Genomic DNA, 111,934 nt, shown 5'->3' on the forward strand with positions numbered 1-111,934 from the left:
CGTCGGGCCGCGGGGGGGGGGGGGGGGGGGGCGGGGGGGGGGGGGGGCGGCGCCCCCCCCCCCCCCGGGGCGCGGCGGGGGGGCCCCCCCCCCCCCGGGGGCGCCCCCCCCCCCCCCCGTTTCGTATCCGGGTGCGGCGCCGCCGCGCGGGCTCCGCCCCCGAACCCCCGCGCCTCAAACGCCGGCGGGGCTGGAATTCGCCCTCCGGCAGGGGCTCAGCGGCCCGCGGTGAAGGCCTCGTACGCGTCGCAGACTTCTTCCGCGGGGCCGTCCATGCGGAGCACACCCGCCTCCAGCCAGATCGCGCGGTCGCAGGTCTCGCGGACCGTGCCGATGCCGTGGCTGACCAGGAAGACCGTGCCGGCGTGTTCGCGCAGTTCCTCGATGCGGGCCTGGCTGCGCCGCTGGAAGGCGGCGTCGCCGGTGGCCAGGGCCTCGTCGATCATCAGGACGTCGTGGTCCTTGGCGGCGGCGATGGAGAACCGGAGGCGGGCGCCCATGCCGGAGGAGTACGTGCGCATGGGCAGCGAGATGAAGTCGCCCTTCTCGTTGATCCCCGAGAAGTCGACGATGTCCTGGTAGCGCGCCTTGATCTGCTCGCGGGTCATGCCCATGGCGAGGCCGCCGAGCACGACGTTGCGTTCGCCCGTCAGGTCGTTCATCAGGGCGGCGTTCACGCCGAGCAGGGACGGCTGGCCGTGCGAGTAGATCCTGCCCCTGGCGACCGGCTGGAGGCCCGCGATGGCGGCCAGCAGGGTGGACTTCCCCGAGCCGTTCGTGCCGATGAGGCCGATGGCCTCGCCCTTGTACGCGGTGAACGTGACGCCCTTGACGGCGTGCACCTCGCGGATGCCGGGGGCCGGTTTCCGGGAGAAGAGCCGGCTCAGGGCCGCGGTGGCGCCGCCCTTGCGGCCGCCTCCGTTGACCTTGTAGATGACGTGGACCCCGTCCGCGATGACGGTGGGCACACGGGTGTCGGTGGGGGTGGGGGTGGTGGTGAGCTCAGCCACGGCCGTACTCCTCCTCGGCCTTCCAGAAGTAGATGAACCCGCCGACTCCGGCGAGCAGGGCCCAGCCGATGGCGATCGGCCATGCGTGGTGGGGAAGCGAGTGCGCCTGGAAGCTGTCGATCAGCGAGAAGCGCATCAGGTCGATGTAGACGGCCGCCGGGTTGAGCTTGAGCAGCATCGACACCCAGTGCGGCAGCTGGCCCGACTGGAGCATCGTGTCGATGGACCACATGACGCCCGAGGAGTACATCCACGTCCGCAGCACGAACGGCATCAGCTGGCTGACGTCCGGGCTCTTGCTGCCGATCCGGGCCATGACCATGGCGACGCCGGCGGCGAAGACGGCCATGAGGAGGAGGGTGGGCACCGCCAGGAGCCAGGCCCAGCCGGGCGTCTGGCCCAGGACGAGCAGCAGGATCACCAGCGCGCCCATGGTGACGAGCAGCTGCTGGAAGAGCTGGACGACGGTGGAGATCGGCAGGCTCGCGCGGGGGAAGTGCAGGGCGCGGACCAGGCCGAGGTTGCTGTGGACTGAGCGGGTGCCGGCGTTGATGGAGCTGCCGATGAAGTCCCAGACGAAGACGCCGGTGATCAGGAACGGCACGTAGTCGGGCACACCGTGGCTGGCGCGCATGACGATGCCGAAGATGAAGTAGTAGACCGCCGCGTTGAGGAGCGGGGTCACCAGGTGCCAGACCTGGCCGAGCTTCTCGGTGCTGTACTGCGCCTGCATGCGGGCGGTCGCCAGCGCCGTCACGAAGTGGCGGCGGCCCCAGAGTTCCGCGATGTAGCGGGGGAGGGTGGGGCGGGCACCGCTGAGGGTCAGGCCGTGGGCGGCCGCGAGCTCCGCGAGCTGGGCCGAGGTGGGGCGGGAGGCCTTCGGGGATTCGGGGTGCGCGGGTGCCGTCGAGGTGGTCACGAGGGTCGCTTTCGCCGGGGTCGGGGCGTCCGCGGCGATGGGACGGGTCCGTATCGTCGCTACGGTGAGAGTAGGGCGCGGTACGTCGGAACGCAACCGTTCCGTCGTTACGTGACACGGTTATGCTCTGTGCATGACCACGGACCCTGCCGCTTCCGCCGCCGCTTCCTCCCCGTCCACCCGGAGGGCCCCCGCCGGGGCCGCCGTCCTGCGGGAGGACGTGACCGAGGCGATCCGCGCCGCGGTGGTGGAGGAACTGGCTTCCGTCGGCTTCGCCCGGATGTCGATCGAGGGGATCGCACGGCGCGCGGGCGTCGGCAAGACCGCGGTGTACCGGCGGTGGAAGTCGAAGCTGCACCTGGTGCTGGACCTGGTGGGCGCCTTCGCGGTGGACGGGCTCCCGGTGCCGGCGACGGGGTCGTTGTACGGGGACGTACGGGCCCTGCTGGAGGTCATGTCACACGTGCTGCGGCACCCGGTGGCGTCGGCGGTGATCCCCGACCTGCTGGTCGAGGCGGCGCGGAACCCGGAGATCGCGGACGCGGTGCGGGGCGCGCTGCTGGACGGTCAGAAGCGCATGGCGGAGGGGATCGTCTCCGCCGCCGTCGCACGGGGTGAGCTCACCGAGGGGACGTGCCCGGACCGGGCGCTCGATCTGGCGATCGGGCCGCTGTACTGGCGGCAGGTCGTGGTTCGGGACTCCGTCCCCGGGGGGTACCTGGACGAGCTGGCGCGGTCGGTGGTGGCGGGGCTCCGAGCCACCTGACCCCGCGGGCCGCCACCCCGGGGCTCCGCCCCGCACCCCGCTCCTCACACGCCGGACGGCTCCTTTCCCCTTGCGGCGCCGTTGCCGGGGGCGCTGCCCCCGGACCCCCGCGCCTCGAACGCCGGCGGGGCCGGAGTTGTCCCTGGCGGCGCCGGAGTTGTCCCGGGCCGGGCTGGGGTTGTCCCCGGCCGGGCTGGAGTTGGCGGACGGCGGTGGTGAAATCCGGCCCCTCCGGCGTTTGAGGAGCGGGGTGTGGGGCGGAGCCCCAGGGTGCCGCGCAGTGGCAGCTCGGCCTGGTTCACCCTCCGGCCGATCGTCGGGCGCGGCAGCGAGCGGCTCAAGCCGCGGTCCGTCGTCTTCGGCGGCTGAGCCACGGCCTACGGCCAGAGCGACGGGCTCAGCGAGGCCGGCGGCGGTTCGGTGAGCGGGCCGCCCGTCGCCGCCGGGCAGGGGCGGCGCTCCTCCGGCGGGACGACCGCCGGGACCGGGTCCGGCTCGCCGAGGAAGACGCGGCGGACCACCCGCTCCGCCGCGTGCCCGTCGTCGTACGAGCAGAACCGCGCGCGGAACGCCGCTCGCAGCTGCGCCGAGCGCGAGCCCTGCCAGTGGCCCGTGTCGAAGATGTCCACCAGTTCGTCCTCGGTCCGGGCGATCGCGCCCGGCGGGCAGGTCCGCAGGTCGAAGTAGGTGCCGCGGGCCGCCTCGTACGCCTCCCAGTCGTCCGCGTGGATCACGATCGGCCGGTCCAGCGACGCGTAGTCGAACATCAGGGACGAGTAGTCGGTGACGAGCGCGTCCGAGGCCAGGCAGAGTTCCTCCACCGAGGGGTGGGAGGAGACGTCGATGAGGCGCGGGTGGGGCTCCGCCGTCGACGGGGCGTCCGCGTACGTGAGGTGGCTGCGGGACAGCAGCACGAAGCGCGGCCCCAGATCGCGCAGGACCCGCTCGAAGTCGAGGTGGTCGGGGCGGCTGCGACGGTAGTCGCGGTGGGTGGGGGCGTACAGGATCGCCGTCGACCCGGCCGGGATGCCGAGGCGTTCGCGCAGCTCCAGGACCTCGCCGCGGGTGGCCCGGTGGAAGGGGTCGTTGCGAGGGTAGCCGTATTCGAGGGTGGTGTAGGAGGCGGGGACCGCCTTCTCCCACACCAGGGTGGAGTGCCGGTTCGCCGACAGCAGGTAGTCCCACTGGTCGGCGCCCCGCAGCAGGCCCGCGAAGTCGGCGGTGGGGGCGGCGGCCGGGCGGTCCTGGAGATCGAGGCCGACCCGCTTGAGCGGGGTGCCGTGCTGGGTCTGGAGGAGGACCTGGCCCGGGCGCTTGACCAGGGCGCGCTCGAAGTTGACGTTCGTGGTGAGGTACGTGGCCCGGGCCAGCGCCGTCCAGTACGCCGCCGAGCCCGGCCGCAGCGCCGTCGTCTCCCGGGGCAGCGTCGCCTCGTGCTCGGGGTCGCAGATCCACGCCGTCCGCATCCCCGGCGCCAGCTCCCGCAGCTTCGCCTCGATCGCCGCCGGATTGCAGGCGTAGCCGCCGTGCCAGTACGCCGAGAAGACCGCCAGCCCGGGGCGGAGCGGCAGCAGGCGCTGGGTGCGGTAGTGCAGGCGCAGGGCGCTCTCCCGCAGCCCCCGCCCGAGGGCGGCGGCGCCGCGGCCGCTCGCCAGGGCGGCCGAGCGCAGCACCGACAGCAGCCGGTACGTGCGCCGCGCGCCCAGCCGCATCAGGGCGTGGCGCAGCCGCTCGGCGCGGGACAGGGAGAGCGGCAGCGCTCCGGCGCGGACCGGGGCCCGGTAGCGGCGCAGGAGGGCCGAGGCCCGCTGGAAGAACTCGGCCCGGCAGGCCCGCGGGAGGCGGCGCGGGTCGGCGTACAGGGCGCAGAAGTGCTCGGCCATCCGCCGGTGCACGGCGGGGCGCCAGCGCTCGAGTTCGGGGCGGCCGGCGAGGTGGCCGAAGACCCGGTCGTACTGGTCGAAGACGTCGAGGTGGCGGCGGCCGGCCGTGGTCGGGATCGAGCCGGCGCGGCGCTCCCGGTGGTGCACGCAGACCCGGTCCAGGACGGCGACGGACTCGGCGGCCAGCAGCGCCGGGTAGGTCCAGGGGATGTCCTCGTAGAGGCCGGGCGGGAATTCCAGTCCCTCGCGCTCCGCGTACTCGCGGCGGTAGGTCTTGTTCCACACCGCCACCGGCATGCCGAGGAGGGCCGGGCGGTCGACGAGGCGGAAGCTCGCCGGGCCCTCCTCGGAGAGGCGCTGCGAGAGACCGCTGCCGACCGGCTCGCCCGTCCAGAGGGTGCGCGCGTGGTCGTGGACCAGGACGTCGGGGGAGCCGGTGGCCTTCAGCCGGTCGGTGATGGCCCGCAGGGCGCCGGGGGCGAGGACGTCGTCGCCGTCGAGGAAGACCAGGTAGTCGCCGCCGGCCCGGTCCAGGCCCGCGTTGCGGGCGGGGCCCGGGCCGAGGTTGTGCGGCAGGTGCACGGCGGTCACGCGCGGGTCCCGGGCCGCGTACTCGTCGATGATCGAACCGCAGGCGTCCGGGGAGGCGTCGTCGACCGCGATCAGTTCCAGATCCGGGTACGACTGCGTCAGGACCGAGTCCAGACTCTCCTGGAGGTAGGCCTGGACCTTGTACGCGGGCACGATGACGCTGAACCGGGGCACGGCACATCCAGGGGTCGGCGCGGGCATATTGCCCAGGAACCCCCGGCGTGGCGATCGGGTTACGCGGAGTGCGCCATTCGGGTCACGGAGCGTCAACGCCCCACGTCGACCGCTGTCTTGGGGCTACTTGATCGCGCCCGCCATCACCCCCGAGACGAACTGCCGCTGGAAGGCGAAGAAGACGAGGAGCGGTACCACCATCGACAGGAAGGCGCCGGGCGCCAGCACGTCGATGTTGTTCCCGAACTGCCGCACCTGCTGCTGGAGCGCGACCGTCACGGGCGGGTTCGCCGAGTCCGCGAAGACCAGCGCGACCAGCATGTCGTTCCACACCCACAGGAACTGGAAGATGCCGAGCGAGGCGATCGCCGGGCCGCCCAGCGGCAGCACCACCCGGGCGAACAGCCGCAGTTCGCCCGCGCCGTCGAGACGGGCAGCCTCCAGCAGCTCGCGCGGGATCTCCGCGAAGAAGTTGCGCAGCAGGAAGATCGCGAAGGGCAGCCCGAAGGCGGTGTGGAAGAGGACCACGCCCGCGGTCGTCTCGAACAGGCCGATGGAGCCGAAGAGTTCGGAGACCGGGATCAGCGCCACTTGTACGGGGACGACCAGCAGCCCGACGACGACGAGGAACAGCCAGTCCCGGCCGGGGAACTCCAGCCAGGCGAAGGCGTATCCGGCGAACGCTCCCAGGGTCACCACCAGGAGGGTGGCCGGGACGGCGATCGCGAACGTGCTGAGGAGGGAGTGGGTGATGGTCTCGTTGGCGAGCAGCCGCTCGTAGTTGCCGGTGGTGAGCCGGGCGGGCGCCGTCAGCACCTGCCACCAGCCGCCCCGGTTGAGGTCGGTGGGGGACAGGAACGAGGAGACCAGGAGTCCGAGGGTGGGCAGCAGCCAGAACAGTGCGGCCAGGACGAGGAAGACCCTCACGGCCCCGCGCGCCGCCCGGGCCGCGAGACCGCCCGCGCCGAGCCCGGCCCGTGATGGTTTCACTGCCCCGGGTGCCCCGGGTGCCCCGGGTGCCACCGCCGTCGCGCCGGTACGGGTCATCGGGATCCCTCCTTGCGGAGCCGGCGGATGTTCACGAGCATCACCGGCACCACCAGCACCAGCAGCAGGACGGCGATCGCACTGCCCAGGCCCGGGTCGGCGTCCGTGCCGAAGGAGGTGCGGTACAGCTGGAGCGCGAGGACGTTCGCGTCGTCCTGCACCGCTCCCGGCGCGATCACGAAGACCAGGTCGAAGACCTTCATGACGTTGATGACGAGGGTGACGAGCACGACCACCAGCACGGGCGCCAACACCGGGACGGTGATCCGGCGGAACACCTGCCACTCGTTCGCCCCGTCCACCCGCGCGGCCTCCAGCAACTCCCGCGGTACGGCCGCCAGCCCCGCCCCGATCAGCACCATCGCGAACCCGGCCCACATCCACACGTACGCCCCGATGACCGCCGGGGTGACGAGCGCCGGGCCCAGCCACTCCACCCCCGCGTACGCCTCCCGGAAGTTGGAGGCGGGCAGGCGCAGCACGGCGCCGTCGGCCGCGGCGGGCAGGGTGAAGGTGCCGTCGGCGCGGGTCGTCGCCGAGGCCACGACCTTCCCGTCCTTGACCGCCTCGATCCGCATGCCGGAGAACGCCGACTCGCTCGGGTCGACCGCGTTCGTCCGCCCGCCGCCGCCCCGCGTGAAGTCCTGCCAGGCCGTCCCGGTGACCTTGCCCGGCTCGGCGGGCGCGGCCTTCGCCGTGCTGGTGCCCTCGGGCAGGGACTCCGGGGCCACGCCGACCAGCGGGAGCACGGCCGGAGTGCCCGCCCTGACCGGATCGCGGGTCACGAAGGCGCCCCCGTCGGCCGGGACCAGCGGGGAGTCCCGGCCCGGACGGGCCTTCGGGAACGCCGAGGACTCCGCGAAGGTGTCGTGGACCCCGACCCAGACCGCGTTGGCGATGCCCCGGTCCGGGTCGTGGTCGTAGACCAGCCGGAAGATGATGCCCGCCGCCAGCATCGAGATCGCCATCGGCATGAAGACCAGCAGCTTGAACGCCGTTCCCCAGCGCACCCGTTCGGTCAGCACCGCGAAGATCAGACCGAGGGCGGTGGCCGTCGTCGGCGCCAGGACCACCCACACCGCCGTGTTCTTCAGGGCGGTGCGGATCGTGCCGTCCTGGAGGATCTCGCGGTAGTTGCCGGTGCCCACGAAGGTGTCCCCGGAGCGGTCGAAGAGGCTGCGGTAGATCGAGTAGCCGATCGGATGGACGACGAGCGCGCCCAGCAGGACGAGCGCCGGGAGGAGGAACGCCGCCGCGATCAGGCGGCGGCGCCGGGCCTCCCGGGAGGTGGCCGCCACCGGGATCAGTTCCCGTAGGCCTTGGCCGCGTCCGCCTCCAGTTTCGCCTGCGTGCCCGCCACGTCCGACGGGTTTGCGAGGAAGTCCTGGAGGGCCTTCCACTCACCCGCGCCCGGGGTCCCGCCGAAGGCCGACGGGGCCTGGTCCGACATGTCGAAGCGGAAGTCGTCGCCCGCCGCGATCAGCGCCTTGGCGATGTCGCGCTGGATGTCGTTGGGGTACGCGCCCGGATTCACCGCCCGGTTCGGGGAGACGAACCCGCCCTCGCGGGCCTGGATCTCCGCCGCGTCCGCCGACGCCAGGAAGGTCAGCAGCGCCTGCGCGCCCTTCGAGGGCTTCAGCGCGACCGCCACGTCACCGCCCGAGACCACCGGGGGCTTCGCGCCGACCGCCGGGAACGGGAAGACGAGGGCGTCCTTGCCCACCTTCGCATCCGTCTGCGCGATGTTCACCGCCACGAAGTCGCCCTCGTAGACCATCGCGGCCGCCGGCCGGTCCCCACCGGTGAAGGTCTGCGTCACCGACTTCGGGAACTCCGTCGCGAGGGCCCCGCTCGGCCCGCCCGCCAGGAAGTCCTTGCGCCCGAAGAGCTCCGCGAGCGTGGTCAGCGCCTGCTTGACGCTGTCGTCCGTCCACTTGATCTGATGCTTCGCCAACTGGTCGTACTTCTCCGGCCCCGCCTGCGAGAGGTAGACGTTCTCGAACCAGTCGGTCAGCGTCCAGCCGTCCGCGCCGGCCACCGAAACCGCCGGGGTGCCGGAGGCCGAGAGGGTGTCCGCCGCCGTCAGCAGCTCCTTCCACGTCTTCGGCGGCTGCACGCCGGCCGCCTCGAAGGCCTTCGCGTTGTACCAGATCAGCGACTTGTTGGCGGCCTTGTAGTACACGCCGTACTGGGTGCCGTCGACCGCGCCGAGCTTCTTCCAGCCCGGCGAGTAGTTCGCGTCGAGCTGCGCCTGGGCCTCCGGGCCCACCGGCTGCGCCCACTTGTTCTGCACGGCCGAGACCAGCGCCCCGACCTGGGGGAGCAGTGCCACGTCCGGCGGGGCGCCGCCCGCGATCTTCGTACCGAGGAAGGTGACGATCGGGTCCTGCGCCGGGACGAAGGTGACCGTCGCACCCGTCCGCTTCTCGAACTCCTTCAGGACCTTCGTGAAGTTCGCCTGCTCCGGGCCCGTCCAGACGGCCGCGACCTCCAGCTTCTCGCCGGGCAGCTTCGGTAACTGCACACGCGGCGAGGCCGTGCCGCCCTGGGGCGCCTCCGACGCCCCGTCCTTCTTCCCGGACCCGCCGTCGCCGCACGCGCCGAGCACGAGCGCGCCCGCCGCGGCCAGCGCCGCCCAGGTGAGTGTCGTACGGCCCGTTCCGTGCTCGCGCATGGTTCTGCCCCCGATGCCCGCTGTGTGTCCTGGAGTGTGTCCTGGACCACAAGGTCTACGCCGATCCGCGGGCCCCGCGCAATACCGCCTCGCGGGGGGCGCGGCCGCGGCTACGGGGCCGGCGGGAACAGCACGGGCACCGCCGAGACCAGGTGCGAGGCCCGGTCCAGGGCGCTGGCCAGCAGCGCGAGGTCGGTCGGCCCGTTGCCCAGTTCACGCACCGGGCGGCGGGCCGGAGGGTCACCCATCCGCTCCCATTCCACCGGGACCACAGTGGGCCGCAAGGTCGCCGTCCGGGGGATCCGGCCCGTCACCCTGCCCGCCTGGAAGGGGACCGTCCGCCCGTCCGAGTGCCGCAGCAGACCGCGGCCGGGACCCGGCTGATCGGGGGCGTCCAACTCCACCCGAAGGGTGGTCAGCCGGGCGAGGAGGGTGTCGGCCGTCCGGTCCGGACGGGCGCTCGTGGCCACCAGGTGCACGCCCAGCCGGGCGCCCTCGCGGGCCACCGCCTCCAGCGCACGCACCACCGAACCGGCGGCGGGCCGGCCCGTGGCGCCGAGCCCCGGAGCGACCAGCGCGTCGAAGTCGTCCACCAGCACCACCAGCCGCGGCAGCGGACTGGGCCCCGCCGGATCGGTACGGGTGGCGGAGGCGCGCAGCCGCAGCGTGCCCGAGCGCTGCGGGTCGAGGTCGCCGCGCAGCTCGCCCGGGCCGGCCCGGCGGGGGGACACCACCCGGTCGGCGAGCTCGCGGCCGGCGTACTCCCGGCCGATCTGCTCCCGGGTCGCGTGCCACTCCGCGAACGGCACCCCGTCCAGCAGCTCGGCGCGGCGCTTGAGCTCCGCGCCCAGAGCCTGCGCGAACTCCCGCATGCGCAGCGGGTCGGAGGCCACCAGATGGGCGGAGACGTGCGGGAGCTCCGTGCACGGCAGCAGGCCGTCCCCGCGCTCGCCGCCGGCCCCGTCGAGCAGGACCAGCCCGAGCCGGTCGGGCCGGGCCGCCGCCGACAGGGAGGCCGCGACCGAACGCAGCAGCTCCGTGCGGCCGCTCCCGGCGGGCCCCTCGACGAGCAGGTGCGGCCCGTCGTTGACCAGCTCGGCGCCGACGGGTCCGCGCCGGCCGCCGCCCAGCACGATCTCGGCGAGGCCGCCCACGCCCTGCCCCTGGTCGGTGGCGGCGGCCCAACGGGCCATCAGGGAGGCCGGGGTGGCCCGGGCCAGCCCCAGCTCGTCCAGCAGCCGTGCGGTGGCGGGCAGTGCGGCGGCCGCCGGACGGTAGGTCTCCGTGGAGCCGTCGGTGGTCCGCAGGGGCGCCAGAGCCCGCGCGAACCGCTCGGCCCAGGCGGCGGAGACGGCGTCGGCGGTGGCGGTGGCCCCGGCGGGCACCGGGCGGCCGGCGCCGGTGGTGAAGGTCCGTACCGCCGTGGCCACGTCCCCGCTGAGCAGGGCGACCGCGCCGCAGTCCCGGAAGGCGGGGGAGCTCGCGCAGGCGGCGTCGTACGTCTCGGCGACCGGGGAGGCGGGGGTCGAGGCCGGGGCCTCGGCGAGCGCGAGGACGTGGATCCCGGCGGCCGGCCCGTGCGAGGCGATGCGCCCGGTGAGGTCCCGGAGCGGGCCCGCGCCGGGATCGCCGTCGAGGACGAGCAGGGTGTACGGGCCCTCGTACACGGCGGCGGCCCGCCGGACCTGGTCGGCGTCGGCGGCGGCCCAGTGCGGGCCGAGGGGGCCGTCGTCGAGGCGCCGGGTCAGCTCGCCGGTGCGGGCGGCCGCCTGATCGCGGTCGTACGCGAGGAGCAGCCGGCAGTCCTGGCCGTGCGCGGGCCGCACGTGGGGCAGCCAGCCGAGCCAGCCCCAGTCGCGGCGGCGGTCGGCGAGGCCGCGGGCGCGGTCGGTGGACAGCAGTACGATCTCCAGCTGCCCGGGCGCGTGCAACGCGGCGAGCTGGGCGATCACCCAGCGGGCGACCCCGGTCAGCCGGGCCCGCGGCCCGGCCACGCCGAGCCCCCCGACGGCGGGCAGCGACACCCGGCACCCGGCACCGAGCCCGACCTCCAACAGTCGGGGGTGGCCGGCCGCACGCGACCACAGCCGTTCGGTGGGCGCCAGCGCGGCCAGCAGCAGCGCGGCGGGGTCGTCGGCGTCGGGCACGACGGCGGCCGCGGCCGGCTCCTGGGGTTCCTCGGGGACGTCCTCCCCGCGCACCCACTTCCGCGCCCAGGCGCCTATCCCCTTGCGGCGGGCCTTGCCGGGGGGCGTCCCGGGGCCGTTGGCCCCGGCGGTCTCCGGCTCCCCGCCGGACCCGGCCGCGCCCTGCGGAGCCCCGCCGTGGCCCGGGGTGCCCGGGACCGAGCCGGTGCCGCCCGTGCCGGCTGCGCCGTGCCGGCTCCCGCCGTGGGTTCCGGAGGCCCGGTCCGCGGCCCGCCGGGCGCCGCCGGAGGCGTCCGTGCCGTCCGGGGTGCCGCCGGGGGCGGGCCACCCGGTCGCGCCCTGCGCCGCACCGCCGTGGGTGCCGGGGCCGTGCCCCGCGTCCCGCCCGGCGCCGCCGGAGGCGTCCGTCGCGTCATGGCCGGGCCGTCCGGTCGCGCCGGGACCGGCGGGGCCGTTGGCGCCGGGGGCGTCCGGGGAGCCGCCCTCGGGCGAGCCCGCCGGGCCTTCGCGGTCCGGGGTGACGGCGGTGAGGGAGAGGTGGCCCTCCAGGTCCGGGGTGACCGGGCGGCGGGCGGACGCGGCCGGAGGGGCCAGGCGGAGGGTGGACTCGCCGACCCGGAGCAGGGCTCCCGGGGTCAGGGCCACCGGCTGCGGGCCCACCGGGGCGCCGTCCAGCGTGGTGCCGTTCGTGGAGTCCAGGTCGGCCACGGCCACCCGCCCGTCCCGCAGCACCGTCACCGCGCAGTGCAGCCGCGAGACGTCCGGGTCGTCCAGCGGGACGTCGGCGTCGGCGGAGCGGCCGACCCGGATCTGCCCGCTGTGCAGCAGGTGCACCCCGCCCGCGTCGGGTCCGGCGACCACGTGCAGTTCGGGGGCGCCGAGGCTCTCCTCCGGCAGCACGTCCGGCACCGGCACGTTCAGGGAGAGCACCGCCCCGTCGACGAGCGGCGGCTCGCCCAGGACCCGCCGCTGGAGGTCGAGCCGCTCCGCACCGGCGTAGAGCACGACCGTGCCCCCGGTGTCGGGTCCGCCCACGGTCGCCGCCAGCCCGGAGGCCACCGCGGCCAGCACGGTGCCGACGGGCGCGGTGACGAGCACGTCACAGCCGGCGGGGGCGCTCGCGGTCTGGTGGCCGCTGCGCGACCCGAGGACGGTCAGCCGGATCTGCATCGCCGTCAGCGGTCCCTTCTGCGCGGGGGGCGCGGTGAGTGCGCCCGGCAGGGGAATGACGGGGCGGGCATGGCTGCCCGCTCGTCGCCCCCCGCCCGGCACGGACGCGTCGTCCGGTCAGGTCTGCCGGAAGGCGGGGCTCCCGTCCCGTGCCTTCCGTACGTGTGCATCCTCGCACCTGTTACGGACAACACGCCCGGCACCCGCCAACAAATGATCTTGATCGATCAGAGGGTGGGCCCGACCTGGCCGAATACAGAGCAAAAACGCCAGGGGCATACGCCCCGAACCTCACCCTTCGTACATACGTGCGGCAACCAACCTCACGTGACCCGCGTCTTCCACGGGGACACCCCCTAGAGTGGGCCGGAAAAACCGATCGGAACGTCGAATCGGCGCAGCAGATCGACACGAAAGATCGACACAGCAAGCAGGGGAGCGCGAGACGTGCGGCCAGTCGGCAGCAAGTACCTGCTCGAGGAGCCGCTCGGGCGCGGCGCCACGGGCACTGTCTGGCGTGCCCGCCAGAGGGAGGCCGCGGGTGCCGAGGCGGCCGTGGCCGGACAGCCCGGCGAGACCGTGGCCATCAAGGTCCTCAAGGAGGAGCTGGCCCAGGACGCGGACATCGTCATGCGCTTCCTGCGGGAGCGCTCGGTCCTGCTGCGCCTGACCCACCCCAACATCGTCCGCACCCGCGACCTCGTCGTCGAGGGTGATCTGCTCGCCCTCGTCATGGACCTGATCGACGGCCCGGACCTGCACAAGTACCTCCGCGAGAACGGGCCCTTCAGCCCGGTCGCCGCGAGCCTGCTGACCGCCCAGATCGCGGACGCGCTCGCCGCCAGCCACGCCGACGGCGTCGTCCACCGCGATCTGAAGCCCGCCAACGTGCTGCTCGACGAGCGCGGCGGCCAGATGAAGCCGATGCTCACCGACTTCGGCATCGCCCGCCTCGCGGACTCCCCGGGCCTGACCCGCACCCACGAGTTCGTCGGCACCCCGGCCTACGTCGCGCCCGAGTCCGCCGAGGGCCGCCCGCAGACCTCCGCCGTCGACATCTACGGCGCCGGCATCCTGCTCTACGAGCTGCTCACCGGCCGCCCGCCGTTCGCCGGCGGCACCGCACTCGAAGTGCTCCACCGCCACCTCAGCGAGGAGCCCCAGCGCCCCTCGACCGTGCCCGAACCGCTGTGGACGGTCGTCGAGCGCTGTCTGCGCAAGGAGCCGAACGAGCGCCCCAGCGCCGTGAGCCTGGCCCGCGCGCTGCGCGTGGTCGCCTCCGGCATCGGCGTGCACTCCTCGGCCGCCGAGGTCGAGGCCGCGCTCGGAGTCGGCGCGCTGCTCGCCCCCGACCCCTCCCCGGCGCCGGTCCCCGAGACCCCCGGCGCCGCCGACGCCACCCAGGTGCTCCCGGCCGGCGCGGCCGCCGCGCCCGCGGGGGCGTACGACCCGAACGCGATGACCAGCGTCATGCCGCCGGTCGGCGCCGCCGACGCGACCACCGTGCTGCCGAGCACCGGGGGCCCGGGCCCGGGCGCGGACCCGACCTCGGTCATGCCGCCCGTGCAGCGACCGGACCAGCCGCACCCGTGGCAGTCGCAGCTCCAGGCCGCGCGCGACCGCAACGAGCAGACGCAGATGCACTACCTCGACCCGAGCGAGGACCCGCTGCGCCGTCGTCCGCAGCGCCAGGCGCCCCCGCCGCCGCAGCACCGGCCCCAGCAGCCCCCGCAGCAGCAGTACCGTCAGTCCCCGCAGCAGCAGCCTCCCCAGTACCGCCAGCCGCAGCCGCCGCAGCAGCAGTACGCGCCCCCGCCGCCGCAGCACTACCAGCAGCCGCAGCAGCAGCGCCAGCCGCAGCCGTACCAGCAGCCGCAGGCGCCGCAACAGCCCCAGTACCGCCAGCCGCAGCAGCAGCCCCCGCAGGCTCCGCCGCAGCAGGCCCCGCGGGAGCCCCGCGAGCCGCGCCGCCGCAGTGCCAACCCGGTGCGGATCCCCGGCCTCGGCTGCCTCAAGGGCTGCCTGGTCCTGATCCTGCTGTTCTTCGTCGCGGGCTGGCTGGTCTGGGAGTTCACCCCGCTCCAGGAGTGGGTCGGCACCGGCAAGGGCTGGTTCGACCAGCTGTGGACCTGGGGCTCCGACATCGTCGACTGGATCGGCACGATCGGGGACGCGGCCGGTTCGGCGGGGTCCAACACGCCCTGAACCGGACCCTTGTAGCGGTGAGTTCGTGGATTTGTCGACTTCTGGGGCGAGTTTTCGCCCGCAGAAGTGAAGGTCACCGCGAATCGGGGCCCCTGCCGGTCTCCAACCCCCACCCGGCCGCGTAGCTTTGGTGCGTACGCCAGCCGCTGAGGGAGCAGTCGTGGCACGGAAGATCGGCAGCCGGTACACCGCGCACCAGATCCTGGGGCGCGGCAGCGCGGGCACGGTGTGGCTGGGCGAGGGGCCTGACGGGCCCGTCGCCGTCAAACTGCTGCGCGAGGACCTCGCGTCCGACCAGGAACTGGTCGGACGGTTCGTCCAGGAGCGCAGCGCGCTGCTCGGCCTGGAACATCCGCACGTGGTCTCCGTCCGGGACCTCGTCGTCGACGGCAACGACCTCGCGCTCGTCATGGACCTCGTACGCGGTACGGACCTGCGCACGCGCCTCGACCGCGAGCGGCGGCTCGCCCCCGAGGCGGCCGTCGCGATCGTCGCCGACGTGGCCGACGCGCTGGCCGCCGCGCACGCGGCCGGGGTCGTCCACCGGGACGTCAAGCCGGAGAACGTCCTGCTCGACATGCAGGGCCCGCTCGGCCCGGGCGGCGCGCATCCGGCGCTGCTGACCGACTTCGGCGTGGCCAAGCTGATCGATTCGCCGAAGCGGGCCGCCGGGGTCCGCACCTCGGCCCCCACCACCCGGATCATCGGCACCCCGGACTACCTGGCCCCGGAGATCGTCGAGGGCCTGCCCCCGCGGGCGGCGGTCGACATCTACGCCCTGGCCACGGTCCTGTACGAGCTGCTGGCCGGCTTCACGCCGTTCGGCGGGGGCCACCCGGGGGCGGTGCTGCGGCGCCACGTCACGGAGACCGTCGTCCCGCTGCCCGGCATCCCCGACGAGCTGTGGCAGCTGATGGTGCAGTGCCTGGCGAAGGCCCCCGCGTCCAGGCTCCGCGCCTCGGAGCTGTCGGTACGCCTGCGGGACCTGCTGCCGCTGCTGGCCGGGATGCCGCCGCTGGACGTGGACGAGCCGGACGACGCGGAGCCGGAACCGGACCCCGCGGAGGAACCGGCCACCGTGGATCCGGTACGGCGGCGGGGCGTGGTCCCGCTGGTGCCGGGGTCCGCGACGGACTCCAACCGGGACACCCACACCTCGATGCGGGTGCCGGGGCCGGACGAGTTGGCGGGCGGCGCGCTGGGCACGGCCCGCGTGCCGCGCCCCGCCGGGGGCCACCGGCCCGGTTCCGCCCGGCACCGCGCGGAGGCCGCCCGCAAGCGGCGGCTGGCCCTGTCCGGGGCGGCCGTGGCGCTGGCCGTGGCGCTGGGGCTGGGCACCTGGTTCGCCGTCTCGGGCGACGACCCGGTCCCCCGCCAGGACAACAAACACTCGTCCCCTCGCACCCCGTAACCCTGCGGCCCGCCTGCCGGGGCTCCGCCCCGGACCCCGCACCTCAAACGCCGGCGAGGCTGGATTTGCCTCCGGCGGCGCCTCAAACGCCGGCGGGGCTGGGTTTGCCGCCGGTGGGGCTGGATTTCGTTCCTTGCCCCACCGGCGTTTGAGGCGCGGGTCTGGGCGGAGCCCAGGGGGCCCGCGCAGCGGACCGGAGCCCCGCCGTACCCCGTCGGGCAAGGGCTACGCCGGGACGACCAGCTGGGGGTGCCAGCGCCGCGCCACGGCGGGGTGGGCGCGGATCCAGCCCTTCAGTTCGTTGCGGCCGTACTCGGCGTGCAGCGGGTTCGACGCGTCGTGCACGACCCCCCGCGCCGCACGCAGGTAGGCGCCCGGCACCGTGTCGATCACCGCGTCCAGCCGCGGGTTGTAGAAGAACGGCACCGAGTACCGCTCCACCGCCCCCGGCGGGCTGATCACACGGTGGTCCGTCGCCGTCAGGTAGCCCTCCGTGGCGATCTCCAGCAGCTCGCCCAGGTTGACCACGAACGCCCCCGGAAGCGGCGGGACGTCGAGGTAGCCCCCGTCCCGGACCACCTGGAGCCCGCCCACCGAGTCCTGGAGGAGCAGGGTGAGGAAGCCGTAGTCCTTGTGCGCGCCGACCCCCTGGTCCGCCCCCGACGGCGCCGACCCCGGGTAGCGGATCAGCTTCGTGTGCAGGTGGGGGCGGTCCGCGAAGGCCGCGTCGAAGAAGTCCGCCGGGGCGCCGATCGAGACGAGGAGTTCCTTCAGCAGCCGGTGGGCCACCGCCGCGAGGCGGGACTGCCAGTCCAGGACGACCGTACGCAGCTCCGGGAGCGCGGCCGGCCACTGGTTGGGGCCCTCCAGCCACAGGTACGCCGGGTCCCCCGGCCCCAGCACCGGCGCCGGCCGCTCCGCGCCGACGTCCAGCTGGTCCCGCCAGTCGGAGGCCCCGCCCGTCAGCTCGTGCCCGATCCGGGTGTAGCCGCGGAAGTGCGGCGAGTTCAGATTGCTCACGGCGAGCCGGTCGGCCTCCGGGAGGGCGAAGAAGGCCCTGGTCAGCTCCAGGATCCGGGCGCTGTCCGCGGCGGTGACGCCGTGCCCGATCAGGTGCAGGAACCCGGTGTCCCTGGCCGCCGCGTGCAGCTGCTTCAGGAAGTCGGCCCGTCGGGCGGGATCGTCGGCCTGGGAGAGGTCCAGGACGGGGAGGGAGGGCGTCGAGGAGGTCGAGGAGGTCGAGGAGGACGGGGTGTGCGCGGACGGCATGACGGCTCCGTTTCGGGATGTCACGGGGTCCTGTTCCCCAGAGGTGGCGGGGGCCGCGGGTGGGGTGGGCCGCCGGCAGGGATGGCGCCGGGACCGCTGGGCCGCGTACAGGACCAAGTCGGATCGGGGCGGATCAGGCTTGGGACAGGTCCGGCGGCAGACAGGTCGTCGTCGTGACACGCATGTGGTCCACATGGCGGCGCTTGACGAGGAGAACGGTCATACGCTGAGCGTACGCCCGTGCGACCCGCCGCCGGTACGGGTGAATCGGCCTGCCCGGACGGTCTCGCCCGAGGACCGGCTACGCTGGACCCGTGGCAGTCGTCGATGTTTCCGAAGAGCTGAAGTCCCTCTCCTCGACCATGGGGTCGATCGAGGCCGTCCTGGACCTCGACAAGCTGAGGGCAGATATCGCCGTGCTCGAGGAGCAGGCCGCCGCGCCGTCCCTGTGGGACGACCCGGAGGCCGCTCAGAAGATCACGAGCAAGCTTTCGCACCTCCAGGCGGAGGTCCGCAAGACCGAGACCCTGCGCGGGCGCATCGACGACCTCGCGGTGCTGTTCGAGCTCGCCCAGGAGATGGACGACGCGGACACCCTCGCCGAGGCCGAGACGGAGCTGGTCTCCGTGCGCAAGGCGCTGGACGAGATGGAGGTCCGGACCCTGCTCTCCGGCGAGTACGCCGAGCGCGAGGCCCTGGTCAACATCCGCGCCGAGGCCGGCGGCGTCGACGCCTCCGACTTCGCCGAGCGCCTCCAGCGCATGTACCTGCGCTGGGCCGAGCGTCACGGATACTCCACCGAGATCTACGAGACCTCGTACGCGGAGGAGGCCGGCATCAAGTCGACCACCTTCGTGGTCAAGGCCCCGTACGCCTACGGCACCCTCTCCGTCGAGCAGGGCACCCACCGCCTCGTGCGCATCTCGCCGTTCGACAACCAGGGCCGCCGCCAGACCTCCTTCGCGGGCGTCGAGGTGCTGCCGGTCGTCGAGACCAGCGACCACGTCGAGATCGACGAGACCGAGCTGCGCGTCGACGTGTACCGCGCCTCCGGCCCCGGCGGCCAGGGCGTCAACACGACCGACTCCGCGGTGCGCATCACGCACATCCCGACCGGCATCGTGGTCTCCTGCCAGAACGAGCGCTCGCAGATCCAGAACAAGGCCAGCGCCATGAACGTCCTCCAGGCCAAGCTGCTGGAGCGGCGCCGCCAGGAGGAGCAGGCCAAGATGGACGCCCTCAAGGACGGCGGCAGCTCCTGGGGCAACCAGATGCGCTCCTACGTCCTGCACCCGTACCAGATGGTCAAGGACCTGCGGACGGAGTTCGAGGTCGGCAACCCGCAGGCCGTGCTCGACGGCGAGATCGACGGCTTCCTGGAGGCCGGAATCCGCTGGCGCAAGCAGCAGGAGCAGACCGCGTAACGCCCGAGAAGGCGTGGAACGTGCGGAAGGGCCCGGACACCAGTGGTGTCCGGGCCCTTCCGTCGTTCACGGCATGTGGGCGCCACGCCTAGGCGGTCTGCTGTGCCACCAGCACGAGCGCCGCCACGAGGATCACCATGAGCACGATGAGCATCGCCGGATTCAGGCCGGAGAAGGGGCCTTCCTGCTGCTGGAGGCGCTCCCTGTTCGCCCGGCACACCGGGCAGCGGCCCTGGCTGACGGGTGCGGCGCAGTTCGCGCACACGAGCCGGTCATATGTCATGCGCTCCTCCTCTCGTCCTCTCGGTCCTCTTACGCGTGTACAACGGCACGGGGAACCGGTCCGTTCCCCCTACCACTGTGCCGGCTTCGAAGACATTCGGCGCGGCCCGTCCGGGCAATCGCGGTCACAGACCCTCCGGACCCGGGGACATATGGGGCAACTCCGGTTGCCGGGTCCACACCTCGCGCCCGTTCGCGTATGGTCACGCACACCTACTCCCGGCGACCGTGGTGCACCCGTGATCCGATTCGACAGTGTCTCCAAGTCCTACCCGAAGCAGAGCCGTCCCGCACTCAGAGAAGTCTCCCTCGACATCGCGAAGGGCGAGTTCGTCTTCCTCGTCGGCTCCTCCGGCTCCGGCAAGTCCACGTTCCTGCGCCTGATCCTGCGCGAGGAGCGGGCGAGCCACGGCCAGGTGCACGTCCTGGGCAAGGACCTCGCCAAGCTCTCCAACTGGAAGGTCCCGCAGATGCGGCGCCAGCTGGGGACCGTCTTCCAGGACTTCCGCCTGCTCCCCAACAAGACGGTGGCCGAGAACGTCGCCTTCGCGCAGGAGGTCATCGGCAAGCCGAGGGGCGAGATCCGCAAGGCCGTCCCGCAGGTCCTGGAGCTCGTGGGCCTCGGCGGCAAGGAAGACCGCATGCCCGGCGAGCTCTCCGGTGGTGAGCAGCAGCGCGTGGCCATCGCCCGCGCGTTCGTCAACCGGCCGGCCCTCCTCATCGCGGACGAGCCCACCGGCAACCTCGACCCCCAGACCTCGGTCGGGATCATGAAGCTGCTGGACCGGATCAACCGGACCGGCACCACCGTGATCATGGCCACGCACGACCAGCAGATCGTGGACCAGATGCGCAAGCGCGTCATCGAACTCGAACAGGGCCGACTCGTACGCGACCAGTCGCGCGGCGTCTACGGCTACCAGCACTGAAAGGCCCTTGAGACGTCATGCGCGCCCAGTTCGTCATGTCGGAGATCGGCGTCGGTCTCCGGCGCAATCTCACCATGACCTTCGCGGTCATCATCTCCGTGGCCCTCTCGCTCGCCCTCTTCGGCAGCTCCCTGCTCATGCGCGAGCAGGTGAGCAAGATGAAGGGCTACTGGTACGACAAGGCCAACGTCACGCTCTACCTCTGCAACAAGCAGGACGCCCAAGAGGCGAGCGAGGCCGCGACCAAGAAGCCCGACGGTTCGCCGGCGGCCGCCTCGGGCGTCGCCACCTGCGCCAAGGGCGCGGTCACGGACGACCAGAAGAAGCAGATCGAGTCCGAGCTCAAGCAGATGTCCCTGGTGAAGTCCGTCGCCTACGAATCGGCGGACGAGGCCTACAAGCACTACCAGGAGCGGTTCGGCAACACCCCGCTGGCCTCCTCCATCACCCCGGACCAGATGCAGGAGTCCTTCCGGGTCAAGCTGAAGGACCCGGAGAAGTACAAGGTCGTCACCTCCGCCTTCGTGGGCCGCGACGGCATCCACACCGTCGACGACCAGCGCCAGGCCATCGACGACCTCTTCCGGATCCTCAACTACCTCAACATCGGCGCGCTCGCCATCATGCTGATCATGCTGATCGTGGCGCTGCTGCTGATCGTCAACACCGTGCGCGTCTCCGCCTTCAGCCGCAGGCGCGAGACCGGGATCATGCGGCTGGTCGGCGCGTCCAGCTTCTACATCCAGGTCCCCTTCATCATGGAGGCCGCCGTCGCCGGGCTCATCGGCGCGCTCTTCGCGTGCGGCATGCTCGTCTCCGGCCAGTACTTCGTGATCGACCACGGCGTGGGCCTGCGCTACAAGATCCAGCTCATCGACTTCCTGGGCTGGTCCGCGGTGATCGGCAAGCTCCCGTACGTCCTCTTCATCGGACTGCTGATGCCGTCCGTTGCGGCCTTCGTGGCCCTGCGCAAGTACCTGAAGGTGTGACGAGCGCCCCGCGAGCGGTCCGGGCAACCGCCCGTACCGCGGTGGGGCTTGTCCTAGACTCGGCGCCATGCCGGGCTTGCCGAGTCTTCCCGCCTTCAGTCTCCGGCCCCGCGACCTGCGTCGCGGGGCCGTCTTGACGTTGGTCTTCCTCGCGTCCGTGACCGCGGCCGCGGGCACCGGCTGCTGGGACCGGGCCGAGGACTCCGCCGCGCTGGTCGCGGAGGTCGAGCCGCCCCGCACGGCGGGCACCGCCGACCGCGAGGCCGTGGCCCGGGCCGTCGCCGAGGCGGTGGCCGAGGGCAAGTCCGGCAAGAACGCCGCCCAAGAGGAGGTCAGCCGCAGCGGCGACCGCTGGGGCACCGTCTACGACCAGGGCGAGTACGCGGCGTTCGCCGAGGGCCTCGACGGCCGCTGGACCGGCGTCGGACTGTGGGCCCAGCGGGCCCGCGACGGCCGGATCCAGGTCGACAAGGTCCAGCCCGACAGCCCCGCCGCCCGGGCCGGCCTGCGCGCCGGGGACCGGCTGATGAGCGTCGACGGGCACGCCGTGACCGGCCTGGCCGTGGGCGACGTGATCTCCTTGCTGCGCGGGGAGGCCGGCACCCCCGTCGTGCTGAACCTGAGCCGCGACGGCGCGGACCTCACCGAGACCGTCCGCCGCGAGCAGCTGCGGACGGAACCGGTGACCGTACGACAGCTCGCGGGCGGCATCACCGTCATCAAGGTGGCGACCTTCACCCGCGGAGCCGGGGAGCGGGTCAAGGCCGCCGTCCGCGCCGCCCCGCCCGGCGGCGGGGTCATGCTCGACCTGCGCGGCAACCCGGGCGGGCTGGTCACCGAGGCGGTGACCGCCGCCTCCGCCTTCCTGGACGGCGGGCTGGTCGCCACCTACGACGTACGGGGGGAGCAGCGCGCCCTCTACGCGGCCCCCGGTGGGGACACGGCGCGGCCGCTGGTGGCCCTCGTCGACGGCGGCACGATGAGCGCGGCCGAACTGGTCACGGGCGCCCTCCAGGACCGCGGCCGGGCCGTGGCGGTGGGCAGCCGCACCTTCGGCAAGGGCTCCGTCCAGATGCCGACGGAACTCCCCGACGGCTCGGTCGCCGAACTGACGGTCGGCACGTACCGCACGCCGGGCGGCCGCAGCCTGGACGGCACCGGGATCACGCCCGACGTGGCGGCGGGCGAGCGGGTCGAGGAGCGGGCGGCCGCGGTATTGGGTGGCCTCGGGGTGGGTCCGTAGTGCGAAGATGACCGCACTATGGCTAAGGAAAAAGGGCGCAAGATGATCGCCCAGAACAAGAAGGCGCGGCACGACTACGCGATCCTCGACACCTACGAGTGCGGTCTCGTGCTCACCGGCACCGAGGTCAAGTCCCTGCGCCAGGGCCGGGCCTCGCTGGTCGACGGCTTCGTGTCGGTGGAGAGCAACGAGGCGTGGCTCTACAACGTCCACGTGCCGGAGTACAGCCAGGGCACCTGGACCAACCACAGCGCCCGCCGCAAGCGCAAGCTCCTCATGCACCGCGAGGAGATCGACAAGCTGGCGCGCAAGGCGGAGGAGGCCGGTCACACGGTCGTGCCGCTGTCCCTGTACTTCAAGGACGGCCGGGCGAAGGTGGAGATCGCGCTGGCGAAGGGCAAGAAGGAGTACGACAAGCGCCAGACGCTCCGCGAGAAGCAGGACACCCGCGAGACCCAGCGCACGATCTCGGCGATCCGCCGCAAGCAGCGGGGCACGGTTTAACCTCCTGGCACGCGGTGGTCCACTTCGCGTACCATGGCGTCAGCACCACCCCCTCGGGGGCGGCGCGCAGTTTGAAAAATCAACATGGGGATGATCGGTTTCGACAGCGGATGTCGATGCAGGGGAAGCGAGCCGAGGAAGCGGCAATGATCTCGTAAACCACCTGTCGCAAAAAATAATCGCCAACTCCAAGAGCGATAACTCCCGCTTCACCCTCGCTGCCTAATAACAGTGAGCTGAAGCCTCTGTGAGGAGCGTCAGCCCGGAAGTGGTCCCGGTCCGGATCCTGGCGTCAATTAGGGATCTAAACCTCTAGCCCCGGTCACGGGGGGTAGGGGGAAATCAAACAGTGACTGAGCCCGTCGGAGACTTGTCCGTGTGATCTCCGGGGCCGAGAAAAGCGCAGCGGAATGCGCTCGGAGAAGCCCTGCTTCTGCACCGTTGGACGCGGGTTCGATTCCCGCCATCTCCACTCATCCCATGTGGGCGAAGGCCCCGCAGTCTCCGGACTGCGGGGCCTTCGTCATGTCAGTAGTGGTAGCGGGCCTTGAGGATCTTCACTTCCTTCTCGTCCGCCCGGTAGACGAGGCGGTGCTCGTCGTCGATGCGTCGGGACCAGTACCCCGACAGCTCCCCTTTCAGGGGCTCGGGCTTGCCGATTCCGGTGAACGGGTCGCGCTGGATTTCGCCGATCAGGCGGGTGATCCTGCGAGCCATCTTGCGGTCCGAGGCGAGCCAGAAGAGGAAGTCCTCCCAGGCGGCGGGATCGAAGTGGACGCTCCTCACTCCTCGCCCCCGGACAACTCCCTCAGCTCATCCAGGGTCCTGGTGACCGTGGACGCGCCTTCGCGGTCGCGGGCGACGGCCTCCATCAGGCTCTGGGCGTTGGCCGGGGAGCGCAGCAGGTAGACGGTTTCCTGCCAGGAGTCGTAATCGTCCGCGGACATGAGGACGGCATCGCCGTTCTTCGAGGTGATGCGCACGGGGGCGTGGTCGGTGTTGACGCGCTCGATCAGGGGGAACAGGGTCGCCCTGGCTTCGCTGGCGCTTATGGACATGACGCCCTCCTCATGCACTGGTACAACTTTCCGGTACGGTGATGGTACCGGAAAGTTGTACCAGTGCATGAGGCCCTGCAGCCGGGTGGGGCTGCAGGGCCTTTGTCATGAGGGGTGGGGTGTCAGGAGCAGTACGGGATCTTGTTGAGGTTCAGTGCGTAGCGGGCGGCGATCCAGCCGCGGTTGTCGTCGAGCTTGTACCAGACCGCGTTGCCGTCGACGTTCTGGCCGTTGACCTTGCACTGCACGTTGACCACCGTGCCGTTGGACACCGTGCCGACCTTGCCGTACTGGTTGCCGGGACCGGAGCGGACGCCCAGGCTGTGGCCCGGCTTCACGATGCGGGCCTTCGCGTTGTGCGTGGGCTTCGGGGGCTTGTTGCCGTGGTGGGGCGGCTTGGGCTTGTCGTCGTGGTGGCCGCCGCACTTCTTGCAGTGTCCGGGCTTGCCGTGGTCACCCTTGGGGCCGGTGGGTCCCGTCGGGCCGGTGGGTCCGGTGGGTCCGGTGTCGCCCTTCGGTCCTTGGGGTCCGGTGGGGCCTTCGGGGCCGCCGGACGGGCCGGTCGGGCCGGTGTCGCCCGTCGGTCCCTGCGGGCCGGTCTCGCCGGTCGGGCCGGTCGGGCCGGTGTCGCCCGTCGGTCCCTGTGGGCCGGTCTCGCCCGTCGGTCCCTGCGGGCCCGTGTCGCCCTTCGGGCCCTGGGGACCGGTCGGGCCCTGCGGGCCGGGCTTGCCGTGGTGACCGTCGTGGCCGTCGTGTCCGGGCTTCCCGTCGTGGCCGTGGTGGCCGTCGTCTCCCTTGTCGCCCTTGGGGCCCTTCGGGCCGGTCACCGGGGTGGAGACGGCGAACAGGGCCGGGGCCTCGGCGCCGGCCGCCCACTCGCCGCCGCCCAGCGTCGTGCCTTCCGGAGCGTTCTTGTCCACCCGTACGACCACGCCGAGCTGCGTCTGCGCCTTCGCCGGGAAGCGGAAGCCGGCGCGGGTGCCCGCGTTGCAGGTCAGCCGGCGGGCATCGGCCGACCGCGTGCAGGAGGTCGCCGCGCGCTTGCCGTCCCAGTAGAACCGGGCCTCGGGGAAGGTCGTCCGTTCCGGGGCGGTGATCCGGAAGGTGTTGCTCAGGGCCGGTTGCGACCCGCCGAGGGCCGCGATGACGACACGGCCCGTCTTGCCGGGGGCGATCGAGGGCAGGTACGGCTGGGAGAACCGGATGTTCGACGAGTCGGCCAGGGCCGGAACGGCCGGCACCAGAGCGGTCGCGGTGACGGCCGCGACGATCAGGGCCGAGGACACGGAGCGGGAAGCAGACAGCAAGGGGTGTTCCTCCGCACAGGGAGAGGCGTTGGGGGGAAGACATCCCAGTTATTGCCGATCATGAGCGGCGCCGGTGAGTACCACGCGGGCACGATCACCCGGCCGCCGGATCAAATATGATTCTTCGCCCGTTGCTTGGTGCGTTCCTTCGTCCGTTCCTTCGCCCGCACCGTCGCGGCGGCCCCCAGGGCCGCCAGTGCGGCCGCCACGGGCAGCACGTACGCCACCCGCGGCCCGGCGTGGTCGACCACCAGGCCCGCACCCGCCGAACCGGCCGCGATCCCGGCGAGGATGGCGGTGACCGCGAGGGTCATGCCCTCGTTCAGCCGGCCCTCGGGGGTGAGGGCGTGGACCCGGGACATCGCCGTGACCATCGTCGGGGCCGTCGCCATCCCGGCGAGGAGCAGAGCCGCGCAAAAGGCGGCCAGGGAGCCGCTGTTCGCCGCCGCCCACGGCAGGGTCATCAGCGCGGCGAGCACGGTCACGCAGGCCAGCGGCGAGCGCGGCCGCAGGGTCCCGTAGAGCAGGCCGGCCGCGCAGGAGCCCGCCGCCTGGAGGGCCAGCACCAGGCCGGAGGCCGCGCCCAGCCCCCGCTGTTCGAGGTGGGCGATGGAGGAGACCTCCATGGAGCCGAAGACCACGCCGAGGGCCAGGAAGAGGAGCAGCAGCGGGGCCAGGGCGCGCAGCGGGGAGCCGAGCCGGGGCGCCGTCGTCACCGGGGGCTCCGTGGAGCGCTGCGAGACGAAGACCAGCATGCCGGTGAGGAGCAGGGCCGCCCCGGCGAGGGTGCCCGCCTCGGGGAAGACGGAGGTGCAGAGCAGGGCCGCCAAGACCGGGCCGAGCATGAAGGAGAGCTCGTCGGCGGCCTGTTCGAAGGACATCGCCGTGTGGTGGGCGGCGGGGGAGCCGCGCAGCAGGTGCGTCCAGCGGGCGCGGGACAGCCCGCCGATGTTGGGGGTGGTCGCGGTCGCGGCGTAGGAGGCGAAGAGGGTCCAGGCGGGGGCGCCGGTACGGACGCACACGATCAGGGAGAGCGAGCCGAGGACCGCGATCAGCGTCGCGGGCAGGGCGATCCGGGCCTGCCCGTGGCGGTCGACCAGCCGGGCGGTCCACGGCGCGACCAGGGCGGTGGCGGCCAGGCCGGTCGCGGTGACCGCGCCCGCGAGGGCGTACGAGCCGCGCTGCCCGGCGATCATCATGACCGCGCTGACCCCGAACATGCCCATGGGGAGCCGCGCGATGAGGTTCCCGGCGGTGAAGGCGCGGGTCCCGGGGAGGGCGAAGAGGCGGCCGTACGGCCCGCGCGGCCGGGTCCGGATCCGGGGCCGGGCCGGGGCCGCGGCGGGGGCGGTGATGACGAGGGTCGTGCCGGTGACGGCCATGCGGGGGGAACGGGCGGCGGTGCCGGCGGGAGCGGTGGTGGTGGCGGGCATGGGAAGAGCCTCGCGGCAGGCGGCCCCCGCGGTCCAACACCTGTTCGGGCCCCATTCACATCATCGTGTTGTTAGTCTCCGGGGGTGATGTCCCGTGATGTGGAACCCCGCCTGCTGCGCGGGTTCGTCGCCGTCGCCGAGGAACTGCACTTCACTCGCGCCGCCGCCCGCCTCTACGTCGCCCAGCAGGCCCTCAGCCGCGACGTCCGCCGGCTCGAACGGACCCTGGGCGCCACCCTGTTCACACGCACCACCCGCGCCGTCGAGCTCACCCCCGACGGCGAGCGGCTGCTGGCCCCGGCCCGGCGGGTGCTCGCCGCGCACGAGGAACTGGCCGCCGTCTTCACCGCCCCCCGCGCCCTCCTCGTCGACCTCAACACCGACGGGCCCTGCACCCCCAGGACCGTGCTGGAACGGGCCCGCGAACTCGCCCCGGACCACGAGCTGATGGCCCGCTTCGAGAGCGGGCTCACCCACGCCGCCGGCGAGATCGCCGCGGGCCGCCTCGACGTGGCCTTCGGGTACGCGGACGGACTGGACCCGGCGCTGCGCGCGGGGCTCGCCGTGATGCCCGTGCGGTACGAGCCGCTCGCCGTGCTGCTGCCCGAGGGGCACCCGCTGGCCGCACTGGAATCCGTACCGCTGGACGCGCTGGCCGGGGAGACCGTGTACGCGGGCGCCGGGAACCCGCGGACCGCCGAGTGGACGCGGCTGGCGCGCGAACTGTTCGCCGGTCGGGGCATCGGACTCGCGCCGCCCGCGCCGGTGGCGATGGGCAAGGAGGAGTTCCGCCGGATCATGGCCAAGACCCGCAACCCGGTCCTGGTGACCGTGGACTTCCTCGACATGCCCGCCTCCGTGAAGCGGCCCCTGACCGACCCGGTGCCGCTGTCCCCGCTGTCCATGGTCTGGCGCGAGGGCCTCACCCATCCCGGACTGGACGCCCTGCGCGCCGCGGCCGCCGGCCTCGCCGCCGACCGGGACTGGCTGGAACTCCCGCCCGGCGGTTGGCTGCCTAAGGGACCCACCCGACTCACACCCCGCCCCGGCGGCGGGTGAGAGCAAGGTTTCCCGGCGGTCATCCGGCGGAGACCGGGGCCGAAACGCGCCGTTCCTACGGTCGTCACCACGGACGCGACAGCTGTGGAGGCGTGTGATGACCGGTACGACCGCACCGCGCAAGGGGGGCCGCTGGATCGAGCAGTGGGACCCCGAGGACGAGACCTTCTGGAAGGAGACCGGCGAGCGGACCGCCCGCCGTAACCTGGTGTACTCCGTGTTCTCCGAACACATCGGGTTCTCGATCTGGTCGCTCTGGTCCGTGATGGTCCTCTTCATGGGCCCCACGTACGGGATCGACCCGGCCGGGAAGTTCTTCCTGATCGCCACCGCCACCTTCGTGGGCGCGTTCGTCCGGGTGCCCTACACCTTCGCCGTCGCCCGCTTCGGCGGCCGGAACTGGACCGTCTTCAGCGCCCTGCTGCTGCTCGTCCCGACCGTGGCCGCGCTCGTGGTCATGGAGCCCGGCACCTCCTACGGCACCTTCCTCCTGGTGGCCGCCCTCACGGGCGTCGGCGGCGGCAACTTCGCCTCCTCGATGACGAACATCAACGCCTTCTTCCCGCTCCGCAAGAAGGGCTGGGCGCTCGGCCTGAACGCCGGCGGCGGCAACATCGGCGTCCCCGTCGTACAGCTGGCCGGACTGCTGGTCATCGCCACCGCCGGGGCCACGCACCCGCGGATCCTGCTCGGCGCCTACATCCCGCTCGTCGTGATCGCGGCGGCGCTGGCGTACGCGCGGATGGACAACCTGGCGCCCGTGCGCAACGACACCGGCGCGGTCCGCGAGGCCGTCAAGGACGCGCACACCTGGATCATGGCCTTCCTCTACATCGGCACCTTCGGGTCCTTCATCGGATACAGCTTCGCCTTCGGGCTCGTCCTCCAGACCCAGTTCGGCCGCACCCCGCTCCAGGCCGCCTCGCTGACCTTCATCGGACCGCTGCTCGGCTCGCTCATCCGGCCCGTCGGCGGCGCGCTCGCGGACCGCTTCGGCGGGGCGCGGATCACCTTGGGGACGTTCGTGGCCATGGCGGCGGCGACCGGAGTCGTCGTGTTCGCCTCGCAGCGGCACTCGCTGGCCGTCTTCCTCGTCGGGTTCGTGGCGCTGTTCGTACTCAGCGGGCTCGGCAACGGCTCCACGTACAAGATGATCCCCGGCATCTTCCAGGCCAAGGCACTGGCGCGAGGCATGGGCGGCGAGGCCGCGGCCGCCTACGGACGACGGCTCTCCGGGGCCTCCATGGGGCTGATCGGGGCCGTCGGAGCGCTGGGCGGGCTCGGCATCAACCTGGTCTTCCGGGAGGCCTTCCTCAGCTCCGGATCGGGCACGGCGGCCTTCGTCACCTTCCTCGGCTTCTACGCCGCGTGCTGCGCGGTGACCTGGGCGGTATACCTTCGCCGGCCGGTCGCCCCGCCGCTGCCGGAAGCCGGGGTCGAGGCGAAGCCGCAGCTCACGTCGGTGTAACCGGGGTGAAATACGTGTGAACCGAGCCTGACACGCCACCTTGGCAGGCTCGGTTCCGCCCGTCCCGCCCCTCATGCGTCGCAAGGCAGGTCACGATGGACGACACCAAGACCGGCCCGCTCGCGGGCTTCACCGTCGGCGTCACCGCCGCCCGGCGGGCGGACGAACTCATCGCGCTGCTGCGCCGGCGCGGGGCCGCCGTCGTACACGCTCCGGCGCTGCGGATCGTGCCGCTGGCCGACGACAGCGAACTGCTCGCCTCCACCAAGGAACTCATCGGCTGCGCACCGGACGTCGTGGTCGCCACCACCGCCATCGGCTTCCGCGGCTGGATCGAGGCCGCCGACGGGTGGGGGATCGGCGAACAACTGCTGGAGCGGCTGCGGGCCGCCGAACTCCTGGCGCGCGGACCGAAGGTGAAGGGCGCCATCCGCGCCGCCGGGCTCGTGGAGACCTGGTCCCCGGACTCGGAATCGCTCGCCGAGGTACTGGAACGACTCCTGGCGGCCGGGGTCGCCGGGCGGCGGATCGCGCTCCAGCTGCACGGGGAACCGCTGCCCGGCTTCGTCGAGGCGCTGCGGGCCGGCGGGGCCGACGTGGTGGTCGTCCCCGTGTACCGGTGGATGGCGCCGGAGGACCTGGCGCCGCTGGACCGGCTGCTGGACGCGGTGATCGGCGGCGGCGTCGACGCGGTCAGCTTCACCTCCGCCCCGGCCGCGGCCTCGCTGCTGTCCCGGGCCGAGGAACGCGGCGTACGGGAATCCCTGCTGGAGGCACTGCGGGGCGGGGTGGTGTCCGCGTGCGTGGGGCCGGTGACCGCATTGCCGCTCCAGGCCGCCGGGGTCGACACCGTGCAGCCGGAACGCTTCCGGCTCGGCCCCCTCGTCCAACTCCTGTGCCAGGAACTGCCGGGCCGTGCGAAGGTCCTGCCGCTGGCCGGGCACCGGGTGGAGATCCGCGGGCAGGCCGTACTCGTCGACGCGGAGCTGAGGCCCGTACCGCCGGCCGGGATGGCCCTGCTGCGGGTGCTCGCCCGACGGCCGGGATGGGTGGTGTCCCGCGCGGACCTGCTGCGGGCGCTGCCGGGGGCGGGCCGCGACGAACACGCGGTGGAGACGGCGATGGCCCGGCTGCGGGTGGCGCTGGGGGCGCCGAAGCTGATCCAGACGGTGGTCAAGCGGGGGTACCGGCTGTCGCTCGACGCGGGCGGGGAGAGCAAGTACGGGGAGGAGCCGGCGGGTTAGCCGCTGCAGGGGTGTCCTGGCCGCGCGTGGTCGGTTAGCGTGCCCGGGTGATCTTCGACGGGGTTGAGATGAGGGGCCTGGAGCTCGGCGACGCCGCCGCCCTGGCCGAGGCGTTCGGGCGGAACCGGACGTACATGAAGCCGTACGAGCCGGTCAGGCCGGAGGTCTACTTCACGGAGGCCGGGCAGCGGGACCGCATCGAGGGCATGCTCGCCGACCGGGACGGGGGCCGCCTCCTCCCGTGGCTGCTCGTCGACACGGCGGGCGGCGAGATCGTCGGCGCGATCAACCTGGGGTCCATCGTCCTCGGCCCGCTGTGCAGCGGCGGGGTGGGCTACTGGGTCGACACGGCCTGGCACGGCAAGGGACTGGCGTCGGCCGCCCTGGCGGAGGTCCTGAGGGTCGCCCGCGAGGAGGTCGGGCTGCACCGGGTCGAGGCCGGGACGCTGATCGACAACACCGCTTCGCAGCGGGTCCTGCGGAAGGCCGGTTTCGAGGAGTACGGCCTCGCGCCGCGCTACCTCCACATCAACGGCGCCTGGCGCGACCACCGCCTCTTCCAGCGCCTGCTGCACGACGACCCGCCGGGGGCGTAGCGGGGCCGTGTCCGGGGTGCGGCCGGGGCATGGCCGGGCGGCAACGCACGGACGCGCGACGGACCGGTTCGGGGGCTTCCGCATGTGCGCACGGGGCGGCAATCTGGTGGGGCGCCCCACGACGCGAGGCGGTGACGTGCATGCGGTTCGACTCAGGGCGGGTCTGCCTGGACCTGGTGGCCACCGAACGCATCCGGGACGGCGACGGGCTGCGGACCTGGCTCGCCGGCGCCGGTCTGGTCCCCGACCGGACGCCGCTCGCACGCGTCGGCCCCGACTGGGTGGCGGCCTTCCAGGCCCTGAGCCGTGACGTCGAGGCACTGGTACGGGCCGAACTCGACGGCACCGAACAGGAAGAGGCGGCCCTCGCCCGCGTCAACGCCCTGGCCGCGGGACCACCCCCCGGGCTGTGCGCCGTACGGGACCAGGACGGGCACCTCGTACGGGAGCTGTGCGGCGGAGTGGAATGCGGCGCACTGCTCGCGGCGGTCGCCCGCGACGCCGTGGAACTGCTGACCGACCCGGGCGACCTCGCACTGCTGCGCGCCTGCGCGGGCGACGGCTGCCCCAGGCTCTACCTCGACACCTCCCGGGGCCACCGCCGCCGCTGGTGCTCGAGCGAACTGTGCGGCAACCGCGAACGCGTGGCCCGCCACCGGCGGCGGGCCCGGACGGGGGTGGGGACGTAGGGGCGGTACGCCCCGCACGGCGCGGGCCGGTGGGCGGTACGCCGTCCCCCCGCGCCCGGGCCTGATCCTGCGGTGAACCCGGGCAGGAGACCCGACCGGGGCGGAGGAGAACAGCCGGCCGGAACCGACCGGGGCCCGTCGAACCCGGGCCCCACCTCCGCCCCGCCGTCAGGCCCGGGTGTGTGAACGCGGCCCTTCAGGCGTGGCCCGAACGGTCGAAGTCCGCTCCCGCGAGGACGCCCGCCACGCCCGCACCCGCACCCGAGGGGGCGGGTGTGCAGCCGCCGACCCGGCGGCGGGGCGAGGGGGGAGACGGCGGGCTCGCGCGTGAAGCCGTACACCCCCACCCGACCCGTACCGGATCCGGCGTGCGGACAGGGGGCCCGTTCGCGTACGGTTGACGGTCGCCCATGCACGTCAGAAGGGGGCCTTGGTGGCCGCGCAGAATGCCGCTGTCGACAACACGGCGGATTCCGTCCGCGATCGGGAGATCGCGGTCGAGCAGACGCATCTCGACCAGGTGTACCGGCGCCTCGAGGAGAAGATCCACGAGGCCGAGTTCCTCATGAACGACGCCGCCAAGCGCGGCCAGGTCGGCACGCCCGGCGCCCTGGCCGAGCGGGACGCGCAGGTCTTCCGGGCCGGTATCCACCTGAACCGGCTGAACAACGAGTTCGAGGACTTCCTCTTCGGGCGGATCGACCTGGTCCTCGGCAAGGACGGGGAGCGCGGCCCGGACGGCGCGTACACCTCCATCGAGCCCGCCGACGACGCGATCCGCGAGGACCTGACCGCCGAGATCGCCGAGACCCTGCACATCGGCCGGATAGGAGTCCTGGACTCCGACTACTCGCCGCTGGTCATCGACTGGCGGGCGCCGGCCGCCGCGCCGTTCTACCGCTCCACTCCGAAGGACCCGGGCCGCGTCGTACGGCGGCGCGTGATCCGGTCCAAGGGCCGCAAGGTGCTGGGCGTCGAGGACGACCTGATGCGTCCGGAGCTCACCGCCTTCCTCGGCGGCGAGGAGCTGCCCGCGATCGGCGACGGCGCGCTGATGGCCGCGCTCGGACGGGCCCGTACGCACTCCATGCGGGACATCGTCTCCTCCATCCAGGCCGAGCAGGACATGGTCATCCGCGCCCCCGCCGCCTCGGTGGCCGAGGTCGCGGGCGGTCCGGGCACCGGCAAGACGGCGGTCGCCCTGCACCGGGCCGCGTACCTGCTCTACCAGGACCGGCGGCGCTACTCCGGCGGCATCCTGATCGTCTCGCCGACCCCGCTGCTCGTCGCGTACACCGAGGGCGTCCTGCCCTCGCTCGGCGAGGAGGGCCAGGTCGCCATCCGGGCGCTCGGGTCGCTGGTCGACGGCGCGGAGGCGAGCACGTACGACGATCCGGCCGTGGCCCGCGTCAAGGGCTCCTCTCGGATGCTCAAGGTGCTGCGCAAGGCCGTGCGCGGAGCCCTCGAAATGGGCGACGCCCCCGACCGGCTGCGCGTGGTGGCCTTCGGCCGTCGCCAGGAGCTGGAGGCCGACGAGCTGAACCGGATCCGGCACAACGTGCTCGGCGGCAGCGCGCCCGTGAACCTGCTGCGTCCGCGCGCCCGCAAGCTGCTGCTCGACGCGCTGTACGCGAAGACGGGCGGCGCGAGCCGGCACAGCGATCCGGAACTGGCCGCCGAGCTGCGGTCCGCCTTCGACGAGGACATCTCGACGGAGGACGTGTTCATCGACTTCCTGAACGCGTGGTGGCCGGAGCTGACCCCGCGCGCCGTCCTCGCCGCGATGGCCGACGAGCGGCGGCTCGGCCGCTGGTCGCGCCGGGACCTGAACCCCCGCGAGGTCCGCCGGCTGGCCCGCTCGCTGCGCCGCGTCGGCCCGGACGGCAAGGGCCCGCTGTCGGTGCACGACGTCGCGCTGCTCGACGAGCTGCAGCAGCTGCTGGGCGCCCCGGCGCGGCCCAAGCGCAAGCGGGCGATGGATCCGCTCGACCAGCTCAGCGGGCTGGAGGAGCTGATGCCGACCCGCGAGGAGACCGCGTGGGAGCGGGCGGAGCGGCTCGCGGCGGAGCGCACCGAGTACGCGCACGTCATCGTCGACGAGGCCCAGGACCTGACGCCGATGCAGTGGCGGATGGTGGGCCGGCGGGGCCGTACCGGCACGTGGACGGTGGTGGGCGACCCGGCGCAGTCCTCGTGGACCGATCCGGACGAGGCGGCGGCGGCCCGGGACGAGGCCCTGGGCAGCCGGCCGCGCCGGCGGTTCACGCTGACGGTCAACTACCGCAACCCGGCGGAGGTCGCCGAGGTCGCGGCCCGGGTGCTGCGGCTGGCGATGCCGGGGATGGAGCCGCCGTCGGCGGTGCGTTCCACGGGCCTGGAGCCCCGTTTCACGGCCGCGGACGGCGATCTGGGCTCCGTGGTCCGGGAGGAGGCGCGGCGGCTCCTGGAGCAGGTGGACGGCACCGTGGGCGTGGTCGTGGCGATGGACCGGCGCGAGGAGGCCGCGGGCTGGCTCGCGGACCTCGGCGAGCGGGCGGTGGCGCTGGGCAGCCTGGAGGCCAAGGGCCTGGAGTACGACGCCACGGTGGTCGTCTCCCCGGCGGAGATCGCGGACGAGTCCCCGGCGGGCCTGCGGGTGCTGTACGTGGCGCTGACGCGCGCGACGCAGCAGCTGACGGTGGTGTCGGCGGCGGATCGGGACGAGCCCGACGCGGACGGCGTGCCGGTGCTCCTGCGGAGCCCGGAGCGGGGCTAGGGGCCTGGCGGCCCCCGGGGCTCCGCCCCGGACCCCGCGCCTCAAACGCCGGCGGGGCTGGGTTTCGCCGGCGCGGGCCTGGAGGCGCGGGCCGGCGCAGGCCGGTTCGTAGGGCCGTATGGTCCGCGGCCAGGAGCGTGGTGCTTTTGAACCGACTTCCGCACCGGGGATGACATCGGGCGATCCTTTGTTAGCCTGGGTACGGCACCGACTCGATCCAAGCCCCCGGGCCCAACCTTCGTCGCTCAGAGCGACCACTTGCCGCGAGGCGAGCATGGCGGGTCGGTGTCACAGACGTACGAATCACCAGGTCCGCGTCCCCCACTCGTGGGGGGCGCGGACCTGTTTTGTATGGACCCCCCATTCCGAACCCCCTCTGTTATCTCGTATGGTGGAAGAGTCTTTCCGAAGTTTGTAGCTGGTTACCTTGTACCGGCTGGTAGGTGGGACGATCGGACAACAGGTCCTGCCGCACCTGTCACTGCATGGGGCTGGTGCAGCGCGGGACCCTGCGTGTACAGCGAACCAGGGACAGAAGAGGAAACACGGCCATGGCAACGGCGCCCAGCGTCTCGTATTCGATGACGGTCCGCCTGGAAGTGCCCGCGAGCGGAACCGCGGTCTCCCAGCTCACCACCGCCGTGGAGTCCTCCGGTGGTTCGGTCACCGGCCTCGACGTGACCGCTTCCGGTCACGAGAAGCTCCGCATCGACGTCACCATCGCCGCCACCTCCACCGCGCACGCCGACGAGATCGTCGAGAAGCTCCGCGGGATCGAGGGCGTCAGCCTCGGCAAGGTCTCCGACCGAACCTTCCTGATGCACCTCGGCGGCAAGATCGAGATGTCGTCCAAGCACCCCATCCGCAACCGTGACGACCTCTCGATGATCTACACCCCGGGCGTGGCCCGCGTGTGCACGGCCATCGCCGAGAACCCCGAGGACGCGCGCCGCCTCACCATCAAGCGCAACTCCGTCGCAGTCGTGACGGACGGCTCCGCCGTACTGGGTCTGGGCAACATCGGCCCGATGGCCGCCCTGCCCGTCATGGAGGGCAAAGCCGCCCTCTTCAAGCGCTTCGCCGGCATCGACGCGTGGCCGATCTGCCTCGACACGCAGGACGCCGACGAGATCGTCGCCATCGTCAAGGCCATCGCCCCGGGCTTCGCCGGCATCAACCTGGAGGACATCTCCGCGCCGCGCTGCTTCGAGATCGAGGCCCGGCTCCGCGAGGCCCTGGACATCCCCGTCTTCCACGACGACCAGCACGGCACCGCCATCGTCGTCCTCGCCGCCCTGACGAACGCACTTCGCGTGGTGGGCAAGGCAGTTGGCGACATCAAGGTCGTCATGTCCGGCGCCGGCGCGGCCGGTACGGCCATCCTCAAGCTGCTCCTCGCGGCGGGCGTCAAGAACGCCGTCAGCGCCGACATCCACGGTGTCGTGCACGCGGACCGCCCCGACCTCGTCGACGCGGCCGCCGACTCCCCGCTGCGCTGGATCGCCGACAACACCAACCCCGAGGGCTACACGGGCACTCTGAAGGAGGCCGTGGTCGGCGCCGACGTGTTCATCGGTGTCTCGGCCCCGAACGTGCTCTCCGGCGAGGACGTCGCCGCCATGGCGGAAGGCGCGATCGTGTTCGCGCTCGCGAACCCGGACCCCGAGGTGGACCCGGCGGTCGCCCGCCAGACCGCCGCCGTCGTCGCCACCGGCCGCTCCGACTTCCCGAACCAGATCAACAACGTGCTGGTCTTCCCGGGTGTCTTCCGCGGTCTGCTCGACGCGCAGTCCCGGACGGTCAACACCGACATGATGCTGGCCGCGGCGACCGCCCTCGCCGACGTCGTCGGCCAGGACGAACTGAACGCGAACTACATCATTCCGTCGGTCTTCAACGACAAGGTGGCCGGCGCGGTCGCCGGCGCCGTGCGCAAGGCCGCCACGAACGCCTGAGCCCGCCGGGCGGGTCGAGCCGCTTCCCGGACCGACTCCCGCCGACCCGCGCCGACTCCGGGCGACTCCGCCGAGGGGCCGTCAGGGCCGTGACGGTCGTCTGTGACGGCCCTCACGGCCCGCCGTTCCCGGCGCGTCGCGAGATGCGGGCCCGGTGGGCCGCCTCTAGGGTTGCGGGGATGCCCTCGGGTTCCGCTGTCCGCGTCCGCGCAGTGCGCAAGGGTGTGGACGGAGCGTCACCGAGGCGTGACTGTGGCGCTTTTCGTGTGACCCCGGCGGGTGCCGGATTGGCTTTCCCGCCGCTGGTGGGGGCAGGATGCGTAACCGGGCGAGAGGGTCTGACGTTCAGACCCGGGTCCGGGGACTGTCCTAGGGCCCTGGCAGCATCGGCTTCGATCTCACGCCTCTAAGGCAAGTTGAACACGGGAGTACAACATGAACCGCAGTGAGCTGGTGGCCGCTCTGTCCGAGCGCGCCGAGGTGACCCGCAAGGACGCCGACGCCGTTCTGGCCGCGCTCGCCGAGACCGTCGGCGAGATTGTCGCCAAGGGCGACGAGAAGGTCACCATCCCCGGCTTCCTGACCTTCGAGCGCACCCACCGTGCCGCTCGCACCGCGCGCAACCCGCAGACCGGCGACCCCATCCAGATCCCGGCCGGCTACAGCGTGAAGGTCTCCGCGGGCTCCAAGCTCAAGGAAGCCGCCAAGGGCAAGTAGTACGCCCTTGTGCCGAGGCCCGCACAGGGCCTCGGGACGGCAGTGGTACGAAGAACGGCCAGGGCGGCCGCCCCCGAGCGGGGCGGCCGCCCTTCGGCCTTCCAGGGGCCTTCGCGGGCCCTTCCGGGACCTCCCGCGCCCTTCCGGGCGCCTCCGTGCCTCCGGGGCGCCGGTGAGGCCCCGTCAGGCCCGTTGGCGGGCAAGGGAAAGCCCCCCGGGCCCTTGCGGGGCCCGGGGGGCTTTCGTCCGTACCGGCTGGGCCGTACGGGTCAGACCAGGTCGCCGCCCGGGAGTTCGACCTTCGCGCCGAGCTCGACGAGCTTCTCCATGAAGTTCTCATAGCCGCGGTTGATCAGGTCGATGCCGTGGACGCGCGAGGTGCCCTCGGCCGCCAGCGCCGCGATCAGGTACGAGAAGCCGCCGCGCAGGTCGGGGATGACCAGGTCGGCGCCCTGCAGCTTGGTGGGGCCGGAGACGACCGCCGAGTGCAGGAAGTTGCGCTGGCCGAAGCGGCAGGCGCTGCCGCCCAGGCACTCGCGGTACAGCTGGATGTGAGCACCCATCTGGTTGAGCGCCGAGGTGAAGCCGAGCCGGGACTCGTAGACCGTCTCGTGGACGATCGAGAGGCCGGAGGCCTGCGTCAGGGCCACGACCAGCGGCTGCTGCCAGTCGGTCTGGAAGCCGGGGTGGACGTCGGTCTCCAGCGCGATGGCGTTGAGCGGGCCGCCCGGGTGCCAGAAGCGGATGCCGTCGTCGTCGATCTCGAAGGCGCCGCCGACCTTCCGGTACGTGTTCAGGAAGGTCATCATCGAGCGCTGCTGGGCGCCGCGCACGTAGATGTTGCCGCCGGTCGCCAGGGCCGCGGAAGCCCAGGAGGCGGCCTCCAGGCGGTCCGGGAGCGCCTTGTGGTTGTAGCCGCCGAGACGCTCGACACCGGTGATCCGGATGGTCCGGTCGGTGTCCATGGAGATGATCGCGCCCATCTTCTGCAGTACGCAGATGAGGTCCTCGATCTCCGGCTCCACGGCGGCGTTGCTGAGCTCGGTGACGCCCTCGGCCAGGACGGCCGTCAGCAGCACCTGCTCGGTCGAGCCGACCGAGGGGTAGGGCAGGCGGATCTTGCAGCCGCGCAGCCGCTGCGGGGCCTCCAGGTACTGGCCGCCCTCGCGCTTCTCGATGGTCGCGCCGAACTGGCGGAGCACCTCGAAGTGGAAGTCGATGGGCCGGCCGCCGATGTCGCAGCCGCCGAGGCCCGGGATGAAGGCGTGGCCGAGGCGGTGCAGCAGCGGACCGCAGAAGAGGATCGGGATGCGCGACGAGCCCGCGTGGGCGTCGATGTCGGCGACGTTCGCGCTCTCGACGTGGGAGGGGTCGAGCACCAGCTCGCCCGGCTCCTCGCCGGGACGGACCGTCACCCCGTGCAGCTGGAGCAGCCCGCGGACGACCCGGACGTCACGGATGTCGGGAACGTTGCGCAGTCGGCTGGGTTCACTGCCGAGCAGCGCGGCGACCATGGCCTTGGGCACGAGGTTCTTCGCACCGCGGACTCGGATCTCGCCCTCGAGCGGGGTGCCGCCGTGGACAAGCAGTACATCGTCACTGATGCCGGTCATGAATCTCGCGTTCCGGAGAGTGGATGGGCGGGGGGCGAGTGACAAGGGTAAGGGCCACCACCCCCTTGTTCGTAAGGGTGACGTGGCCGTAGGACTGTAAGGAATTCGGTACAACACCCTCCGTATCCACCACATGGCGGAGCGTCGCGTTCCGGCTGCGCCGCCCACGCGCCCTCCTCGCTGCTGCCGTGCGCCCTGAGCTGCGTGCGATTCGATCTCGCCGTCGGCTCCCCGCGACGGGCGAATGTGCGGGATCATGTCGGCATGACCGAGGTGTCCTCCCTCACAGGGCAGCTGCTCGTGGCCACCCCCGCCCTCGCGGACCCGAACTTCGACCGCGCGGTGGTGCTCCTGCTCGACCACGACGAGCAGGGCTCGCTCGGCGTGGTCCTCAACCGGCCGACCCCCGTGGGCGTCGGCGACGTACTGCTGCCCTGGGCGCCACTGGCGGGCGATCCGGGCGTGGTCTTCCAAGGCGGGCCCGTCGCGCTCGACTCGGCGCTCGGGGTGGCCGTCATCCCCGGCGAGGAGGGCCCGCTCGGGTGGCGCCGGGTGCACGGGGCCATAGGGCTGGTCGACCTGGAGGCGCCGCCGGAGCTGCTCGCCTCGGCGCTGGGCTCGCTGCGGATCTTCGCCGGCTACTCGGGCTGGGGCCCGGGCCAGCTGGAGGACGAGCTGGGCACCGGCGCCTGGTACGTGGTGGAGTCGGAGCCCGGCGACGTGTCCTTCCCCGACCCCGAACGGCTCTGGCGCGCGGTACTGCGCCGCCAGCGCAGCGAACTCGCGATGGTCGCCACCTATCCGGACGACCCGTCGCTCAACTGACCCGTGCGGGGATCGGTACCCTGGCTTTATGAGCACTCTTGAGCCCGAGCGCGGGACTGGTACGGGGACCCTCGTAGAACCGACGCCACAGGTGTCCCACGGCGACGGCGACCACGAGCGCTTCGCCCACTACGTCCAGAAGGACAAGATCATGGCGAGCGCGCTCGACGGCACCCCCGTCGTCGCGCTCTGCGGCAAGGTCTGGGTGCCGGGCCGGGACCCGAAGAAGTACCCGGTCTGCCCCATGTGCAAGGAGATCTACGAGTCCATGGGCCCCGGCGGGGACAAGGACAAGGGCGGCAAGGACAAGTAGTCCGTCCCACCGAGCAGAGCCCGGGCCCCCGACCGCACGCGAGTGCGGTCGGGGGCCTTTGCCGTGCACCGGTCGGGGGCTAGGGTCGGCCCGACGAGCACTCTGCGGAACAGGTGTTGCGCACTGTGCAACGAGCTGTCGCGAAGGGTTGCCGCCGCATGGACCTGATCCCCCTACCGCAGGTTGCCGTTCTCGACGAGGGCGGGCGCCGCCACGCGTTCGGGCCCGACCCCGTCCTCGACGCCGGCCCCGGCACCGAGGGCGTGGCGCGGCTGATGCGCCGGGAACTGGGCGCGGCCACCGGCTGGAGCCTGTCGGCCGCCGGGCCCGGCGGAACCGCGGACCTGCGCCTGCGCCTGGACCCGGAGTTCGGGGAGCCTGCGCGGCCCGAGTCGTACGGGATCACCGTCGACGCCGCGGGGGTCGAGCTGGTCGGCCGGAGCGCGGCCGGGCTGTTCCAGGGGTACCAGACGCTGCGGCAACTGCTGGGTCCGGACGCCTACCGCAGGGCGCCGCTGCCCGGGCGGGCGTGGAGCCTGCCGTACGTGGTGATCGCCGACGGCCCCCGCTTCGGGTGGCGCGGGCTGATGCTCGACGTGGCCCGGCACTTCATGCCCAAGGACGACGTGCTGCGCTACGTCGACCTGATCGCCGCCCACAAGCTCAACGTGCTGCACCTGCACCTGACGGACGACCAGGGCTGGCGGGTCGAGATCAAGCGCCACCCGCGGCTGACCGAGGTCGGTGCCTGGCGGGCGCGCAGCCGGTGGGGGCACCGGGCCTCGCCGCTGTGGAACGAGACCCCGCACGGCGGCTTCTACACCCAGGACGACATCCGCGAGATCGTCGCGTACGCCGCGGAGCGGCACGTACGGGTGGTTCCGGAGATCGACCTTCCGGGGCATTCGCAGGCCGCGATCGCCGCGTACCCGGAGCTGGGCAACGCCGACGTCGTGGACACCTCGGCGCTGGGCGTGTGGGACGACTGGGGGATCAACGAGAACGTGCTCGCGCCGACCGAGGCCGTGCTGCGCTTCTACGAGGGCGTCTTCGAGGAGCTGCTGGAACTCTTCCCGGCGGAGGTCTCGCCCTTCGTCCACGTGGGCGGCGACGAGTGCCCCAAGGCGCAGTGGAAGGCCTCCGCGGTCGCGCAGGAGCGGATCCGCGAGCTGGGGGTGGACGGGGAGGACGGGCTGCAGTCCTGGTTCATCCGGCACTTCGACGGCTGGCTCGCCGAGCGCGGCCGGCGGCTGATCGGCTGGGACGAGATCCTGGAGGGAGGGCTCGCGGACGGCGCGGCCGTGTCCTCGTGGCGCGGCTACGCGGGCGGGATCGCCGCCGCCGAGGCCGGGCACGACGTGGTGATGTGCCCCGAGCAGCAGGTGTACCTGGACCACCGTCAGGCGGCGGGCGGGGACGAGCCGATGCCGATCGGATACGTCCGTTCATTGGAGGACGTGTACAGGTTTGAGCCGGTACCGCCGAAGATGAGCGAGGCGGCCGCGGCCCGGGTGTTGGGCGCGCAGGCCAACGTGTGGACCGAGGTGATGGAGGACCGGGCGCGGGTCGACTACCAGACGTTCCCCCGGCTCGCGGCCTTCGCGGAGGTCGTGTGGTCCTGGCAGCCGGCCCCGGAGGAACGGGACTTCGCCTGGTTCGAGCGCCGGATGGAGGCGGCGCACTACGCGCGGCTGGACGCGCTCGGCGTCGACTACCGGCCGCCGGGCGGGCCGTTGCCGTGGCAGCGGCGTCCGGGGGTGCTCGGGCGTCCGATCGAGGGGGAGCCCCCGATCGCGTGACGATCGTGTGACGTCGGGCGGGCGACCTACGGCGCGGACGGCGGCGCCTCGGCGGGCGCACCGCCCGTGCCGGGAATCGGAACTCTGTCTGGTTTTCCTCCTATACGGGGAAAAACGGGCCGGCCGGGAGGAGGCCCCGAAGCGGCCGTGGGGAGGCCCGGAGGTGCCCCGTGACGGCCCGGCCGCCCGCCGGCCCCCGCCCCGGCCGACCCTCGCGCGGAGCGGCCCGGAAGATGTGCCAGAGTTGCCACGTCCCGGCGGTGAGCACGTACCGTACGGCGGACAGGCGTGAGCGCCGGGACCGGGACATCGGGAAGGGGCAGCTGGGTTGACCACGCACGCACCGCAAGCACCGCACGCGTCGGATGCGCCTCACGGCGCGCAGGGCCAGCATTCGGCGCAGGCCCCGCACGCGGCGCAGTCCGTGACGTTGCCGACCTCGCTCGACGAGGCCGTGGCGGCGCTCACCGCCATGCCCGCCGCCGTGCCCGTCGCCGGCGGCACCGACCTCATGGCCGCCGTCAACGCCGGGCTCCTGCGGCCCGCCGCGCTCGTCGGTCTGGGGCGGATCAACGAAATCCGCGGCTGGCAGTACCAGGACGGCCACGCGCTCCTCGGCGCCGGCCTCACCCACGCGCGCATGGGACGGCCCGACTTCGCGGCCCTGATCCCCGCGCTGGCCGCGGCCGCACGCGCAGCCGGGCCGCCGCAGATCCGCAACGCGGGCACCCTCGGCGGGAACATCGCCACGGCCGCGCCCACGGGCGACGCACTGCCCGTGCTGGCCGCGCTGGAGGCGGTGCTCCTCGTCGCCGGGCCGCTCGGTCAGCGCGAGATCCCGGTCTCGCACCTGCTGGCGGGCCGCGAGATGCTCCGGCCCGGAGAGCTGATCGGCTTCGTACGGGTGCCGCTGCTGCACGCGCCGCAGGTGTTCCTCAAGGCCACGGGCCGTACGGGGCCGGGCCGCGCGGTGGCGTCCGTGGGGCTCGTACTGGATCCCGCGCGCAGGGGGGTGCGGTGCGCGATCGGAGCGGTGGCCCCGATGCCGCTGCGTCCGCTGGAGGCCGAGCAGTGGGTGGCCTCGCTGATCGACTGGGACGGGGACCGGAGCCTGGCCCCCGAGGCGCTGGAGGCCTTCGGCGAGTACGTCGGTGCCGCCTGCGTGCCCGACCAGGGCGACCCGGTGGCTCCCGGTGTGCTGCACCTGCGGCGCACGGTGGCCGTGCTGGCACGGAGGGCCCTGGGGAGGGCGCTGACCTCATGAGCGGGAACGAGAACGAGAACGTGACCCAGGGGAACGCCGGAAACGGCGCGAACGGCGCGAACGGCACGGCGGGCTGGGGCTGGGAACCCGTCCCGCAGGGCGGCGAGTACGACTCGGACGCCACGGCCTTCGTGAAACTGCCGCAGGACATGCTGGACGCGCTCGGCACGGGGGAGCCCCTCGCGGCGCCCGGGCACGGGTACGTGCCGCCGCCGATGATCGTGCCGCTGGGCTCGGCCACCACTGACCCGAGCGCCACCGGCACCTGGACGATCCCGGTGCAGTGGCCCGAGGCGGGTGGCTCCGGCCAGGGCGACCCGGGTTCCGCTCCCGCGCCCACGCCCGCGCCGGTGGGCGGGCCGATCCCGGCGTCGGTCCCGATCCCGGCCGCGGTGGCGGCGGCTTTCGCCGAAGCCGAGCCGGAGCAGGCGCAGCCGCCGGTGCACGACCCCGGGGCGACGGCGGAGTGGCGGTTCCAGGACGAGGCCTCGACGGGGCAGTGGGCGGTGCCGGCGTACTCGGAGTACGCGGAGTACGGGGAGTACGGCGGGATGCCGGGGGCACCCGGAACGCCCGGCCTCTCCGGAGCGTCCGGACTTCACGATCAGCAGGGTGACTTCAGGCCGTCGGCGGAGCCGAGCGCGCCGGCCGCCGACTGGAGCCAGGCCCCGGCGACGCTGCCGGGCGGCGCCCCGGCGCCGTGGGCGTATCCGACCCAGGACACGGGCGCGCTGCCCGGCACGCTCCCGGGCACCGACGCGGCCGCGGCCGCGTCGGCCGCCGCTGCCGCCGCCACCGCGGCGACCTCCGGACGGCTGCTCGGCGGCCCCGGGGTGGGCACCGCGCCGCGCGGCCCGAGGGTGCTGGGCGGCCCGGGCGTGGGCACCCCGCTCCCGGAGGACGAGCCGGCGCACCCGACCCCGCACGACATCGAGGCCGCCCACGGCGCGGCGCAGGACCCGGCCGAGGGGGCGCGGGCGTCGGAGCACGCGGAGTTCGGGGGGCACGCCGCGTTCGGCGGGCCCGGCGGGCACGCGGGGTTCGACGGGCACGCGGAGTACGGCGGGCACGCGGGCCACGGGGAGCGCGCGGAGCACGGGGAAGGCGCGGGGTACGCGGGGGGCGCGGACCGAGCCGGCCACACCGGGCACGTGGGTCACACGGGTCACACGGGTCACGCGGGTGAGGCCGGGCACGCGGAAGGTGTGGGTCACTCCGAGCACGTGGGTCACGCGGGTCACTCCGAGCATGTGGGTCACACCGGCCACATCGACCTCACCGGCCTCGCCGGCCTTGCCGAAGGCGCCGAGCACGTGGGTCAGCCCGGGCAGGCCGAGTACACCGGTCACACGGGCCAGACCGGCCACATGGGCCACACCGCGCACAGCGGCCACACCCCGCACAGCGGGCACACCGAGTTCGTGCCGCCGTCCGGAAGCACCGACGGACGCGGCTTCGACGCCTTCGGGCACGCGGCCGAGCCGGCCCCGGCGGAGCCCCTGCCGGTACCCGTCGAGGCCCCGGCCGCCGCACCCGCGACGGACGCCGCCGACGCGGGTCCGGACGCTCCCGAGGAGGAGCCCCGGCCCGAGCCCGCCGAGTCCGCCGCCACCGCCGACGCCGACGAAGCCGGTCCGGTCGACACCGCCCCGTCCCCGACGGACGCCGCCGCCCCGCCCGCGCCGGACGGGGACGCCGCCGACAGTGCCCTGTCACCCCCGGCCGAGGACCCCACCGGAGGTGTCCCGGCCGAGGGGCCGTCGTACGAAGAAGAGAACGAGCACCCCCAGGCCTCCTACGTCCTGCGCGTGAACGGCGCCGACCGTCCCGTCACCGGGGCCTGGATCGGCGAGTCCCTGCTCTACGTGCTGCGCGAGCGCCTCGGCCTCGCCGGGGCCAAGGACGGCTGCTCGCAGGGCGAATGCGGGGCGTGCGCCGTACAGGTCGACGGCCGACTCGTCGCCTCCTGCCTGGTCCCGGCGGCGACGGCCGCCGGCAGCGAGGTCCGTACCGTCGAAGGTCTCGCGACGGACGGGGAACTCTCGGACGTTCAGCAGGCGTTGTGCAGGTCGGGCGCGGTGCAGTGCGGGTTCTGCGTGCCCGGCATGGCGATGACCATCCACGACCTGCTGGAGGGCAACCACGCTCCCAGCGAGCTGGAGACCCGCCAGGCGCTCTGCGGCAACCTCTGCCGCTGCTCCGGCTACTCGGGGGTCGTCGACGCCGTGCGCGAGGTCGTGGCCGAGCGCGAGGCGACCGCGGCCGCCGAGGCAGCGGCACCGGGTTCGTCGGAGCCGCGCATTCCGCACCAGGCAGCGCCCGGCGAGGGCGGCATCCACCACGGAGGCACGGCGTGAGCGGGCAGGACGCGGCGACGGCGACGACGACGCTGAACACGATGGTGACCGCCCTGGCGGCGCCCACCGACGCCGCCGACGGGCAGGTCCCCCGCGGAATCGGTGCCTCCGTCCCCTCCGCCGACACCCGGGCCAAGACCGAGGGCACCTTCCCCTACGCCGCCGACCTGTGGGCCGAGGGCCTCCTGTGGGCCGCCGTGCTGCGCTCCCCGCACGCCCACGCCCGGATCCTCTCCATCGACACCGCGGCCGCCGCCGCCATGCCCGGCGTCCGCGCCGTCGTCACCCACGCCGACGTCCCCGGCGCCACCACGCACGGCCGCCGCATCGCCGACCGGCCCGTCTTCGCGCACGACGTGGTCCGCCACCACGGCGAGCCCATCGCCGCCGTCGCCGCCGACCACCCCGACACCGCGCGCCTCGCCGCCGCCGCCATCGCCGTCGAGTACGAACTCCTCGACGCGGTCACCGACCCCGAGCAGTCCTTCGGCGCCGCCCCGCTGCACCCCGACGGCAACCTCATCCGGCACATCCCGCTCCGCTACGGCGACCCCGAGGCCACCGGCGAGGTCGTCGTCGAGGGCCTCTACCGGATCGGCCGCCAGGACCCCGCGCCCATCGGCGCCGAGGCCGGGCTGGCCGTGCCGCGCCCCGACGGCGGCGTCGAGCTGTACACCGCCTCGACCGACCCGCACACCGACCGCGACCTGGCCGCCGCCTGCTTCGGCCTCGAACCGGACCGGGTGCGCATCGTCGTCACCGGCGTGCCCGGCGCGACGGCCGACCGCGAGGACGCCGCCTTCCAGCTCCCGCTCGGCCTCCTGGCCCTGCGTACGGGCTGCCCGGTCAAGCTGGCCGCGACCCGCGAGGAGTCCTTCCTCGGCCACACCCACCGCCACCCGACCCTGCTGCGCTACCGCCACCACGCGGACGCGGAGGGGCGGCTGGTCAAGGTCGAGGCGCAGATCCTGATGGACGGCGGCGCGTACGCCGACTCGTCCTCCGAATCCCTGGCCGCGGCGGTCGCGTTCGCCTGTGGCCCGTACGTCGTCCCGCACGCCTTCGTCGAGGGCTGGGCGGTCCGTACGAACAACCCTCCCTCCGGTCACGTCCGCGGCGAAGGCGCCATGCAGGTCTGCGCGGCGTACGAGGGCCAGATGGACAAGCTCGCCGCGGCCCTCGGCATCGACGGCGCGGAACTGCGCATGCGCAACGTCCTGGCCACGGGCGACCTGCTCCCCACCGGCCAGACGGTCACCTGCCCGGCCCCCGTGGCCGAACTCCTGCGCGCGGTCCGCGACTTCGAGCTGCCCGCCCTCCCGAAGGACACCCCGGAGGACGAGTGGCTGCTGCCGGGCGGCCCGGAGGGCGCGGGCGAGCCGGGCGCGGTGCGGCGGGGCGTCGGCTACGGGCTCGGCATGGTGCACATGCTCGGCGCCGAGGGCACCGACGAGGTCTCCACCGCCACCGTGAAGGTGGTCAACGGCGCGGCCACGGTCATCTGCGCGGCCGTCGACACCGGCCAGGGCTTCGCGACCCTCGCCCGCCAGATCGTCCAGGAGGTCCTGGGCGTCGACGAGGTGACGACTGCCCCGGTCGACACGGACCAGCCGCCGGCGGGAGCGGCGGCGCACGGCCGCCACACGTGGGTGTCGGGCGGCGCCGTCGAACGCGCCGCGAAGATGGTCCGCACGCAGCTCCTCCAGCCGATGGCGCACAAACTCGGCATGTCCACGGAGCTCCTGCAGATCGCGGACGGCCGGATCACGTCGTACGACGGCGCCTTCTCCATGACGGTCGCGGAGGCCATAGAGGGCAAGGAGCTCTGGGCGACGGCCCAGTGCCGCCCCCACCCCACGGAACCCCTGGACGCCGACGGCCAGGGCGACGCCTTCGTCGGCCTCGCCTTCTGCGCGATCCGCGCGGTGGTGGACGTGGACATCGAACTCGGCTCGGTCCGCGTGGTCGAACTCGCCGTGGCCCAGGACGTGGGCCGCATCCTCAACCCCCGCCAGCTGGAAGCCCGTATCGAAGCGGGAGTCACGCAGGGCGTGGGCGCGGCCCTGACCGAAAACCTCCGCACGGTCTCGGGCCTGGTACGCCACCCGGACCTGACGGGCTACGCCCTGCCGACGGCGCTGGACGCGCCGGTGGTCCGCATCGTCAAACTGGTCGAGGAGCGTGACGTGGTGGCCCCGTTCGGCGCGAAGGCGGCGAGCGCGGTCCCCGTGGTGACGGCCCCGGCGGCAGTGGCCTCGGCGGTACGCGCGGCCACGGGCCGCCCGGTGAACAGGCTCCCGATCCGGCCATCGGCGGCGGTCGCGGTGCCCAACTCGTGACCGTGTGACCCGCATTGCACGTGCAACCCGGACTTGGGGCTGTCGGTGCCGATCGCTAGAGTGATCGGTCAGAGTGTGTACGCGCGCGTGTGAATACGAGTGAATGCGAGTGAACGCGCGCGAACGGGGACGGGGAGCGGCGCTGACGAGCGCCGCGACCACGGGGAGACGGGGAGTCGGGGAGACCAACGTGGCAGAGGACAACGGGGTAGATCTGTTGGGGGCCGGCATCGCGGCGGGCGTGGCGAGCGGGATCGCCGCGCAGGCGGCCGCGCAGGGCGCCGCGGCGGCACTGCGGATCCAGTACGACAGTCTGAAGGACTATCAGAAACTGGTGGGCGACCTCTTGACGAAGCTCGAGGGGTCCTCGGCGCATTACGGGAGGCTGGAGGACGGCAAGCTGTCGGCTTCAGCCCTGGGCGACTTCACCGAGGCCACCAAGCTCTACAACTCGTACCACACCGTTCACACGGAGCTGCAGAAGCTGTCCAAAGGGCTGTCGGTGCAGATCGAGGCCCTGGGTCTCGCCGTCCAGTTCGCGGGCAAGAGCTTTGCCGACGTGGATGAGGAGACCAAGCAGCGCATGGGCGCCCTCGCCAAGCAGGCCAAGGCCGAGTACGTCCCTGACCGTGACCCGTACGCGGACAAGACGGGTGGCGGATCGCAAGCCACGCCGAACAGTCCGCAGCCGAACGGGACGAAGAAGGGCGGCGTTCTCGGATGACGAATTTTGAGGTCTACACGCACGCACAGCTTCACGCGATGGCCACTGCGATCGACCCGGCAGCGGTCACTGCGCTGGGAACGCAGCTCGCCGATGCCGCCAAGACGATCGAGGAGATCGGGAACAAGCTCAAGGACCACAAGGTCACGGGCTGGGAAGGCGAATCGGCCGAAGCGTTCAAGAACTGGGTGAGCCAGGCGGGGAGCGCCACGCTGGTGCTGGCCGACTACAGCGCGGACAGCGGCAAGAGCATGGTCCATGCGGCTCAGGTCATGGGCGAGGTCAAGGGGACTGACGGTAGGGAGGGCAACATGCCTCCTTACGACCCAGGTACCGAGGCGAGCCTCAAGGAAGACCTCGAACTGTCCCGCAAGTACCACAACGATCCGGATGCGGTGAAGCTCGGCCAGGACGCGTGGCGGAGGCTGAACGGAGACCACGCGCGGGCCGTGGACGCGATGAACAAGTTGGCCGGGGCGTACGACCAGTCGACCGTGGAGATGAACAAGGCGCAGGCGAACGCCCCGACGTTTCCGATGGTGCCGCTGGTGATCATGCCTGACCAGCGCTACGGCCAAGAGGATCTGGCGAGGCCCGGGGGAGGGGCTGGTGGGGGATACGGCTTGGCCGGTCACTCGTACGGACCGTCTAGCTCGGGCAGCGTTCCGTCTTCGAACGAGCCCGGGTCGGTGTCAGGGCATCGGCCGCAGTCGGACGGCTTGGTTCCGTCGGTGCCCGTCCCGGGAATCCCGGACAGCAAGGTTGACGTGGGCCTCGACTCCGTCGGCACGCTCCCGGACCGGACCGTGCCGCCGGTGACTACCCCGCCCAGTGGGCCGCTGCCCACCGGGCCGGGCCCCAGCCTTCCCCTTCCCGGTCCCATGGCTCCGCCCGTGGGACTTCCGGCGGTCGGCGGCCTGAAGGGGCCTGGCCTGGGCACAGGGCCCGGACTCGGCCCGTACCCGCGTCTGACGGGTCCCGGTGGACCGGGAGGCAAGGTCGGCCTCATGCAGCCGGGCATGCCTCCGCGCGACACCGGCATCGTGGGCGGGCGCCCCGTGACGTCCAATGGCCCCGGCTCGGGCCTTCCGCGCGGCACGGTCATCGGTGAAGGATCCCAGGCCGGCCGCGGCATGGGCGGCCCGATGGGCGGCGGTGCTCACGGTGGTGGCGCAGGCGGAGTCTCGGGGGGCCGCCGACTGGCTTCCGAGCCGGGAGGTATCGTCGGCGGGCGCCAGTCCGCGGCCGGTCGTCCGATCGCGGGCGGTAAGCCGTTCACCCAGGGCGGCTCGGGACTGGTTCGGAACGGCGCTGTTGGCGCGGGTACGCACGCGCCGGCCAAGCGACGGGACGACCAGGGTGGCGAACGCCCCGACTACCTGGTCGAAGACGAAGAGACCTGGCAGGGCAACCGTCGTGTTGCTCCGCCGGTGATCGACTGAGCAGAACGGACATTGCACGGGATGCGCATGCGTAAGGCGACCTCAGCCCTGGTGGGCCTCCTGCTGGCCGGGGTCGCCGCGACCCCGGCCCACGCGGAGACCATCCGATCGCAGCAATGGCATCTCGACGCCATGAAGGCCGACGAGATCTGGAAGATCGCCACGGGGAAAGGTGTCACCGTCGCGGTGATCGACGATGGGATCCAAGAGATTCCCGAACTGGCCGGTCAGATTGTCCCTGGTAAGGATTTCACGCCGTCTGGCGGCGACGGTGACGGGCATGCTGACAACAGCGGTCACGGCACGGGCATCTCTGCCATGATCGCCGGAACGGGGAAACATCCGAGTGGTGACGGTGGCTATGGGCTTGCGCCTGGCGTCAAAATTCTTCCGCTCCGCGTTGCCAACAACCAACTGAAGACACCGACCTGGGCTGCGGCAATCCGTTATGCGGCGGACTCCGACGCCAAGGTCATCAACATCTCTCTCGGTATCGGTGGCAAGCCGGAGGATGATTTGGTGCGGGCCGAGGCGGTGAGGTATGCGCTCTCGAAGGGCAAGCTGATCTTTGCGGCTGTCGGCAATTCCGGGGACACGGACAACACGCTTGAGTACCCAGGTGCGACCCCCGGGGTAGTTGGCGTGGCAGCGGTGGATTCCACCGGCGAGCCGACCAAGGAGTCGCAGCACGGCCCCCAGGTGGATATGGCCGCACCGGGTATGGACATCGTCACGGCTTGCGCGGGCAAGACAGGGCTCTGTAAAACCCACGGCACCAGTGACTCCTCCGCCCTCGCCTCCGCCTCCGCCGCCCTCCTCTGGTCCGCCCACCCCAACTGGACCAACAATCAGGTCCTCCGCGTCCTGCTGAACACGGCTGGCAAGCCCGTCGACGGCAGCCAGCGCAACGACTACGTCGGCTACGGCATCGTCCGCCCCCGTGTAGCCCTGCAGAACCCCGGCGACCCCGGTCCGGCCGACGTCTACCCCCTCCCCGACCTGGCGGCGGCCGCCTCCGGATCCAAGACCCCCTCGGGCTCTCCGGACGCCAAGGCTCCCAGCTCGACCGCGTCCGCCCCCGCCGCCCAAGCGGACGAGAAGAAGGACGGCAGTCTCCTTCCCTGGATCGGCCTCGGCCTGGGAGCCTGCATGCTGATCGGCGGCGCCGTCACCGCGGTCGTCGTACGCCGTAGCCGCTGACACCTCCTCAACCCCCACTCCCCCCCCACGACCTGATACACACAGGAGTTCACGCGATGTCGTTCGACGAGGAATGGTCGGCGGCGCGCGCCACGGCCGCGGCCAATGTCTCCATGCGGTTGAACCACGTGCCGATGGACCCCGGCGGCAGTGGCGGTGGGGACCTGGAGCTCAATCAGGACCACATCGGCGCGATCGGTTCCGAGGCCTTCAAGTTGCACAGCCGCCTCCAGACCGATGGGAAGCACGCCGCGACCGCGACCACCGAGGCGGCGGGTGCGCTCACGAAGGAGAACTTCGCGAGTGGGGCGGCGCTGGCGAAGGTCAACAGCACTTGGGAGAGCCAGGTGAAGACCCTCGTGGCCGCCTGCGCGAACATCTCAAACGGTCTGAACTACTCGCTCAAGTCCCACGCCCAGGACGAGCAGCAGCTCCAGGCCGACTTCACCGCGTCCGCCATCGACAAGTACCTGAAGTAGGCCCCCCACCATGCTGACGTACGAGAACGTGATGCACGCCCCGCTGGACAAGCTCCAGACGGCGGCCACCGACTGGAAGGCCATGGCCGACAAGCTGGACGAGATGGCCGAGGCCGCTCGCAACGGCATGAAGGCGAAGTCCGACAAGGCGGAGTGGAACGGGGTCACGGCCGGGGTCGGCCGGGCGTTCGTCGACAAGACGGCCAAGGAGTTCGAGGACGCCGCCAAGGAGGCCAAGGGCGTGCACGCCCTTCTCGCCGACGCGCACACGACCTTCAAGGCCGCCCAGGAGCAGCTGAAGAAGCTTGCCGCGGACGCCCCGGCGGCAGGCTTCCAGGTCGACGCCACGGGACGGGTCACGGCCATCCCGCTCGCCACGGAGGGCGAGCGGAACGCCGCCCGCCACGACCCGGACTACCAGCAGTCCCTGCGCGAGAACCGCGACGCCTGGCAGACCCGCATCAACCGGGCCGTCGAGGACGCCCAGGACGCCGACGACTCCCTCGTCCGCGCCTTCCAGGCGAACGTGACCGATGAACACGACTTCAGCGGACCGAAGTTCAACACGCTCGACGCCGAGCAGGCGGACCGCGCCGCGGACCTGATGAAGAAGCTCAGCAAGGAGCCGGGCGGGGTTGCGCGTAACCCCGAGGCGCTGCGCGAGCTGGAGGACCTGCTCGACGACAACCGCAACGACCCCGAGTTCGCTCCTGACTTCTACCGCAGGCTCGGCCCCGAGGGCACGCTGGAGGCGTACGCGAAGCTGTCCATCGACGCTTCGACCCTGGGCGACGCGGGCCGGGACCGGCTGCTGATGGTCGGCAACATCCAGAACGACATGGGCGCGATGCTGGGGCTCGCCACCCAGAAGGACTCGCCCAACCACCTGGACGCGGCCTGGACGAACGACCTGATGAAGGCCGGCCGCAAGGAGATTCACGTCACCGGCGATCTGACGAGCAAGATCTACGGTTACCAGGCGCTGGGCGCGCTGCTCCACGAGGGCAAGTACGACAAGGAGTTCCTGACCTCGGTCGGCCGGGACATGGTCGCGTTCGACCGGGAGCACGCGAAGGAGTGGGAGCACGGGGCCCCGTACGACCCGAAGACGGTGCTCAGCCAGGCCAAGGACGGCAGCCGCGGTTTCTATCCGCTGACGGGCCTGATGGACGCGATGTCCCACAACCCGGACGCGGCGACGGCCTTCTTCAACGAGCCGGTCCGCCAGGACAGCAACGGCGACGGCATCGTGACGGCGGCCGACAAGGCCGTGGACGGGCAGCACGGCAAGGCCCGGGGCATGGTCGACTACATGCTGGACAAGGAGTCGTGGGCCGACGCCTTCGACCGCGCCCCCGGCCACCCCTACGGCGAAGCCGGCCCGGCCCAGGACGCGCTCGGCTCCGCCTTGGAGGCGGCGGTCAGCGGGCGCGCGGCGGGCGACGAGGACGCGAAGCCGGTGCCGCACACCAAGGAGATGGCGTCGATCATGGAGCGCGTCGTCGAGAAGATCGGCGACGACCCGTCCCTGGTGGCGCAGGACCCGGACGACGAGGACAAGAAGCCGCGCCTGGGCCCCATGGCGGGGCACTTGGGCAACATGGCGGCGGAGTACATCCCGGACCTCCAGGCGTCCGCCGAGAACGGCGGGAACCAGATTAAGGTCAGCGGCACCATGGCCGAATTCGACGAGGCGACGGTCTCCCGCTTCCTCGGAGGGGTCGCTCAGGATCCCGGGGCCTACGGTGCGATCACCAACGCCAACCAGGCGTTCACGGCGGTCCTGGTCAACGACGTCGTCCAGCACCACGGCCAGTACACGCAACTGTCCGAGGCGGTGGAACTCGCCGTGCAGCCCGGTGGGCAGATCGCGGGCATGATGACGGAGGCCCGTGCCCAGGGCATGCACGGCGAGACAGCCCACGCGAACGAGGAGTACGTGAAGGGCGTCGAGGACGGGGCCAAGTGGATCAACCGCGGTATTTCGGCCGCCGGCGGCAAGTACCTGGAAATGGTGCCGTTGGCCGGTGACATTGTGGAGTGGGTCCAGGAGGACGTCACCGAGTACTTCGTCGACGGGGCGAAGGACGAGGGCAAGGAGAAGACCGCGGAGACCGAAAAGGCGGTGGCCGAGATGTACTCGAAGGCGGACCGCGGTGTCAGCAAGTCGGCCGAGGAAGCGGTCCGCAGCGCTGCCATCGGCTCGGGTCTGTCCCAGCGGGACATCGACACGCTCGCTGGTGCGGCGTCCAAGGAGTCCTCGGTCGCCCACACGGTCGGTCGCGGCCTGGTGGACAGCTCGAAGGGTGGTTCCTGATGGGCATGGCGAGTTCGTTGCGAGTCGTCGCCGTCGTGGCGGCGGCCGGTGCTTTGCTGGCGGGCTGCTCGGAAAAGAAGGAGAAGGCCACGGCTCCCGAGGCGCCGGCGAGGGTGTGCTGGGACGCGTTCGACAGCAAGACGGTCCTCCCCCTTCTGGGCACCGGAAAGAAGGTGACGGAGGACACGCGGGATGCCTTCGCGCTGCCCGCCGATCTCAAGACGGTCACCTGCCGGGTCGGGGTGGACGGGGCAACGACGCTGACCGGACAGGTCAGCCGTAAGCCGCTGGGATCCGATGCGTTCTGGCAGGCCTTCGACCCCCTCCATCCCGCCAAGCTCGACTTCGGGCGCAAGGGCCTGGTGTGGGACTTCGGTGCGACGCTCCTCTACACCTGTCGGACCCCCACGGAGTCCTTCGAGCTGGAGCTGGAGATCAGCCACAATCCGACGGACATGAAGAGCGCGGAGGTGAGGGCGCTGAACACCCGGCTCATGAAGGACTTCCAGGACTTCACCCGCAAGCAGTTGAACTGCGCCCCCTGACGACGACGGCCACGGCGAACGGCGTAACCGGCTTCGCAGGTTCGTGCCGGCCAGGTGGGGCTGAGGGTGCGCGCCACACCGCGGCAACGGTGCCACTGATCCTCGGTGTCCCCTGGCAGGCTGCGGCAACCCCACGACGGCAGTGCCTGCGGAGCCGTGCGCCAAAATGCGCCGATTTGCGGGAATTGCTAGTTTGGAATAGCGAGGGCAGGCCCAGCGATCCAGGCCTGTCCGACGGGCCGTGTGACCGACCCCGCGCTCGCACCTGACAGCACTGCAATCCGAATGGGGCAACGTGACGTGCCGTCGACATGGGTGCGGATCGAGCTGATCAGTGCCCCAACCGAGTCAATCCGTGAAAGGGAATCCGAATGCGCATTCGACGAATCTTCGCCGCCGTCATCGCCGCGGCAGCCCTCGCCGGACTCGGCCTCTCAGGCGTCGCCACCGCCGCCGCCACCGCACAGGGTGCCCCATCCGTCGTCACGCCTTCTGAGTGCAAGCAGGGTGGAGGAACGGCCGATCTGACGGCCAACGTCTGCAAGGGCGGTATGTACGACGGGGAGCAGGTCGACTAGAACCCACAACCCGCTTGCTGTCCGAGGGGGAAGACCAAGAGGGCGGCACCCCCTCCGGGGGTGCCGCCCTCTTGGTCCGCCTGGTCAGGCGGCCTTTCGTCGAAGCCGTGACCGGAATCGAACCGGCGTAACTCGCTTTGCAGGCGAGTCCCTCAACCACTCGGGCACACGGCTGTGTGGTGGTGATGGACATGACCGTATGGGGGTCCGCGGCGGCGGGGAAGGGTTTCCCGTGGGGTGCAATGTGACTGCCATACGGCGTTCACAGTCCGGGGAAGGGCAAGGGGGACCAGGGCCAAAGGCTGAGGGCGGGATCCGCCTAATTGACAGGGTCGAAAAGTGGTCACGCGCCTTACTCTGGGGCGATGAGTGCCCTTGAACGCCGCCTGCCCCGGATATCGCCGCCCCGCCCGGCCCCCTCGCCGGGCGGGGTTCTCGGGCCCGCGTACCGGACGCTCAGTGTCGGGATCATCTCCGTCGTCTTCCTGATCGCCTTCGAGGCCACCGCCGTCGGTACGGCCATGCCCGTCGCCGCGCGGGAGCTGGACGGGATCGGGCTGTACGCCTTCGGGTTCTCCGCCTACTTCACCACCAGCCTGTTCGGGATGGTCCTGTCCGGGCAGTGGGCCGACCGGCAGGGCCCGCTGCGGCCGCTGACCGTCGGGATCGGGGCCTTCGCCGCCGGGCTGGTGTGTTCCGGGACCGCCCAGGTCATGGGGGTGTTCGTGGTCGGGCGGGCCGTGCAGGGCTTCGGGGGCGGGCTGGTCATCGTCGCGCTGTACGTGGTGGTGAGCAGGGCGTACGAGGAACGGCTGCGGCCCGCGATCATGGCGGCCTTCGCCGCGAGCTGGGTGGTGCCTTCGATCGTCGGGCCGCTGGCGTCCGGGACCGTCACCGAGCACCTCGGCTGGCGGTGGGTGTTCCTCGGGATCCCGGTCCTGGTGGTCGTGCCGCTGTGCGTGGCGCTGCCCGCCATCCGGCGGACCGCCTCCGGGCCCGTGGGCGGCGAACCCGTGGCCTTCGACCGGCGGCGGATCCGGCTGGCCTTCGGGATCTCGCTGGGGGCGGGGCTGCTGCAGTACGCCGCCCAGGACCTGGAGTGGTGGTCCCTGGTGCCGGGTGCGGTCGGCGCGGCCCTGCTCGTGCCCGCCGTGCTGGGGCTGCTGCCGCGCGGGACCTACCGGGCGCGGCGCGGGCTGCCGTCGGTGGTGCTGCTGCGCGGGGTGGCCGCGGGGTCGTTCATCGCGGCGGAGAGCTTCGTACCGCTGATGCTGGTGACCCAGCGCGGCCTGAGCCCGACCATGGCCGGGTTCTCGCTCGCGCTCGGCGGGGTGACCTGGGCGGGCGGCTCGTGGGTGCAGTCGAAGGGGCGGATGGCCCCGTACCGGGAGCGGCTGATGGTGGCCGGGATGGTGATGGTGGCGCTGGCCATCGCCACGGCGCCGGCCGTGCTGATCGCGGCCGTCCCGGTGTGGACGGTGGCGCTGTCCTGGGCGGTCGGCTGCCTGGGCATGGGCCTGGTGATCGGCTCCACGAGCGTGCTGCTGCTGAAGCTGTCGGCGCCGCGGGAGGCCGGGGCGAACTCGGCGGCCCTGCAGATCTCCGACGCGCTGGCCAACGTGGTGCTGCTGGCGGCCGGGGGCGCCGCGTTCGCCGCGCTGGGCGGGGGAGCGGTGGGCGCCGGCCACGAGGTCGCCGCGGGAGGCGGCGCCGCGCACCCGGCGGCGTTCCTGGTGGTGTTCCTGCCGATGGCGTGCGTGGCACTGGTGGGGGCGTGGGTCTCGACCCGGGTGGACGGGGAGAAGGCGGCCGTTCCCGCCTAGGGCCTGTCGTCGGACTCCCGTCGTCGGACTCCCGTCGTCGCCCGAGGGTGGCCCCGCGGCGTCTGGCGCGGGCTCTCGGTGCGGCCGGAACAGCCGTGCCCAACAGCTGTGCCCAACAGCCGTGCCCAACAGCCGTTCCCGGCCGCCCGTTGAGACGCCGGTGTGACCCTCGCCGCACCGCCCGAGGTCACGGGCCTGTCCCTCCGCGAGGGGCGGGTCCGGCCCGGTAGGGTGGCCCGGTTGTCCTACGTACGACTGTTGAACTGCCGAGAGCGACGAACCGGGGACCGTGACTACTACCGCCTCCCACCACCTCTCACCCGCCTTCCCCGGCCGTGCGCCGTGGGGCACCGCCAGCAAGCTGCGTGCCTGGCAGGAGGGTGCCCTGACCCGGTACATCGAGACGCAGCCGCGTGACTTCCTCGCGGTCGCGACCCCCGGCGCAGGCAAGACCACCTTCGCGCTGACCCTCGCCTCGTGGCTGCTGCACCACCACGTCGTGCAGCAGATCACCGTGGTCGCGCCGACCGAGCACCTGAAGAAGCAGTGGGCGGAGGCGGCGGCCCGGATAGGCATCCGGCTGGACCCCGAGTACTCCGCGGGACCGCTCAGCAAGGACTACCACGGCGTCGCCGTCACCTACGCCGGCGTCGGCGTGCGGCCGATGCTGCACCGCAACCGCTGCGAGCAGCGCAAGACCCTCGTGATCCTCGACGAGATCCACCACGCCGGCGACTCGAAGTCCTGGGGCGAGGCCTGCCTGGAGGCCTTCGACCCGGCGACCCGACGGCTCGCGCTGACCGGTACGCCCTTCCGGTCCGACACCAACCCGATCCCCTTCGTGACCTACGAAGAGGGCAACGACGGGATCCGGCGCTCTTCCGCCGACTACACCTACGGCTACGGCAACGCGCTCGGCGACGGCGTCGTCCGGCCCGTGATCTTCCTGTCCTACAGCGGCAACATGCGCTGGCGCACCAAGGCCGGCGACGAGATCGCCGCCCGCCTCGGCGAGCCGATGACCAAGGACGCCATCTCGCAGGCCTGGCGCACGGCCCTCGACCCGCGCGGCGACTGGATGCCGAACGTGCTGCGCGCCGCCGACCAGCGCCTGACCGAGGTCAGGAAGGGCATCCCGGACGCCGGCGGCCTCGTCATCGCCTCCGACCAGGACTCGGCGCGCGCCTACGCCAAGCTGATCCGCGAGATCACGGGCACGAAGGCGACCCTCGTCCTCTCCGACGACACCGGCGCCTCGAAGAACATCGACACCTTCAGCGGCAACGACGACCGCTGGATGGTCGCGGTCCGCATGGTGTCCGAGGGCGTCGACGTACCGCGCCTCGCGGTGGGCGTGTACGCGACGACGATCTCGACCCCGCTGTTCTTCGCCCAGGCGGTCGGCCGCTTCGTGCGATCACGCAGGCGTGGCGAGACCGCATCCGTGTTCCTTCCGACCATTCCTTATCTCCTCGGTTTCGCCAATGAGATGGAAGTCGAGCGCGACCACGTCCTCGACAAGCCCAAGAAGCAGGGCGAGGAGGATCCGTACGCCGAGTCCGAGAAGGAGATGGACGAGGCGAACAAGCAGGAGGACGAGGACACCGGCGAGGACGAGCAGATGTCCTTCGAGGCGCTGGAGTCCGACGCGGTCTTCGACCGGGTGCTGTACGACGGCGCCGAATTCGGCATGCAGGCGCACCCCGGCAGCGAGGAGGAGCAGGACTACCTCGGCATCCCCGGGCTGCTGGAGCCGGACCAGGTGCAGATGCTGCTCCAGAAGCGGCAGTCGCGGCAGATCGCGCACAGCCGCCGCAGGCCGGACTCCGAGGCGGACCTGCTGGAGCTCCCCGCGGACCGGCGCCCCGTGGTCTCCCACAAGGAGCTGCTGGAGCTGCGCAAATCGCTGAACACGATGGTCGGCGCGTACGTCCACCAGAGCGGCAAGCCGCACGGCGTGATCCACACCGAGCTGCGCCGGGTCTGCGGCGGGCCGCCGAGCGCGGAGGCGACGGCGGGGCAGATCCGGGAGCGGATCAAGAAGGTGCAGGAGTGGGCCACCCGGATGCGGTGAGCGCGGCCGCGGTCGCGGTCCGGGTGGGGTGAGCGGGCCACGGCCTCGGCTGCGGCCGCCCCCGTCGGGCGTTACGGAGAGTGACGGATTTCGGGGCGGAGCATCGTACGGACGACGGCCCTTCCGGACCCCCGGACCGCCTGTGCGGTCCTACAGGAGGGCGCGGGCGGGCGAGCGGCGAAACGGTCCGGCAGGCCTTCAGGAACCGGCATAAACGGGTTGTAGGCGCCCGGATTCTGGACGAGGCCTTCCGCTGAGCGGACCTGCTCGCTAATGTCCCCGCATCAACGCACCGTGGCAGCGCCGCCGCGGGAGCGCAGCCGGTGCAATGGCCGCTACCGGCGGCCTCTCCGTGCGTCGCCGCGGGACCGGCGACGTGCGTCACCCGAGAGTCACCGCCGCTCACCGAAAGAGGGAGAGGCGTCGTGACCGCGGAAACCTCCCAGACTCTCGACAGAGGGCTCAGAGTCCTCAAACTGCTCGCCGACACCGACCACGGTCTGACCGTCACCGAGCTCTCCAACCGCCTCGGTGTCAACCGCACCGTGGTCTACCGACTCCTCGCCACGCTCGAACAGCACGCCCTGGTCCGCCGTGACCTCGGCGGCCGGGCCCGCGTCGGGCTCGGGGTGCTGCGGCTGGGGCGGCAGGTGCACCCGTTGGTGCGCGAAGCCGCGCTGCCCGCGCTGCGCTCCCTCGCCGAGGACATCGGGGCCACCGCGCACCTGACCCTCGTCGACGGGTCCGAGGCGCTCGCCGTGGCCGTCGTGGAGCCGACCTGGACGGACTACCACGTGGCCTACCGGGCCGGCTTCCGCCACCCGCTGGACCGCGGGGCCGCGGGCCGGGCCATCCTGGCCGCCCGCCAGGGCTCGCTGATCGAACCGGGGTACACGTTGACCCACGGGGAGCTCGAAGCGGGCGCCAGTGGCGCTGCCGCGCCGCTGGTGGGCATCACCGGGCTGGAGGGCAGCGTCGGCGTCGTCATGCTGGCCGACGCGGTGCCGGAGCGGGTCGGGCCGAGGGTGGTCGACGCGGCGCGGGAGGTCGCCGACGCCCTTCGCTAGGCCGCGGGCTCGGCAGGTTCCGGGTGCGGCCCGTCCGCCGCCGGGTGCGGCGCCGTTGCCGGGGGCTCTGCCCCCGGACCCCCGCGCCTCGAACGCCGGCGGGGCCGGATTTCCCCGGCGGCACAGGTTCGCCTCCGGCGGGGCCGGATTTCCCCCGGCGGGATGTGCCCCTGGCCGGGCCGGCGGGGCCGGCCGATAGATTGGGCGGGTGCTCTCTCGTCTCATGCGTCTGCCGCGTCCCGCCGCACTGGCCGTCTGTGCCGTGCCCGTGGTCGGCCTGTTCGCCGTCGCGGCCCTCGCGCCCCTGCCGTTCGTGATCGCCCAGCCCGGGCTCACGGCCGACGTGCTGGGCGAGCGGGACGGCAAGTCCGTCATCTCCGTCTCCGGCGCCCCCACCCGGGACACCAAGGGGCAGCTGCGGATGACGACCATCCAGGCCACCGGGCCCTCCACCACGGTGAACCTGCCCGATCTCGTCGGCGACTGGTTCGACCCCACCCGGGCGGTCATGCCCAGGGAGGTCGTCTACTCCTCGGGCGGAAGCGACAAGGAGATCGAAGAGCACAATCTGGAGGAAATGGCCAAGTCGCAGTCGGCCGCCTCCGCCGCCGCCCTCGGCCACCTCCACAAGAACCCTCAGGACGTGAAGGTCGACCTCAACCTCGCCGACGTCGGCGGCCCCAGCGCCGGCCTCCTCTTCTCCCTCGGCATCGTCGACAAGCTCGACGGCGACGGCAGCGGCGGCGACCTCACCGGCGGGCGCACCATCGCAGGTACGGGCACCATCACCCCGGACGGGAAGGTCGGCGCCGTCGGAGGCGTGGCGCTGAAGACCCAGGCCGCGCGGCGCGACGGGGCGACCGTGTTCCTCGTACCGAAGGCCGAGTGCTCGGACGCGCTCTCCGAGCTCCCCGAGGGGCTCCGGCTGGTCCCCGTCACCTCGCTGACGGATGCGGTGAACTCTCTTCGCGCGCTGAACCGGGGAGAGGACTCCGTTCCGTCCTGCTGAGCGCGTCCCCGCGCTCCATCGCGCGCCACGCCGGGAAGACCAGCGGGGCCAGCGTCGTCAGCAGGTAGATGCCGCCGAACACCAGCAGCGCGTGCGCCACCCCGAAACCGTCGACCAGCAGACCGGCGGCGAGTCCGCCCACCGGCATGGTCAGCTCGCAGCCCGCCGTGGTCACCCCGGAGACGCGGCTGCGCAGCCGCTCCGGCACCTGCTCGTACATCACCGTGGACAGGATCGGGTTGAGCATGCCCGCGCCCAGCCCGGCCAGGGCCAGCGTCACCGCGAGCGGGAGCGTGGTGTCGGTGAGCGCGGCCACCACGTAGCGGGTGCCCCCGGAGACGAGGAAGGCCGCCGCGAAGACGATCCGGCGGGGGAAGCGTTCGCCCCACACCCCGTACAACAGGGCGCCCAGCAGGGCCGAGCCGCCGAACAGGGCGACCAGCAGGCCCATGGCGGTGGCCCCGCCGAGGGAGTCGCGGGCGTGCACGGGCAGCAGTACGGAGGACCAGCCCTGGTCCAGGCCGTTGGTCATCATCACCATCACGGTGATGCCCAACAGCAGCCGGTTGCGCGTCAGGAAGATCCATCCCTCGGCGAGTTCGGTGCGGTAGCCGGCGAACGACACCTTCTCGCCGCCGCGTTGGGGCTCGGCGGCGGGCACCCCGCGCAGGAAGGCGAAGACCAGCAGCGCCGACGCCCCGAAGGTCACCGCGTCCAACAGCAGTACGGTCTCGGCCCCGAAGGCCGCGATCAGTACGCCGGCCACCGCGGCCCCGATCATCCGGGCCCCGCGCGAGACCGCGTCGTACAGGCTCGCGGCCCGGGCGACGGTGGTGCCGGCGTGCTCGGCGAGGTTGGGCAGGAGGACGTTGCGGGCGGTGAGGCCGGGGGTGTGCACGAGGCCGCCGAGGGCCATCAGGGCGCACAGCATCCAGAACTCCAGCACGCCCGCGTGGTGCAGGAGCGGGATCGCGCCGACCGCCAGCCCGCAGATCACGTCGGAGGCGACGGAGACCCGGCGGCGACCGAGCCGGTCGATGACCGGTCCGCCGACCAGGGCCGCGACGATGATCGGCAGCGTCGCGCAGAAGGCGACGACACCGGCCCGGCCGGCGCTGCCCGTGGTCTGGAGCACGAACCACGGGACACCGATCAGGGTGAGCGAACTTCCGGCTATGGAGATCGTGTTGGCGGCCAGGACCGCCGTGAACGGCCGCCTGCTCATGCCGCGTACGGGTGTCGAAGGCGGGTGTGGATGTGGGCCGGCCGCATCAGCCGGATCCCGGCGGCGATCAGGACCTCGCCGAGCCGGTCGCGCAGGGCGGGGGCGGTGTGCACCCCGGCGGCGAGGTGCCAGGCGGCGGCCTCGGCGGCCAGCTCGGCGGTGCGGGCGGCGTGGTCGGCGGTGTGGGTGAAGGCGTGCACGGTAGTACTCCTTCTGGGAAAGGCGGGTGTGGCGGTGCGGCGGCGTGGCCGGGGTGTGGCTACTTGCCGCTGCGACGGGGGAACGCGTGCGAGTGGACGCGGACCGTCTCCATGCCCTCGACGGGGGGCAGGTCCCGGTAGCTGTTGATCAGGTCGTGCATCCTGTGGATCAGTTCGAGGCTCTGCTCGGGCGTCAGGTGCAGGGTGAAGTCACTGAGGTCCGAGGCGCGGCGCCACTCCCTGGACCAGGTGTGGGCGTCGCCGAGGTAGGTGCTCATCTCCTGCGTGTGGATCGTCGCGATCTCGTGCAGGAAGGCATCGGCGGCGCCGCGGGTCTCCGGGTCGCCGTCGTACATCAACGACTCGTCGAACTGGGTGCCGTCGTGGGCTGCCCGCCACCAGCGCTCGCGGCCCTTGCCGTGCTCGGGCGCGTCCTCGACGAACCCGTGCGCGGCGAGCTGGCGCAGGTGGTAGCTGGTGGCTCCGCTGGACTCCCCGAGCCGCTCGGCGAGCTGGGAGGCGGTGGCCGGCCCGTCCTGACGCAGGGCGGCGAGCATGCGGATGCGCAGCGGGTGGGCGAGGCCGCGCAGTGAACGGGCGTCGAGGGTCCGGACTTTGGGCTCGACGGGCTCGACGGGCTCGACGGGCTGGGAGGGCTGGGCGGGCCTGTTCGGCTCGGGCTTCTCGGGCATGGCATGACAGTAGAGTTGCAAAGACTTCTATGCAACGGTTTTTTTGCAACGCTTTCTTTGGAACCCCTCCCTCCGGAACGGCGGCTCAGCGTTCGCCGTCCTCCGCCGCCTGTTCGACCAGCGGGATGACCCGCAGCGGCACCGGGTTCTCCATCACGATCGCCGTCGAAGCCCGGACGATCCCCTCGAAACCGACGACCCGGTCGATCACCCGCTGCAGATCGGCGTTGGACCGGGCCACGAGCCGGCACAGCATGTCCCCCTGCCCCGTGGTCGTGTGCAGCTCCAGCACCTCGGGCACCCCGGCCAGATGGGCCCGTACGTCGGCGCCCTGACCCTGCTTGATCTCCAGGGTCGCGAAGGCCGTCACCGGGTACCCCAGCGCGGCCGGATCGACCTGCGGACCGAAGCCGCGGATGACCCCGTTCGACTGGAGCCGGTCCAGACGGGCCTGCACCGTCCCGCGGGCCACCCCCAGCCGGCGCGAGGCCTCCAGCACCCCGATCCGGGGCTCGCGGGCGAGCAGGACGATGAGACGGCCGTCGAGATCGTCGATACCCATGGGTGCCTCCGTGGCGAGTGAGCGGTCCGCGAGCGGTCCGAGGGTGGTCATAGTGCGCAGATCTTTCAGTCATCCTGCGGCTGAGCTGGTCAACATGTACAGCAGAAATCGAAACTATTGCGCAGCTTGTGGATCGGCGGGACTCTGCGCTCATGACTGAGACCCTCGACACCACCCCCACCACCGCGCGTGAGGCAGACCCCTTCCCGGTGAAGGGCATGGACGCGGTCGTCTTCGCCGTCGGCAACGCCAAGCAGGCCGCGCACTTCTACTCGACCGCCTTCGGCATGAAGCTCGTGGCGTACTCCGGACCGGAGAACGGCGTTCGCGAGACGGCCAGCTACGTCCTGACCAACGGCGGCGCCCGCTTCGTCCTGACGTCGGTCATCAAGGCGACGACGGACCACGGCCGCTTCCTCGAAGAGCACGTCGCGGCCCACGGCGACGGCGTGATCGACCTCGCCATCGAGGTCCCGGACGTGCGCGCCGCGTACGCGTACGCCGTCGAGCACGGCGCGCGCGGCCTGGACGAGCCGTACGAGGTCAAGGACGAGCACGGCACGGTGACGATGGCCGCCATCGCGACCTACGGCCAGACCCGCCACACGCTCGTGCAGCGCGACGGCTACACCGGCGTCTACCTGCCCGGCTACGTCGCCGTCGACCCGATGGTCGAGCCCCCGGCCAAGCGCACCTTCCAGGCCATCGACCACTGCGTCGGCAACGTCGAACTCGGCCGCATGAACGAATGGGTCGCCTTCTACAACAAGGTCATGGGCTTCACGAACATGAAGGAGTTCGTGGGCGACGACATCGCGACCGAGTACTCGGCGCTCATGTCGAAGGTCGTCGCGGACGGCACCCTGAAGGTGAAGTTCCCGATCAACGAGCCGGCGATCGCGAAGAAGAAGTCGCAGATCGACGAGTACCTGGAGTTCTACGGCGGCGCGGGCGTCCAGCACATCGCGCTGGCCACCAACGACATCGTGGCGACCGTGCGGTCGATGCGGGCGGCGGGCGTGCAGTTCCTGGACACGCCGGACTCGTACTACGACACGCTCGGCGAGTGGGCCGGCGAGACGCGGGTTCCCGTGGAGACCCTGCGCGAGCTGAAGATCCTCGTCGACCGCGACGAGGACGGCTACCTGCTGCAGATCTTCACCAAGCCGGTTCAGGACCGGCCGACGGTCTTCTTCGAGATGATCGAGCGGCACGGGTCGATGGGCTTCGGCAAGGGCAACTTCAAGGCCCTGTTCGAGGCGATCGAGCGGGAGCAGGCGAAGCGGGGCAACCTGTAGGTTGCGCCGACCGGGCCCCCTGGCTGCCGCCGCCGATCGGCCGCCGGGGGGCCCGCCCTTGCGCGCGCGGCACCACTCCCGGGGCTCCGCCCCGAACCCCGCGCCTCAAGCGCCGGCGGGGCTTGAGATGCCGGCCGGGCTGGATTGCCCGCAGGGCAATTTCAGCCCCGCCGGCGTTTGAGGCCCGGAGGGGGTCGCGGCCCCGCGAGGGGAGGGTCGCGGCCCCGTCACGGCGTGGCAGACGGCTTCGGCTTCGGCTTGGGCGCGGGCTTGGACACCGGCTTCGCCACCGGCTTCGGCTTCGGGAGTTCCGGGGCCACCCACGGCTTCGTCGGCAGGATGTTCTCCGGACCGCCCGGCGGCGGCGCGGCGATCGCCGCCAACGCCTCCTTCGCCAGCGGGGCCCGCAGCGGCGAGAAGCCCGGGTTCGTGCGCAGGGCCTCCTGCAAGTGGCGGCGGGTCGCGGCCTCGTCGCCGAGCCCGCGCTCGATCATCGCCCGGTGGTACGAGAACTCCGCGTTCCGCAGCCCCGTCTCCGTCGCCTTCGTCGCGTACTCCAGCGCCGCCGCGTCCTCGCCCGCCTTGTGCAGCGCCCACCCCAACGCGTCCGCCACCTGCACGCTCTTGTGCCGCGACCACTCCTCCGAGAGCCGCCGCACCGCCGCCGACGGATCGCCGTGGTCCGCCTCGTACAGGCCCAGCACCACGTCGTCGTCGACCCCGTTCGTGCCGTCCCGGGCCGCCAGTCCGCCCAGCATGTCGTACGCCGCCCGCGCTTCCTCCCCGCGGCCCAGCGACTCCAGCAGCTCGCCCAGTTCCCGCGCCACCTGCGGCACCGGGGCCCGCCCCAGTGCCAGCCGGTAGTCCCGGACCGCCTCGCCGCCCCGCCCCAGCGCGCCGAGCGCCCGGGCCCGGCCGCCGAGCGCCTGGGCCTGCGCCGGGTCGGCCCGCAGGGCGCCCTCGTAGTGGTCCAGCGCCTGCTGCGTCTCGCCCCGCTCCCAGAACAGTTCCCCGAGCCGGAACAGCGCGTACGCCTTCTCCGCCGGGCTCTTCGCGTCACCGGCCGCCTGCTCCATCGCCAGCGCCGCGTCCTCGCGCCAGCCGCGGTCCCGGTACACCTGCGAGGCCCGTACGAACGCCACCAGGCCCGGCCGCAGTTCCTGCAGCCGCTCCATCGCCTTCTGCGCGCCCTTGTAGTCGCCGAGCCCCGAGTACGCGTCCACCAGCACCGGGTACGCCGACCATTGCTTCGGCGCCTGAGCCCGTACGAGCTCGCCCCACTTCTTCGCCGTCCCGAAGTCCCTGCGGGCGTTGGCGAGGGTGCCCATGCCCGTCATCGCCTCGAAGTTGCCCTTCTCGGCCGGGCGGAGCTCCAGCGACCGCTTCAGCGACTTCTCCGCCTTCGGGTACCAGCCCGAATCGGCCGTGCGCCGCGCCTGCTCCAGGTAGGCGGCGCCGAGCACCGCCCACGAAGCCTCGTCGTCCGCGTGCTTCTCCAGCCACTTCTCGCGGTCCGCGACCAGAGCCGTCAGGTCCACCGCGGCCACGGGCGCGCCCATGCCGACCGCCGACGCGGCCCGTTCGCTCGGCCCCGGCGGGCGGGCGTCGTCACCGGCCTTGGCCGGCCTGATCAGCAGGGCCCCGGCGATCAGGACCACCGCGACCGCGGCCGGCACGAGCGTCTTGCGACCGGTGAAGGTCACGGGCGGCGCAGGCTGCTGGGCTTCCTCGACGATGTCCATACGCTCCATGGAGTCACTGTGCGTCAATATGAAGAGTTCGCCGCGGTGTCCGAAGAGCGTCGCGGCCGTGTTCACACCGATGGCCCCGACTGCCACTCTGGGCACATGGATGACGATGTGGACAACGGATCGGCCCGTCTGCGCGCGAGCCTGCTGGAGGGACTCCCCGCCGAGGCGGTGATCACCGACCCCGGGGTGACCGCCTCCTACGCCACCGACATGGCGAGCTTCTGCGCCGCCGGAAACCCGGCCGTCGTCGTCCTGCCCAGGACCGTGGAACAGGTCCAGCACGTGATGCGCACGGCCACCGCGCTACGGATCCCCGTCGTCCCGCAGGGCGCCCGTACGGGCCTGTCGGGCGGAGCCAACGCCTCCGACGGCTGCATCGTGCTCTCCCTCGTCAAGATGGACCGCATCCTGGAGATCAACACCGTCGACCGCATCGCCGTCGTCGAACCCGGCGTCGTCAACGCCGTCCTCTCCCGCGCCGTCGCCGCACAGGGCCTGTACTACCCTCCCGACCCCTCCAGCTGGGAGCAGTGCACCATCGGCGGCAACATCGGCACCGCCGCCGGGGGCCTGTGCTGCGTCAAGTACGGGGTCACCGCCGAGTACGTGATCGGCCTCGACGTGGTCCTGGCCGACGGGCGGCTGCTGCGCACCGGCCGGAGCACCGCCAAGGGAGTCGCCGGCTACGACCTCACCCGGCTCTTCGTGGGCTCCGAGGGCAGCCTCGGCATCGTCGTCCGGGCCGTCCTCGCGCTGCGCCCCGCCCCGCCGCGGCAGCTCGTGCTGGCCGCCGAGTTCCCCTCCGTCGCCGCCGCCTGCGAAGCCGTCTGCGCCGTCATGGAGGCCGGCCTGACCCCCTCGCTGCTGGAGCTGATGGACCGTACGACCGTCCGCGCCGTCAACGCGCTCGGGAAGATGGGCCTGCCCGAGGCCACCGAAGCGCTGCTGCTGGCCGCCTTCGACACCCCGCACGCCCCCGAGGACCTCGCCGCGGTGGGGGAGTTGTGCAAGGCCGCCGGGGCCACCGCCGTCGTGCCCGCCGACGACGAGGCCGAGTCCGAACTGCTGCTCCAGGCCCGCCGGATGGCCTTCCCGGGACTGGAGGCCCTCAAGCCCGCGACGATGATCGACGACGTGTGCGTACCGCGCTCGCGGCTCGGCGAGATGCTCGACGGGACGGCCGCCATCGCCCGTGCGCACGACCTGCTCATCGGGGTCTGCGCGCACGCGGGCGACGGCAACACCCACCCGATCGTCTGCTTCGACCCCGCCGACGAGGACGAGACGCGGCGGGCCCGCGAGTCCTTCGGCGAGATCATGGCCCTCGGCCTCTCGCTCGGGGGCACCATCACCGGCGAGCACGGCGTGGGAGTGCTGAAGAAGGAATGGCTGGCCCGCGAACTGGGGCCGGTGGGGCTGGAGATGCAGCAGGCGGTCAAGGCAGCCTTCGACCCGCAGGGCCTGCTCAATCCCGGCAAGCTCTTCTGACCGCACCACGCGTCACGCGTCCCCGTCGCCCGACTCGTCCGAGGGCCACGGATCGCGCAGCCACAACTCGTCGGCCGGGGTCGGGGCGAGCAGCTCGGCCAGGGCGTCGTCCAGGCCCAGCCGCTCCGCCTCGGTGCCCGGCGGGACGACGCGCAGGGTGCGCTCCAGCCACGCCGACACGGACGTGGCCGGGGCCTCCAGGAGGGCGTCGCCGTCGGGCGAGCTGAGCGCCATGCAGAGCACGGCCTTCTCGTCGACCTTGGTGGGCCAGATCCGTACGTCGCCCTGACCGCACGGCCGGAACACCCCCTCGACCAGCAGCTCACGGGCGAAGGTCCAGTTCACGGGGGTGTTGGAGCCGGTGTGGAAGGTGATGTGCACGGCATACGGGTCGTCGGTGAGGTAGAGCAGCCGCGCGGGGACGGGGACGCTGCGCTCGGGGGACAGGACCAGCTTGAGTTCCAGCTCGCGCTCGATGACGGGGTGGTGGTGCATGACGGCCTCACTTCGGGGTGTCGCTGTGGGGCCGGGTTCTGGCCCCACACCCGGAGAGAGCGCGGATGCGCCGGGGTATGACGCGACTTCGGGCACGAGGTGGGGAGATTGGCCGAATTCTGTCGGCTGACCGAAAGTCGCCGTACGAAACATTCGCCCGAAGGTTTGGATTCTCCCGTTACCACCCCTACCGCACAGGGGTTCTTGGCTATGGTCCTCCCTTGCGCAAGCCTCAAGCCACGATCGGAGTTGGGGACATTGACGGCCTCCCCTGGTGACGGAGAGCACGTGGCCCCCGAGGGCTACTACCCGGATCCGTCCATCCCCGGGTACGTCCGCTACTGGAACGGCCTGTCCTGGGTGCCGGGTACGAGTCGCCCCGCCGCGGCGGTACCGGCCGCGGCGGTACCGGCCGCGCGCTCCGAGGAGACGGGGCCGGTGTTCCTCGACGAACCGGCGGTGTGGCAGGCCGATCCGCTCCACCAGGCGGGCTTCGGCGGCCCGCGCGACCGCCGCGTCTCCTGGGGGTCCCAGGAACCCCGGCCGGGCGTCTCCCTGGCCCGACCCCCGGTCGCCGAGCCCCTCCGGGAGGACCCCGAACTCCCGCCCCACCGGGCTGGGGAGGGCGCGGCGCTCGACGTCGGCGGCCGGGCGGACACGGAGCCGGCACCCCGCCGGGGCGGCCCGGAGCCGCAGGGCTCGGGGTTCGACTTCGGGGGTCCGGCGGGCGCCGAGGCCCCGCTCCGCCGGGGCGGCCCGGAGCCGCGGGGGCGGGGATTGGACCCCGCGCCCCCGGTGGGCTCGGAGACGCCGCTGCGCCGGGGCGGGGAGGCGCAGGGCTCGGGGTTCGACTTCGGGGGTCCGGCGGGCGGCGAGGCCCCGCTCCGCCGGGGCGGCCCGGAGCCGCGGGGGCGGGGATTGGACCCCGCGCCCCCGGTGGGCTCGGAGGCGCCGCTGCGCCGGGGCGGGGAGCCGCAGGGCTCGGGGTTCGACTTCGGGGGTCCGGCGGGCGCCGAGGCCCCGCTCCGCCGGGGACGGGAGGACGCCGGGGCGGCCCCGCGGGGCGCCGAACACGACCGGGCCCTCCCCTCCGACCCCTGGAACCGTTCGGCGGCCGAGGAGGCGTCCCGGCGCCCGCCCGGCCCCGGCGGAACCCCTCCCGCCGCGCCCGCACCGATCCACGCCTGGCCCGAAGCCGCCGGGGCCTCCATGTCCGGCATGACGTCCTCCTGGCCCGAGGCGGAACCCCGCCGCGAGCCCGGCCCGCCCCGCCCGGACGACCCGTGGCCGCCCCGCCAAGCCGGCACCCGCCCACTGCCCCCGCAGCCCACCGAGGACTCCCCGCCGCGCCCCGCCGAGGACTTCCCGTCCCGCGAGGACACGCGACGGCCCGCAGCGTCCGCCCCGTCCGGGCCGCCCCGCGCGGAGGAGGCGTGGCCGCCGCGCGCGGCGGGCACCCGCCCGGTGCTGCCGCAGCCCGCTGACGACTTCGCGCCGCCCCGCGGGGCAACGGCGCCGCCCCGCGAGGACACGCGACGGCCCGCAGCGTCCGCCCCGTCCGGGCCGCCCCGCGCGGAGGAGGCGTGGCCGCCGCGCCCCGCGGGTACCAGGCCGGTGCTGCCGCAGCCCGCGGATGCCGCCCCGTCCCGCGAGGGGACACGGCGGCCCGCCGATGACTCCGCGCCGCCCCGCGTGGCAGACGCGCCCCGCGCCGACACGCCCAGGGACGTCTTCGAGCGGATGGCCGAGCACGCCGTTCGCCCCGCCGGACTCGGACGGCGGTTCACCGCCCGCGTGCTGGACTCCCTCGTGTACGCCGCCGCCGCGTACGCCGCCGCCCAGCCGCTCCTCCCCGGGGCCACCGCCCACGTCCAGGCGAAGGTGGACACCGCCCGCGCGAGCGGCCGGGCCACCACCGTCTGGCTCCTCGACGCCACCATCACCGGCCAACTCGCGCTGGTCCTCGGGGCCGTCCTCCTCTTCGGGATCCTCTACGAGGTCCTGCCCACCGCCCGCTGGGGCCGTACCCCGGGCAAGGGGCTCCTCGGGGTCAGGGTGCTGGCCACCGCCACCCTGCGCCCGCCCCGCTTCGGCGCGGCCCTGCGCCGCTGGCTCGTGTACGCCTTCCTCGGCCTCCCCGGCAGCCTCGCCTGCCTCGCGAACCGCCCGCGCCGCCAGGCCTGGCACGACAAGGCGGCCAAGACCTACGTGTCACGCTGAAGCGGAGGGGGCGGACCCCACCGCCCGTCCCCCCCCCACCGCCCGTCCCCCGCACGGCCCGTCCCCCGAACGGACGCCGTCCCGTTGCGGGGGTGGCGGAGCCGGGTTCGACTCGGGCCATGAGCACCGACCAGCCGCCGCCGGGCGAGCCGCCAGAGGACGACCCGTTCCTCAAGAAGCCCCAGGAACCGACGCCGCCGTCGGGTGGTTCGCCGTACGACTCGCCGCCCCCCGGAGCCGGCGGCTATCCGCCCCCACCCCCCGGAGGCCCCGGCGCGGGCGGCGGCGGATTCCCGCCCCCGCCGCCCCCCTACGGCGGTGACCCGTACGGCGGGAGCGGCGGCTACGGCATGCCCGATCCGCTCGCCGGCATGCCCCCGCTCGCCGACTTCGGGAAGCGGCTCGGCGCGCGCGTCATCGACGTGATCATCGTCGCCGTACCGCTGTTCCTCATCCAGCTGGCCATCGGCGACCGCAACCGCTACACGGTCGAGACGAACAAGGGCGAGGACGTCACGGAGATCGTGACCAAGTCCTACAGCGGCAGCGGCCTGTTGATGACCCTGATCTCGATCGTCGCCTACGTCGGCTACGACTGGTTGTTCACCAAGAAGAACGGCCAGACCATCGGCAAGAAGGCGCTGGGCCTGCGCGTCGCGATGCTCAACGACGGCAGCGTCCCGCAGAACGGCCCGGCCCTGTCACGCGCCGCGGTGCTCTGGCTGCCGACGCTGATCTGCTGCTTCTGTCTGTGGCCGCTCGCGCTGATCGTCTCGATCCTCGTCGACAAGCCGTACCGGCAGGGCCTTCACGACAAGGTGGGCAAGACCGTGGTCGTCCAGGTCACCACCTAGCCGGCCGGCACCGGCACAGCGGCACACGGGCACGGGCGCGCACCACGCTGCGGGCGGTCTTCCCTCTGGGGAGGCCGCCCGCTCCGCGTCGTACGGATCAGTGGTGCACGGGCTGTTCGGCGACGGCCTCGGCGACGACGCCGGCCGGGGCGGCGCCCGTGCGGGTCGCGTGGCGTCCGCGTCGCCCGGGGGAGGGCACGGTGACGGCGACGAGCAGACCGAGGGCGAGGGCGGCCGCGGAGATGACCGCGACTCCGAGCCCCGTGCTCGTCTGCGAGAGCAGCAGCATGGCGATCGTCGACACGATGACGGTGGCGGACCCGTAGGCGAGCTGTGCGGCAGTCGGACGCGGCATGGCGATATCCGTCCTCAGGGAGGGGAGGGGGAGTCGGCTCAACTAAGGTCGCGCGTCAAGTGACTCTACGACGGGAGATGCCCGAGCGGAACGGCCGGTAAGCGTGACCTAACCCACGGTGCCGGAGCACGGGGGGCGCACGGGGGTCATTTTCCTCACCACGTCCCCGGTCCGCGGGGGAAGTCGGGCCCGGAAAACACCAAATGCCCGGACGGGAAGCGACCTTCGCCCCGGATGGGAGCGGAACGTCCGGATAGCGGAACTCGCTGCCCGCATAGTGCAGTTGTAAGGAACAAGTCAAGGTCTGTCTTTTCTCTCGTCCGTCCGGTCAAATGTCGTCACTTGAGACGCGCGCCGCGCGGAACCCCCCTGCTCCGATGGAGACGTTCCGACCGTCCATGCGGCCGCGGGAGGGGAACACATCAAGTGACCAGCAACTCCGCCCGGAAGCGCGCCCTGCGCGTCGTGGCCATCGGCGTCACCATGGCTGCTTGTGCGACGAGCGCCACCTTCTTCGCCGTCACCGCGGCCCAGGCCGTCGAGCACGCCCCGAACGTCTCGGCCGCCGAGCGCCAGGACCCGACCGCCCCCTCGAAGGTGGTCGAGCACGACCTGAAGGGCCCGTTCAGCGAGCAGCGTGCCGCGCAGCGCAAGGCCGCCCTGGACCAGGTCCTGAAGGGCAAGAAGAACGTCGAGCAGCGCGGCGCCTCCAAGGTCGTCAAGCTCGACGACAAGAAGTACGTCGAGCTCGGCCGCGAGAAGACCGACAAGATCTTCACGATCCTCGTCGAGTTCGGCGACCAGGTCGACAACACCACCATGTTCGACCCGGACGGCCCCGGCCCCAAGCCGGCCGTCCCGAAGTACGGCGGCACCCCCGGTCCGCTGCACAACACGATCGCCCAGCCCGACCGCGCGAGCAACAACAGCACGGCCTGGCGCAAGGACTTCAGCCGCCAGTACTTCCAGGACCTGTACTTCGCGTCCGGTTCCGGCAAGGACTCGCTGAAGACCTACTACGAGAAGACCTCCTCGGGTCGCTACTCGGTCGACGGCGAGGTCGCCGACTGGGTCAAGGTCCCGTACAACGAGGCCCGTTACGGCTCGAACTACTGCGGCCAGAGCAACTGCGGCAACGTGTGGGACACCGTCCGCGACGGCGTCACCGCGTGGGTCGAGGCCCAGAAGAAGGCCGGCAAGACCGACGAGCAGATCAAGGCCCAGCTGGCGCAGTACGACCAGTGGGACCGCAACGACTACGACGGCGACGGCAACTTCAACGAGCCCGACGGCTACATCGACCACTTCCAGATCGTCCACGCGGGCGAGGACGAGTCGGCCGGCGGCGGTGTCCAGGGCAAGGACGCGCTGTGGGCGCACCGTTGGTACGCCTACGGCACCGACGCGGGCAAGACCGGCCCGGCGAACAACAAGGCCGGCGGCACCCAGATCGGCAACACCGGCATCTGGGTCGGCGACTACACGATGCAGCCGGAGAACGGCGGCCTCGGCGTCTTCGCGCACGAGTACGGCCACGACCTCGGCCTGCCCGACCTCTACGACACCTCCGGTGGCGGCGAGAACTCGGTCGGCTTCTGGTCCCTGATGTCGGCCGGCTCCTGGCTCGGCACCGGCAAGGACTCCATAGGCGACATGCCGGGCGACATGACCGCCTGGGACAAGCTCCAGCTGGGCTGGCTGAACTACGACAAGGCCAAGGCCGCGACGAAGTCCACCCACAAGCTGGGCGTTTCGGAGTTCAACACCAAGGACAAGCAGGCCCTGGTCGTCGAGCTGCCGAAGAAGCAGGTCAAGACCGAGGTCACCGCTCCCGCCGAGGGTGCCACCCAGTGGTGGAGCAACATGGGTGACGACCTCAAGAACACCCTCACCCGGTCGGTCGACCTGACCGGCAAGAAGTCCGCCGCCCTGTCCCTCAAGGGCTGGTGGGACATCGAGGCCGACTACGACTTCCTCTACACCGAGGTGTCCACGGACGGCGGCGCGACCTGGACCGCCCTCGCGGGTACCGCCGACGGCACGGCCATCCCGGCCGACGCCTCCGGCAGCCCGTCGCTGACCGGTGTCTCGGGCGCCTGGAAGAACCTCAACTTCCCGCTCGACGCCTACGCGGGCAAGAAGGTCGACCTCCGCTTCCGCTACCAGACGGACGGCGGCGCGGGCGGCAAGGGCTTCACCGCCGACGCCATGACCCTCACCGCGGACGGCGCCCCGCTGTTCACCGACGGCGCCGAGAACGGCGACAACGGCTGGACCGGCAAGGGCTTCTCCCGCATCGGCAACGGCTTCACCAAGGAGTACGACCAGTACTACCTGGCGGAGAACCGCCGTTACGTCTCGTACGACTCCACCCTCAAGGTGGGCCCGTACAACTTCGGCTTCGCCAACACCAAGCCGAACTGGGTCGAGCACTACGCCTACCAGGACGGCCTGCTGATCTGGCTCTGGGACACCTCCCAGAAGGACAACAACACCAGCCAGCACCCGGGCTCCGGTCTGATCCTCCCGATCGACGCCAACGCCAAGCCCATGAAGTGGGCCGACGGCACCCTGCTGCGCAACAAGATCCAGCCGTACGACGCGGCCTTCAGCGCCTACTCGACGGACGCGATCACGCTGCACAAGAACGGCGAGGAGCTCTTCCTCAAGCCGAAGCCCGCGCAGCTGGTCTTCGACGACCACAAGGGCAAGTACTGGTACGAGGAGAACCCGACCGGCTCGGTGAAGGTCACTGACACCAACACCAAGATCAAGATCGCCAAGGAGACGTACGACGGTCAGGTCATGACCGTCGAGGTCGGCCCCGCCGCGAAGTGATTCGGTAAAACCGCAGGTCAAAGCATGATCGGCCGTCGCCCTCTAGCGGGCGGCGGCCGATCGCGTTTAGATGCGCGGTACGAGTTTCTTATTGACGGGGGAGATGACAGCCGTGCCCGGTGGAGGTTTCGTCAGATTGCCAGGCGGCAGTGTGGTGGTCGCGCTCACACTGCCGAGGCCGTCCGGAGAGGGCGGAAATGTCCGTGTGCTCGTACACGCCGCGAACCGGGCCCGCGCCCTGACCAGGCTGCGGAACCACGGCATGCGGGCCGTGTACCTGCGGGGCAACGCGCACCCGCCGACCCCGGACGAGGTCACGGCCGTCCTGCACCACCCGGACGGCCTCCTGTGGCGCGGGGCCCCCGACCGGGCCCAGGAGCTCTGGCACCCCATCCGGGCCCTGCTGGGCACCTAGGAGGCCGCGAGCCGCTCCCCGCCCACGAGGTCCACCCCGGCCGTCCGGAGCTCTTCCAGGGCCCTCTCCGTGGTGTGGGGGGCGACGGCCGCCGTCAGGTCCAGCAGGACGCGGGTGGCGAAGCCGGCACGGGCGGCGTCGAGGGCGGTGGCCTTCACGCAGTGGTCGGTGGCGATGCCGACCACGTCCACCTCGGTGACCTGGCGGGCGCGCAGCCACTCGGCGAGCGTGTCCCCGTTCTCGTCGGCGCCCTCGAAGCCGCTGTACGCGGCCTCGTACGCGCCCTTGTCGAACACGGCGGCCACGGCGCCCGACGCCACGGCGGGCGCGAAGTTCGGGTGGAAGCCCACGCCCTCGGTCCCGGCGACGCAGTGCACGGGCCACGAGGTCTCGTAGTCCGGCTGCGCCGGGGGGTGCGCGAAGTGCGACCCGGGGTCGACGTGGTGGTCCCGGGTGGCGACGACGTGCCGGTAGGCGGGGGTGGCCTGGCCGATGTACTCGGTGACGGCGGCGGCCACGTCGGCGCCGCCGGCCACCGCGAGGCTGCCGCCTTCGCAGAAGTCGTTCTGTACGTCGACGACGATCAGTGCGCGGTGCATGTTCGGTGCCCTTCGCTTTGGCGGTGAGAACGGTGCGGGCCCGCTGCTGGGGGCTCTGCCCCCAGACCCCCGCGCCTCAAACGCCGGCGGGGCTGAACCCCGGCCCCGCCCGGCGGACGGCGGGGGCCACATCCAGCCCCGCCGGCGTTTGAGGCGCGGGGGCCCGGGGTGGAGCCCCGGGGGCGGCCCCGCAGGGCTTAGGCGTACTCGGTCGGGAGCACGGCCTCGCCGCGGGAGAGCTGCGTGGCGGACAGGGGGAGACCGGCGCGAGCAGCCCGGTGCCGGTCCCGCGCGGCCTCCAGCGGCTCGCGGGCCACGACCTCGCCGGACTTGACCAGCTGGGTCAGCAGCTGGTGGTCGGCCAGGGCCGACGGGACCGGCCCGGTCCCCACGACCTCCGCCTCGGCGACACCGTCCGCGTCACGGCGCCGCGCGGCCCACTTGCGGCCCCCGATGGACGTCTTGCCGCCCTTGGACCGCTTCGCCACCGGCGCCAGCGCCGCCTTCGGATCCGCCGAGGCGGCCCGCGCGACCAGCTTGTAGACCATCGAGCACGTCGGGTGCCCGCTGCCCGTCACCAGCTGCGTGCCCACCCCGTACGCGTCCACCGGGGCGGCCGCGAGCGAGGCGATGGCGTACTCGTCCAGGTCCGAGGTGACCACGATCCTCGTCGAGGTCGCCCCCAGCTCGTCCAGCTGCTGCCGCACCCGGTGCGCCACCAGCAGCAGGTCGCCCGAGTCGATGCGGACCGCGCCCAGCTCCGTACCGGCCACGTCGACGGCCGTACGGACCGCCTCGGCCACGTCGTAGGTGTCCACCAGCAGGGTGGTCCCGCGGCCCAGCGAGGCGACCTGCGCCGTGAAGGCGTCCCGCTCGCTGTCGTGCACCAGGGTGAAGGCGTGCGCGCTCGTGCCGACCGTCGGGATCCCGTACCGGAAGCCGGCCGCCAGGTTCGAGGTGGAGCCGAAGCCGCCCACGTACGCGGCCCGCGAGGCGGCGACCGCCGCCAGTTCGTGCGTGCGACGCGCGCCCATCTCGATGAGCGGTCGGTCGCCCGCCGCCGAGGAGATGCGGGAGGCGGCCGCCGCGATCGCCGAGTCGTGGTTGAGGATCGACAGGATCACCGTCTCCAGCAGCACGCACTCGGCGAAGCTGCCCTCGACCCGCAGGATCGGCGAGCCGGGGAAGTAGACCTCCCCCTCCGGGTAGCCCCAGATGTCGCCCGAGAAGCGGTACGAGGCCAGCCAGTCCAGCGTCCGCATGTCGACGACGGCCCGCTCGCGCAGGAATTCCAGCACCGCGCCGTCGAAGCGGAAGTTCTCCACCGCGTCGAGCACCCGGCCGGTGCCGGCGACGACGCCGTAGCGCCGTCCCTCGGGCAGCCGCCGGGTGAATACCTCGAAGACCGAGCGGCGGTCGGCGGTGCCGTTCGCCAGGGCGGCCTGCAGCATCGTCAGCTCGTAATGGTCCGTGAAGAGCGCTGTCGACGGGACGTCCACCGGCAGGCCCAGGTCCGCAGGGTTCATGACACGGATGCTAGCGCACATTTCGTCAAAGTGACGAGATGTAGGACCCGTTTGTGCGACGACCCCGTTACGGTGGCAGCATGGGACGAGTGAGTGTTGCTCCCATTGAGATCGAACGCACCGAGTCGGCCGAAGAGACCTTCGCGGTCCCCGAACCCGACGTCCCCTGGGTGACCCTGGTGCACAACGACCCGGTCAACCTCATGAGCTACGTGGCGTACGTGTTCCAGGCGTACTTCGGCTATTCGAAGGACGTGGCGCACAAGCTGATGCTCGACGTCCATCACAAGGGGCGGGCGGTCGTGTCCAGCGGCACCCGCGAGGAAATGGAGCGCGACGTGCAGGCCATGCACGGCTACGGCCTGTGGGCGACCCTTTCGCAGGACCGCGTCTGATGGGCGGCGGAACCTTCGAGGCACTCAAGGGCGGCGGAGCCGCCATCGCGCTGGACGAGATCGAGATCTCCATCCTGCGCTCCCTGGCCGTCCAGCTGCTGGAGCTGATCGGACCCGGCGAGCCCGAGCCGGCCGAGGACGCCGACCCGCTCGCCGCCCTCTTCGCCGAAGGGCCCTCCGAGCCCCCGAGCGACCCCGCGCTGGCCCGGCTCTTCCCCGACGCCTACGGCTCCCCGGACGGCAGCGGCGACGAGGGCGTCGACGCGGCCGAGCTGAAGGCCCGGGCGGCGGAGTTCCGCCGGTTCACGGAGAACGACCTGCGCAGCCGCAAGCGCGACGACGCCCTCTCCGTCGTGCGCAGCCTGGACGGGCTCACCCCGGCCGGCGACGGGGCGGCGGTGCTGGAGCTGACCGGCGAACTGCCGCTGCGCTGGCTCGGCGCGCTCAACGACCTGCGCCTGACCATCGCGTCCCGCCTCGACATCACCGAGGACGACGAGAGCGCGGCCCTCTTCCGGCTGCCGGACGACGATCCGCGCAAGCCGATGGTGATGGCGTACCTCTGGCTGGGCGGCCTCCAGGAGACCCTCATCGAGACCCTCTGAGGAGAGCCCGGAGATCGCCCCGGGACCCTCAGGGGAGCCTCAAAGCCCCGACCCGTTCGCTCAGCGGACGCTCAAATCCGGATAACGATCAGATCACCGCGCTGCGGTGATCTGATGCATTTCTGCCCCCTTGTCCCGGATTTCCGGTGTCCTGCGCCACATTCCACCCCCTCGACCGCCCGTAATGGCGTGATAAATCTTCACGACCGCCGGGACGCCACCCCTGTTCCGCGGCCCGCTTGAACCGGCTGATCGCCGGCGTGCAACTCCATCCGTATCCGGGGGGATCGAGGACCCGATCCGCAGCCAATGAAGGCGCGGGTCGGCGTGGAGAAAGGCGCACCAAGACATGACCTCTGTGCAGGTCGAGCAGAACGACAGGACGCCCGGCGAGGGCGCACCGGCCGAGGGTGGCGAGGGATACCACCGCGCTCTCGGCGCCCGCCAGATCCAGATGATCGCGATCGGCGGAGCCATCGGCACCGGCCTCTTCCTGGGCGCCGGCAAGGCCATCTCCAAGGCCGGACCGAGCCTGATCCTGGCCTACGCCATCGTCGGCGTGATCATCTTCTTCATCATGCGGGCCCTGGGCGAACTGCTCATGTACCGCCCGGTCGCGGGGTCGTTCTCCGACTACGCACGCGAGTTCCTCGGCCCCTTCTGGGGCTACGCCACCGGCTGGACGTACTGGCTGTTCTGGGTGGTCACCGGCATCACCGAGGTGACGGCCGCGGCCAAGTACATGTCCTACTGGACCGGCGACAGCTTCCCCCAGTGGGCGTACGCGCTGATCTTCACGGTCGTCCTCTACGCGGCGAACCTCATCTCCGTGAAGCTCTTCGGCGAGCTGGAGTTCTGGTTCTCGATGGTCAAGGTCACCGCCATCGTCGGCATGATCCTGATCTGCGCGGGCATCCTCACCATCGGCTTCTCCGACGCCGCCGCCACCGCCTCCGTCTCCAACCTGTGGAACGACGGCGGGTTCTTCCCCAAGGGCCTCGGCGGCACCCTGATGACCCTGCAGATCGTGGTCTTCGCCTTCCTCGCCGTCGAACTGGTCGGCGTCACCGCCGGCGAGTCCAAGGACCCCGAGAAGACCCTGCCCAAGGCCATCAACACCGTGCCGTGGCGCATCGCCGTCTTCTACGTCGGCGCCCTGATCATGATCCTGTCGGTCGTCCCGTGGCACGAGTTCCAGCCGGGCGTCAGCCCCTTCGTCGCCGCCTTCGAGAAGATGGGCCTCGGCATCGGCGCCGCCATCGTCAACTTCGTCGTGCTGACCGCCGCCCTCTCCTCCTGCAACTCGGGCATGTACTCCACCGGCCGCATGCTGCGCGACCTCGCGCTCAACGGTCAGGGCCCCAAGGTCTTCACCAAGCTGACGAAGAACGGCACGCCGCTCATCGGCACCACCTTCTCGGCCTCGCTGATGCTCGTCGGCGTCTGGATCAACTACGTCGCCCCCGGCAAGGCCTTCGACTACGTCGTCTCCTTCGCCACCATCTCCGGCATGTGGGCCTGGATCGTGATCCTGGTCTGCCAGATCCGCTACCGCGCCAAGGCCGACCGCGGCGAACTGCCCGCCTCCCGCTTCAAGACCCCCGGCGCCCCGTACACGAGCTACGTCTCCCTCGCCTTCATCGCCATGGTCATCGTCATGATGGGCATGGACAAGGACTCCCGGGTCTCGCTCTACTGCGCACCGCTGTGGGGCCTGATCCTGGGCCTGTCCTACCTGGCCCTGAAGGCCCGCAACCCGCGCGCCGACGCCTTCACCAAGGCCTCGTAGCGCCACCCTGTCCACCATTCGGGCCCTTCCGTACCACACCTCGGTACGGAAGGGCCCGTCTGCTTATCCTGTCGCTCATGCTGACCCTGACCCAGGCCCTGTACGACCGGATCGTCGAGCACGCCCGCCAGGACCACCCCGACGAGGCGTGCGGCGTCGTGGCCGGCCCGGCGGGCACCGGCCGCCCCGAGCGGTTCATCCCGATGCTCAACGCCGCCCGGTCGCCCACGTTCTACGAGTTCGACTCGAAGGACCTGCTGAAGCTCTACCGCGAGCTGGACGACCGCGACGAGGAGCCGGTGATCGTCTACCACTCGCACACCGCGACCGAGGCCTACCCCTCGCGCACCGACGTCACCTACGCGAACGAGCCCGGCGCGCACTACGTCCTGGTCTCCACGGCGGACGAGGACGGCCTCGGCGAGTTCCAGTTCCGGTCGTACCGGATCGTCGACGGCGTGATCACGGAGGAAGAAGTGCAGGTCGTGGCGGCCTACTGACCACCATGTGAGCAGTGCGCGTCCACGATGCGGGATCACACTCCAAACGGGGGACCGGGAATCGTTAACATGACCGCATGGTTTCCCACGACGTGAGCATCGAGACGCCCGGCAGGCTGCTGCTCGTGGCGCGGCTGCACGTCGACCTGTGCCGCCTCGCCAGCGCCATCTGTCCTGCCGCCTGAGCACCGGGCCCCTTCCGCGCGGGGGTCGCACGAACGCGCGCCCACACACTTCCTCGCCCCTTTTTCACGACACTGGAGCCTGCCATGGCCATCGAGGTCCGCATCCCGACCATCCTCCGCACCTACACCGACGGCGAGAAGGCCGTGACCGGTGAAGGCGCCACCCTCGCCGACCTCTTCGCCGACCTGGAGACCCGCCACAAGGGCATCGAGGAGCGCATCGTCGACGGCGGCCAGCTGCGCCGCTTCGTGAACGTCTACCTCAACGACGAGGACGTCCGCTTCCTGGAGGGCATCTCCACCGCCCTCAAGGACGGCGACAACGTCACCATCCTCCCGGCCGTGGCCGGCGGCGCTGTCTGATGCGTTACGACTCCCCGCTGGCCGCGGTGGGCAACACGCCCCTGGTCCGGCTGCCCCGGCTGTCGCCGTCCGAGGACGTCCGCATCTGGGCCAAGCTGGAGGACCGCAACCCGACCGGCTCGATCAAGGACCGCCCCGCGCTCCACATGGTCGAGCAGGCCGAGAAGTCCGGCCGCCTGTACCCCGGCTGCACCATCCTGGAACCGACCTCGGGCAACACCGGCATCTCCCTGGCGATGGCGGCCAAGCTCAAGGGCTACCGCATCGTCTGCGTGATGCCGGAGAACACCTCCCAGGAACGCCGGGACCTGCTGGCCATGTGGGGAGCCGAGATCATCTCTTCGCCCGCGGCGGGCGGCTCGAACACCGCGGTGCGGGTCGCCAAGGAACTGGCGGCCGAGCACCCGGACTGGGTGATGCTCTACCAGTACGGCAACCCGGACAACGCGGGCGCGCACTACGCGACCACCGGCCCGGAGATCCTCGCCGACCTGCCCTCGATCACCCACTTCGTGGCGGGCCTGGGCACGACCGGCACCCTGATGGGCGTCGGCCGCTACCTGCGGGAGCACGTGGAGGGCGTGAAGATCGTCGCCGCGGAACCCCGCTACGACGACCTCGTCTACGGCCTGCGCAACCTCGACGAGGGCTTCGTACCGGAGCTCTACGACGCGTCGGTGCTCACCACCCGCTTCTCGGTGGGCTCCGCCGACGCGGTCACCCGCACCCGCGAACTCCTCCAGCAGGAGGGCATCTTCGCGGGCGTCTCCACGGGCGCCGCCCTGCACGCGGCGATCGGCGTGGGCCGCAAGGCGGTTGCCGCCGGTGAGTCGGCGGACATCGTCTTCGTCGTGGCCGACGGTGGCTGGAAGTACCTGTCGACGGGCGTCTACACGGCGGCGACGACGGAAGAGGCCATCGAAGTCCTCCAGGGCCAACTCTGGGCGTAACCGCTCCGACCTTCATCCCCGGTGCTCGGCCCCGGACCCCGCGGTGCACCCCGGGGCCCGGGGCCGATCCGCATCCGCGGCCCGGCCGAGGCCAGTGCCAGGGCCGGGTCCGCGGGTGCGACGCCGCCGCCGGGGCTCCGCCCCGGACCCCGCGCCTCAATCGCCGGCGAGGCTGAAATTGCCCTGCGGGCAATCCAGCCCAACGGTCAACCAGCGGCACTTGGCGGACGGCAGCAGCCAAAACCAGCCCCTCCGGCGTTTGAGGAGCGGGGTCTGGGGCGGAGCCCCGGGTTCTTGAGCCGCGCCGGCGGCTGAGCCGGGCCCACCCAGCCGCGCCGGCGGGGGACCGGGGGCCGCGCCCCAGGCGGGGTCAGGACAGGTGTTCCGCCAGGATCGCGGCGTGGCTCGCCGCAGGGTCCCGCACCGCGGTCAGCAGCGTCAGCGGCCCCGCGTCCGCGAGCCCCCGCAGGCGGGCCAGCTCCGCCACGGCCACCGGCTCCGCCAGCTCCGCCTCGTACCGCCGCCGGAAGCCGTCCGCGGAGCCACCCCCGTGGAACCACTTCCGCAGCTCCGCCGACGGCGTCACCGCCTTCGGCCACTCGTCCACACCCGCCGCCTCCTTCGACAGCCCCCGCGGCCACAGCCGGTCCACGAGCACCCGTACGCCGTCGGCCCCCGGCTCCGGAGCCTCGTACACCCGCCGCAACCTGATCACCCGTTCCCGCGTCACCGGCCGCCTCCCAGCCCCTTGATCTCGTCCCAGATCGCCGGATCCAGCACCCCCACCCGCTCGGCGAACTCCCACACCGACACCTCCGCCGGCCGGTCCGCCTCCAGGAAGCTCGCCCGTCCCTGCGCCCGCAGCGTCCCCGGGGGCAGCGGGATCACCCCGGCCCGCCGGTCGTCGTACTTCCCGGTGATCCACGCGACCCGCGCACGATGGCCCCGCACCGATTCCACCGCGAGGACCAGACACGTACGGCCGTCCGTCAACCTCCACAGCTCGCCCGACCGCGGCTGCGGCGCCGGGCCCGGCCCGTGCGCCGGGGCAGACCGGCGGCGGCCGCCGGGCCGGCGGCGCCCGGCGACCAGCACCACCAGCGCGACGGCCACGACCGCGGCCACCGCGGGCCACCAGGACGTGTCCATGTTTAGACCGTAGCCGCGCCACCCCCACCCGGCACGGCAACGGCACGGCAACGGCATGGCAACGCCCGTGCCCCGCGTCGCTCCCCCGGGTGACAGCGCAGGTGATTCCCCCCACAACGGCCTGCCGCGGAGGAGCGACCGGTCGGTTCGCGCCTTACGCTCGACCCACGCACGGCCCGCATTCCGTCCACGGACCGTCCTCGGAGGTTCACGCTCCATGAAGCTCACCGTCGTCGGCTGTTCGGGGTCGTTCCCGTCCGCGGAATCGGCCTGTTCGAGCTACCTCGTAGAGGCTGACGGCTTCCGGCTGCTCCTCGACATGGGCAACGGCGCCCTCGGCGAGCTCCAGCGCCACATCGGTCTCTACGACCTCGACGCGATCTTCCTGAGCCATCTGCACGCCGACCACTGCATCGACATGTGCGCGTACTTCGTCGCCCGTTTCTACCGGCACGAGGGCGGCCGCTGCGGCACCATCCCCGTCTACGGCCCCGAGGGCACCGAGAAGCGCCTGACGACCGCGTACGACGACGTCCCCGACGAGCGCTCGATGAGCGAGGTCTTCGACTTCCGCACCCTGAAGCCCGGCACCTTCGAGATCGGCCCGTTCCAGGTCCGCACCGAGCGGGTGAGCCACCCCGTGGAGGCGTACGGGATCCGCGTCGAGCACGGCGGCCGCTCGCTGACGTACTCCGGGGACACCGGCGCCTGCCCCGAGCTGGCCCGGCTCGCCGAGGGCACCGACCTCTTCCTCTGCGAGGCCTCCTTCACGCACGGCAAGGAGGACATCCCGGACCTGCACCTCAACGGCCGGGAGGCCGGCGAGTACGCGCACGCCGGCGGTGTCGGACGGCTCGTCCTCACCCACATCCCGCCGTGGACGGACCCCGAGCAGAACATGGCCGACGCCCGCGCGGCCTTCGACGGCCGGGTCGACCTGGCGTACTCCGGCGCGGTGTACGAGGTCTGAGCCGCGGCTCCACGTCCGTACGACGAAGCCCCCGCCCTCCCTTCCGGGAGAGCGGGGGCTTCGTCGTGCGTTACCGGGTCGGCTACTTGGCCTCGGCCTTCTGCAGCTCGGCGAGCTCCTCGTCCGACTCGCGGCCGGGGGTGGGGAGGTTCCACTTGGTGATCGCGAAGCGGAAGACGAAGTAGTACACCGCCGCGAAGCAGAGGCCGACGGCGGCCAGGCCCCACGGGTTGTCGGCGATGCCCAGGTTCAGCAGGAAGTCGACCGCGCCGGCGGAGAAGCCGAATCCGTCGCGCATGCCGAGCGCCCAGGTCAGCGCCATGGAGACACCGGTGAGGACCGCGTGGATCGCGTAGAGCACCGGGGCGATGAACATGAAGGTGAACTCGATCGGCTCGGTCACACCGGTCACGAAGGCGGTGAGCGCGAGGGAGAACATCATGCCGCCGACGACCTTGCGGCGCTCGGGGCGGGCGCAGTGGACGATCGCGAGGCAGGCGGCCGGCAGGGCGAACATCATGATCGGGAAGAAGCCGGTCATGAACTGTCCGGCGGTCGGGTCACCGGCGAGGAAGCGGCCGATGTCACCGTGGACGGCACCGGTCGGGGTGTCGAAGGAGCCGGCCTGGAACCACGGGAAGGAGTTCAGGAGGTGGTGCATGCCGATCGGGATCAGCGCACGGTTGGCGACACCGAAGAGACCCGCGCCGACGGCGCCGGAGCCGGTCAGCCAGGTACCGAAGCCGTGCAGGGCGGAGCCCAGGACCGGCCAGATGAGACCGAAGACGATACCGGCGACCAGACCCGCGAAGGCGGAGAGGATCGGGACCAGACGGCGACCGCCGAAGAAGCCCGCCCAGTCCGGCAGCTTGGTCCGGTAGAACTTCTGGTACAGCAGGGCGGTGATGATGCCCATCACGACGCCGCCGAGCACACCGGCGTTGACCGGGGCGTCCACCTCGACGATCTTGCCGGCGACGACCTTCGCCACCTTCGGCAGGTTGCCGTCGGTGAAGGTGGCGAGCACCTTCTGGAAGACCAGGTAACCGGTGACGGCCGCCAGGGCGGTGGAGCCGTCCGACTTCTTCGCGAAGCCGATCGCGATGCCGACGGCGAACAGCAGCGCCATGTTGTCGAGGATCGCGCCGCCACCGGCGGCCATGTAGCCGGCGATCTTGTTGACGAACGTCGGGAAGGTGTCCTTCCCGAGCATGTCGTCCGCGCCCAGGCGGAGCAGGAGCGCGCCGGCAGGCAGCACGGCGACGGGGAGCATGAGGCTCCGGCCGATGCGCTGCATGACGGCCATCACGCCAGCGCCCTTCTTCTTTTCCGCAGCCGTCGCTGTGGACATGTGCTTCCTCCATTGGGCAAGGCGTCGCCCGGGGACAAAGAAGGGGGATGGCGACGTCTCTGAAAGGTGGTCCCGCGGCCATATCCGGCCCGCGTGGTCTACACCAATCCGTGGTGTAGACCAGTTGTAGCACGGTGAGGGATAGATAAGGAACCTTCGATTTCCTGTGGTCTACACCACACTCGGCGTGTCGTCGCCCCGCGCCCGGCCGGCCGGCCCTACGGACATGACGAAGGCCCCCGGAACCGATGGTCCGAGGGCCTCGTACGCGGGCCGAAGGGCCCGCTCACCACATGGAGGCGGCTACGCCTTGGTGTTGTCCGCCTGCATCGCCGCGATCTCCTCGTCCGACTCCCGCCCCGGCGTCGGCAGGTTGAACTTCGTGATCGCGAAACGGAAGATCGCGTAGTAGACGACCGCGAAGCACAGGCCGATCGGAATGATCAGCCACGGCTTCGTCGCCAACCCCCAGTTGATGACGTAGTCGATCAGACCCGCCGAGAAGCTGAACCCGTCGTGCACGCCCAGCGCCCACGTCACCGCCATCGACACGCCCGTCAGCAGCGCGTGGATCACGTACAGCACCGGCGCCACGAACAGGAACGAGTACTCCAACGGCTCCGTGATGCCCGTGACGAACGAGGTCAGGCCCACTGACAGCATCAGACCGCCGATCTCCTTGCGCCGCAGCGGCTTCGCGCAGTGCGCGATCGCGAGGGCCGCCGCCGGGAGGGCGAACATCATGATCGGGAAGAAGCCCGAGAGGAACATGCCCGCGTTCGGGTCGCCGTTCAGGAACATGTTGATGTCGCCGTGCACGGTCTTCCCCTCCGGCGTGGTGTAGCTGCCGAACTGGAACCACACCGGCACGTTCAGGAACTGGTGCAGACCGATCACCAGCAGCGCGCGGTTCGCGACGCCGAAGATGCCCGCACCCCAGTAGTCCAGGCCCACCAGCCAGTCCGAGAAGCTCTCCAGCGCGTCGCCGACCGGCGGCCAGACCCACAGGCAGATCACGGCGAAGCCGATCGCCACGAAGGACATGATGATCGGGACGAGCCGCCGGCCGTTGAAGAAGCCCAGCCAGTCGACCAGCTTCACCCGGTGGTAGCGCTGCCAGAACCAGGCCGCGAGCAGGCCCATGATGATGCCGCCGAAGACCCCCGGGTTCTGGTACGTGTACGCGACGAACGTGTCGTTCGCCCCCAGGCAGCCACCGCCGATGTCCTTGGTCCCCGTCGGGCACGGCTTCTGGAACGCGTGCAGCACCCCGCGGTAGACGAGGAAGCCGGCCACCGCCGCCAGCGCGGTCGAACCGTCCGCCTTCTTGGCCATGCCGATCGCGACGCCGATGCAGAACAGGAGGGGCAGGCCGAGGTCCGGGTCGAGCAGGGCGCCGCCCGCGCCGGCCATGATCTTGGCGAGGTCGTCCCAGCCCAGCCCCTTGGAGCCGAAGACGTCAGGCTGCCCCAGCCGGTTCAGGATGCCCGCCGCGGGCAGTACGGCGATGGGCAGCTGGAGGCTCCGCCCCATCTTCTGCAGCCCCTGGAACAGCCCGTTCCACCACTTCGCCTCCGGCTTCGCCTGTGGCGCTCCTGCGGCGCTGCTCGCGCTCATCCGCGTCCTCCCTGACCGGCCCGTTTTGGCTGTCGCGGCACGTGCGGCACACTGGTGTAGACCAGTTGTGGGCAGGTTGCTGCTGCTGATCGTCATGATTCGTCAGACAGTGGACGCGCGCTCGCGAAGATGGGCCAACCGTGCGTTACGGTGACGAAACGGACCGCATCGGTGCCGCCGAGACTCGTTCTTCGTACGACTCAGGGAGAAACACATGGCCACCAAGGCTGAGAAGATCGTCGCCGGGCTCGGCGGTATCGAGAACATCGAAGAGGTCGAAGGCTGCATCACGCGCCTGCGCACCGAGGTCGTCAACCCCGACCTCGTCGACGAGGTCGCCCTCAAGGCCGCCGGCGCCCACGGCGTCGTGAAGATGGGCACCGCCATCCAGGTCGTCATCGGCACCGACGCCGACCCGATCGCGGCGGACATCGAAGACATGATGTGAGCCGGGCGCACTGAAGCCCCTCCGAAGCTCCCCAGAAGACCCCGTACGGATGCCGCACGCACCCGAACGGGGTCTTCGCCGTTCCCCCGCAGGGACTAGGCTCAACGCCATGTCTCGCATCGACGGCCGTACGCCCGAACAGCTCCGCCCGGTCACCATCGAACGCGGATGGAGCAAGCACGCCGAGGGCTCCGTCCTCATCTCCTTCGGAGACACCAAGGTCTTCTGCACCGCCTCCTTCACCGAAGGCGTCCCGCGCTGGCGCAAGGGCAGCGGCGAAGGCTGGGTCACCTCCGAGTACTCGATGCTGCCCCGCTCCACCAACACCCGCGGCGACCGCGAGTCCGTACGCGGCAAGATCGGCGGCCGCACCCACGAGATCTCCCGCCTCATCGGCCGCTCGCTGCGCGCCGTGATCGACTACAAGGCGCTGGGCGAGAACACCATCGTCCTGGACTGCGACGTCCTCCAGGCCGATGGCGGCACCCGCACCGCCGCCATCACCGGCGCCTACGTAGCCCTCGCCGACGCCATCGCCTGGGGCCAGAAGAAGAAGCTCGTCAAGGCCGGCCGCAAGCCCCTCACCGACACCGTCGCCGCCGTCAGCGTCGGCATCGTCGACGGCGTCCCCCTCCTCGACCTCTGCTACGAGGAGGACGTGCGCGCCGAGACCGACATGAACGTGGTCTGCACCGGCGACGGCCGCTTCGTCGAGGTCCAGGGCACGGCCGAGGGCGAGCCCTTCGACCGCAAGGAACTCAACGCCCTCCTGGACCTCGCTGCCGGCGGCTGCGCGGACCTCCAGGCCCTCCAGCTGAGCGCGCTGGAGCTGGACCTGTAGGGGCTGGAACTGTAGGCGCCCGCACCGGCGTCTGGCAGGGTACGGGCGCACGGTGTCGAAGCCGCGCGCCCGTCCACGTATCCACACCCCTGGGGGGACCGGAAAAAATGAAGCTCCGCATAGCCGCCGTGACGCTGGCAGCCGCCCTCACCATCCCCGCCCTCACCTCCTGTGACGCGATCTCCACGGCGATGGACTGCGCCAACACGGCGGTCGCCATCACGGACGGCGCCAACGACCTCCAGCAGGCCGTCTCCAACGCGGGCAACAGCCCGCAGGACGCCCAGAACGCGCTGAACCAGATCGAGACGAACCTGAAGAAGATCGGCGACCAGACGGACAACGCCGACCTGAGCAAGGCCATCGGCTCGATGAACACGGCCGTCAAGAACGTCCGCACCGCCATCGAGCAGGGCAACGCGACCCCGGACATCACGCCGGTCGCCGACGCGGCCTCCGAACTCTCGAAGGTCTGCACTCCGGGCTGACGCCGAGGAAGGCGCCGCGTGGCGCCCGGAATAATGGCGGGCATGACCTCCACGCCTTCGCGCCTGATCCTGGCCACCCGCAATGCGGGCAAGGTCACCGAACTGCACGCCATCCTGTCCGACGCCGGCCTGCCGCACGAGCTGGTCGGCGCGGACGCGTACCCGGAGATCCCGGACGTCAAGGAAACCGGCATCACCTTCGCCGAGAACGCCCTCCTCAAGGCCCACGCCCTGGCCCAGGCCACCGGCCTCCCGGCGATCGCCGACGACTCCGGCCTGTGCGTGGACGTCCTGAACGGCGCCCCGGGCATCTTCTCCGCCCGCTGGGCCGGCAAGCACGGCGACGACAAGGCCAACCTCGACCTCCTCCTGGCCCAGCTCGGCGACATCGCCGACGAGCACCGCGGCGCCCACTTCGCCTGCGCGGCGGCCCTGGCCCTCCCGGACGGCACGGAACGCGTGGTCGAGGGCCGCCTCCTGGGCACCCTCCGCCACACCCCGGCCGGCACGGGCGGCTTCGGCTACGACCCGATCCTCCAGCCGCTGGGGGAGTCGCGCACGTGCGCGGAGCTGACGGCGGAGGAGAAGAACGCCATCTCCCACCGGGGGCAGGCGTTCAGGGCGCTGGTGCCGTTCGTGCGGGCGCTGCTGGGCTGAGCCGCCCGGGCGACACTGAAGGTCCCGTGCGCAGATGGTGCGCGCGGGACCTTCTGTGAGTGCGGTCGGAGGGACTCGAACCCTCAAGGGATTTCTCCCACAACTACCTAAAAGTTGCGTGTAGGCCAATTCCACCACGACCGCGACTAACCGGTAAATTCGGACATTGATCCCGACCGGCTGCGGCTAGTCTACGACCGCCAGGCCCTGGCGGGCGACAGCATTGCCGCGGCGACCTCCCCGGCACCATGTGCTCGTAATGGCGTGGCAGTTGGGGCACAGCAGCCGCAGGTTCTCGCGGCGGTCATCACTCCAGTCGCCGTTGATGTGGTCGACCTCCAGCGTCATGGGGCGTCCCCGCCATTCCGGGGGGCTCCCGCAGCCTGCGCACTGCTCGGGCACCCCGATGTCGCGGAGGGCGCGCCGCAAGGCAATCGTCCTGGTGCGGCGGGTGCCGTCGTGCTTGACCAGCACCTCGACCGCCGGCCTCGCCTGGGTGGGTCCGGGCTTCCCCTTTGAGTGGCCTTGTCCGAGGTGGTGCGAGGTGTCGAGGCTCGCCTCGGTCACCCATGGGCGTAGCAGTGCTCGCTGGTGGCCGTTGTCCGGCCGGTTGAGCTTCCGCAGCGTACCCGCGATGCTCGTCGATTGCGTGACGGCCGCCCTGAGTTCGTCGCAGGGCGGCGGGGCCTGCCCGCCGGTGGGGCGGAAGTGGGTGACGTCTATGCCGAAGTGGGCGAAGCGCCTCATCGGATAGCGCCCGAGGTGTTCGTAGGGACGTGTGCCGAGGTATGCGATCACCTCGTCGATATCGCCGCACCGGGCGGCGGCTTCGGCCAGCAGTTCCTGTGTGTAGCCGGTTCGCTTGCCCACCTGCGCCGGGCCTTGCCTCGGCCTCGGTATGTGTCCGTCGTCGAGTGGCAGTTGGGGCAGAGGAGTCGCAGGTTCTCCCACCGGTTGTCACGCCAGTCGCCATTGATGTGGTCGACTTCCAGAGGGAGGGGTTCACCCATCCAGACGGCCTCGACCCCGCACTCGGCGCAGCGTTCTTCCGCGCCCAGCACTGCCATTGCGGCCTTGAGCCGGTCGCTTTGGATGCGCCGGGCCTGCTCCGGGGGCTGTTTCACCAGCAGTGATTCGGGTGATCGGCGATTCCTGGGTATGCCCGCCCGTGACTGCGCTTTGAAGTGCGAGGTGTCTATCCCCAGGGCCTTGACTCGTCGGCTGATGTGGGTGTGCTGCCCGCCGACGACATTCACCCCCAGGCGGCGGAGCACCTCGCTCATGTTCGTCGAGGCTGAGACTGCTTCCTCCAGTACCTCCTTGGTCCACTTCAGCCCCTCGCGCTCGAAGTGGGAGGTGTCGACTCCCAGGCCTTTCATTCGCCCGCGGATGTGCTCACGCGAGCCGCTCTTCGGGTCGACCCCCAGTTTGTTGAGCGCCTCCGTCAGCGTGCGTGATGTGCGCGCCGCCTCCGAGAGGCGTTCTCTCGTGTAAGGGCTGGTCGGCATTCCGTCCCCCTCGCTTCCGGCCGCACGTGCGACCCTCGCATGGAGTAACGACCCGATAGTCGGACGGTTACGTGGAATTTCGTCCGATAAAGCGAGCGGCCCGCACCGGTTCACGGTGCGGGCCGGGGTCGGCAGAGGCAGCGGGTCAGATGCCCAGGTCCTTGATGATCTTGGCTACGTGGCCCGTGGCCTTGACGTTGTAGAAGGCGTGTTCCACCTTGCCCTCCTCGTCCACGACCACCGTCGAGCGGATGACGCCCGTGACCGTCTTGCCGTACAGCTTCTTCTCGCCGAACGCGCCGTAGGCCTCCAGCACGGCCTTTTCCGGGTCGCCGACCAGCGTGACCTTCAGGTGTTCCTGCTCCCGGAACTTCGCCAGCTTCTCCGGCTTGTCCGGGGACACGCCGATCACGTCGTAGCCGGCAGTGGCCAGGACGTCCAGGTTGTCCGTGAAGTCGCAGGCCTGCTTCGTGCAGCCCGGGGTGAGGGCCGCGGGGTAGAAGTACACGATCACCTTGCGGCCCTTGTGGTCGGCGAGCGAGACCTCGTTGCCGTCCGCGTCGGGCAGGGTGAAGGCGGGGGCGGTGTCGCCCGGCTGCAGTCGCTCGCTCATGTCAACAGTCTCCTCGGGAGGGCACCAGCATCGTTCTGCAACGAGACTAAGCTGACGATGAGTCCATGGGGCACTACGCCCCATGCGGGACACGACGACGAAACGACGACGGAGGCAGCGCGGTGCCGGAAGCCAGGACCCCCGCACAGATCGAGGCGGACATCGTCCGCCGCCGCGAGCAGCTCGCCGAGACGCTCGACGAGATCGGTGTGCGGATGCACCCGAGCACGATCATCGGGGACGCGAAGGCCAGGGTCGCCTCGACCGTCGACCACACGGCCGGGCGGGCCTTCGCCGCCGTGAACCGGTGCGTGAGCGACGTGCAGGCCGGGCTGCGCGACGAGAACGGCGCTCCGCGCGTCGACCGGATCGTGCCGGTCGCGCTGGTCGCCGCGGGTCTGATCGGGCTGATCGTGGTGTCGGCGCGCCGTAAGCGGGGATGACCCTCCGGAGTACAGGGCGGGCGCGGGCAGGTAAGTTCGAGGCGTGAGCGAGAACACCACCCACGACAAGCTGCCCATCCGCATGCTCCACGACCGCGTGCTCGTGAAGTCCGACCTGCCGGAGGGCGAGCGCCGTTCCGGCGGCGGGATCCTGATCCCGGCGACGGCCGCGGTCGGCAAGCGGCTGGCCTGGGCCGAGGTGGTCGCGGTCGGGCAGAACGTACGGTCCGTCGAGCCGGGCGACCGGGTGCTGTACGACCCCGAGGACCGGGCCGAGGTCGAGGTGCGGGGTGCGACGTACGTGCTGATGCGCGAGCGGGACCTGCACGCCGTGGCCGCGGAGCGGCTGGAGGGGTCGACGGACTCCACCGGGTTGTATCTGTAGACAGGTAGAGCGTAGGGGCCGGTGATCGGGATCACCGGCCCCTTTCGTATTGCTTTGCTACGGTGGAGGAGAACCCCGACGAGACGCGCCGTACCGGGTCAAGGACAAGACGACGCACCCCCGTACCGCTCGATTTCTCGTCGTCCCGGAGGTGCCGTCATGGCATGGGTTCTTCTTCTCGTCGCCGGCCTGCTTGAGGTCGGCTGGTCGATCGGCATGAAGTTCACCGACGGTTTCACCCGGCTGTGGCCCAGTGTGTTCACGGGTGCCGGGATCGTCGCCAGCATGGTGCTGCTGTCGTACGCCGCGAAGACCCTGCCCATCGGTACCGCGTACGGGGTGTGGGTCGGCATCGGCGCCGCCGGTGCGGCCGTGCTCGGCATGGCGGTGCTGGGTGAGCCCGTCACCGCCGCCCGGATCTTCTTCATCAGCCTGCTGCTGGTGGCCGTGGTGGGGCTGAAGGCCACCTCCGGGCACTAACGGGACCGGCTACTCCAGGAACGCGGACGGTGGGGGGCGGCGGGCTGCCGCCCCCGCTCCCGTTCCGGCGTCCGTTCCCGCGTCGGTGCCCTGCGTGGCGCCGCCCTGGGTGCCCGTGGTGGTGCCGGCGTTGGTCTGGCCGCCTTGCGTCTGGCCTCCCTGGGTCTGGCCCCCGTTGTTCTGGCCCCCCTGGTTCTGGCCCCCCTGGTTCTGGCCTCCGTTGTTCTGCCCGCCCTGGTTCTGGCCGTTCGTCCCGTTCGGGGGCGTGGGGCGGTTCGGGCGGCCGGGGCGGCTCGGGAAGGGTTCCTCGGGGGTTTCCTCCGGGGAGGTCGGCTCGAAGCTGGGCGTGGGCGGGGGCGGGACCGCGCCCGGCTGGAGTTCGAGGTCGAAGTCCTCGGGCTCGGTGCCCTCCAGGGCCGTCTTCGTGTAGGCGGCCCAGATGCGGGCCGGGTAGCCGCCTCCGCCGATGCGCGCCTCGCCGAGGGCTCCGTACAGGGATTCCAGGGTTCCGGTGTCGGGGTCCTGGCCCATCATCGAGACCACCGTGACGAGGTTCGGGGTGTAGGCGGCGAACCAGGCCGAGCGGTCCAGTTCGGCGGTGCCGGTCTTGCCGGCGGCCGGGTGGCCGGCGGCGAGGGCCGCGGTGCCGGTGCCGTTGTCGACGACGCTGACCAGCATGGACGTGGTGGTGTCGGCGGACTCGCGGCTGACCGCCTGGGTGCGGGGGCGTTCGGGGAGGCCGATGGTGTCGTCCTCCTTGGTGATCTTCTCCAGGAAGGTGTACGGGGTGCGCCGGCCGTGGTCCGCGAGGGTCGCGTACGCCTGGGTCATGTCGAGGACGCTGGCCTGGAGGGTGCCGAGCGCCATGGCGGGGCCCAGGACGAAGTTCGGGGTGTCCTCGGGGATGCCCAGGTCGACGGCGGTCTTCTTGACCTTCACCGTGCCGACGTCGACGACCATCTGCGCGAAGACGGCGTTGACGGAGAGGTCGGTGGCGGCGTTGACGGTGATGTTCCCGTAGGAGACCTGGCCCTCGTTCTCGGGGGCGTAGGGGACCCGGCTGCCGACGACACGGCGCTTGTTGTCGCCGTTGTAGATCGTGTACGGGGTGATGCGGCGGCCGTCCTGGGTGCGGGAGTCGTTCTCGACCGCGGCCGCGAAGACGAACGGCTTGAAGGTGGAGGCGACCTGGTAGTCGTGGCGGGTCGCGTTGTTCACGTACTGCTTGGTGTAGTCGATGCCGCCGTACATGGCGACGACCTTGCCGTTGGAGGGGTCGATGGAGACGCCTCCGGCGCGCACGTAGCGGTCGGCCTTGCGGGTTTCCGGTTCGAGCTTGCTGATGACCTGGGCGTTGACGGCGTCCACGAAGGCGTTCTGGCGGCGCTTGTCGATGGTGGTGGTGATGCGGTAGCCGCCTTCGGCGAGGGTCTTCTCGTCGAGGATCTTGTTGTCGGTGATGTAGTCCTTGATGGCTTCGACGAGGTAGCCGCGCTGCCCGGAGAGTCCGGCGGCGGGGCGGACCTTGCCCGGTTCGGGGAAGCGGGTGGCGGCACGTTCGGCGGCCGGCATCCAGTCCTTCTTGACCATGCCGTCGAGTACGTAGTTCCAGCGGGCGAGGGCGCGGTCGCGGCCCTGGGGGTGGGAGACGACGTCGAAGGCGCTGGGGGAGTTGAGGAGGGTGGCGAGGTAGGCGCCCTCGGCGGTGGAGAGTTTGCCGACGTCCTTGCCGTAGTAGGCCTGGGCGGCGGCTTGGATGCCGTAGGCGTTGCGGCCGAAGTAGCTGGTGTTCAGGTAGCCCTCCAGGATGTAGTCCTTCGACTTCTCGCGACCGAGTTTGATCGCGATGAAGAACTCCTTGACCTTGCGTTTGATGGTCTGTTCCTGGCCCAGGTAGTAGTTCTTGACGTACTGCTGGGTGATGGTGGAGCCGGATTGGGTGCCCTTGCCGGTGGCCGTGTTCCAGGCGGCGCGGAGCATCGCCTTGGGGTCCACCGCCCGCTCGGAGTAGAAGTCCCGGTCCTCGGCGGCGAGTACGGCTTCCTGGACGGTGCGGGGGATCTGGGAGAGCGGGACGTTGACGCGGTTGACCTCGCCGTCCCGGGCGAGCTGGGAGCCGTCGGAGTAGAGGTACACGTTGGACTGGGCGGTGGCGGCGGAGTTGGCCGGCGGGATGTGGACCAGCAGGTAGCCGGCGACGAGGGCGCCGCCGAGCAGCAGGGCGAGGACGAGTACGCCGCCCAGGACCATGCGCCAGGTGGGGACGAGGCGTCGCCAACCGGTGCGTTGGCGGCGGGGCTTCTTCCCGGGCTTGGGGGGCTTGCCGCCGCGCCGTGCCCGTGGCTGCTGCGGCTGTTCGTCGGGGGAGTCCGGGTCGCGAGGGGTCCAGCCCGGGGGTGGTGACTGGTCGCTCATCTGCGGGGACTCCTCGCCGCCGTTCGAAATATCCACTTCTGTACCTCATTGTGTCTACCCGATGGCCGGTGATTCCGCTCCGGACGGGCGTAAATCGGTCGCGTGGATCGCCCCTCCGCACTAAGCTCGCGCGCTTTGGCCGACGTAGGAACGACGTGGAAATGGGAGGGATACGGTGCGTCAGCGAGTGGGCCTCTACCTGGCGGTGGCCGCGGGCGGGTTCCGGCGCTACGCCACGTACGGGACGGCGACGGCGGCCGGTGTGTTCACCAACACCGTGTTCGGTTTCATCGTCGCGTACACGTACATCGCGCTGTGGGACGAGCGCCCCGGGCTCGGCGGGTACGACCAGGCGCAGGCCTTGACCTTCGTGTGGATGAGCCAGTCGCTGCTCGCCGCCGCGGCGATGTTGGGCGGCGGCTTCCAGGAGGAGATCCAGGAGCGGGTCCGTACGGGCGACATCGCGGTCGACCTGTACCGGCCGGCGGACCTCCAGATGTGGTGGCTGGCCTCGGACATGGGCCGGGCGGGCTTCCAGTTGGTGGGGCGCGGGCTGCTGCCGCTGCTGGCGGGTTCGCTGTTCTTCACGCTGGCGCTGCCGGCCGATCCGGTGCGTTGGGCGCTGTTCCTGGTGTCGGTCGGGCTCGGGCTGGTGGTGAGTTTCGCGGTGCGCTATCTGCTGGGGCTGATGGCGTTCTGGCTGATGGACGGGTCGGGGATCAATCTGGTGGCGACGGTGGTCTCGATCTTCTTCTCGGGGATGTTGCTGCCGCTGACCGTCTTCCCGGGCGGTTTCGGGGAGTTCGTGCGGGTGCTGCCGTGGTCGGCGATCCTGCAAGTGCCGATCGACGTGTTGATGGGTACGCACGCGGGGGCCGGGAGCGTGGCGCGGGCGCTGGGGTTCCAGGCCGGTTGGGCGCTCGTACTGCTGGGCGTGGGACGGGTGTTGCAGTCGGCGGCGACGCGCAAGGTGGTGGTGCAGGGTGGCTGAGACGGCGCTGGTGGAGCGGGGGCCGGAGCGTGAGCCGGAGCCGGACTCCGGGCGGGCCGCGGTGGTTTCCCCGCGCGAGGAGCCGCGGCGGCGCAGCCGGGCGGTGGAGGGGGTGCGGGGCTACGGGCTGATCGTGCGGATGTGGATCCGGTCGACGATGACGTACCGGACGTCCTTCCTCCTGTCGGCCTTCGGGAACGGGGCGATCACCCTCCTCGACTTCGTCGCGATCTACATCATGTTCTCCCACGTGGACGTGCTGGGCGGTTTCACGCTGCCCGAGATCGCGCTGCTGTACGGGACGGCCTCGGCCTCCCTGGGGCTGGCGGACCTGCTGATCGGCAACACGGACCGGATCGGGGTCCGGATCCGGGACGGTTCGCTGGACACGATGCTGGTGCGTCCGGTTCCGCTGCTCGCGCAGGTGGCGGCGGACCGGTTCGCGCTGCGCAGGCTGGGGCGGGTGGCGCAGGGGCTGGGGGTGCTGGGCTGGGCGCTCTGGGAGCTGTCCGCGGAGCTGGACTGGAGCGTCGGCAAGGTGCTGCTGGTACCGGTGATGATCGTGTCGGGGGCGGGGATCTTCGGTGCGGTGATGGTGGCGGGGGCGGCGTTCCAGTTCCTGGCGGGGGACGCGGCGGAGGTGCAGAACTCCTTCACGTACGGCGGGAACACGATGTTGCAGTACCCGCCGACGGTGTTCGCGAAGGACCTGCTGCGCGCGGTGACCTTCATCGTGCCGTTGGCCTTCGTCAACTGGCTGCCGGCGCTGTACGTGCTGGGGCGGCCCGATCCGCTGGGGCTGCCGGGGTGGGTCGCGTACCTGAGCCCGCTGGTGGCCTTCGTGGTGTTCCTGCCCGCGTCGCTGGCGTGGCGTGCGGGTGTCCGTTCGTACCGGAGTACGGGGAGTTAGCTGTGCGGGATGCGGAAGACGTGCTGATCTCACTGGACGGCGTCGAGAAGGTCTTCGACGTACGGCGTCGGGTGGGCCCGCTGCGCCGGGAGAAACGCCAGGTCAGGGCGGTGGACGGGATCAGCTTCGAGGTGGCCCGCGGTGAGGTGGTCGGCTACATCGGGCCGAACGGCGCGGGGAAGTCGACGACGATCAAGATGCTGACGGGGATCCTGACGCCGAGCGGCGGCCGGCTGCGGGTCGCGGGCATCGATCCGGCGCGGGACCGGATGCGGCTGGCGCGCCGGATCGGGGTGGTGTTCGGGCAGCGGACCACGCTGTGGTGGGACCTGCCGCTGAGGGACTCGTACGGGCTGATGCGGCGGATGTACCGGATCCCGGAGGCGCGGTTCCGGGAGAACCTGGAGCGCTGCGTGGAGCGGTTGGACCTCGCCGCGTTGCTGGACGTGCCCGTACGACAGCTCTCGCTGGGCCAGCGGATGCGGGGGGACATCGCGGCGGCGCTGCTGCACGACCCGGAGGTGCTGTACCTGGACGAACCGACGATCGGGCTGGACGTGGTGAGCAAGGCGAAGGTGCGCGGCTTCCTACGGCAGTTGAACGAGGAGCAGGGGACGACGGTGCTGCTGACCACGCACGACCTCCAGGACATCGAGCAGCTCTGCGAGCGGGTGATGGTGATCGACCACGGGCGCCTGATGTACGACGGCCCGCTGGGCGGGCTGCACGCGGCGGGCTCGGTGGCGGAGGCCGAACGGACCCTGGTGGTCGACCTGGAGCGGGAGTTCGCGCCGATCGAGGTGGCGGGCGCGCGGGTGGTGAAGGTGGAGGGCCCGCGGCAGTGGCTGGCGTTCCCGGCGGGGGCCTCGGCGGCGCCGCTGGTGGCGGCGGTGGCGGCGGAGTACCCGCTGGTGGACCTGTCGGTACGGGAGCCGGACATCGAGGACGTGATCGCGCGGATGTACGCGGGGCGGGGATGAGGTCTCCCCGGGCGGCGCATAGGGGGAATCCCGGGGTCGGCCTCCGGGTACAACTCCGGGTCCACCCCATACAACTGGCGCCGATCCCTGCATAGTCTGGTGCGCATGAGTGACGACGAGCGGGCGCAGGTGCCGTTGCCGGAGCTGAGGGCGTCCGACGCCGACCGCGAGCGGGTGGTGGAGCGCCTGCGGGACGGCCTCGCCGAGGGCCGGCTCGACATGGAGGAGTTCGAGGAGCGGCTGGAGGCGGCGTACAAGTCGCGTACGTACGCGGAACTGGAGCCGCTGACGCGGGACTTGCCGGCGGTGGGCGCGGCCGCGCCCACCCGGTCCGCGGCGCCGGTGTCCGGGGGCGCGGGCTGGCCGGCCCGTATCGGCGGCGCGGGCACGTCGACGGCCGCCGTGGCGATCATGTCGGGTTTCCAGCGCAAGGGCCGGTGGACGGTCCCGGCCCGCTTCGACGCGGTGGCGTTCTGGGGCGGCGGTGAGCTGGACCTGCGCGAGGCGGACTTCGCGCAGCGGGAGGTCGTGATCAACTGTGTCGCGATCATGGGTGGCATCCAGGTCATCGTGCCGCCGGGGGTGGCCGTGGACCTGCGGGGCATCGGCATCATGGGCGGCTTCGACCAGCGCCTCGGCGGCGATCCGGTGGACCCGGACGCGCCGCGGGTGATCGTGACGGGCTTCGCGTTCTGGGGCGGGGTCGACGTGAGGGTGAAACCGCCGAAGCAGCCGAAGCGCCCGAAGGGCGGCCCGTCGCTCCGCAAGGAGCTGTAGCGGGGCGGGGCGCGGCCGCCGTGCCGGGGCGGCGCGTGGCGGTTCGGCCGCGGGCCGTGCGCACGGGGCTCCGCCCCGGACCCCGCGCCTCAAACGCCGGCGGGGCTGGGTGGTGTCCCCCGGGCGGGACCGGCCTGGTGGGGCGGTGCCCCGGGTCAGTGAGGGGGGAGCGGGGGTCCTGCGGGGCGTCCCCGCAGGAGGAGCGCGCAACCGGGCTCAGTGGTCTTGCGGTGCCTACGTGCGCGAGGACGAGGAGCCGCCCCGGAGGGACGCCATACCCAGCACCGCCGGCGTTTGAGGCGCGGGGTCCGGGGCGGAGCCCCGGATCTTTGAGGGAACGGTGTCCCCTCGCGGGAGCGAAAGGGCGTGGCGGGAACTCCCCGGGCCTCCCGGGAGTCGGATGCTATGCAGACAAAACCGGCGCCCCCGGGGGAAGGCAGGAGCACGTGACGAACCGCACCACCGCCGGAGGCGATGCCACCGGCCCAGGGGACAAGGGCAGCGCCGGCGCCGCCGGTTTCGTGTTCAGCGCCGCGGACGAGGAGCGTCGCCGCGGTGTCCGCCGGATGAAGGCCACCGCGACCGGCCTCCTCGCCCTGGTCGCGCTGGTCTACGTACTGGCCAAGGTCGCCACGCACGCCTGGGGCGCCGGCGCCTGGGCCGGCTACGTGGCGGCCGCCGCCGAGGCCGGCATGGTCGGCGCGCTCGCGGACTGGTTCGCCGTCACGGCCCTCTTCCGGCACCCGCTCGGCCTGCCCATCCCGCACACCGCGATCATCCCGACCAAGAAGGACCAGCTCGGGGTCTCCCTCGGGGAGTTCGTCGGCGAGAACTTCCTTTCTTCCGACGTGGTCCGGGCCCGCCTCCACGCCCTCGGCATCGGCGGCCGCCTCGGTGCCTGGCTGGCCGAGCCCGCGCACGCGGACCGCGTCACCGCTGAGCTCGCCACGGCCCTGCGCGGAGCGCTGACCGTACTGCGCGACTCCGACGTCCAGGCCATCGTCGGCGAGGCCGTCACCCGCCGCGCCGAGACCGCCGAGATCGCCCCGGGCATCGGCAAGACCCTGGAGAAGGTCGTCGCGCAGGGCGGCCACCGCCGGGCCGTCGACCTGATCTGCGCCAAGGCCCACGACTGGCTCGTCACGCACGAGGGGTCGATCACGGACGCCGTCCAGGGCGGGGCCCCCGGCTGGACCCCGCGGTTCGTGGACCGCAAGGTGGGCGAGCGCGTGTACAAGGAGCTGCTCCGCTTCGTCACCGAGATGCGGGACATGCCGGAGCACCCGGCGCGCGGGGCGGTGGACCGCTTCCTGACGGACTTCGCGGCCGACCTCCAGTCGGACACGGAGACCCGCGCCCGCGTCGAGCGCCTGAAGTCCGAGCTGCTCGCCCGCGACGAGGTCCAGGACGTCATCACCTCCGCCTGGACCGCCATCCGTACGATGATCATCTCGGCGGCGGAGGACGAGCGCAGCGAACTGCGCCTGCGCGTCCGCTCCTCCCTGATCTCCCTCGGTGCCCGCCTGGCCACCGACGGCCGCCTCCAGCAGAAGGTGGAGGGCTGGATCGAGGGCGCGGTCGTCTACGTGGTCACCACGTACCGCACCGAGATCACCTCGCTGATCACGGACACGGTCGCGGCCTGGGACGCCGAGCACACCTCCCGCAAGATCGAGGCCCACATCGGTCGCGACCTGCAGTTCATCCGTATCAACGGCACGGTGGTCGGCGCCCTGGCGGGCCTCCTGATCTACACGGCGTCCCGCGCCCTGGGGGCGTAGGGGGCGCGTCTCAGCCGCGGTCGGCGACGGCCCAGGAAGCGGCGGCGACGACGCCCGCGACTCCGAAGACGGCCGGCCAGGCGCCGACCTTCTTGGCGAGCGGGTGCGAGCCGGCGAAGCCCGCCACGTAGAGCGCTCCGAGCCCCGCCGCCACGGGGACGCCGCCCCTGCGGTGCCATTCCCGGCCGGCCATGACCCCGGCGGCGCCGAGCACGACGCCGCCGAGGGGCCGCTTCTTGGTCCAGCGGGCGACGGCGTATCCGCCGACCAGTCCTGCCGCCGCCACCGCGGAAGTCGGTACCCGTGCCATGTCGAACTCCTCTGGTCTTCTTGTCGTACGGGTTTTCCTGTGAGGCTAACGCGACCGCCGGGCCGCCCGGCGACCGCCCGACACTCCGGCGAGCAGCAGCACGGTCGCTCCGATCACGGCGTTCGGCACCGAGTCCCGCAGCGAGCGCGGCAGCAGCGCCACGACGCCGAGGACGAGGAGGAAGGCGAGCGCGCACCGTCCGGCGGCCCGAATCAGTCTGTCCATGGCCTCTCAACTCCGGCGCGGGGCTCCCCGACACGGAGCGCCGGGAGGGGATTTGTCGCACACTCGCCGGATCCGTGCGATGTGTGTCTTCGGAACCCGGACGGCATAAATTCGCTCTCCCACCCAAACGGGAGAAACCCGCCCTCCGCGCTCGCCCCGACCGCTCGACATCAGGAGCCAGGACATCGTGATCTGCTACGGACCTGCCGTCCTCGACCTCGCGGACGAACTGGTCGACACCTACGCCGACGTCTTCTCGGCCCCGCCGTGGAACGAGGATGAAGAAACCATTCGCCAGTTCGCCGGCCGTCTCCAGGCGGACACCCGGCGCCATGGGTTCCGCGCGGCCCTCGCCCAGTCGGAGGCCGGCATCGACGGCTTCGCCACGGGCTGGGTCACGCCCGCCGTCTTCCCCCGGGACCGCGCCTACCCGCAGGTCGCGGCCCAACTCGGCCCGGGGCGGGTGCGCGGGCTCCTGACCGGCGCGCTGGAGATCGACGAACTCGCGGTACGCCCCCACGCGCGCGGCCGGGGCACCGGACGGACCCTCCTCACCGAGATGACGGCCGACGCCCCGGACGGGAAGGCGTGGCTGCTGACCTCCCGCCTCGCCACCGACACCGTGGCGACGTACCGCCGCCTGGGCTGGCACGAGGTCCCGGCCCTCCCCGGCACGGAGACCGGGGTGATCGTCTTCCTGTCCCCGGACCACCCGGACCGATAGACCGGGGGACGGGTACACCCTCCCGGAAACGGGGCATACCGGCGGCATGACCACCGCACAACAGCCCAGGGTGGCCCGCAGGCAGCTCGGCATGGCCACCCGGCACCAACTGGTCGGGGCCGGTGTCCCGGACGGCACGATCACCTCCCGCACCCGCCCGGGAGGTCCCTGGCAGCGGTTGCTGCCCCGGGTCTACCTCCTCCAGACCGGCCCCCCGGACGCGCGCCGGCGGGCCCTGTCCGCCGTCCTGTACGCCGCCGAGCCGGCCTCGGACCCGCTGACCGGTGACACGGCCGCCCTCACCGGGGGCGCCGCCCTCGCCCTGCTCGGCATCCGCGAGGCCCCGTACGACCCGGCGGACGTACTGATCCGCGCCCCGCGCAGGCTCAAGCCCACCGCCGGGGTCCGCCCGCTCGCCACCTCCCGTTGGCCCCGCACCATCACCGTCTCGGGCGTCCCCAGCACCCGCCCCGTCCGCGCGGCGAGCGACTTCGCCTCCCGCGCGGACCATCCCGACCGGATCCGCTCGGTCCTCGCCCACGTCGTCCAGGCCGGCTGGTGCCACCCCCGCGACCTGCACGCCGAACTCCGGGCCGCCCGCCTGCTCACCCGCCCCGCGGTCCGCGCCGCCGCGGCGGAACTCCTCGTCGGAGTACGCTCGTTCGCCGAGGCCCAGGCCCGCGACGCCCTCACCGCGACGGACCTCCCGACCCCCCTGTGGAACGCCCGCCTCCACACCCCGGACGGCACCTTCCTGGCCACCCCGGACGCCTACTGGCCCGACGAGGGCGTCGCCCTGGAGATCGACTCGGCCGAGTACCACTACACCCGCGACTCCTGGCACGCCACCCTCCGCCGGCGCCTGCGCCTGGAGGCGCACGGCATCCTGGTGGTCAGCGCCACCCCGTCGATGATCCGCGACACCCCGACCGAGGTCCTCGCGGCCCTCCGCGCCTTCCTGGCACTGGCCGCCGCACGCCCCACCCCGCCGACGGCCGTGGCCCGCGGCCACCACCAGCTCCCGCTGCCCTTCTGAGGGGTGTGTCGGACCCACGGTTCACAATGGGGGTGTGGAGAAACTGGCAACGACGGCCACCGTGCGCACTCGAATGAGTCGCCAGAAGAGCCGCGACACCGGCGTCGAGGTGGCCCTGCGCAAGGCACTGCACGCCAACGGGGCCCGGTACCGGATCCACCGGAAGCCGGTGAAGGGCGTGCGGCGCGAGGCCGACATCGTGTTCGGGCCCGCCCGCGTGGCCGTCTTCGTGGACGGCTGCTTCTGGCACGGCTGCCCCGTGCACGCCACGTGGCCGAAGAACAACGCCGAGTTCTGGCGCGCCAAGATCGAGGGCAATCGGCGTCGGGACGTGGACACGGACGCCCGGCTGGCCGAGGCGGGTTGGCTGGCCGTGCGGGTCTGGGAGCACGAGCGGGCGGACGAGGCGGCGGTTCGCGTCCTGTCCGTCGTCGAGGGCCGTCGGCCCGAAGCGCGGTCCAGGGCCCAACAGGCCGGACCCGTAACGGACATGTGAGATCGCGCGCCGCGCCGGGCCGGCCGTACCGGCTCGGCCGTGCCGGCTCAGCCGTGCCGGGTCAGGAAGGTGTGGATGGCCTGCGCCAGCGTCCTGCCGAGGCCGACGGGCACGGCGTTCCCGATCTGACGGGCGATCTCGACCTTGGTCCCGTACCACTTGAACGTCTCGGGGAAGCCCTGGATGAGCGCGGCCTCGTAGTGGGTGATCGGGCGGTGCTCCGTCGGGTGCAGGTAGCGGCCCTTTTCGGGCTTGTAGAACTCCGTACGGATCGTCACCGAGGGCGCGTGCTTCCGCATGCGGCCCATGACGTCGCCGGATCCGGAATTGTGCCTGTCCCAGCTGTCGGTGGAGAGGTAGAACTCCTGCCCCTTCAGCCGGCGGTAGTCCTTCTCGGTGGAAAGGCGAATGCGGCCCGTCCGGTCGAGGCGGTAGCTGACCCCGCGGAGGTTGTTCCGGTTCCCGTTCTCGGGAATCGCCATGTACCGGGCCCGGGAAAGGTCCTCCGGGTTCCGGCCGAAATGGAGATCCGCCGTGAGGTAGTGCCCGGGGACGGCGCCGGCGGAATCCGCCGCGCCGCGCGGATCGGGCATGCGCTCCAGTATCGGGCGCTTCGCGGAGACGTCGAAGACCGTCGACACCGGAACCCAGCGGGGCAGGGGCCGACCACCGGGCTCGGAGCCGAAGAGGGAGTCCTGCGCCCCGTCGGACGCGTGGCCGTTCTTGTGGTGCGTCGGCTCGGGGTGCCGCAACGGTTCGGCGAAGTCCTTGTGGGTGCAGATGACGATGACGCGACGTCGCGCCTGCGGGACCCCGTAGTCGGCCGCGTTCATCACCGCGGGCACGACCGTGTAGTCGTGGAGCGGATGCCCCGGGGTCGCGGAGGCGGAAAGCAGCTCCGCGTACTGGGGGGACTTCAGGAAGCGGTCGACGTTCTCGATGACGAAGACCTTGGGGTGGACCTTGGCCACCACCCGCACGTACTCCTGCCAGAGCTCGTTGCGGGGGTCCGTCGGATCCTCCCTGCCGAGGCCGGAGAAGCCCTGGCACGGCGGGCCGCCCATGATCACGTCGACCTGGCCCTTGAAGGGCGTGGGATCGAACTTCGCGATGTCACCGGCGAAGACGTGGGCACCGCCGAAATTGGCGGAGTAGGTGGCCGCGGCGGCCCGGTCGAACTCGACGGCGGCGACCGACGTGAACGGACTCGTCGTTCCCGTGGGGGTGTAACGGGCGAACCCAGAGGAAAAGCCCCCAGCCCCTGCGAACAGGTCCATGACGCGGATCTGCCCAGGTTGAGACGGCTGGGACTGCTTTCTGGTCATGGGGGTCAAGTGTAGTCACCGAGCCCCAGGCCCAGCGCGCCTTCGCCCACTTCATCAGGCCTGTAGCGCGGCCATGACGGCAGCGCCCAGCGCCCGCCCGACCGGAGGCGGCGAGGCGTGGCCCACCTGTCGGTACATCGCGGTCTTGCGGCCCTCGATCCGCCACGAGGGAGGGAAGCCCTGGAGGATCGCGGCCTGGGCCACGGTCAGCGGCATCATGCTCGTCCGACCGGACTCCGGAGCCCAGCGGAAGTCGGGGCCCGGCACGGCGTCGGCCACCGTCGCCCCGTCGACGCCCATGCGGGCCCATGCCCGCTTGGAGCCCGTGGGTCCCAGGTCGGCGCCGCCGCGCTCCCAGGAGCCGCCGACGAGGGTGGGGGCCGGCTGGTCGGCCTGCGCGGCCCACCGGGGCGCCTCGGCCCAGCCGCCGGCGGACATCGAATCCAGCAGGGCCTCGCCCACCGTCCTGTGCGGAAGGGTCGTCGGAGTCGGCACGACGAAGGAATCCAGTAGGTCCCCCTTGAAGGCCACCAGAATTCCCTGCCGCCGAATCTGCGGAACACCGAAATCCGCCGCATTCACGACGAACCACGCATGGCGGTAGCCGAGGTGTGAGAGTTCCTCCGCGACGAAGGACCGGAGGGGCGCGTAATCCGGCTTCGTCACCAGGTCCGGCACGTTCTCGACGAGCAGCGCCCTGGGTTGTACGCCGTAGAGCAGCAGCATCGTGGCGCGAAGCAGTTCGAGTTCGGCCTCGCTGTCGCGGCGTGCCACGGCGGCCGTCGCCTTGACCCGGGGCAGGCCCGCCGACAGCAGGTCCACGTCGTAGGTCTCGGTGTGCTCGCACGGATCGAAGTCGAGGAGGTTCGTTTCGAGGACCTTCCACGAGGGACGGTTGGCGCGCAGGGTCCGGCAGGCGACATCGCGGTTGTCGAGCAGGAGGACGGGATCGAAGCCGGCCTGTTCGAGGCCCAGGGCCAGTCCGCCGGCGCCCGAGCAGACGTCCAGGGAACGCAGCCGCCGTGTCGTTCCCGTGTTCATGCCGCCCCCGCGTTCCCCGTGAGGTGGCGGGACGGGTCGACCGCCCCGCCGCCGCTCACCGGGAGGGTGGCCGTCGTCGACCTCCGAGACGTCGATGATCGCACCGGCCTCGGCTCAGGGGCGGGTGGCCGCGTGGCACTCGTTGTACGGCTTGCCCGAGGTGCACCAGCACGGCGCGTTCGGCGGCGGGGGCCAGGGGGTGGCCTTGCCGCGGGCCGCCAGGGTGGTGGCGTATTCGGCCAGGAGGGACGGGGAGGCCGGCGAGGTCTTCTCCGATGCCGCGAAGGCTTCGTACGAGGGGACGCTGGCCGTCACGATGCCGAGGTTCGTGGTGCCCGAGGCGGCCAGGGCGCGGAGGGAGGTTTCGATGTCCCGCAGGTGGGCCTCGTGCGAGGCGTACTCGGTGGCCAGGGTGGGGTACGAGGTGAGGAGCTCCGCCAGTTCGCGGGCCGGCCAGTGCAGGATCGCCACCGGGAAGGGGCGGGAGAGGGCGGCGCGGCGGTCGCCCAGTTCGGCGCGGAGGCGGGCGATTTCGGCGCGGAGCTCGGCCGGGTCGTCGGATCCCAGGGCCCAGATGCGCTTCGGGTCGTGGAGTTCGTCGAGGGGGATCGGGCCGATGTGGCGGGTGTCGGCGACCATGTCCCAGTCGTCGTGCTGGAGCCCGAGGAGGCGGCGGACCCGGTGGCGGCCCGTCAGGAGGGCCGTGGTGGCGGGGGTGAGGGGCTCGTCCTCGGTGATGAGGAGGGTCGCCGCCTCGGTGAAGCAGTCGAGCGAAGCCTGCAACTCGTCGTGGGTTTCCAGGGATTCGGCGATGACCTCCCAGGGCGCCGGGTCCTTGGGGGCGGCCGAGCGGATGCCCGAGATGAGGGCGCGGGCCTCGGGCTCGTGGCCGTACTCCCAGAGGTTCGCGGCCTGGAGGGCCTTGATCAGGTGGGGGTTGGCGGGCGAGCCGGCGAGGAGTTGGTCGTACAGCGCGCTGGCGCGGTCCCGGGCGTCGCCCAGTTCGAGGTGGGCCGCGGCCTGGAGGAGCAGGGGCTCCTGGTCCTCGGGGTAGCGGGTCGCCGTGCGGATGAGGCGCTCGGCTTCGGCGATGTGCTCGGCAGGCGTGTCAGGGCGCATGGTTGACACCGTACTGCTGCTGGTCAGTTGGCGGGGGAAGACTTAAGGTGCCGCCCGTGCGAGATCGTGTGGATCGGGTGCCCGTGGTGGTGCAGGGGGGCGGCCGGCGACTGGGCCGGGCCGGGGTCGCGCGGTTGTTGTGGGTGGCGGCCGAGGCGATCACCACGGTGGGCGTGTTGGTGGCGTTGCTGGTGGTGCACCAGGTGTGGTGGACCAACCGGGAGGCCGTGGCCGCCGCGCGGGAGCAGGTCCGGGCGTTGGAGGGGGAGTGGGGGGATTCCCCGCCCGTGCCCTTCGTCCCGGGTGACGACGCCGCTGCTCCTTCCGATTCGCCGGCACCTCCCTCTTCCTCGTCTCCACCGGCTCCTCCTGCCGGTTCCGGTGGGGGGACGGCGGCCGGTGGGTCGGCGGCGTCCGGCCCGGCACCTGCCCGGGACCGGGCGTACGCCGTGCTGCGCATCCCGCGGCTCGGGCTCTCGGTGCCCGTCGCGCAGGGGGTCGACAAGCGGGCCGTGCTCGACAAGGGGTACGTCGGCCAGTACCCCGGGACCGCGCAGCCCGGGGAGCGGGGGAACTTCGCGCTGGCCGGGCACCGCAATACGCACGGGGAGCCCTTTCGGTACGTCAACCGGCTCAGGGCGGGTGACGAGCTGATCGTCGATGTGCGGGGGCGGAGGTACACGTACGTGGTGGGCCAGGTGCTGGGGGAGACGAGCGAGCGGGACACCGGGGTGATCGCGCCGGTCCCGCGGAGCATCGTGAAGCCGGGGTACGGGTACGACGAGCCCGGCGCCTACATCACCCTGACCACGTGCACGCCCGAGTACACCTCCAAGTACCGGCTGGTGGTGTGGGGGGCGTTGAAGGGATAGCCGGGTCGGTCGTCGGTGGGTGCCGTTAGTATCGATCAACAGTGCTTGACCGTTTGGGCGTTCGAGTGGGGGAGGGGGCGGTGCGGATGACCGGGCGACGACGCGACGGTGCGCGCTCGCTGTCCTTCCTCCTGTTCTCCCGGACTTCGCGGGCACTGGCCCTCCTGTTGCCGCTGGTGCTGCTCGGGGGAGTGCTCGGACTCTTCGCCGGAGAGAGCGGGCTGGCGGGTGTGGTGGTCGCCCTCGCGGTCACCGTGGCCGTGAGTGCCCGGGCGCTGGCCGCCGTCGCGCGGCTCGTGCGGCCCGTGGCACCGCATCGAATACGGACGAAGATCCGTGATCGTGAGCAGCGCACGGCGTTCCTGCCGCAGCGCGATCCGGACGCGTCGGGCCGGTCGCGGCCCAGGGCGCCGGGCCGTCTCGTCCTGACGGCCACGTAGGGGCGCACGGTTCGGCGCAGTTCGCCTCCCTGTCGGATCCCTGGGTTTCCCTTTCCCTCACCGTTGTCGCCCCTCGTGGGTCGTCACGCCGGAATGCATCGCTTTCGACGTTCGACGAGACCCTCCGGAGGGCCCGCGTGTCCGTTTTTGTTCGTGTTGTCGTCGAGCTGGGCCGGCTGCTTGAGCCGGTGCTGGCCGAGTCCGCGACCGCTGCCGCGATCGTGCTGTTCACCGTGCTCGTGCGGCTCGCGCTGCACCCGCTGAGCCGGGCCGCCTTCCGGGGCGCGACCCCGGTGGCGGGATGCCTGCCGGTGCTGCTGCAGCTGCCGGTGTTCTTCCTCATGTACCAGGCGTTCTCGTCCGGGCAGGAGCTGCTGGGGGAGCGGTTGATCGGGGTGCCGCTCGGCGCCCGGTGGGCGGACGCGCTGGGGGACGGAGGGCTGCTGGGGGCGCAGGGGCTGGTGTTCCTCGGGCTGTTCGCCGCCATCGGCGTGGTCGCGGCCTGGAGCGCGGTACGGGGGAGGCGGGCCGCCGCCGCCGCGCCGGCGCCGGTCCTGCCCGCGTCCGGGAAGGGCGCCGCGGCCGGGCCGGCGCTCACCGCCGAGCAGCAGGCGGCGATGCGCAAGCTGGGCGGCGTACTGCCCCTGCTGTCCTTCGGGACGCTGATCACGGCCGCGGTGGTGCCGCTGGCCGCCGGTCTGTACCTGCTGACCACGACCGCCTGGTCGGTGGCGGAGCGGGTCTGGCTGCAGTCCCGCGGAGGAGTGCGTTCCAGTCTGTGAACAGGGTCTTGCGGATTGGGTGGGTTTCTTGGAGGATCGACCAATCCTCCGATGGCCGCAACCCATCGGCCGGCCCGTGGCACGCCCATGGGTCGACCACCCACGACCACGGGAGAATGCCCATGAAGCTGCTGCGTGTCGGACCCGTCGGGTCGGAGCGCCCCGCGCTGCTCGACCAGGACGGGACCCTGCGTGCCCTGTCCGGCCTGATCACGGATGTGGACGGCGCCGTGCTCGCCGACGACGCCGTGCTGTCCCGCGTGCGGGAAGCGGCGGCATCCGGGGAGCTTCCGGTGCTGGACGCCGAAGGCCTGCGGATCGGTGCCGCCGTCGGGCGCATCGGCAAGGTCGTGGGCATCGGGCTGAACTACTTCGGGCACGCGGCCGAGATCGGCGCGGAGCCGCCGGCCGAGCCGATCCTGTTCCTGAAGGCCGCGGACACCGTCGTCGGCCCCGACGACACCGTGCTCATCCCGCGCGGCAGCGTGAAGACCGACTGGGAAGCCGAGCTGGGCGTCGTCATCGGCAGCACCGCCCGCTACCTGTCCTCCGCCGAGGAGGGTCTCGCGCACGTCGCGGGCTACGTGCTGGTCAACGACGTCTCGGAGCGCGAGTTCCAGATCGAGCGCGGCGGGACCTGGGACAAGGGCAAGAACTGCGAGACCTTCACCCCGCTCGGCCCGTGGCTGGTCACGGCCGACGAGATCCCGGACCCGCAGGTGCTCGGAGTCAAGCTGTGGGTCAACGGCGAGCTCAAACAGGACGGCAACACCTCGGACCAGATCTTCCCGGTCGGCGAGGTCGTCCGGTACCTGAGCCAGTTCATGACCCTGTACCCGGGCGACGTCATCGTCACCGGCACGCCGGGTGGCGTGGCCATGGGTCAGCCCGAGCCGAAGCCGTACCTGCGGGCCGGTGACGTCGTGGAGCTGGAGATCGAGGGCCTCGGCCGTCAGCGCCAGGAGTTCAAGGGCGCGTAGCGCTCGGCATGCAGAGGGGCGGGCCGCCGGTGGCGGCCCGCCCTTTCGCGCACCCGGGAGCTACAGCTCGACGGTCACGCCGTCGCGGGAGGACCTGCGGGCCGCCTCCAGGACGTCCAGGCAGTGCGCGGCCTCGTACGCCGTGACCGGTGCGGGGCCGCCCTCGCGCAGGGCGGCGGCCACGGCCGCGTAGTACGCCGGGTAGTCGCCCGCCGCCGTGCGGACCGGGATGCCGCCGCCGGTCAGCGGCGATTCGCCGGAGCCGATGAGCCCCCAGAGGTGCTCGGGCTCCTCGCCCCACGGGACGCCCGGCGTCGGGCGCAGGCCCTCGCGCAGGGCGCCCTCCTGGGGGTCGAGGCCGTACTTGACGTACCCGGCCCGCGAGCCGAGGACGCGGAAGCGCGGTCCCAGCTGGGCGGTGGTCGCGCTGACGTAGAGGTGGGAGCGGATGCCGTTAGCGTGGGTGAGGGCGATGAAGGTGTCGTCGTCCGCCTCGGCGCCCGGGCGGCGCACGTCGGTCTCCGCGTAGACCCGTACGGCCGGGCCGAAGAGCACCAGGGCCTGGTCGACGACGTGGCTGCCGAGGTCGTACAGCAGGCCGCCGATCTCCTCCGGCGCGCCGGACTCCCGCCAGCCGCCCTTGAGCTGCGGGCGCCACCGCTCGAAACGGGACTCGAAGCGCTGGATCTCGCCGAGCTCGCCATCGGCGAGGAGACGGCGCAGGGTGAGGAAGTCGTTGTCCCAGCGCCGGTTCTGGAAGACGGAGAGGAACGTTCCGCTGCCGTCCGCGAGGGCGGCCAGTTCGCGGGCCTCGGCGGCGGTCGCGGCGAGCGGCTTGTCCACGACGACGGGGACGCCGAGGGTGAGGGCGGCGGTGGCCAGCGGGACGTGGGTCTTGTTGGGGGAGGCGATCACGACGAGGTCGAGGTCCGGCCCCGCGTCGAACAGGTCCTCGGCGGAGGGGGCGATGCGGACGTCGGGGAACTCGGCGCGGGCCTGGGCCTGCCGGGCCGGGTCGGAGGTGACGACCGTGTCGAGGACGAGCCCGTCGGTGGCGGCCACGAGGGGGGCGTGGAAGACGGAACCGGCGAGTCCGTAGCCGATGACGCCGACGCGGAGGGGTGCGGTACTCATGGGATTACTTTGGCAACAGTGTTGCCAAAGTGCAAGGAGGGTGGAGAATGGCCGGGTGAACAGGGGTAGTGGGGACTGGCGTGGCGGCGTGAACCTGCCGGGGGTGCGCGGGCACAACGAGGCCCTGCTGCTGGACCTGCTGCGCGGAGCCGGCCCACAGGGGCTGGACCGCGCCGCGCTCGCCGCCCGTACGGGGCTCACCCCGCAGGCCGTCAGCAAGATCACGGCGCGGCTGGCGGCGGACGGCCTGGTCGCGGAGGCCGGCCGCGCGGCGTCCACCGGCGGCAAACCGCGGACCCTGCTCAGGCTGGTGCCGGAGGCGCGGTGCGCGGTCGGCGTGCAGATCGACCGCGACGAGCTTCGGGCGGTACGCGTCGACCTCGCGGGCGGGCTCCTCGCCGAGAGCCGCGGCCCGCTCGACTTCGGCGCCGGCCCGGACGCGGTGGTCGAGGAGGTCGTACGGGCCTGTGCACGGGTGCGGGGGCCGGCGCTGCTCGGGGTGGGTGTGGCCGCGCCGGGGCCGCTGGATTCCGCGCGCGGGCTGATGGGGCGGGTGACGGGCTTTCCCGCGTGGGAGGGGTACCCGCTGCGGGAGGCGCTGGAGCGGCGGCTGGGGGACGCGGCGCCGGTACGGGTGGACAAGGACACCAACGCG

At 72.0% G+C, this 111,934-nt stretch carries 104 protein-coding genes, 2 tRNA genes, 1 other RNA gene and 1 riboswitch (1 of these 108 running past the window's edge); of the genes, 68 read left to right on the forward strand and 39 right to left on the reverse strand.

The window, feature by feature from the left end:
- Positions 1-215: 215 nt before the first annotated feature.
- The gene (locus ACFYYJ_RS27730) at positions 216-1,010 is read right to left on the reverse strand and encodes an ABC transporter ATP-binding protein (RefSeq protein WP_385129670.1); all 795 of its coding nucleotides are present in this window, start codon (positions 1,008-1,010) and stop codon (positions 216-218) included.
- Positions 1,003-1,929: an ABC transporter permease gene (locus ACFYYJ_RS27735; RefSeq protein WP_385129668.1), complete on the reverse strand. Its 927-nt coding sequence runs from the start codon at positions 1,927-1,929 to the stop codon at positions 1,003-1,005. The genes ACFYYJ_RS27730 and ACFYYJ_RS27735 overlap by 8 nt, the downstream gene beginning before the upstream one ends.
- Before the next feature lie 133 nt (positions 1,930-2,062).
- On the opposite strand from ACFYYJ_RS27735, the gene ACFYYJ_RS27740 reads away from it, so the two are divergent.
- Positions 2,063-2,695, forward strand: a complete 633-nt coding sequence (locus tag ACFYYJ_RS27740) for a TetR/AcrR family transcriptional regulator (protein WP_389136379.1) — start codon at positions 2,063-2,065, stop codon at positions 2,693-2,695.
- 377 nt (positions 2,696-3,072) lie between these two features.
- Here ACFYYJ_RS27740 and ACFYYJ_RS27745 read toward each other — a convergent pair whose 3' ends face one another.
- From ACFYYJ_RS27745 to ACFYYJ_RS27765, 5 genes are all read right to left on the reverse strand, one after another.
- Positions 3,073-5,343, reverse strand: a complete 2,271-nt coding sequence (locus ACFYYJ_RS27745) for a CDP-glycerol glycerophosphotransferase family protein (protein WP_389136382.1) — start codon at positions 5,341-5,343, stop codon at positions 3,073-3,075.
- 123 nt (positions 5,344-5,466) lie between these two features.
- Entirely contained in the window at positions 5,467-6,390 is a 924-nt protein-coding gene (locus ACFYYJ_RS27750) for a carbohydrate ABC transporter permease (protein WP_389136385.1), read from the reverse strand.
- On the reverse strand, positions 6,387-7,697 hold the full coding sequence (locus tag ACFYYJ_RS27755) for a carbohydrate ABC transporter permease (protein WP_389136678.1): 1,311 nt from the start codon (positions 7,695-7,697) through the stop codon (positions 6,387-6,389). Before ACFYYJ_RS27755 ends, ACFYYJ_RS27750 begins: the two co-directional genes overlap by 4 nt.
- Positions 7,694-9,064, reverse strand: coding sequence for an ABC transporter substrate-binding protein (locus ACFYYJ_RS27760; protein ID WP_385129660.1), 1,371 nt, complete (start codon positions 9,062-9,064; stop codon positions 7,694-7,696). The genes ACFYYJ_RS27755 and ACFYYJ_RS27760 overlap by 4 nt, the downstream gene beginning before the upstream one ends.
- 110 nt (positions 9,065-9,174) lie before the next feature.
- Positions 9,175-12,381, reverse strand: a complete 3,207-nt coding sequence (locus ACFYYJ_RS27765; protein ID WP_389136389.1) for an FtsK/SpoIIIE domain-containing protein — start codon at positions 12,379-12,381, stop codon at positions 9,175-9,177.
- Between the two features lie 447 nt (positions 12,382-12,828).
- Between ACFYYJ_RS27765 and ACFYYJ_RS27770 the strand changes: the two genes are divergently transcribed.
- Together ACFYYJ_RS27770 and ACFYYJ_RS27775 are read left to right on the forward strand one after the other, a co-directional pair.
- Positions 12,829-14,586 carry a serine/threonine-protein kinase gene (locus ACFYYJ_RS27770; protein ID WP_385365713.1) on the forward strand — a complete coding sequence of 586 codons (1,758 nt, stop codon included), beginning with the start codon at positions 12,829-12,831 and terminating at the stop codon, positions 14,584-14,586.
- 160 nt (positions 14,587-14,746) lie between these two features.
- Complete coding sequence (locus ACFYYJ_RS27775) at positions 14,747-15,997, forward strand: serine/threonine-protein kinase (protein ID WP_389136393.1); 1,251 nt, start codon at positions 14,747-14,749, stop codon at positions 15,995-15,997.
- A 225-nt stretch (positions 15,998-16,222) separates the two neighbouring features.
- On the opposite strand, the gene ACFYYJ_RS27780 is transcribed toward ACFYYJ_RS27775, so the two are convergent.
- Positions 16,223-17,266 (reverse strand): isopenicillin N synthase family dioxygenase, encoded by a 1,044-nt coding sequence (locus ACFYYJ_RS27780; RefSeq protein ID WP_389136396.1) that lies wholly within the window; start codon positions 17,264-17,266, stop codon positions 16,223-16,225.
- Between the two features lie 314 nt (positions 17,267-17,580).
- Here ACFYYJ_RS27780 and prfB point away from each other — a divergent pair, with 314 nt between their 5' ends.
- Positions 17,581-18,690: a peptide chain release factor 2 gene (prfB, locus tag ACFYYJ_RS27785; RefSeq protein ID WP_385129654.1), complete on the forward strand. Its 1,110-nt coding sequence runs from the start codon at positions 17,581-17,583 to the stop codon at positions 18,688-18,690.
- An 88-nt stretch (positions 18,691-18,778) separates the two neighbouring features.
- On the opposite strand, the gene ACFYYJ_RS27790 is transcribed toward prfB, so the two are convergent.
- Positions 18,779-18,973, reverse strand: a complete 195-nt coding sequence (locus ACFYYJ_RS27790; protein ID WP_384583702.1) for a hypothetical protein — start codon at positions 18,971-18,973, stop codon at positions 18,779-18,781.
- Between the two features lie 238 nt (positions 18,974-19,211).
- Here ACFYYJ_RS27790 and ftsE point away from each other — a divergent pair, with 238 nt between their 5' ends.
- From ftsE to ssrA, 5 genes are all read left to right on the forward strand, one after another.
- Complete coding sequence (ftsE, locus tag ACFYYJ_RS27795; protein WP_030771648.1) at positions 19,212-19,901, forward strand: cell division ATP-binding protein FtsE; 690 nt, start codon at positions 19,212-19,214, stop codon at positions 19,899-19,901.
- A gap of 17 nt (positions 19,902-19,918) precedes the next feature.
- Positions 19,919-20,890, forward strand: coding sequence for a permease-like cell division protein FtsX (gene ftsX, locus ACFYYJ_RS27800; RefSeq protein WP_385129652.1), 972 nt, complete (start codon positions 19,919-19,921; stop codon positions 20,888-20,890).
- A 67-nt stretch (positions 20,891-20,957) separates the two neighbouring features.
- Positions 20,958-22,133, forward strand: a complete 1,176-nt coding sequence (locus ACFYYJ_RS27805) for a S41 family peptidase (RefSeq protein WP_385365177.1) — start codon at positions 20,958-20,960, stop codon at positions 22,131-22,133.
- A gap of 18 nt (positions 22,134-22,151) precedes the next feature.
- Entirely contained in the window at positions 22,152-22,637 is a 486-nt protein-coding gene (gene smpB / locus ACFYYJ_RS27810; protein WP_384583712.1) for an SsrA-binding protein SmpB, read from the forward strand.
- An 86-nt stretch (positions 22,638-22,723) separates the two neighbouring features.
- Positions 22,724-23,112: a transfer-messenger RNA gene (gene ssrA / locus ACFYYJ_RS27815) on the forward strand.
- Positions 23,113-23,165: 53 nt separating this feature from the next.
- Here the strand turns inward: ssrA and ACFYYJ_RS27820 are convergent.
- The 4 genes from ACFYYJ_RS27820 to ACFYYJ_RS27835 form a co-directional block, all read right to left on the reverse strand.
- On the reverse strand, positions 23,166-23,423 hold the full coding sequence (locus tag ACFYYJ_RS27820) for a Txe/YoeB family addiction module toxin (RefSeq protein ID WP_384733496.1): 258 nt from the start codon (positions 23,421-23,423) through the stop codon (positions 23,166-23,168).
- Positions 23,420-23,695, reverse strand: coding sequence for a type II toxin-antitoxin system Phd/YefM family antitoxin (locus ACFYYJ_RS27825; RefSeq protein WP_385129648.1), 276 nt, complete (start codon positions 23,693-23,695; stop codon positions 23,420-23,422). The genes ACFYYJ_RS27820 and ACFYYJ_RS27825 overlap by 4 nt, the downstream gene beginning before the upstream one ends.
- 122 nt (positions 23,696-23,817) lie before the next feature.
- Entirely contained in the window at positions 23,818-25,002 is a 1,185-nt protein-coding gene (locus tag ACFYYJ_RS27830) for an SH3 domain-containing protein (protein ID WP_389136404.1), read from the reverse strand.
- Positions 25,003-25,112: 110 nt separating this feature from the next.
- The gene (locus tag ACFYYJ_RS27835; protein ID WP_389136407.1) at positions 25,113-26,435 is read right to left on the reverse strand and encodes an MFS transporter; all 1,323 of its coding nucleotides are present in this window, start codon (positions 26,433-26,435) and stop codon (positions 25,113-25,115) included.
- A gap of 87 nt (positions 26,436-26,522) precedes the next feature.
- Here ACFYYJ_RS27835 and ACFYYJ_RS27840 point away from each other — a divergent pair, with 87 nt between their 5' ends.
- The 8 genes from ACFYYJ_RS27840 (at position 26,523) to ACFYYJ_RS27875 (ending at position 36,918) form a co-directional block, all read left to right on the forward strand.
- Positions 26,523-27,494 (forward strand): LysR family transcriptional regulator, encoded by a 972-nt coding sequence (locus tag ACFYYJ_RS27840; protein ID WP_389136411.1) that lies wholly within the window; start codon positions 26,523-26,525, stop codon positions 27,492-27,494.
- A gap of 97 nt (positions 27,495-27,591) precedes the next feature.
- Positions 27,592-28,962 carry a nitrate/nitrite transporter gene (locus ACFYYJ_RS27845; protein ID WP_389136414.1) on the forward strand — a complete coding sequence of 457 codons (1,371 nt, stop codon included), beginning with the start codon at positions 27,592-27,594 and terminating at the stop codon, positions 28,960-28,962.
- 95 nt (positions 28,963-29,057) lie between these two features.
- Complete coding sequence (locus ACFYYJ_RS27850) at positions 29,058-30,206, forward strand: uroporphyrinogen-III synthase (protein WP_385365185.1); 1,149 nt, start codon at positions 29,058-29,060, stop codon at positions 30,204-30,206.
- Between the two features lie 68 nt (positions 30,207-30,274).
- The gene (locus ACFYYJ_RS27855; protein WP_385129672.1) at positions 30,275-30,802 is read left to right on the forward strand and encodes a GNAT family N-acetyltransferase; all 528 of its coding nucleotides are present in this window, start codon (positions 30,275-30,277) and stop codon (positions 30,800-30,802) included.
- 140 nt (positions 30,803-30,942) lie between these two features.
- On the forward strand, positions 30,943-31,491 hold the full coding sequence (locus ACFYYJ_RS27860) for a CGNR zinc finger domain-containing protein (protein WP_385129639.1): 549 nt from the start codon (positions 30,943-30,945) through the stop codon (positions 31,489-31,491).
- Between the two features lie 433 nt (positions 31,492-31,924).
- Positions 31,925-34,246: a HelD family protein gene (locus tag ACFYYJ_RS27865; RefSeq protein WP_389136419.1), complete on the forward strand. Its 2,322-nt coding sequence runs from the start codon at positions 31,925-31,927 to the stop codon at positions 34,244-34,246.
- 551 nt (positions 34,247-34,797) lie between these two features.
- The gene (locus ACFYYJ_RS27870) at positions 34,798-36,201 is read left to right on the forward strand and encodes an NAD-dependent malic enzyme (RefSeq protein WP_384754435.1); all 1,404 of its coding nucleotides are present in this window, start codon (positions 34,798-34,800) and stop codon (positions 36,199-36,201) included.
- 435 nt (positions 36,202-36,636) lie between these two features.
- Entirely contained in the window at positions 36,637-36,918 is a 282-nt protein-coding gene (locus tag ACFYYJ_RS27875) for an HU family DNA-binding protein (protein WP_007264399.1), read from the forward strand.
- A gap of 269 nt (positions 36,919-37,187) precedes the next feature.
- On the opposite strand, the gene murA is transcribed toward ACFYYJ_RS27875, so the two are convergent.
- Complete coding sequence (gene murA / locus ACFYYJ_RS27880; protein ID WP_384754433.1) at positions 37,188-38,531, reverse strand: UDP-N-acetylglucosamine 1-carboxyvinyltransferase; 1,344 nt, start codon at positions 38,529-38,531, stop codon at positions 37,188-37,190.
- Positions 38,532-38,795: 264 nt separating this feature from the next.
- Between murA and ACFYYJ_RS27885 the strand changes: the two genes are divergently transcribed.
- The 13 genes from ACFYYJ_RS27885 to ACFYYJ_RS27945 all read left to right on the forward strand — a co-directional run bounded on the left by ACFYYJ_RS27885 (position 38,796) and on the right by ACFYYJ_RS27945 (position 54,713).
- Positions 38,796-39,356: a YqgE/AlgH family protein gene (locus ACFYYJ_RS27885; protein WP_389136424.1), complete on the forward strand. Its 561-nt coding sequence runs from the start codon at positions 38,796-38,798 to the stop codon at positions 39,354-39,356.
- Between the two features lie 28 nt (positions 39,357-39,384).
- Positions 39,385-39,669, forward strand: coding sequence for a DUF3039 domain-containing protein (locus ACFYYJ_RS27890; RefSeq protein WP_030010729.1), 285 nt, complete (start codon positions 39,385-39,387; stop codon positions 39,667-39,669).
- Between the two features lie 158 nt (positions 39,670-39,827).
- Positions 39,828-41,468: a beta-N-acetylhexosaminidase gene (locus ACFYYJ_RS27895; RefSeq protein ID WP_389136427.1), complete on the forward strand. Its 1,641-nt coding sequence runs from the start codon at positions 39,828-39,830 to the stop codon at positions 41,466-41,468.
- A 424-nt stretch (positions 41,469-41,892) separates the two neighbouring features.
- Complete coding sequence (locus ACFYYJ_RS27900) at positions 41,893-42,732, forward strand: FAD binding domain-containing protein (protein WP_376660982.1); 840 nt, start codon at positions 41,893-41,895, stop codon at positions 42,730-42,732.
- Positions 42,729-45,089, forward strand: coding sequence for a 2Fe-2S iron-sulfur cluster-binding protein (locus tag ACFYYJ_RS27905; RefSeq protein WP_389136431.1), 2,361 nt, complete (start codon positions 42,729-42,731; stop codon positions 45,087-45,089). The genes ACFYYJ_RS27900 and ACFYYJ_RS27905 overlap by 4 nt, the downstream gene beginning before the upstream one ends.
- 41 nt (positions 45,090-45,130) lie before the next feature.
- Positions 45,131-47,428, forward strand: a complete 2,298-nt coding sequence (locus tag ACFYYJ_RS27910) for a xanthine dehydrogenase family protein molybdopterin-binding subunit (protein ID WP_385365372.1) — start codon at positions 45,131-45,133, stop codon at positions 47,426-47,428.
- Between the two features lie 190 nt (positions 47,429-47,618).
- A complete protein-coding gene (locus ACFYYJ_RS27915; RefSeq protein WP_389136435.1) occupies positions 47,619-48,152 on the forward strand; it encodes a hypothetical protein in 534 nt (177 codons plus the stop codon).
- Complete coding sequence (locus tag ACFYYJ_RS27920) at positions 48,149-49,594, forward strand: WXG100 family type VII secretion target (protein WP_389136438.1); 1,446 nt, start codon at positions 48,149-48,151, stop codon at positions 49,592-49,594. The genes ACFYYJ_RS27915 and ACFYYJ_RS27920 overlap by 4 nt, the downstream gene beginning before the upstream one ends.
- 21 nt (positions 49,595-49,615) lie before the next feature.
- Positions 49,616-50,794 carry a type VII secretion-associated serine protease mycosin gene (gene mycP, locus ACFYYJ_RS27925; RefSeq protein ID WP_389136441.1) on the forward strand — a complete coding sequence of 393 codons (1,179 nt, stop codon included), beginning with the start codon at positions 49,616-49,618 and terminating at the stop codon, positions 50,792-50,794.
- A gap of 56 nt (positions 50,795-50,850) precedes the next feature.
- Positions 50,851-51,273, forward strand: coding sequence for a hypothetical protein (locus ACFYYJ_RS27930; protein WP_389136444.1), 423 nt, complete (start codon positions 50,851-50,853; stop codon positions 51,271-51,273).
- A 10-nt stretch (positions 51,274-51,283) separates the two neighbouring features.
- Positions 51,284-53,590 carry a hypothetical protein gene (locus ACFYYJ_RS27935; protein ID WP_389136447.1) on the forward strand — a complete coding sequence of 769 codons (2,307 nt, stop codon included), beginning with the start codon at positions 51,284-51,286 and terminating at the stop codon, positions 53,588-53,590.
- Complete coding sequence (locus ACFYYJ_RS27940; RefSeq protein WP_389136450.1) at positions 53,590-54,135, forward strand: hypothetical protein; 546 nt, start codon at positions 53,590-53,592, stop codon at positions 54,133-54,135. The genes ACFYYJ_RS27935 and ACFYYJ_RS27940 overlap by 1 nt, the downstream gene beginning before the upstream one ends.
- Positions 54,136-54,506: 371 nt before the next feature.
- Entirely contained in the window at positions 54,507-54,713 is a 207-nt protein-coding gene (locus ACFYYJ_RS27945; protein WP_385130267.1) for a hypothetical protein, read from the forward strand.
- Positions 54,714-54,815: 102 nt separating this feature from the next.
- Here ACFYYJ_RS27945 and ACFYYJ_RS27950 read toward each other — a convergent pair.
- Positions 54,816-54,887, reverse strand: a tRNA-Cys gene (locus ACFYYJ_RS27950).
- Between the two features lie 191 nt (positions 54,888-55,078).
- Here ACFYYJ_RS27950 and ACFYYJ_RS27955 point away from each other — a divergent pair.
- The 4 genes from ACFYYJ_RS27955 to ACFYYJ_RS27970 all read left to right on the forward strand — a co-directional run bounded on the left by ACFYYJ_RS27955 (position 55,079) and on the right by ACFYYJ_RS27970 (position 60,686).
- The gene (locus tag ACFYYJ_RS27955; protein ID WP_389136453.1) at positions 55,079-56,536 is read left to right on the forward strand and encodes an MFS transporter; all 1,458 of its coding nucleotides are present in this window, start codon (positions 55,079-55,081) and stop codon (positions 56,534-56,536) included.
- 289 nt (positions 56,537-56,825) lie between these two features.
- Entirely contained in the window at positions 56,826-58,610 is a 1,785-nt protein-coding gene (locus tag ACFYYJ_RS27960; RefSeq protein ID WP_385134248.1) for a DEAD/DEAH box helicase, read from the forward strand.
- Between the two features lie 425 nt (positions 58,611-59,035).
- Positions 59,036-59,677 carry an IclR family transcriptional regulator gene (locus ACFYYJ_RS27965; RefSeq protein ID WP_376658555.1) on the forward strand — a complete coding sequence of 214 codons (642 nt, stop codon included), beginning with the start codon at positions 59,036-59,038 and terminating at the stop codon, positions 59,675-59,677.
- 223 nt (positions 59,678-59,900) lie between these two features.
- Positions 59,901-60,686 carry a S16 family serine protease gene (locus ACFYYJ_RS27970; protein ID WP_389136683.1) on the forward strand — a complete coding sequence of 262 codons (786 nt, stop codon included), beginning with the start codon at positions 59,901-59,903 and terminating at the stop codon, positions 60,684-60,686.
- Here ACFYYJ_RS27970 and ACFYYJ_RS27975 read toward each other — a convergent pair.
- The 4 genes from ACFYYJ_RS27975 to ACFYYJ_RS27990 all read right to left on the reverse strand — a co-directional run bounded on the left by ACFYYJ_RS27975 (position 60,613) and on the right by ACFYYJ_RS27990 (position 63,365).
- On the reverse strand, positions 60,613-61,911 hold the full coding sequence (locus ACFYYJ_RS27975; protein ID WP_389136457.1) for an MFS transporter: 1,299 nt from the start codon (positions 61,909-61,911) through the stop codon (positions 60,613-60,615). The genes ACFYYJ_RS27970 and ACFYYJ_RS27975 overlap by 74 nt on opposite strands.
- Complete coding sequence (locus ACFYYJ_RS27980; RefSeq protein ID WP_385366718.1) at positions 61,908-62,111, reverse strand: hypothetical protein; 204 nt, start codon at positions 62,109-62,111, stop codon at positions 61,908-61,910. The genes ACFYYJ_RS27975 and ACFYYJ_RS27980 overlap by 4 nt, the downstream gene beginning before the upstream one ends.
- Before the next feature lie 59 nt (positions 62,112-62,170).
- Entirely contained in the window at positions 62,171-62,803 is a 633-nt protein-coding gene (locus tag ACFYYJ_RS27985) for an ArsR/SmtB family transcription factor (RefSeq protein ID WP_389136461.1), read from the reverse strand.
- A gap of 85 nt (positions 62,804-62,888) precedes the next feature.
- Entirely contained in the window at positions 62,889-63,365 is a 477-nt protein-coding gene (locus ACFYYJ_RS27990; protein WP_385133304.1) for an Lrp/AsnC family transcriptional regulator, read from the reverse strand.
- Positions 63,366-63,517: 152 nt separating this feature from the next.
- Here ACFYYJ_RS27990 and hppD point away from each other — a divergent pair, with 152 nt between their 5' ends.
- Complete coding sequence (gene hppD, locus ACFYYJ_RS27995) at positions 63,518-64,663, forward strand: 4-hydroxyphenylpyruvate dioxygenase (RefSeq protein WP_385366721.1); 1,146 nt, start codon at positions 63,518-63,520, stop codon at positions 64,661-64,663.
- A 227-nt stretch (positions 64,664-64,890) separates the two neighbouring features.
- Here hppD and ACFYYJ_RS28000 read toward each other — a convergent pair whose 3' ends face one another.
- On the reverse strand, positions 64,891-66,414 hold the full coding sequence (locus tag ACFYYJ_RS28000; protein ID WP_385133299.1) for a tetratricopeptide repeat protein: 1,524 nt from the start codon (positions 66,412-66,414) through the stop codon (positions 64,891-64,893).
- Between the two features lie 96 nt (positions 66,415-66,510).
- Between ACFYYJ_RS28000 and ACFYYJ_RS28005 the strand changes: the two genes are divergently transcribed.
- Positions 66,511-67,902: an FAD-binding oxidoreductase gene (locus ACFYYJ_RS28005; protein ID WP_385365904.1), complete on the forward strand. Its 1,392-nt coding sequence runs from the start codon at positions 66,511-66,513 to the stop codon at positions 67,900-67,902.
- 12 nt (positions 67,903-67,914) lie between these two features.
- Here the strand turns inward: ACFYYJ_RS28005 and ACFYYJ_RS28010 are convergent, their stop codons facing one another.
- Positions 67,915-68,397, reverse strand: coding sequence for an SsgA family sporulation/cell division regulator (locus ACFYYJ_RS28010; RefSeq protein ID WP_384733747.1), 483 nt, complete (start codon positions 68,395-68,397; stop codon positions 67,915-67,917).
- Positions 68,398-68,685: 288 nt separating this feature from the next.
- Here ACFYYJ_RS28010 and ACFYYJ_RS28015 point away from each other — a divergent pair, with 288 nt between their 5' ends.
- A complete protein-coding gene (locus ACFYYJ_RS28015; protein WP_389136468.1) occupies positions 68,686-70,617 on the forward strand; it encodes an RDD family protein in 1,932 nt (643 codons plus the stop codon).
- Between the two features lie 119 nt (positions 70,618-70,736).
- On the forward strand, positions 70,737-71,471 hold the full coding sequence (locus ACFYYJ_RS28020) for an RDD family protein (protein WP_385365902.1): 735 nt from the start codon (positions 70,737-70,739) through the stop codon (positions 71,469-71,471).
- Between the two features lie 97 nt (positions 71,472-71,568).
- Here ACFYYJ_RS28020 and ACFYYJ_RS28025 read toward each other — a convergent pair whose 3' ends face one another.
- A complete protein-coding gene (locus ACFYYJ_RS28025) occupies positions 71,569-71,826 on the reverse strand; it encodes a hypothetical protein (RefSeq protein ID WP_385133287.1) in 258 nt (85 codons plus the stop codon).
- A gap of 483 nt (positions 71,827-72,309) precedes the next feature.
- On the opposite strand from ACFYYJ_RS28025, the gene ACFYYJ_RS28030 reads away from it, so the two are divergent.
- Positions 72,310-74,664: an immune inhibitor A domain-containing protein gene (locus tag ACFYYJ_RS28030; RefSeq protein ID WP_385133313.1), complete on the forward strand. Its 2,355-nt coding sequence runs from the start codon at positions 72,310-72,312 to the stop codon at positions 74,662-74,664.
- Positions 74,665-74,734: 70 nt separating this feature from the next.
- Positions 74,735-75,079, forward strand: coding sequence for a hypothetical protein (locus tag ACFYYJ_RS28035; protein ID WP_376658542.1), 345 nt, complete (start codon positions 74,735-74,737; stop codon positions 75,077-75,079).
- On the opposite strand, the gene ACFYYJ_RS28040 is transcribed toward ACFYYJ_RS28035, so the two are convergent.
- Together ACFYYJ_RS28040 and ACFYYJ_RS28045 are read right to left on the reverse strand one after the other, a co-directional pair.
- Positions 75,076-75,678 (reverse strand): isochorismatase family protein, encoded by a 603-nt coding sequence (locus ACFYYJ_RS28040; RefSeq protein ID WP_385365901.1) that lies wholly within the window; start codon positions 75,676-75,678, stop codon positions 75,076-75,078. The genes ACFYYJ_RS28035 and ACFYYJ_RS28040 overlap by 4 nt on opposite strands.
- Before the next feature lie 197 nt (positions 75,679-75,875).
- Positions 75,876-77,204, reverse strand: coding sequence for a nicotinate phosphoribosyltransferase (locus ACFYYJ_RS28045; protein WP_389136473.1), 1,329 nt, complete (start codon positions 77,202-77,204; stop codon positions 75,876-75,878).
- Between the two features lie 80 nt (positions 77,205-77,284).
- Between ACFYYJ_RS28045 and clpS the strand changes: the two genes are divergently transcribed.
- From clpS to ACFYYJ_RS28080, 7 genes are all read left to right on the forward strand, one after another.
- The gene (gene clpS / locus ACFYYJ_RS28050) at positions 77,285-77,599 is read left to right on the forward strand and encodes an ATP-dependent Clp protease adapter ClpS (protein ID WP_376658539.1); all 315 of its coding nucleotides are present in this window, start codon (positions 77,285-77,287) and stop codon (positions 77,597-77,599) included.
- Positions 77,599-78,204, forward strand: coding sequence for a DUF2017 domain-containing protein (locus ACFYYJ_RS28055; RefSeq protein WP_389136477.1), 606 nt, complete (start codon positions 77,599-77,601; stop codon positions 78,202-78,204). Before clpS ends, ACFYYJ_RS28055 begins: the two co-directional genes overlap by 1 nt.
- 349 nt (positions 78,205-78,553) lie before the next feature.
- Positions 78,554-79,993 (forward strand): amino acid permease, encoded by a 1,440-nt coding sequence (locus tag ACFYYJ_RS28060; protein WP_389136480.1) that lies wholly within the window; start codon positions 78,554-78,556, stop codon positions 79,991-79,993.
- Positions 79,994-80,070: 77 nt separating this feature from the next.
- A complete protein-coding gene (locus ACFYYJ_RS28065; protein WP_384758290.1) occupies positions 80,071-80,493 on the forward strand; it encodes a Mov34/MPN/PAD-1 family protein in 423 nt (140 codons plus the stop codon).
- Between the two features lie 77 nt (positions 80,494-80,570).
- Positions 80,571-80,678, forward strand: a complete 108-nt coding sequence (locus ACFYYJ_RS28070) for a putative leader peptide (RefSeq protein WP_311736929.1) — start codon at positions 80,571-80,573, stop codon at positions 80,676-80,678.
- An 84-nt stretch (positions 80,679-80,762) separates the two neighbouring features.
- A complete protein-coding gene (locus ACFYYJ_RS28075; protein ID WP_384758293.1) occupies positions 80,763-81,041 on the forward strand; it encodes a MoaD/ThiS family protein in 279 nt (92 codons plus the stop codon).
- On the forward strand, positions 81,041-81,991 hold the full coding sequence (locus ACFYYJ_RS28080; RefSeq protein WP_385124745.1) for a PLP-dependent cysteine synthase family protein: 951 nt from the start codon (positions 81,041-81,043) through the stop codon (positions 81,989-81,991). Before ACFYYJ_RS28075 ends, ACFYYJ_RS28080 begins: the two co-directional genes overlap by 1 nt.
- 370 nt (positions 81,992-82,361) lie before the next feature.
- Here ACFYYJ_RS28080 and ACFYYJ_RS28085 read toward each other — a convergent pair whose 3' ends face one another.
- Entirely contained in the window at positions 82,362-82,721 is a 360-nt protein-coding gene (locus tag ACFYYJ_RS28085) for a DUF488 domain-containing protein (protein ID WP_385124746.1), read from the reverse strand.
- Positions 82,718-83,140 (reverse strand): hypothetical protein, encoded by a 423-nt coding sequence (locus ACFYYJ_RS28090; RefSeq protein ID WP_385363683.1) that lies wholly within the window; start codon positions 83,138-83,140, stop codon positions 82,718-82,720. Before ACFYYJ_RS28090 ends, ACFYYJ_RS28085 begins: the two co-directional genes overlap by 4 nt.
- A 217-nt stretch (positions 83,141-83,357) precedes the next feature.
- Between ACFYYJ_RS28090 and ACFYYJ_RS28095 the strand changes: the two genes are divergently transcribed.
- Complete coding sequence (locus ACFYYJ_RS28095) at positions 83,358-84,110, forward strand: MBL fold metallo-hydrolase (RefSeq protein ID WP_384593156.1); 753 nt, start codon at positions 83,358-83,360, stop codon at positions 84,108-84,110.
- An 82-nt stretch (positions 84,111-84,192) separates the two neighbouring features.
- Here ACFYYJ_RS28095 and ACFYYJ_RS28100 read toward each other — a convergent pair whose 3' ends face one another.
- Positions 84,193-85,461 carry a PTS transporter subunit EIIC gene (locus ACFYYJ_RS28100; RefSeq protein WP_385124748.1) on the reverse strand — a complete coding sequence of 423 codons (1,269 nt, stop codon included), beginning with the start codon at positions 85,459-85,461 and terminating at the stop codon, positions 84,193-84,195.
- Between the two features lie 303 nt (positions 85,462-85,764).
- Complete coding sequence (locus ACFYYJ_RS28105) at positions 85,765-87,078, reverse strand: PTS transporter subunit EIIC (RefSeq protein WP_389136488.1); 1,314 nt, start codon at positions 87,076-87,078, stop codon at positions 85,765-85,767.
- A gap of 214 nt (positions 87,079-87,292) precedes the next feature.
- Here ACFYYJ_RS28105 and ACFYYJ_RS28110 point away from each other — a divergent pair, with 214 nt between their 5' ends.
- The 4 genes from ACFYYJ_RS28110 to rdgB all read left to right on the forward strand — a co-directional run bounded on the left by ACFYYJ_RS28110 (position 87,293) and on the right by rdgB (position 89,512).
- Positions 87,293-87,526, forward strand: a complete 234-nt coding sequence (locus ACFYYJ_RS28110; RefSeq protein ID WP_073799335.1) for a glucose PTS transporter subunit EIIB — start codon at positions 87,293-87,295, stop codon at positions 87,524-87,526.
- A gap of 109 nt (positions 87,527-87,635) precedes the next feature.
- The gene (gene rph, locus ACFYYJ_RS28115) at positions 87,636-88,367 is read left to right on the forward strand and encodes a ribonuclease PH (RefSeq protein ID WP_384593166.1); all 732 of its coding nucleotides are present in this window, start codon (positions 87,636-87,638) and stop codon (positions 88,365-88,367) included.
- 107 nt (positions 88,368-88,474) lie between these two features.
- Positions 88,475-88,855: a hypothetical protein gene (locus ACFYYJ_RS28120; protein WP_385124752.1), complete on the forward strand. Its 381-nt coding sequence runs from the start codon at positions 88,475-88,477 to the stop codon at positions 88,853-88,855.
- Between the two features lie 42 nt (positions 88,856-88,897).
- Complete coding sequence (gene rdgB, locus ACFYYJ_RS28125; RefSeq protein ID WP_389136493.1) at positions 88,898-89,512, forward strand: RdgB/HAM1 family non-canonical purine NTP pyrophosphatase; 615 nt, start codon at positions 88,898-88,900, stop codon at positions 89,510-89,512.
- A 60-nt stretch (positions 89,513-89,572) separates the two neighbouring features.
- Here the strand turns inward: rdgB and ACFYYJ_RS28130 are convergent.
- From ACFYYJ_RS28130 to bcp, 4 genes are all read right to left on the reverse strand, one after another.
- Positions 89,573-89,656: transfer RNA gene (locus tag ACFYYJ_RS28130), tRNA-Leu, on the reverse strand.
- A 42-nt stretch (positions 89,657-89,698) separates the two neighbouring features.
- On the reverse strand, positions 89,699-90,382 hold the full coding sequence (locus ACFYYJ_RS28135) for an HNH endonuclease (protein WP_389136495.1): 684 nt from the start codon (positions 90,380-90,382) through the stop codon (positions 89,699-89,701).
- Positions 90,307-91,020 (reverse strand): HNH endonuclease signature motif containing protein, encoded by a 714-nt coding sequence (locus ACFYYJ_RS28140; RefSeq protein WP_389136498.1) that lies wholly within the window; start codon positions 91,018-91,020, stop codon positions 90,307-90,309. The genes ACFYYJ_RS28135 and ACFYYJ_RS28140 overlap by 76 nt, the downstream gene beginning before the upstream one ends.
- A gap of 145 nt (positions 91,021-91,165) precedes the next feature.
- The gene (gene bcp, locus ACFYYJ_RS28145) at positions 91,166-91,633 is read right to left on the reverse strand and encodes a thioredoxin-dependent thiol peroxidase (RefSeq protein WP_376655614.1); all 468 of its coding nucleotides are present in this window, start codon (positions 91,631-91,633) and stop codon (positions 91,166-91,168) included.
- Between the two features lie 122 nt (positions 91,634-91,755).
- On the opposite strand from bcp, the gene ACFYYJ_RS28150 reads away from it, so the two are divergent.
- The 3 genes from ACFYYJ_RS28150 (at position 91,756) to ACFYYJ_RS28160 (ending at position 92,941) form a co-directional block, all read left to right on the forward strand.
- Entirely contained in the window at positions 91,756-92,076 is a 321-nt protein-coding gene (locus tag ACFYYJ_RS28150; protein ID WP_384754567.1) for a DUF3618 domain-containing protein, read from the forward strand.
- A gap of 43 nt (positions 92,077-92,119) precedes the next feature.
- Positions 92,120-92,461: a GroES family chaperonin gene (locus ACFYYJ_RS28155; RefSeq protein ID WP_376655616.1), complete on the forward strand. Its 342-nt coding sequence runs from the start codon at positions 92,120-92,122 to the stop codon at positions 92,459-92,461.
- Between the two features lie 46 nt (positions 92,462-92,507).
- Positions 92,508-92,580, forward strand: a riboswitch (guanidine-III (ykkC-III) riboswitch).
- A gap of 40 nt (positions 92,581-92,620) precedes the next feature.
- Positions 92,621-92,941 carry a multidrug efflux SMR transporter gene (locus tag ACFYYJ_RS28160; RefSeq protein ID WP_361137712.1) on the forward strand — a complete coding sequence of 107 codons (321 nt, stop codon included), beginning with the start codon at positions 92,621-92,623 and terminating at the stop codon, positions 92,939-92,941.
- A gap of 9 nt (positions 92,942-92,950) precedes the next feature.
- Here the strand turns inward: ACFYYJ_RS28160 and ACFYYJ_RS28165 are convergent, their stop codons facing one another.
- Complete coding sequence (locus ACFYYJ_RS28165; RefSeq protein ID WP_389136686.1) at positions 92,951-95,356, reverse strand: transglycosylase domain-containing protein; 2,406 nt, start codon at positions 95,354-95,356, stop codon at positions 92,951-92,953.
- Between the two features lie 187 nt (positions 95,357-95,543).
- On the opposite strand from ACFYYJ_RS28165, the gene ACFYYJ_RS28170 reads away from it, so the two are divergent.
- The 5 genes from ACFYYJ_RS28170 (at position 95,544) to ACFYYJ_RS28190 (ending at position 100,795) form a co-directional block, all read left to right on the forward strand.
- On the forward strand, positions 95,544-96,347 hold the full coding sequence (locus ACFYYJ_RS28170; RefSeq protein ID WP_385124877.1) for an ABC transporter permease: 804 nt from the start codon (positions 95,544-95,546) through the stop codon (positions 96,345-96,347).
- A 61-nt stretch (positions 96,348-96,408) separates the two neighbouring features.
- A complete protein-coding gene (locus ACFYYJ_RS28175; protein ID WP_389136689.1) occupies positions 96,409-97,257 on the forward strand; it encodes an ABC transporter permease in 849 nt (282 codons plus the stop codon).
- Between the two features lie 2 nt (positions 97,258-97,259).
- Entirely contained in the window at positions 97,260-98,237 is a 978-nt protein-coding gene (locus tag ACFYYJ_RS28180) for an ATP-binding cassette domain-containing protein (RefSeq protein ID WP_385363687.1), read from the forward strand.
- A gap of 105 nt (positions 98,238-98,342) precedes the next feature.
- The gene (locus ACFYYJ_RS28185) at positions 98,343-99,014 is read left to right on the forward strand and encodes a DUF1707 domain-containing protein (protein ID WP_389136502.1); all 672 of its coding nucleotides are present in this window, start codon (positions 98,343-98,345) and stop codon (positions 99,012-99,014) included.
- 446 nt (positions 99,015-99,460) lie between these two features.
- Complete coding sequence (locus tag ACFYYJ_RS28190) at positions 99,461-100,795, forward strand: DUF445 domain-containing protein (RefSeq protein WP_385124760.1); 1,335 nt, start codon at positions 99,461-99,463, stop codon at positions 100,793-100,795.
- 10 nt (positions 100,796-100,805) lie between these two features.
- On the opposite strand, the gene ACFYYJ_RS28195 is transcribed toward ACFYYJ_RS28190, so the two are convergent.
- Positions 100,806-101,105, reverse strand: a complete 300-nt coding sequence (locus tag ACFYYJ_RS28195; protein ID WP_385124762.1) for a hypothetical protein — start codon at positions 101,103-101,105, stop codon at positions 100,806-100,808.
- Between the two features lie 45 nt (positions 101,106-101,150).
- Positions 101,151-101,330: a hypothetical protein gene (locus tag ACFYYJ_RS28200; protein WP_385124764.1), complete on the reverse strand. Its 180-nt coding sequence runs from the start codon at positions 101,328-101,330 to the stop codon at positions 101,151-101,153.
- Between the two features lie 187 nt (positions 101,331-101,517).
- Here ACFYYJ_RS28200 and ACFYYJ_RS28205 point away from each other — a divergent pair, with 187 nt between their 5' ends.
- The 3 genes from ACFYYJ_RS28205 to ACFYYJ_RS28215 all read left to right on the forward strand — a co-directional run bounded on the left by ACFYYJ_RS28205 (position 101,518) and on the right by ACFYYJ_RS28215 (position 103,586).
- The gene (locus ACFYYJ_RS28205) at positions 101,518-102,054 is read left to right on the forward strand and encodes a GNAT family N-acetyltransferase (protein WP_385363690.1); all 537 of its coding nucleotides are present in this window, start codon (positions 101,518-101,520) and stop codon (positions 102,052-102,054) included.
- A gap of 46 nt (positions 102,055-102,100) precedes the next feature.
- The gene (locus ACFYYJ_RS28210) at positions 102,101-103,090 is read left to right on the forward strand and encodes a hypothetical protein (protein WP_385363691.1); all 990 of its coding nucleotides are present in this window, start codon (positions 102,101-102,103) and stop codon (positions 103,088-103,090) included.
- Positions 103,091-103,151: 61 nt separating this feature from the next.
- Positions 103,152-103,586, forward strand: a complete 435-nt coding sequence (locus ACFYYJ_RS28215; protein WP_385363698.1) for a very short patch repair endonuclease — start codon at positions 103,152-103,154, stop codon at positions 103,584-103,586.
- 47 nt (positions 103,587-103,633) lie between these two features.
- On the opposite strand, the gene ACFYYJ_RS28220 is transcribed toward ACFYYJ_RS28215, so the two are convergent.
- The 3 genes from ACFYYJ_RS28220 to ACFYYJ_RS28230 form a co-directional block, all read right to left on the reverse strand.
- Complete coding sequence (locus tag ACFYYJ_RS28220; RefSeq protein ID WP_385363692.1) at positions 103,634-104,911, reverse strand: DNA cytosine methyltransferase; 1,278 nt, start codon at positions 104,909-104,911, stop codon at positions 103,634-103,636.
- Positions 104,912-104,965: 54 nt separating this feature from the next.
- On the reverse strand, positions 104,966-105,952 hold the full coding sequence (locus ACFYYJ_RS28225; protein ID WP_389136507.1) for a DNA cytosine methyltransferase: 987 nt from the start codon (positions 105,950-105,952) through the stop codon (positions 104,966-104,968).
- A gap of 114 nt (positions 105,953-106,066) precedes the next feature.
- Positions 106,067-107,071: a tetratricopeptide repeat protein gene (locus ACFYYJ_RS28230; protein ID WP_385124771.1), complete on the reverse strand. Its 1,005-nt coding sequence runs from the start codon at positions 107,069-107,071 to the stop codon at positions 106,067-106,069.
- Between the two features lie 56 nt (positions 107,072-107,127).
- On the opposite strand from ACFYYJ_RS28230, the gene ACFYYJ_RS28235 reads away from it, so the two are divergent.
- The 4 genes from ACFYYJ_RS28235 to ACFYYJ_RS28250 all read left to right on the forward strand — a co-directional run bounded on the left by ACFYYJ_RS28235 (position 107,128) and on the right by ACFYYJ_RS28250 (position 110,145).
- A complete protein-coding gene (locus tag ACFYYJ_RS28235) occupies positions 107,128-107,943 on the forward strand; it encodes a class E sortase (RefSeq protein ID WP_389136510.1) in 816 nt (271 codons plus the stop codon).
- Between the two features lie 86 nt (positions 107,944-108,029).
- On the forward strand, positions 108,030-108,383 hold the full coding sequence (locus ACFYYJ_RS28240) for a DUF6412 domain-containing protein (protein ID WP_385124774.1): 354 nt from the start codon (positions 108,030-108,032) through the stop codon (positions 108,381-108,383).
- A gap of 137 nt (positions 108,384-108,520) precedes the next feature.
- Positions 108,521-109,165 (forward strand): YidC/Oxa1 family membrane protein insertase, encoded by a 645-nt coding sequence (locus ACFYYJ_RS28245; RefSeq protein WP_389136513.1) that lies wholly within the window; start codon positions 108,521-108,523, stop codon positions 109,163-109,165.
- A 122-nt stretch (positions 109,166-109,287) separates the two neighbouring features.
- Positions 109,288-110,145 carry a fumarylacetoacetate hydrolase family protein gene (locus ACFYYJ_RS28250; RefSeq protein WP_389136516.1) on the forward strand — a complete coding sequence of 286 codons (858 nt, stop codon included), beginning with the start codon at positions 109,288-109,290 and terminating at the stop codon, positions 110,143-110,145.
- A 60-nt stretch (positions 110,146-110,205) separates the two neighbouring features.
- Here the strand turns inward: ACFYYJ_RS28250 and ACFYYJ_RS28255 are convergent, their stop codons facing one another.
- Complete coding sequence (locus ACFYYJ_RS28255) at positions 110,206-111,279, reverse strand: Gfo/Idh/MocA family oxidoreductase (protein ID WP_385124777.1); 1,074 nt, start codon at positions 111,277-111,279, stop codon at positions 110,206-110,208.
- Positions 111,280-111,334: 55 nt separating this feature from the next.
- Here ACFYYJ_RS28255 and ACFYYJ_RS28260 point away from each other — a divergent pair, with 55 nt between their 5' ends.
- Positions 111,335-111,934, forward strand: the 5' portion of a protein-coding gene (locus tag ACFYYJ_RS28260; RefSeq protein WP_389136519.1) for an ROK family protein. The gene runs 477 nt beyond the window's last position; 600 of the gene's 1,077 nt are visible here — the first part of the coding sequence; its start codon is at positions 111,335-111,337; its stop codon lies off the right edge, out of view.

The organism is Streptomyces sp. NPDC002467 (genome assembly GCF_042889825.1).
Classification (GTDB): Bacteria; Actinomycetota; Actinomycetes; order Streptomycetales; family Streptomycetaceae; genus Streptomyces.

What these genes read in the sequence shown, in the direction of transcription:
- ACFYYJ_RS27740 (WP_389136379.1), top strand. Translation starts at nt 2,063, where the DNA reads ATGACCACGGACCCTGCCGCTTCCGCCGCCGCTTCCTCCCCGTCCACC.
- ACFYYJ_RS27750 (WP_389136385.1), bottom strand. Translation starts at nt 6,390, where the DNA reads ATGACCCGTACCGGCGCGACGGCGGTGGCACCCGGGGCACCCGGGGCA.
- ACFYYJ_RS27760 (WP_385129660.1), bottom strand. Translation starts at nt 9,064, where the DNA reads ATGCGCGAGCACGGAACGGGCCGTACGACACTCACCTGGGCGGCGCTG.
- ACFYYJ_RS27765 (WP_389136389.1), bottom strand. Translation starts at nt 12,381, where the DNA reads ATGCAGATCCGGCTGACCGTCCTCGGGTCGCGCAGCGGCCACCAGACC.
- ACFYYJ_RS27780 (WP_389136396.1), bottom strand. Translation starts at nt 17,266, where the DNA reads ATGCCGTCCGCGCACACCCCGTCCTCCTCGACCTCCTCGACCTCCTCG.
- ACFYYJ_RS27790 (WP_384583702.1), bottom strand. Translation starts at nt 18,973, where the DNA reads ATGACATATGACCGGCTCGTGTGCGCGAACTGCGCCGCACCCGTCAGC.
- ftsX (WP_385129652.1), top strand. Translation starts at nt 19,919, where the DNA reads ATGCGCGCCCAGTTCGTCATGTCGGAGATCGGCGTCGGTCTCCGGCGC.
- ACFYYJ_RS27805 (WP_385365177.1), top strand. Translation starts at nt 20,958, where the DNA reads ATGCCGGGCTTGCCGAGTCTTCCCGCCTTCAGTCTCCGGCCCCGCGAC.
- smpB (WP_384583712.1), top strand. Translation starts at nt 22,152, where the DNA reads ATGGCTAAGGAAAAAGGGCGCAAGATGATCGCCCAGAACAAGAAGGCG.
- ACFYYJ_RS27825 (WP_385129648.1), bottom strand. Translation starts at nt 23,695, where the DNA reads ATGTCCATAAGCGCCAGCGAAGCCAGGGCGACCCTGTTCCCCCTGATC.
- ACFYYJ_RS27835 (WP_389136407.1), bottom strand. Translation starts at nt 26,435, where the DNA reads ATGCCCGCCACCACCACCGCTCCCGCCGGCACCGCCGCCCGTTCCCCC.
- ACFYYJ_RS27840 (WP_389136411.1), top strand. Translation starts at nt 26,523, where the DNA reads ATGTCCCGTGATGTGGAACCCCGCCTGCTGCGCGGGTTCGTCGCCGTC.
- ACFYYJ_RS27845 (WP_389136414.1), top strand. Translation starts at nt 27,592, where the DNA reads ATGACCGGTACGACCGCACCGCGCAAGGGGGGCCGCTGGATCGAGCAG.
- ACFYYJ_RS27850 (WP_385365185.1), top strand. Translation starts at nt 29,058, where the DNA reads ATGGACGACACCAAGACCGGCCCGCTCGCGGGCTTCACCGTCGGCGTC.
- ACFYYJ_RS27855 (WP_385129672.1), top strand. Translation starts at nt 30,275, where the DNA reads ATGAGGGGCCTGGAGCTCGGCGACGCCGCCGCCCTGGCCGAGGCGTTC.
- ACFYYJ_RS27860 (WP_385129639.1), top strand. Translation starts at nt 30,943, where the DNA reads ATGCGGTTCGACTCAGGGCGGGTCTGCCTGGACCTGGTGGCCACCGAA.
- ACFYYJ_RS27870 (WP_384754435.1), top strand. Translation starts at nt 34,798, where the DNA reads ATGGCAACGGCGCCCAGCGTCTCGTATTCGATGACGGTCCGCCTGGAA.
- ACFYYJ_RS27875 (WP_007264399.1), top strand. Translation starts at nt 36,637, where the DNA reads ATGAACCGCAGTGAGCTGGTGGCCGCTCTGTCCGAGCGCGCCGAGGTG.
- murA (WP_384754433.1), bottom strand. Translation starts at nt 38,531, where the DNA reads ATGACCGGCATCAGTGACGATGTACTGCTTGTCCACGGCGGCACCCCG.
- ACFYYJ_RS27885 (WP_389136424.1), top strand. Translation starts at nt 38,796, where the DNA reads ATGACCGAGGTGTCCTCCCTCACAGGGCAGCTGCTCGTGGCCACCCCC.
- ACFYYJ_RS27890 (WP_030010729.1), top strand. Translation starts at nt 39,385, where the DNA reads ATGAGCACTCTTGAGCCCGAGCGCGGGACTGGTACGGGGACCCTCGTA.
- ACFYYJ_RS27895 (WP_389136427.1), top strand. Translation starts at nt 39,828, where the DNA reads ATGGACCTGATCCCCCTACCGCAGGTTGCCGTTCTCGACGAGGGCGGG.
- ACFYYJ_RS27905 (WP_389136431.1), top strand. Translation starts at nt 42,729, where the DNA reads ATGAGCGGGAACGAGAACGAGAACGTGACCCAGGGGAACGCCGGAAAC.
- ACFYYJ_RS27910 (WP_385365372.1), top strand. Translation starts at nt 45,131, where the DNA reads ATGGTGACCGCCCTGGCGGCGCCCACCGACGCCGCCGACGGGCAGGTC.
- ACFYYJ_RS27920 (WP_389136438.1), top strand. Translation starts at nt 48,149, where the DNA reads ATGACGAATTTTGAGGTCTACACGCACGCACAGCTTCACGCGATGGCC.
- mycP (WP_389136441.1), top strand. Translation starts at nt 49,616, where the DNA reads ATGCGCATGCGTAAGGCGACCTCAGCCCTGGTGGGCCTCCTGCTGGCC.
- ACFYYJ_RS27930 (WP_389136444.1), top strand. Translation starts at nt 50,851, where the DNA reads ATGTCGTTCGACGAGGAATGGTCGGCGGCGCGCGCCACGGCCGCGGCC.
- ACFYYJ_RS27935 (WP_389136447.1), top strand. Translation starts at nt 51,284, where the DNA reads ATGCTGACGTACGAGAACGTGATGCACGCCCCGCTGGACAAGCTCCAG.
- ACFYYJ_RS27940 (WP_389136450.1), top strand. Translation starts at nt 53,590, where the DNA reads ATGGGCATGGCGAGTTCGTTGCGAGTCGTCGCCGTCGTGGCGGCGGCC.
- ACFYYJ_RS27945 (WP_385130267.1), top strand. Translation starts at nt 54,507, where the DNA reads ATGCGCATTCGACGAATCTTCGCCGCCGTCATCGCCGCGGCAGCCCTC.
- ACFYYJ_RS27955 (WP_389136453.1), top strand. Translation starts at nt 55,079, where the DNA reads ATGAGTGCCCTTGAACGCCGCCTGCCCCGGATATCGCCGCCCCGCCCG.
- ACFYYJ_RS27970 (WP_389136683.1), top strand. Translation starts at nt 59,901, where the DNA reads ATGCGTCTGCCGCGTCCCGCCGCACTGGCCGTCTGTGCCGTGCCCGTG.
- ACFYYJ_RS27975 (WP_389136457.1), bottom strand. Translation starts at nt 61,911, where the DNA reads ATGAGCAGGCGGCCGTTCACGGCGGTCCTGGCCGCCAACACGATCTCC.
- ACFYYJ_RS27985 (WP_389136461.1), bottom strand. Translation starts at nt 62,803, where the DNA reads ATGCCCGAGAAGCCCGAGCCGAACAGGCCCGCCCAGCCCTCCCAGCCC.
- ACFYYJ_RS27990 (WP_385133304.1), bottom strand. Translation starts at nt 63,365, where the DNA reads ATGGGTATCGACGATCTCGACGGCCGTCTCATCGTCCTGCTCGCCCGC.
- hppD (WP_385366721.1), top strand. Translation starts at nt 63,518, where the DNA reads ATGACTGAGACCCTCGACACCACCCCCACCACCGCGCGTGAGGCAGAC.
- ACFYYJ_RS28000 (WP_385133299.1), bottom strand. Translation starts at nt 66,414, where the DNA reads ATGGAGCGTATGGACATCGTCGAGGAAGCCCAGCAGCCTGCGCCGCCC.
- ACFYYJ_RS28005 (WP_385365904.1), top strand. Translation starts at nt 66,511, where the DNA reads ATGGATGACGATGTGGACAACGGATCGGCCCGTCTGCGCGCGAGCCTG.
- ACFYYJ_RS28010 (WP_384733747.1), bottom strand. Translation starts at nt 68,397, where the DNA reads ATGCACCACCACCCCGTCATCGAGCGCGAGCTGGAACTCAAGCTGGTC.
- ACFYYJ_RS28020 (WP_385365902.1), top strand. Translation starts at nt 70,737, where the DNA reads ATGAGCACCGACCAGCCGCCGCCGGGCGAGCCGCCAGAGGACGACCCG.
- ACFYYJ_RS28025 (WP_385133287.1), bottom strand. Translation starts at nt 71,826, where the DNA reads ATGCCGCGTCCGACTGCCGCACAGCTCGCCTACGGGTCCGCCACCGTC.
- ACFYYJ_RS28030 (WP_385133313.1), top strand. Translation starts at nt 72,310, where the DNA reads ATGGCTGCTTGTGCGACGAGCGCCACCTTCTTCGCCGTCACCGCGGCC.
- ACFYYJ_RS28035 (WP_376658542.1), top strand. Translation starts at nt 74,735, where the DNA reads ATGCGCGGTACGAGTTTCTTATTGACGGGGGAGATGACAGCCGTGCCC.
- ACFYYJ_RS28040 (WP_385365901.1), bottom strand. Translation starts at nt 75,678, where the DNA reads ATGCACCGCGCACTGATCGTCGTCGACGTACAGAACGACTTCTGCGAA.
- ACFYYJ_RS28045 (WP_389136473.1), bottom strand. Translation starts at nt 77,204, where the DNA reads ATGAACCCTGCGGACCTGGGCCTGCCGGTGGACGTCCCGTCGACAGCG.
- clpS (WP_376658539.1), top strand. Translation starts at nt 77,285, where the DNA reads ATGGGACGAGTGAGTGTTGCTCCCATTGAGATCGAACGCACCGAGTCG.
- ACFYYJ_RS28055 (WP_389136477.1), top strand. Translation starts at nt 77,599, where the DNA reads ATGGGCGGCGGAACCTTCGAGGCACTCAAGGGCGGCGGAGCCGCCATC.
- ACFYYJ_RS28060 (WP_389136480.1), top strand. Translation starts at nt 78,554, where the DNA reads ATGACCTCTGTGCAGGTCGAGCAGAACGACAGGACGCCCGGCGAGGGC.
- ACFYYJ_RS28065 (WP_384758290.1), top strand. Translation starts at nt 80,071, where the DNA reads ATGCTGACCCTGACCCAGGCCCTGTACGACCGGATCGTCGAGCACGCC.
- ACFYYJ_RS28070 (WP_311736929.1), top strand. Translation starts at nt 80,571, where the DNA reads ATGGTTTCCCACGACGTGAGCATCGAGACGCCCGGCAGGCTGCTGCTC.
- ACFYYJ_RS28075 (WP_384758293.1), top strand. Translation starts at nt 80,763, where the DNA reads ATGGCCATCGAGGTCCGCATCCCGACCATCCTCCGCACCTACACCGAC.
- ACFYYJ_RS28080 (WP_385124745.1), top strand. Translation starts at nt 81,041, where the DNA reads ATGCGTTACGACTCCCCGCTGGCCGCGGTGGGCAACACGCCCCTGGTC.
- ACFYYJ_RS28090 (WP_385363683.1), bottom strand. Translation starts at nt 83,140, where the DNA reads ATGGACACGTCCTGGTGGCCCGCGGTGGCCGCGGTCGTGGCCGTCGCG.
- ACFYYJ_RS28095 (WP_384593156.1), top strand. Translation starts at nt 83,358, where the DNA reads ATGAAGCTCACCGTCGTCGGCTGTTCGGGGTCGTTCCCGTCCGCGGAA.
- ACFYYJ_RS28100 (WP_385124748.1), bottom strand. Translation starts at nt 85,461, where the DNA reads ATGTCCACAGCGACGGCTGCGGAAAAGAAGAAGGGCGCTGGCGTGATG.
- ACFYYJ_RS28105 (WP_389136488.1), bottom strand. Translation starts at nt 87,078, where the DNA reads ATGAGCGCGAGCAGCGCCGCAGGAGCGCCACAGGCGAAGCCGGAGGCG.
- ACFYYJ_RS28110 (WP_073799335.1), top strand. Translation starts at nt 87,293, where the DNA reads ATGGCCACCAAGGCTGAGAAGATCGTCGCCGGGCTCGGCGGTATCGAG.
- rph (WP_384593166.1), top strand. Translation starts at nt 87,636, where the DNA reads ATGTCTCGCATCGACGGCCGTACGCCCGAACAGCTCCGCCCGGTCACC.
- ACFYYJ_RS28120 (WP_385124752.1), top strand. Translation starts at nt 88,475, where the DNA reads ATGAAGCTCCGCATAGCCGCCGTGACGCTGGCAGCCGCCCTCACCATC.
- rdgB (WP_389136493.1), top strand. Translation starts at nt 88,898, where the DNA reads ATGACCTCCACGCCTTCGCGCCTGATCCTGGCCACCCGCAATGCGGGC.
- ACFYYJ_RS28140 (WP_389136498.1), bottom strand. Translation starts at nt 91,020, where the DNA reads ATGCCGACCAGCCCTTACACGAGAGAACGCCTCTCGGAGGCGGCGCGC.
- bcp (WP_376655614.1), bottom strand. Translation starts at nt 91,633, where the DNA reads ATGAGCGAGCGACTGCAGCCGGGCGACACCGCCCCCGCCTTCACCCTG.
- ACFYYJ_RS28160 (WP_361137712.1), top strand. Translation starts at nt 92,621, where the DNA reads ATGGCATGGGTTCTTCTTCTCGTCGCCGGCCTGCTTGAGGTCGGCTGG.
- ACFYYJ_RS28165 (WP_389136686.1), bottom strand. Translation starts at nt 95,356, where the DNA reads ATGAGCGACCAGTCACCACCCCCGGGCTGGACCCCTCGCGACCCGGAC.
- ACFYYJ_RS28185 (WP_389136502.1), top strand. Translation starts at nt 98,343, where the DNA reads ATGAGTGACGACGAGCGGGCGCAGGTGCCGTTGCCGGAGCTGAGGGCG.
- ACFYYJ_RS28195 (WP_385124762.1), bottom strand. Translation starts at nt 101,105, where the DNA reads ATGGCACGGGTACCGACTTCCGCGGTGGCGGCGGCAGGACTGGTCGGC.
- ACFYYJ_RS28200 (WP_385124764.1), bottom strand. Translation starts at nt 101,330, where the DNA reads ATGGACAGACTGATTCGGGCCGCCGGACGGTGCGCGCTCGCCTTCCTC.
- ACFYYJ_RS28210 (WP_385363691.1), top strand. Translation starts at nt 102,101, where the DNA reads ATGACCACCGCACAACAGCCCAGGGTGGCCCGCAGGCAGCTCGGCATG.
- ACFYYJ_RS28220 (WP_385363692.1), bottom strand. Translation starts at nt 104,911, where the DNA reads ATGACCAGAAAGCAGTCCCAGCCGTCTCAACCTGGGCAGATCCGCGTC.
- ACFYYJ_RS28225 (WP_389136507.1), bottom strand. Translation starts at nt 105,952, where the DNA reads ATGAACACGGGAACGACACGGCGGCTGCGTTCCCTGGACGTCTGCTCG.
- ACFYYJ_RS28230 (WP_385124771.1), bottom strand. Translation starts at nt 107,071, where the DNA reads ATGCGCCCTGACACGCCTGCCGAGCACATCGCCGAAGCCGAGCGCCTC.
- ACFYYJ_RS28240 (WP_385124774.1), top strand. Translation starts at nt 108,030, where the DNA reads ATGACCGGGCGACGACGCGACGGTGCGCGCTCGCTGTCCTTCCTCCTG.
- ACFYYJ_RS28250 (WP_389136516.1), top strand. Translation starts at nt 109,288, where the DNA reads ATGAAGCTGCTGCGTGTCGGACCCGTCGGGTCGGAGCGCCCCGCGCTG.
- ACFYYJ_RS28255 (WP_385124777.1), bottom strand. Translation starts at nt 111,279, where the DNA reads ATGAGTACCGCACCCCTCCGCGTCGGCGTCATCGGCTACGGACTCGCC.